The following is a 115,343-nucleotide window of genomic DNA, read 5'->3' on the forward strand; positions in this document are numbered from 1 at the left end:
GGATGTAGTGTTGGCTGAGGTGCTGCCCAGGGCGATTGGTGCAATGGTGATGCTTTCTGTAGTGTTAGGGGCCGCACAAGTTGCCCGTGCTGGTGATGGAGTCACAACCGTGGGCCGTGACGTGTTGCAAGTTACTGTGAAGGAGGGTGACAGCGTTATTGGTGTGTTGCGTGACGCAGGTGTTCAGGTGGTTGAGGCCATTGCTGCCGCGAAATCTCTGAGCGAAGTGTACAACATTGATAGGATAAATGTCGGAGACAAAATCAACGTTGGAGTGAGCAACTCAGGCTCGGTGCACTTCGTGTCGGTCAACCCCGCGCGCTCCCTATACAGCTTTGAGGCACGCAGAGACGAGGCTGGTAGGTATAGTGCTAGAGTCGCAAATAACGTTCAAGAAGTTAGGGTTATGAGAGTTTCTGGCCCGGTGGAAAAGTCCTTTTTTGCATCTGCAATTGAGGGTGGACTATCTGATGCCATGATTATGCAGTTGGTATCCATATACGGTAACCGAGTAGATTTAGACAAAATTCCCCAAGGCAGCTGGCTTGATGTACTATTTGAAAGGTTTTTCAACGATAAGGGTGATTTAATAGCCGATGGAAATGTGCTCTACACGGCCTTGGTTATTGATGGGCGCAATGGAAAACAGACGCACCTCAAGCTTTACAGGCATCTTATGAAAGATGGTACGGCCAGATACTGTGATAGCGAAGGACGTAGCCTAGGGAGGAGTATTTTTGAGCATCCCATAGGTGATGGCGGCACGTTTCGTGTATCGTCAAAGTTTGGTACTAGAAAACACCCGATACGTGGTTATAGCGGATTCCATAAGGGGGTCGATTATGCGGCGCCTTTGGGAACTCCGGTTAGGGCTGCGGATAGTGGTATAGTAGAATTTGTAGGAACGAAAGGCACCTATGGTGGCTATGTCCGCATACACCACAGGAATAACTATTCCACTGCCTATGCCCATCTAAGCGAGATTAGAGCAGAATTGGTCAAGGGGTCTAAAGTAAAACGTGGGCAGGTGATTGCGTATGTAGGAAGCACGGGTTTATCAACAGGGCCGCACCTACACTACGAGGTGCTGTATAAGGGCAAGCATGTTGATCCCCAGAAGGTTGGCATAGAGAAAGTTGTGGTGGAGCTCCCGCAGGAGGAGGGCCTCCCATTTAAAGAGACCGTTGCCAACATGGATAGCATGTTGCGCGGGGATTACCGGGAAAATTAGCCGCGGGGGGGTGGCTGCATTGCTGATCCACATTTGTGCTTTAATGTGTCGGAGCTAGCATAGGCCTGTGGGTGCGCCGAGCAGTGCACATGGCCAGGGCCCGTGCTACGTGCTGGTGTGTCTCTGCGATTGGTGACAATGGTGCATTAGTCTTACCCATTGGTGTGGCCTAGATTGGCTTGCGGCCTCATTTTCGTTGACTGTAGAACGCATAAGCGCTAGACTCCAGGGTGTTTCGTGAGTTTTCGTACTGCGCATAGCGAGGCCCTGGCCGGGCTTATAGCGTTGAGGGGGAGGATTGCTCTTTTGCTGAAAGGAATTAGGAAAGTCTGTATTTCCGGTCGCGAGGTGTGGCCCATTATCGAAGGAGGTAAGGGGATTGGAGTCAGCGACGGGAGAAGTGCGGGGGCCTTTGCCGCTGCTGATGCTGTGGGTACGTTTTCCTGTGCTAGTCCCGCGCTTGTGGATAGCAACGGGGAGCACGTGCCGTTGGTATATAGAGGAAAAACCAGAGGGGAACGCAACCGGGAGTTGATACGCTACAGCATAGAGGCCGGTATAAGCCAGGCGCGCATCGCACACGATGTATCACAAGGGCGTGGCAGGGTGCACATGAACGTTCTGTGGGAAATGGGCAACGTTAGCGAGGTGCTGTACGGGGTGCTAGAAGGCGCCAAAGGCCTGATTCACGGCGTAACGTGTGGTGCTGGTATGCCATACAAATTGGCTGAGGTGTCGATGCAGTGCGGGGTCTACTACTATCCCATAGTCTCTTCTGCTCGCGCTTTTAGGATTCTATGGACGCGCGCGTATCGCAAATTCCCCAAGGAGCTACTGGGTGGTGTGGTGTATGAAGATCCGTGGCTTGCCGGAGGGCACAATGGGCTCAGCAACAGTGAGGATCCGAACGTGCCTCAAGATCCGTTTGACAGAGTGGCGGAGATTAGGTCTTTCATGAACGAAGCGGGTCTTTCTGAAGTTGTTCTGATAATGGCCGGAGGGGTGTGGCACCTGAAAGAGTGGGAAACGTGGCTAGATAATGCCAAAATAGGCCCAGTAGCGTTCCAGTTCGGTACAAGACCTCTGGTTACGGAGGAGAGTCCAATTTCGATGTTTTGGAAAAAGAGACTGCTTTCCCTCGAGGTTGGGGACGTACTACTTAACAAATTCAGTCCCACAGGGTTTTACTCTTCTGCTGTTAGGAACGAATTTTTGCGTGAGCTGCAAGAGCGTAACGAGCGCCAGATTCCCTTCAGTAACGAGCACAGGGATGACTTTGTGGTTGCCGTAAAATTTGGCCCCAGGGGGCGAGATATATACGTCACGGCCTCTGATAAAGAGCGTGCTGATGCTTGGACTGCCTCTGGCTATGACACCATGCTAAAAACACCAAATGACACGGTAATTTTTGTTACCGAAAAAAAGGCCCGTGAAATACGGGAGGACCAAATAGGTTGTATGGGGTGCTTAAGCCACTGTAAGTTCAGCAATTGGAAAGACCATGGCAACTACAATACTGGGGAAAAGCCAGATCCGAGGAGCTTTTGTATTCAAAAAACACTGCAGAACATCATTCGCAAGGGCGATTGTGACAGGGAACTGATGTTTTCTGGGCATAATGCGTACAGGTTCGGTAAGGATGAGTTCTACAAAGGTGGGTACATTCCAACTGTGCAGGAACTGGTTGATAGAATACTCAGCGGCTACTGAAAATCGAGTTCCTGCCACCCGTGCGTGAGGAGGCGTACTACGCACCACTTTTTTCTCCGGCCTTGTGTGCCTGCTTTGCGGTACCTATTCCATAGTTTCATTGTTGATCCTGTTGTCCTTTAGCAGGGATTCCAGGTATCTGGCTATAAGATCTGTTTCTATGTTTATCTCGGTATCAGCCTTGATATATTGAAATGTTGTATGGTTCCATGTATGCGGAATTACATTAACCACGAACAACCCACTGCCGGAGGAGTTTACAGTCATAGAAACGCCGTCCAGTGCTATTGAGCCCTTGCGGGCTATGTACTTAGTTAATATTTCGTCGCAGCTTACCATAAGGGTATAGGAACCGGCAATTTGAACAACAGACTCCACCCTTCCCACTCCGTCAACGTGCCCCTGCACCATATGGCCATCCATGGGGTCACCCATCCTTAACGGCAGCTCAAGGTTCACCTTGGTACCCGCATTCCAGTGCTTCAGGTTGGTGGCTCCTAAGGTTTCCTTAGATACATTCACGGTAAAACCGCTACCCTTGTCCACCACCGTTAGACAAACACCGGCGCAGGCGACCGAACCACCCACGTCCACTCTTGCTAGGAGGTCTTTATCTTCCACGCTTAGCCGCACTGCTACGTCACTATCTTCGGATGGTGACACCTCCTCAACGACACCCACAGCTGCCACGATCCCGCTGAACATAAAACCCCCAGCCTACCAGGAACCTACACCAAACCCCCGGCGTGACCAGCACCTAGGGTTGAGCAACGCCGAGCAGTCTACCACGTTCTTGTATCCGCACAGGGAGCACTTGTCAACCTTACGATTAATCTTGTGCGATTGGGCAAGTATGTGCAGGTAACACAGGTGATTGTGCCTTTTGGGCCCCGTTATCGGTGGTGAGCGCAGGCTGTAGGTACGTCGCGTTCAAGCTGTTGTGTGGGGTTGCGCACAATGTGGGCAGGCATTCGGAACATGTAATTAACGTCACTGTGCTGTGGAAGGCCCTACAATCTGGCTATCGGGGCCGCAGATTTGTGCAGCAGTCATACGCGTGAGGTGGGACAATATGTATTCCAGTATTTGATTCTGCGATGCCTTGGGCACTGACATCCTGACGCTGTGGTCGTATATCGTAAAAATATCGTGGTTGTCTACTACATGTTTCAACATTCCCGCATGCGCTGCTGCACCGTGCGACAGCGAAAATGTGACGTGCCGCTTCACCTGTGTGACCTCTTGTATGCTGAGTGTAGAGCAAAGCTGTTTGATGCGCATTACATTCAGCAAATTCATAACCTCTGGTGGTGGTGCGCCGAATCTGTTTACTAGTTCGACAAAGCAGGTATCTGCTTCCTCCGCGGTTTTCAAGCTACTGATTTTTTTATACACCCTTATGCGCAGGTCTAGCTCCCTGATATAAGACTCAGGAATCCTGATATTCGCATCTACGACTACTTTTGCGCTGTGACAACCCGCAGGTGTGTATGGTTTCTCCTGGCACGCGGCTATGGCTTCTTCCAGCATTTTATGATACAGCTCAATCCCAACTTCCTTTATGTTGCCAGACTGCTCCTCCCCTACAAGATTTCCAAAGCCGCGCATATCCATATCTTGTAGGGCTAAGGCAAAGCCCGACCCAACGCTATTTAGGGACCTTACCGCTTCTAGCCTTTTTATGCCGGGTGAGTTGGGCAACGCATTCTTTGACGTTATGAAGTAGGCGTAACCCTTTAAGGTGCTCCGACCCACTCTTCCCTTGAGCTGATACAGCTGTGCCAAGCCGAACATGTCCGCATTGTGTACTATTATGGTGTTGGCGAAGGGTATGTCTATGCCACTTTCGATGATGGATGTTGTCAGAAGGACGGAAAACTTTCCATCGAAAAAGTCATTCATAATCTTGTCCAACGCCTTGGTAGATGTTCTGCCATGCGCTACCTCAACCTTCACATCTGGGACCAATTTTTGTAGATCTTCTAGCACGCCGTCGATGTCGGAAATAAACGGGCAGGTGAAAAACACTCTGCCGCCTCGGTTGACCTCGTCTAGAATTGCGGTTTTGATTATATTGCCATCGTACTGTATGATGGCAATATCCACGGCCATCCTCCCTATGGGTGGGGTCCTCAAAACGCTCAAGTTCTTTATCCCGGAGAGTGACATGTGCAGTGTTCTGGGAATTGGTGTTGCAGATAAGGATAGCACGTGCACGTCGTGTCTGAGCTTTTTTAGTTGTTCTTTCTGTTGTACGCCGAAATGTTGTTCCTCATCGATAATTAGCAAGCTTAAGTCTAAAAATCTTATATCTTTTGCAAGAAGCGCACTTGTACCTATGATTATATTGATGTTCCCGTCCTCCAGCGCCTTTTTTACCTTAGACTTTTGCGTGGCGGATGATCGTGAAAGTTGTTGAACATTGATGTCGTAGTTTTGAAATCTCTCTCTAAATGCTGCAAGATGTTGCCTGCATAGCAGGGTCGTAGGGACTATCACGGCAACCTGCCTGGTTGGATCTTCGTTTATGACTAAAAATGCCGCGCGCAGCGCGACTTCTGTTTTTCCAAATCCCACGTCGCCACATATGAGTCTATCCATCACCTTGCCGCTGGCGAGATCCTCTTCAACTTCTGATATCGCTTTGATCTGGTCTTCGGTTTCTATGTACGGAAACTCTTTACAAAAATCCAAGTACCTTTGATTCGCGAGAAACTTGCTGCCCTCCGCGAGTACGCGCATAGCTTCTGAGCGTAACAACGTTTGAGCAATGTCTTTAATACGTTTCTTGAGTTTGGCGCTGCGTTCCTGCCATGAGGTGCTGCCGAGTTTATCCAAGACGACGTCGGTATTAGTACCGTACTTTGTGATCAAGTCTATATCTTCTACCGGCACGAAGAGTTTGTCATTATTGCGGTAGAGGATCTCAACAAAATCGTGTGAGTTTCCGCACACACTGAGCGTGCGTAGCGCATTAAATATGCCAATGCCGTAGTCCTTGTGTACTACCACATCTCCTACCGCAAAGCAGGTGTCTTCGCTGACTACCGTGCCAGAGGAGCGACCGGCAGCACACTGGCGTTTCAGCAGGCTGTACTCTGTGATCACGATAAAATCGTGGGTTACAACACTGCAACTTGTTAGTAGCACGGCCGCGTTGAACAAGTCTAGAGAACCTGCATACTCATGCACTCTGGATATGTGTATGCCATGCGCTCTAAACTTATCTATGAAATATAGCAGTGATCCTTCAGAATAACAGGCGAGGATTAGAGTCTTATGTGCGGAGTTAATGTAATCAGTGGCCACCGCGAATACATCAGCCTTTTGTTCTTGTGCTAGCAACCTGAAATTTGGCACAGCGCTGATATTGCTAGAAGAGCATCTGACCTGTTGGTGCTCCCATAGGTTGTTTTTTGGTGCCGCATCAAAACGGCAGAATATGGCCTTGCTAAAGCCTTTTGTAATTTGCGTGTAACCCTGTAAATCCAAAAACAAAGCGCTTTTCTCGGCTGTAGGTTGTGTTGCATGACCTGCTTCTCGTGCGCCTTCCAAGCGCTGCAATACTTCTTCTGAAGCTGGCTCTGCAAACACTAGTTTTGCGTCTGGGACGTAGTCAAAAATGGTTGACAACTCACCTGCCTGTAACAAAGGTAGCCACTGCTCTTCCCCCATACATTTTTGCTTGGAAAGCATGGCCTCGGCAAATTCTGGGTCGGGGTTTGGACACTGCATGTATCTCGTGTAAAACAGACTCAGGTTTTCTTCGGTTTTTATTACTTCAGATGCTGGGTAGATGACCAAACTTTGTAGCGCGTCCCCATCTGTAATTTGTGTATCAAGGTTGAAATATCTGATAGACTCAACAGCATCGTAACAGAAGTCTATTCTGGTAGGTTTGTTATCTATCGGCTGGAAAATATCGACGATTTCTCCCCGTACTGCAAAGCTTCCCACCTCGCGTACCGCGGAAGATTGCGTGTATCCACATGCCACCAAATGCTTTACCAGCACATTCATGGACAGACTGTCACCAGGAGCAATGGTGATGGTGGCACTGGCCACAGAATGTGCTGGCAGCACTTTCTGCGCAACTGCACCCGCGGTTGTCAGAACTATGTATGGGTTTTGGGTCTTAGAAATGTTAAGCAGACACTTCATTCTGGTTGCCATAACCAGATTGCTGGGCGAGACCCCCTTGTGTGGGATTGAATCCCACTGAGGCAGGGTGAACACGTCTCGCTCCCGGTCAAAAAACTTTAAGGTTTTTGCCAAATGCGCCAGGGATACGCTTTCCTGCACAACAAACACAAATGAAGTATGCCGATCTTCCATGCACATCTGGGCCATGAGCATGTCTCCAAATTCTGGAGCAACACCGGTTATTACTTCAAGAGAGCCCACGCGCACGCCTACGAACGCGCGCCAAGTGCGAACCACCCCCCAACAGCGGACCACGCACACAACGGCAGCACTCCGTAAGAATAGGAAACAATTACTCGCGCTGCTCAAACATCCTCCTGGCCACAGTACCTTAGGGCTAATGACGAATGTCATTGTATTATGTGAGGTATTGGAATACAATCGAAAACGACGATGTATGGTGCTTATGGGGAAAAGTAGGGTTGCCATATACACCGATGGTGCCTGTTCTGGCAATCCTGGGCCCGGAGGTTGGGGTGCTGTGCTGCGCTTTGGTGATGGAGAAGAGCGCAGAATATCGGGTGGCAGTGACGATACCACAAACAACAGGATGGAGCTCACCGCTGTGATTATGGCTTTGGCGGCTTTGGCTGGGCCATGTAGTGTGTGCGTCAATACGGACAGTACCTACGTGAAGAACGGGATTACGGATTGGATTAACAAATGGAAGTTGAACGGGTGGAGGACATCTAACAAGTCTGCTGTGAAGAATGTTGACTTGTGGGTGGAGCTTGAAAGACTGACTTTGCTGCATAGTATTGAGTGGAGGTGGGTGAAGGCTCACGCTGGGGATGAATATAACGAAGAGGCTGATATGCTTGCTCGAGGCGAAGCAGAGCGCCGCATGGTCACTCCAAAATGATTTTACGCTGTGAGACTTTTGTCAGATTCTATGAACTCTATGGTGTGGACTTGTGTAAAATTGCTGCTAGTGGGTGCGGTGCTCACGTTTGGGGGGGTGCTGTACTACAACGTCAGTACTAAAGACACAATAGAGTTCCGCGCTGGCATCATAAACCTGTATCTGAAGTTCAAGCTCTCAAAATTTTTTTCCGGTGCTGACGTTAACATACAGGATGTAAAACTCTCTTGGCGCAGAGCTGATGAGAACTTCTTTCTGTCAGCAAAGGGGCTTGTAATTACGGACAAGAAATCAGGTCTTAAGACGGAAATTCCCGAAGTTGCGGTTTACTCCAAAGTGGGTGTCCTATTTTTGTGGGGAGACTGGGGTGCTAGCCGGGTTGAGATTCCCACCGTGTACCTGAGCGCATTCAGCCCTGATAAGGAAGTCAGTGGCACCAGACCGACGCTTTCGGTCTCTGCACTTCGGGAGAAGCTATTTGTGCTCATCAAATCCAGCGTGCCCGTTAAAGTGGGGAGTATGCTGCTTAGTAATCAGAGCGGTGAAAACCTGAAGGTGGACTCACTATCGTTCGGGACCGAAGCAAAATATGACGGTAGGCTTTTCTCGCTGGAGCTGACCAGCGGGGCGTCATCAATTAAAGTTAAGGTGTCCGAGCACTATAAGGGTGTGATATCACTTAACGTTAAGTGTGACAACTTCAACACTGCACTGTTCGAGTATATTAGGTTTCTGGACGGTGTGCTGCCCTTGTATAACAAGGTGCTGATCTCTGGAGCTGCGGATATAGTATTGGATGCCCATGACAGGATAGAATACTGCGACATTGACTTGCAAAGCTTAAAGGGCACTGTTCCGTACGGACTGCACGACAGTATCATTGTGCACGGTTTTCGGGTTAGAGCCAAATACAGCGACCACGAGCTTTTGTTGTCTGATTTTAACCTCCTCATGGATGATGTAGCTCTCAAGGCGCGAGCCTACTTCAACGCCATAAACAACCGCCTTAATGCCAGTGTAAGTAGCTATGAACTTAAAACACAGCAGGTGTGTAGATACTGGCCCGAGCAGCTATACCCGGATTTGAAGCGTTGGTACTGCAGTAACGTAGTGGAAGGCACTTTCAGGGAGCCTCAGGTGGCTTTTCATGGCCACATCAATGACATAAAAAACGTGGCCAATTACCGGTTTAGTGCGCATGTACGGGATGCAGCCGTTATGGTTAGCAACAAGTTGGGCGCGGTGAATATAGCAGATGGTGGCCTACTACTAGATAGAGGAGAGCTAGTAATTCGGTCTGGCAATTATAGCTTCAGGGGCGTAAATGCCGTTGAAGGTGTTGCTGTTATTAAGGATGTTAGCAGTAGAGATGCAAGGCTTGAGATGCGTGGCAGAGCCTTTGGTGATGTCAGCAAGATATATACTGCGGCGAACGGACAGGAGCGCTTTGGGGTCGTAGCAGAAAATATATCGGGTGTTGCCAACACGAAGTTCATAATTGAGGTATCAAATCTGTCCGGGGTGTCTGACGTACATAGCGATGTTTATATCACCTCTGAAGTTGGGGACCTTTCAGTGAGTGGGGTTTTGGATAGCTTTGACGTGTACAGCGCGGGTTTAGATCTTATAGTTCACAATGGAAGCGTAGAAGCAACCATTAAAGGCAAGATGAACGAGCACGACATGACTCTTGTTGCGAGCGGGGATCCTAGTAGTGGCGGCAGCATGATGTGTAAGTTTGAGGGGTATATTTCTGGAGATAACATAAAGCAGTTCAGCGCAGCGGCCCGGCATGTTGGCCTCAGTGGTTACGCCAAAGCTACTATAGATTGGGCTAGTAATCATTCCGGTACTGGTGGAACTAAGGTTAATGGCGTACTAGATGTTGCAGGTTTGTACTCAGGGCTGGGGTACTTTCCAGTGGGTGACCAGGCGAGGATACTAAAGTTTGCAGCATTGGTGGAGAAGAGTGGGAACATACAGGTTCATAACGCAACTATAGAAGGGCAGGGTATAGACATTCGGTTAAGCGGACACATCGGCCAAGATGTGGATTTGGTGGCAGACCGCGTGCGATTCCTGAAAACTGACGCGCAGGCCCATATTAAGTCTGCAAAAGATGGCAACCTCGTGCTTCAGTTGAATGGGAAGTTTTTGGACCTCAGTAAAACCAATTTGTGGGCCTTTCTAAATAGTGAATCGCGGCAGCAAGGAGGGTTTGAGGTAAAATTGCGCGTGCACAACGCGCTCATGAAAAACAATGTGCCCATAAAGCGCGTCCTCTTTAACATGAAGTTTGGTGGTGATGGAAAACTGCATGCAAAGATGGGTGCGAATTTTGCCAACGATAATTCACCGGTTAGGATAGAGTACGGACCAAGAGGCCTGGAGGTGAGCACAGAAAACGCGGGTAGCTTCCTGCGGGCTATTGACGTTGTAAGCACTGTAGATGGCGGGCATCTGTCCATATATATGTACCCGGACAGTCACATGGGTAGAACACAAGGCGTGTTCTCGCTCACGAATTTTAATATTGTAAACGCACCCATACTTGCGCAAATATTGACTCTCTCATCTCTACAGGGCATTGGCAATACACTCAATGGTAGCGGTATACACTTTGGTAAGCTTAATGTTCCGTTCAACTACAACAACAACCGCGTCAGTTTTGATGAGTCGTGGATCGAAGGAATAGAACTTGGCATAAGTGTGGGGGGCGAGATAAATCTGAGCACGAAAAGTTTTGATGTGCGAGGCCAAATAGTGCCCGCTTACGCGGTTAGCAAGTTAGTGTGGAGTACACCACTGATTGGCAAGTTGCTAACTGGTGGATACAGCAGAGGTGTGGTTGCTATCGACTATAAAGTTAAGGGTACTGACAAAGCTCATGATATATCAGTGAATTTCTTGTCGATTCTCGCACCCAACCTACTCAAGAGGGTACTCAAAGCCATAGATGATAAGTCAAGGGGTGGGGCCGGTAATGTGAAGCAGCAACGCTCCACTGCTGGGTGACCCCGACAGTATAGTGCCCTTTCGGTGTTGTAAATGTGTTGGTTGGTAGTACGACATGCTGTAGTCGCGGGTTGTGCTGCACGTTTTATGCGTGCTGCGCCATGACGAAGTTGCGCATGGAAGATTGCGTCTTTGTTCGGTTGTTGTATAATCTTGCCAGGCTTGTGGGACGGGTTTCGTTTTAAGATGTCGGTAAGTGATGGTGCTGCCACGGGGGGTGTGCAGTACTCCAGGGTTTTGCTTAAAGTATCGGGTGAGGCGTTCGTTGGTGGGGAAAGGTTTGGCTTTGATCCCGAAGTTGTGCTCAGGTTGTCTCGTGACCTCAAAAATGTGAAAGAATCCGGCGTAGAGCTTTGTATAGTTGTGGGTGGCGGGAACATATTTCGCGGTTCATCTACCTCAGACGGGTTTGAAAGAACTAGTAATGACTATGTCGGTATGCTGGCAACCGTGATCAACGCATTGACTCTGCAGAATGCTCTTGAGGAAATGGGCGTGGAATGTAGGGTGCTATCGGCTATGCCGATGACTGCTGTCTGTGAGACATACATAAGAAGACGTGCTGTGAGACACCTTGAGAAAGGAAGGGTGGTTATATGCGCTGCAGGTATAGGTAGCCCGTTTTTCACTACGGACACTGCAGCCGTGCTCCGTGGCATAGAAATGCGCTGTGACGCAATATTCAAGGGTACTCAAGTTGATGGTGTATACTCCTCCGATCCCAAGAAAGACGGTTCTGCGGTGCGGTACGACAGAATATCGTATCATGACCTTTTGTCGTCCAATTTGAAGATTATGGATGCAGCTGCAATATCGCTAGCAAGAGAAAATTCCGTGCCGATAATAGTGTTTGATCTAGGTGGGGATGGGGCATTTTTTGAGGCTGTGCAGGGTAAAGGGCTGTTCACTACTATATCTGACTAGGAGGCGGTATGACGGATGCTATCAAGGAATGCGCTAGGGAAAGGATGGAGAAAACCTTTTCGATGTTTCTGAGCGACATATCAGGTATCAGAACAGGGCGGGTAAGTGCTTCGTTGTTGGACGGAGTATTCCTCACTTATTACGGTAACAAGGTGCGGCTTAACACGGTGGCAAGTATATCCGTTTCCGGTAGAACTTTGCTGATTTCATTGTGGGATGCCAGCATACTTGGCGATGTAAAGGCGGCCATTGATGCGTCTAATCTCGGTTTTAGTATGACGTGTGAGGCAACTACCATAAGGCTTGTGGTGCCTGAGCTTACGAATGATGTGAGAAAAAGTTTGGTGAAAATGCTCAGTAAGCTTACCGAAGAGGGGAGGGTTTCTGTGCGCAATATCAGGAGAGATACAATAGATAAGCTAAAGTCTATGCAGGACAATAAAGAGATCTCAGAGGATGACTTCCACTCCGTAAGTGCGGAGATACAGAAAGTCACAGATACGTTCATCAAGAAGATAGGTGATGCCTTTTCCGTTAAGGAAAGCGAAATTTTGAGCTAAATGCACTGTTTGGATGTCTGCTATGGTGCACAAATTGCCTAAACACGTTGCCGTAATAATGGATGGGAACGGTAGATGGGCGGAAAGTCGGGGCCTACCAAAGATGGAAGCGTACACTCAGGGTCTACTGGCCGCTGAAAAGGTTGTAGAAGCCTGTATTGGTCATTCCATTAAACATCTTACTCTGTACGCCTTCTCCCTGGAAAATTGGTTTAGGAGTACTGATGAAGTCAGCGATATTATGAGCCTGTTTTCCAACTATCTATCCTCACCAGAGCTTCGCAAACTTGCTCATGATTATGGAGCAAGCATAAGGTTTGTGGGTGATTTGAAACTCCTGCGTGTGGATCTGGTTGAGCACATGTTTGATATTCAATCGGTGACGCGCAACAACGATGCCTTGTGCCTGAATGTTGCGGTTAGCTATGGCGCGAGACAAGACATAATACAGGCCGTGAACGCGGCGTTGGATTCAGGTGTTGAGTTTGTTGATGGAGAGACACTGAGCAGCTTTATGTGGACCAAGGATCTTCCAGATGTTGATTTACTGATAAGATCTGGAGGCGAAAAACGCATTAGCAACTTTTTGCTCTGGCAGCTCGCATATGCTGAGCTCTACTTCTGTGATATTATGTGGCCAGATTTTACTGCTGCGCATTTTTCTGATGCGCTGGATAGCTATCTGGCTAGGCACAGGAAATATGGCAGATAGGCTGCTATATGTGTATAATCAACGGGGCAAATGTGCTGTCCAGCCGTGTTTGAGCTGTGGCATCCATAGTGCGCGATGTTGTGCAGCTGTATTTTGGGGGATGCATGAAGATTATAGAGTTTTTCAAAGAAGCCGGTAACTGTGTGTTGCAACTGCAAAGAAAAGTGGCGCGCTACAAGCTGCCAGTCATCGATGATAGTTTGCTACTGCGGATATTGACATCAGTTTTAGGGGCGAGTGCGTTTTTGGGTAGTATGTACATTGGTGGGTGTTTATTTTACCTTGTGTGTTTCTCCCTTTCGATGGTATCCGCGTTTGAGTGGCATCAAATGACGGGTGGGCACAGACATCTTTATATCCCCGCAATTTTTGTGGTCGCATTGCCGTATGCCTCCGCTGTATACCTGTACACATTGCCCCATGGGACTATTATATTGTTGTGGATGATACTCAGTGTGTGGAGTACCGATACAGGCGCATATTTTGTTGGCAAAAGCCTAGGAAAGCGCAAGATACTGCCCGCTGTCAGCCCAAACAAAACGTGGATGGGCCTACTTGGGGGTATTGCGTTTAGTGCCGTAGTTACGCTGCTAATGTCGGTTATGTTCGGTATATTTTTTGTTCCACATGCTCTATTTATTGGTGCGGTAGTTGCGGCAGTTGCGCAATGTGGGGACTTTGTGGAATCCGGCATTAAGCGTCTTTGCAAGGTTAAGGATAGCGGGTTTATTGTGCCCGGGCATGGCGGCATACTAGATCGTGTTGACGGGTTCATGTTTACTGCCCCAATGGTTGCCTACTACATACAGCGTGTATCAAAATTTTTTGCTGATGTTTAGTAGCTGGGGCGTATGGTGCCAAGGAGGTTCTAGCCGGTGGCTGTCCATAACGAGCTACTAAGTGCCCCTATATGAGCGTAGTGTACTTATGGCGCTACTATTCGTGGGCGTTTGCGCCATAGCGCGGGATAATGAGCCGTGGAACTTTCGCCTTGGTGGCCGGGAATGGGGTCCTGTCGCTGATCCAGCCCTGCATTATTTGTAACCCAACATACTAATTCTTCAGTGATAGCGCAGCTACGTGCAGGTTACTGGCGGGATGATGAGCGGCTGTCAGCGCGATTGTGGGGTAGGGTTGACTCACAAAAACAGAAACACTTCGTAACCCATGAGGGAACCCTGTCTTACCTGGAAAATGCTTGCCTACCTGAGGCGGCACCTACATGTTTACTGGTTTTGGCTCATCTATCCTGCTCGTCATTGCTTTTTGATGTTGCGCGCAACAACCGCTGGCCGGGCTTTTGGTTATCATAAAAAGCTTCGGTGTAGGCATGTCCATGCATTTGAGGTTATTGCACAAGGATAGGGGGCACACGTTTTGTTTATATTCCTATGCAATTTTGGTGTGTCCCTGAGTGGTTGCTAGGGCTACCTCGTCAATTACGAGAATTGTGCCGTGTGGTGAATCCGCATCTGATTGTGTGGAATCATACGGTGTGTCGTGATCTGTATGCTCTGCCATAGGCTGATCCTGACAAGCTGCGGTGATAGATGCACCCTGAGTGAGTTCATTTATTCCAAATGCTGTACTGTTTTCACGGCCGCCCGAATGCATAAACGCGTATCTGTATACCTCCTGGGTGGTTATGCCCTGCGGTGGAGCCGTGGGGGCTAGAGCCGCGCTTGGACCTGGGGTTGAGTGCGAGGCTTCTGAGCCGCGCCTGCAAGCTATTCGATATGGGGCCCAGCTGTGCCGCTCACCTAGACGACCGTTCCGTGCATACATTCGCTGTGTTGTGGCGCCAGGCGAGCTGGTTTCGACACCAAAACTGGTATCATTGTGCGTTGCCTGGTTTACATAGTGTACTTCAAGCAATGAACTATCTGGTACATCACCAAACTGCAGACGTGGGGTTGCAGATTGTGTAGTAACACCCACTGGTACTGAGCTGTATGTAGCAACCTCAACCGCACTTAGACCTTGTGTGACCTCAGCTCTGGTGTGTGCCGCTAATTCTGGTGCAATTATTGGCCCGCTCGTAGTTTGGGTGTGCACTGCGTGGCTGGTGTTGCTGCCGGCCCAACAAGGGTTTACTGCCGGCTGTGTGACTGGATGTAGTACCAGGTCGATATTATGCTGCTGCTGGCCAGGGTGTGTTGAGCCCGTATACGCGGCGCTGTAGTTCGTGTGTGCTGCTCGTAACTGGGTAGGGTTGCCTACAAAAGTTCCGCTGCCAAAAAGGTTCGTGTTTCCACAGTGTGATGTTGCCTCGCTCTGCCCGCTCGTACCACTTGCAGTTTGGACTGCATGTTGTGGGGGCGCGTAACCAGTTACACTCATTCTAGCTTGCTCCTGTATGTTTTGGAATCCACGCACGTTTCCAGTAACGCCTTCACCTGCATGAGACTCAGGGTCTGTGCCACATTGTGCCACATTTGCATGTTGTGTAGCTACGTTTTGCTGTACTTGTGGTACGGCTATTCCCTGCACCGATTGTAGCATGCTGGAGGTGTGTTTGCGTTCAGTAGCGGAAGGTAAGTGCGATGCCTGAGTAATATATGTGCTCGAAGATGTGCCTGGTAAATGTGATTGCATGTTAATACACGAGGCCACTACGTATGCAGGTTGCTGTCTTGGTGGGGCCATGAGAGCGCAGGACGCCATGTGCTGCTTTAACTCTGCCAAATATCTGAGCTTGTATGCGCTCTCAGCGGTTGGGCTGTAGACCGTACTTTGCATATAGTCATGCTGCTCCTGTGCCGGGCTACCGGGCGTTCTAGATATGTGGTGACCGTCAAGCATTACTAATGCGTGAGACAAAAGCGCGGAAGCAGTTTCTATCAGTGTGTGGGAATTTGCCACTGTTCCAGTTTCCGTATGTGCTACACCTTGTAAAGTGCCGAGGTAGTGGTGTACAGATGTGGTGAGACTATCACCGCTGGTTAGAACTCTATTCCTAATTCCCGCGCTCTGGCACATGTGCGATATTTTTTCGTCTAGTTGGATCATTACACCGTCAAGGAAATGCACATTACACATTAGGTGTGAGAGCCCGTTGTAAAACCTGTCTATGCAGCGTCTATGGTATTTGTACCGAGAAAGGTCTCGCGGGTTTTGAGGTGGGGTGTTGGTCTGGCAAATCGGTTTCAAGCGAACTTTGCGGAAGATTTCATTGCCACTTTGTGTATCATTTTCTTCGGGAACTTGTGCCGCGTGTGCAAGGTCAGAAACCCTGTGCAATAGCGGGACAATCTCCTTATGCCATTTTTGTACGGCCTCCCTGTGCCACCCTCGTGCGGCGTAATCGGTGTACTTATCCATATGCTTGCAAAGTTCGCGCAACTGCTCGACCAGTGGGAAATGTATCTCGCTGAAGGTTGCTAACTGCTCTGCATTAAGAAACCCGGAAGCGGCAATGTCTCTTCCCAAGCATACAAGTTGCTCTGATGTTGCCCGCAGTCCCGGATATTCTGTGCGGTGTCGCACTAGATTGCTGATTGTAGTGCTAAAAATAATCTCAAAAAGCTTGGCCACATATGGCAAACTCATTTCCGGTTCTTGCACGCTACCCAACGCGGCAATCTTGCTCCTGCAGCGCAATGATAGAGCAGTTTTAGTTATAAAGTCCAAGTACTGCAGCTGCAGGCTTTCTGCATGTGCAGACCTTTGTCGAGATGGTTCGTCCACGTTTGGTATGTCTGAGATGTGTGCTAATAGCCCTCTTACCAGTGTTATGCGTTCGCAAGTTGCTAGCAGGAAGGGCATTTTGTCCAAAATTTTTAACAAGCACTCGTGCAATTGGCTAATGTACTTGTCATGTTCCGCGCCGCGAACGTACAATTGGGTCACATTCTGCATGATCGCTGTGCGAACTCTTCCCACAGACGTGCCTGTGTACGATTCAGGGAAGCGCTTCACTTTCGTGGGCCGTATAGCCTCCATGAACTCCATCAAGAGGAGCATGTATTTTTCCGCATCTGGGGCACCGCTGGCAAGTATGTGACTAATGCTCTGATATGGAGTTGAGTACTGCTTATTCCTGCGTAGAGAGATGATAGCGTACAGCGCCGACAATGCCCTTGCCAACACGTCTCTAACATACTTGTTATATTTGTTTAACGCGCGTGTATTATTGGCTGTTACCAGGTTAATTCGGATTTCCGCGAACGTATCCGCGCATTGCTTCCTCAGGGCCGTTAGCTCGCTGTTTGAGAGTGTCTCTGCGACGTAATTTGACATTCTAGCAGAGTATTCCAGTGTTTTCAGGTCTAAGGAATCCCGAGCATTGCGGAGCTGTGTCAGAAAGGCTTGTCTGTTCATTCTAGTCCTAAACGAAGGTCACGCTAGGCTATACAGGTAGTGGTGTTCTATTAAAAAGTCAATAAATATTAACTTATTTATTAACACACCAAGCGGCGCATGAATAGCGTATTTGGGCACCAATAACTTGGTAAATGGCCATCTACGCGGGTATGTGACTCTCTATTCTTTGTAGAACTTCTGTATAACCACTAAGTGCGTCGCCTAGATTGAGTCGGTATAGGTCCTTATCCAACACTGAGTCGTCTAATGCGTTATGAAGCCTGCATGTATCCGGGCTAATCTCATCGGCGAGCACAATTTCCCTATCTGCCTGTTGCAGTTTACCGAACTCCAACTTGAAATCCACAAGTACGATGCCAACCTCACTCATAACTTTGCAAAGGATTGTATTCACGCGCAGTGACTCCGCCTTTATGTGACCAACTTCGCCGCGGGTTGCATACCCAAAACTTACAACATGGTCTTCGGCCATCATAGGGTCAGACAAGGCGTCATTTTTGTAGTAAAACTCCACCACAGGTGGGGAAATCGGCTTTCCTGGCGCTATGCCAAATCTCTTGCAAAAACTACCGTACGCCAGGTTGCGCACTACTACCTCTATCGGGATTATATCAACCTTCCTGACTAGCTGCTCCCTGTCATTTAGGAAACCAAGTATGTGGGTTTTTATTCCATGGCTTTCCAGATGTCGCATTATAAGATAGCTTATGCGATTGTTAACCGCTCCCTTGCCGGGTATTACATCCTTTTTTTGTGAATTGAAAGCTGTAATGTCATCCTTAAAATGCTGTACCGCAGAGCCCGGATCCGGGCCTGGGAATATAATCTTAGCCTTGCCCTCGTATAACGCCTCGCGCTTGGTGTGCATCGTACCTCTCCAACCGTGCTATTCTACATTCAGTTGATAATTTTGCAAAAGAATGTACAAGTAGCTATATATCTGGGGCCGTAATGGCAGCCTAGTTGTGTCGATCTGGGGCTTTGTATGAGTGTGGGTAAATTGCAGCCTGTAAGGGGCACTAGGGATCTTTTGCCGGAGGAATGCTATAAGTTTTGGTATATACGTGATATTGCCCACGATGTTGGGGAGAGATACGGATTCGTGCCGGTAGAAACGCCCATTTTTGAGTTTCAGGATGTGTTTCTCAAAACTTTGGGGGATTCTTCAGACATAATTGGGAAAGAGATGTATTCCTTTCCCGATCGGGGTGGTGACATGCTTGTTCTAAGGCCCGAACTCACCGCTGCAGTAGCCAGAATGTTAATATGTGAGCGGTTTGCCCTTCCGGCACGGCTTTTCTCTTTTGGTCCAGTATTCCGCTACGAAAGGCCGCAAAAATGTCGACAAAGGCAGTTTCACCAGATCAATTATGAGCACTTTGGTGCCGGATACACCGCAGATGCGGAACTAATGGCGCTAGCATATGATATCCTAGGTGCACTAGGCCTTCGTAGTAGCGTATGTCTGGAAATAAACTCCTTGGGCGGCCAGGACAGCATTTTAAAATACAGGAACGGCCTGCTAAAGTATTTTGAGAAGCACGAACATGCGCTATCTGAGGATAGCCGCAGAAGATTGCAAACAAATCCCTTGCGTATTCTCGATTCTAAAGATCGAGGCGATGCGGCCATACTTTGTGGTGCTCCAGTCATCGAAGACTTTTACGATGATGAATCCAAAATGATGTTTGATGGCGTTATGCGGCAATTAGAAAACCTTGGCATTCCATATACTGTAAATCCCAAGCTTGTTAGAGGGCTTGACTATTATTGCGGAGTGGTATTCGAATTTAAAACTACTCACCTAGGCTCGCAAGATGCAGTAATTGCCGGTGGTAGGTACGACAAACTCGTTGCCTCAATGGGTGGTGGTGATGTACCAGCAGTTGGCTTTGCCGGAGGCGTAGAAAGGTTGGCGTCTTTGGTGGCCTACAACCATAATACGAGGTTTTCAGTTGCTTTTTTGCCCCTCGGGGAGGAAGCAGTGAAGTATGCGATACGCTTTGCGCATGAACTTCGGGGTAGGGGTATAAGAGTTCTATGTGACGGCGCGGTTAAGAAGCTCAAAACCAGCCTCAAGAATGCTGACAGATCTGGTGCTGATCTGGCGTTGATACTGGGAGACGAAGAGATTGCTAAAGGTGAAGTGCTATGCAGGCATATGGCTACGGGGCTGCAGGAGACGGTAAGCATGGGCAAACTTGGGAACTACGTATCGGGCATGGAGAGCAGCGCCCAAGGTAGCAACCGGGCGGCCCTCAGCAGTGCAGGAGAGTAGATAACAGCTTTGTTATCCCCTGCTGCCCTTACTACCCTGCGTGGCGCCTTGTATTAAATCACGCAATGTCTGTAAGTCACTTACCCCGACCAACACCGTATCCCCAATCACCACAGAGGGGGTGCCCCCAATGTTCAACCGTTCGGCTAAGTCCTTAGTGGCGTCAATCATGGCATTGATTTTACTGTCATTCTGTTCTAGAGACTTTTTGAGGTCTTCCCTTTTCACGCCTATAGACTCAGCGATCTCCACAACTCCATCATCTGTGAACCTTTTGTCGTGGCCAAGAGCAGCATAGTAAAAATCTATATATTTTTCCGGGTTTATGAAATGCACAGCAAGCGCCGCGCGCGCCGCCAACGTGGAGGCTTCTCCAAGTGCTGGAAGGTCCCTGAACACTATGCGAGCTTTTCCGTCTTCAAGTAGCTGTTTTATGTGTGAGAGCATAGACTTGCAATACCCGCAAGAGAAATCAAAAAACTCCACCAGCAACACCTTGCTTTCCCTATTTCCGAACGAGGGGTAAGATACATCATCCAGCGCTGCCCTATTTTCCGCAACCTTCTTCCGCATCTCGGCCGCATTCATAGCCGCCTGTCCCTTACTAAGCGCAGCTATAACTTTGTTCGGATTTTTGTATATATACTCTTCGATTATGGCCTCGATCTCTTCCCTGTCTTGCCTCTTCACTCCGGAGACAAACTTGCTAATCAACGGAAAGCTTGCCACCAATACTACAAGACTCAACAAACAAAAAATCCTAGCCACAGCAGCACCCCGGCCTAAACTCCTACAACAGGGGTGCTACTAGCACAGACCTACGGCATAGTCAAGGCTTCCTCTCAAAAGCAGAGGCACATGGCTAACTTTGAAGACCTGCTCTCCTAGGGGTGTATGCAGCTTTGTACCGCTGTAATTGGCGCTTTAGAGCTGGTTTGTGTGTAACCCTGTGCGCACCCGACCCAACTTCATGTGCCTGCTATGGCTCATTACGCAGCTGTGTGTTTTGGGGTACTTGCCAAAATGTGCAGGATTGCGGGCTAATTTCGGTCAAAATTAATTGTACTTTAGCGTGCAGGCGTGTAATTATCCGACTGTTGCGAAGTCATAAAAACATGAAGGCACATTTTGGTGTTACTGTGTGGTTAGGGATATGCTGCTTCATGACCCTCCTTATGGTGGTGATTGGTGGCATAACCCGCCTGACTCACTCTGGGCTTTCTATAACTGAGTGGCAGCCTGTAATTGGGGTTATTCCTCCGATGAGTGATGAGGCCTGGCTGCGCGAAAAGGCGAAATACGCTCAAACGCCGGAGTACAAGCACAGGGCGGAAGATATTTCGCTGGATGACTTCAAGCGGATTTACATCATTGAGTACATACACAGGTTGTTTGGCAGAGCCTTGGGGGCGGTGTTTTGTCTTCCCATACCGTATTTTGCCATAACCAAGCGAATAAGCCGAGCCATGGTCGCAAAACTGCTTATGGTTGCACTGCTGGGGGGCATGCAGGGGGCCATGGGGTGGTTTATGGTGAAAAGCGGGCTTGTTGGTGTTCCGCGCGTCAGTCACTACAGACTGGCGGGGCATTTGTTTCTGACTATTTTGCTGTTTTCAATATTGTGGCATAGCTTCCTGCGCTGTGCAGGGGTGCGCAGCGCCACGGGCACAACCAATGCCAAGTTCTTTGCAGCGGCAGCTGTTGTTGGGCTAACGGTGCTACAAATGGTTTTAGGCGCGCTAGTGGCCGGGTTGGATGCAGGATTGACCTATAATACTTTCCCTCTGATGGATGGTGCGATAATTCCACAGTCACTTTTCTCAGCCAAATTATGGCACGGCGGGTTTCTGTGCAATGTTGCAGCAGTGCAGTTTTTGCACAGGCTGGTTGCTGTGCTTATCGTCATATGTGCAGCGCTGCTACCATTTTGGCTGAGGGCCCGCGGTGCTTTACTGTTTCTCGCATGTGTTGTGCTGCAATTTTTGCTTGGCGTAGCAACCTTGGTTAGCGTTGTGCATATAGTTCTAGCCGCGATGCATCAAGTGTTTAGCTTTGTTGTGCTCGCATCAGGTGTATATATGTTGTGTGGGCTAAGGCTGGAAGGAAGTGCTTGCATTTCTGGGCGCGCTGGTATACCGTGACCTGGCACACTCTATTTGTGTGCGCTACCAGGAGTGCTTTTGAATATACTAGACATACAGGCGAAGAAGGGGCTAGAGAAAATCGCCTGCCTAACCGCTTATACTTTCCCGATGGCGCGTATTTTGGATGAATACTGCGATCTTATTCTCGTGGGGGACTCCGTCGGACAGACCGTGTATGGCATGGATTCCACACTGTCTGTCACGCTGGATATAATGATCGCGCACGGCAAGGCGGTTGTGAAGGCGCGTAGTAAAGCCCTGGTTGTGGTAGACATGCCATTTGCCAGCTATCACACTCCAGAATTTGCGTACAGGAATGCGTCTCGCATTTTGAGCGCAACCGGATGCGATGCTGTGAAGTTAGAGGGCGGGGTGTGTGTTGCAGAAGAAATTGCCTTTTTGGTATCACGCGGAATTCCTGTTATGGGCCATGTAGGCCTAATGCCCCAGCACTTCAATCAGCTGGGTGGTTACAAATGCCAAGGCAAGACTGACAGCTCACGTCAGCACATTAAGGATGGCGCCAAGGCGGTATGCGAGGCAGGTGCATTTTGCGTTGTGCTCGAGTGCGTAAGCGCGTCCCTTGCCGCAGAGCTCACCCAGGAGTTGCCTGTACCTACTATTGGTATCGGGGCTTCTAACGCATGTGACGGGCAGATTTTAGTTATTGATGATATGCTGGGCCAATCATCACGTTATCCAAAGTTTGTAAAGCGGTTTGCTGATCTAGAACAGACGATAAAAGACGCTGTGGTCGACTATGTACGGGAAGTGAAGTGTGGTGAGTTTCCCGGTAATGAACATTGCTACAAGTAACGGGCTACACTTAACGTATGCTCCTCATACACTGCGCATCGTGTCCCACTAGCCGTTTGTGTAAAAACGGCAGTTCCAAGCTTCATGTATGCATAATTAACACGTGTATAGCGGCCTACACTAGGGGGTTTTGCGTGTACTGCCTGCTTGCAGTGCTGTGCCATGTGATACACAAACCAACGGTGCTGCGAGGTTGGGGCAATTCCTGAGCCACAGTTACTGTAATTCCAACAATGCCATGTTACTCAGGTGCTGTATGCGCAGCAATCTGCGGGGGTAGTTGCACTATCTGTGCGTCAATAAATAGGTCGCTCTTTTTGTGGTCCGCCAATATAACAATACCTCCCCGTTCCGCACGTGTTAATATCAGATTCTGCACTAAAGCTACTGCATCTGGATCCAAATTTGAAAATGGCTCGTCTACCACCCAAACGCGTGTGTTTGATACCAATAGTCTCGACAGAGCAACTCTTTTTTGCCATCCCGAAGACAAATTTTTGAACCTTACGTCGAGTATTGGATACAATCCGAAAAAACACGCTGCCGCATCAGTTAGTTCACTACTGTTCTTACACTGTGCCCAAAATTCTAGAATTTCCTGTACAGTCATATTACCCGTGCAAGCGGGTTTGTGGCCTACATAGGTGATCTGCGAAATGCATCCACTGGAAGTTGTAATGCCCTCACCATCGAGTTTGATGCTACCGGATGCTGCGGGTATGAGCCCCATTATGGTTCTAAGTAGAGTTGTTTTTCCGCTGCCGTTGTTCCCAATTACCAAGGTAATGGAACCGCTTTTTGCCACAAAACTGAGGTTATCGAACAGTAACCTGTCACCTCGTGCGCACGCAACACCTGAGCATTCTAACATCTGGTGTCCCCATACGTATCTAGTATCTGTAAACTAGCGTACAAGTTCAACCTCTGCCCCGCAAGCGCGTAGCTTCTCTTCCATTGCTTCATATCCGCGGTATAGGGTTTGTGCGTTGCTTATGGTTGTAACGCCCTGGGCCGATAGTCCAGCAATAAGCAGCGCTGCTGATGCCCGCAAGTCAGGTGCCTGAACAGATGCTCCATGCAACTTGTCAACACCCCTGATACTGGCCGTATCGCCCTGCACGTGTATGTCAGCGCCCATTTTAGCGAGCTCCCGTGCGTAAGAAAACCTACGATCAAAAACGTGCTCGTGAATCTGCGATGTCCCCCTAGCGAGGCATGCCGTTGCTGCAAACTGGGCCTGCATATCACTGGGAAAGCCAGGGTAGGGCGCTGTGTGCAAAACTACTGGATTAATATGTGGGTCATGCCGAGATACTACGAGACCGTCTGGCACGTCGGTAATTTTCCCTCCCATACTTTCAAGCTCACGCGCTAAGCACCCGAGCGTTTCGGAAGTTACCCCAACAATATGCACGTTGCCTCCAGTTGATATTGCAGCTAGTGCATAGGTTCCTGCCTCCATCCTATCTCGTATTATCGTATGATTGGTGCCGGACAACTGTTGTACCCCGCGAATTTGCAAGGTCCTAGTACCTATTCCGGAAATTTGCGCCCCTGCTTTTACTAGAAAATGCGCCAGATCGACAACTTCGGGCTCAGTGGCTGCGTTACTTATAGTTGTCACCCCGCGTGCCATAACTGCTGCCATAAGCGCGTTCTCAGTGGCACCCACACTTACGGATTGGAAGCCAATGTGGCACCCTACAAGCTTGCCGTTTGAGGAGCATTTTACGTAGTTCCCACATACTTCTACCTTGGCGCCCAGCTTTTGTAATGCCCATATATGCATGTCGAGCGGACGGCTACCTATGCTGCAACCTCCAGGCAGAGCAACTTCTGCTCTCCCCATTCTTGCAAGTATAGGGCCCAGAGTGAGGCAGGAAGCGCGCATTTGTGATGTAATTTCATGCGGTATCGCCCAATTGTGCAGATTGTCGCAGTTGATTTCTACTTTATGGTTTGCCTTCTCTTGTGTGTTACGCAGGAAGCTTATTCTCCCTCCCAAGGAGGTTATAAGCTCACTCATAACGGCAACGTCACGCAGGTCAGGCATGTCAGCCAAGACAACGTTCCCATTGAGTAGAATGCAAGCGGCCATGATGGGCAGAGCAGAATTCTTTGCTCCGTTTGCTACAACCCTGCCCCTGACGGGGTTTGTACTACCCCTAACGTGCAACGAAGCCTCTACCACGTCAGCTCACTATAGGCAGCGTTACCCCACCTTGCCTCATGTATTTTCCATTGACCTGGTCATAAGATACGCTGCACCGCTCATTCCCAGCCAGAAAAATGAACTGGCACGCACCCTCAAACGCATACACCTTAACGGGCAGAGGGGCGGTGTTGGAAAACTCTAAAGTTACATAACCTTCCCATCCAGGTTCTAGCGGAGTTACGCTAACGACAATCCCACACCTGGCGTAGGTAGACTTGCCTACGCATATCACAATAACATCCTTGGGAATCCGGAAGTATTCCACGGTTTTTGCCAGCATAAAGCTATTCGGCGGCATTATGCAAACATCTGTTTTTTTGTCTATGAAACTATCTTGAGGGAAATTTTTGGGGTCCACAATGGCGGAGTGCGTATTGGCAAAGATCTTAAACTCGCTGTCAACTCTGGCATCATACCCATACGAGGAGAGCCCGTACGAGAGCACCCCCGCTTCCTCCTTATGGTCCACAAACGGAGAGATCATCCCCTCCTTCAGCGCCTTTTCCTTTATCCAATGGTCAGGCATCGCCGACATAGCACACCCCCAGTGCCCAGAATGGTCCGGTACCGCACTCTACAATCAATCTCTGGTGAGCGCAAGTTAAAACTCACTAGGCGAATATAATTTTACGGCTTTAGTAGCCCAACGCAGAACCGTTATTACGTGCGCGCAAAATGGCTTGCAAGCCGGTTTTGTAGGTGGGATGTTGCAGTGAGATGCCTAACTCACACTTAATTTTATCGTTGCTAACTCTGCGTTCCGGTGCAGGAAAGTGCACGTGTGCGGCGTTACCACATATACTGCTCAATTCCGGCCCCATTTTGGCCTCTGGTCCGAGAAGTGAGGCCCCATACGCGACAACTTCAGCGTACCTGCAAGGCAGATCATCTGCACAATTGTAGATACTTGCCGGTTTTGGGTTCAACATTGAAGCAAGTATCGTACAGGCTATATCTTCCACGTGCATACGCGAGGAAAAGCGTTGGGCATGGCTGGGTGATATTGTTCCCTGCAATAGCCCTTCTATCACACTTCTACCGGGGCCGTATATCGCAGATAGGCGGAATATGTGTACAGGCAAACCTGAGCGTAGCCATAGGTTTTCATGGTACAATCTAGCAATTCCTGAGTGCTCAGTGGGGTGAGTGGAGGATGTTTCACTCACCAATCTGCCCTCATGGTTCCCATACACGCTAGTTGCGGATAGGTAACCAACCCACTTTGCGGAACGCAGCGCCATTGCGTGTTTGGAAAGCACGTCATCGCCGGAAGGGGGAATTGAAACTAACACGTGCGACGCACCACGCAGTGCATGCTCCAGTTCCGGATCCCCGTACCTAAAAAGGGAGATCAACTTTTCCTTGCGGTCTGTTGTGTGGTAAGTGCCGCTAATTTTCCACTGCATTTTTAGGAGCTGTTGCGCCAAGAAGCTGGCCGTGTAACCATATCCAAAACAAAATAAATGGCTCATGTCAATCAAGGACCAAACCCTGCAGTATAGCCGCATTTGTTGTGTGCCACAAGTACAGCTGCACTGCGCAATTGTTGAATACAGGGCGCCCGTATTTTAGTGTGATGTGCTAATGTGTTGTGCTATTTCAAAACACTATGCGGTGGCTAATAGACTTCCATCGGGCCGGGCACGATTATGTGAATGGCGCATTGGGGGGCGCAAGCGGCGAGTATTGCGTACGTCTTCTGCGCGTACACGTGCGATAATTAGCGCTCAAAATAGCCCACATTTTCATACATATGGGGCACTGATAGCCAGAATGGTGCTGGTAAATAATATTTCGCTTGCAATACCATACATTAGGGGCTAACCTCATGGCGCCTAGGGTTTTCAGCGGGGATGCGGTCTCCGGGTTAGCTGTGGCTGTTTGTCTGATTGTTTAGGGTTTTTTGATGTCTCAGTTAGTGGATGAGAAGGCGTTCTACACCGGTCATGTTAAGTGGTTTAGCATGGAGAAGGGATATGGGTTCATTTGCAAGGATGGGTCTGATGATGGCAAGTCCGGTGGTGCCAGCTTTGGGCGAGGCGACAAGGATGTGTTTGTCCACATTACGTCGTTGCAGAGGAGTAGAATAGACAACCTCAGAGAAGGTCAGAGGGTGCGGTACCAGCTAGACGAGAGTAATGGCAAGGTCTCTGCTGTGAATTTGGAGGTGTTGTCTGAGTAGAATGGCTTTCTAGTTGTGCGTGAGGTTTAAGTGGGGGGGAGTTGCGACGTTTCTGGATGGTCCTTTGCAGCTTGGGGTCGTCCGGCGTTCTTCTTTCCCTGTTGGCGCTTGGTGCCGTGCTTCTGGTCCTGTTTGCGGATGCATTCCTTACTTGGTACATAGTTCCGGGTAGGGTTCCCGGATCTCTGTTAGCCGGGTTCTTGCTGTTCTTGCTCTTGCTTGCTGTGCTTTCCTACGGCATGATTCGCGCCTGGATACGGTACAGAAGGGGAGAGCTGGGCTTCAGGCTTCAGGCCCGTGTGGTGCTCGTGTTTGTAGTTGTGGGTGTGGTGCCGACTGCTCTTGTGTCTGGCTTTTCGTCCTTGTTTTTCGATTACGGTGTTCGTGCATGGTTCCGTGGCATTGTAGAGCCTGCAGTTTCCTCCTGCTGCGCCGCCGCGCTCGGTAGGGAACGTGAGTACCTTGCTGCAATGCTGGCTGCCGATGTGTCGCGTTTCGTTGGGTATCTAGGCGGCTTGCCTGATAATCTCGATAGTAGGGTGCGTGAGGGTGCCGCTCTGTTCGGTTTTGCAGAGGTGCTTGTTATGGGCCGCGAAGGGGTTATCGCTTCCAGCGCGGCCCATCCCTTGCCCGTTGTTACTTCTCCTGAGGGTAAGTCTTACGGTGAGAGAGCCCTGGGAGCCCCTGTTGAGAATGCATTGGTGTACACAATAGTGCCAGTATACGCTCCACCGGTAACGCATGTTGTTGCGGCACGTGTCCTGCCTGGAAGCGGCGGTTGTGCCTACGATATGTCTAGCTATCGGAAAAATGCGAGACTGCAGCTGTCCATACTACAAGTTCAGTTTTCATTAGCGTTCCTCTTTATATTTCTCATGCTGCTATTTGTGTCAGTATGGATGGGCGTCGGCCTCTCCAAAAGCGTTGTTGGCCCCTTATCTCACCTATTGTCGGCCACTAGACGGGTTCAAGACGGCAACTTTGATTGCAGGATTCACAGCAAGGAAGGAGTTGTAGGTGAAGAGATGTCCACTGTGATCGCGGCATTTAACGGCATGGTTGAGCAGCTTGGCACGCAACGGTTACAGCTCGAAAAGGCGTACAAGGAGATAAGCAGCAGGAAAGAATTTATCGAGACCGTCCTGTCTGGAGTATCATCCGGCATCATGGCGCTCTCCCCCTCGGGTGAGTACGTAACCTTGATGAATGACAGGGCTCGGGAGCTTCTATCGTTTGATGGATTACACGGGAAAATGTGTCACATATTTCCTGAGGCATGCGCCCTTTTGAACAGATTTGCGGATAAGGCCAACGTAATTATTGTTAGAGAGAATAAATCTCTTACACTCTCTGTACACATGAGGAGACTGGGCATGCAAGGGCTTATCATGACCTTTGACGATATTTCTGGGCTCGTAGAGGCGCAAAGACAAGCTGCATGGTCGGATGTGGCAAGAAGAATAGCCCATGAAATCAAAAACCCGGTCACTCCCATTTATTTGGCGGCTGAAAGGTTACGTAGTAAATATGCAGAGCAAATAGTATCGGGACGAGAGACATTTCTGAAGTACACTGACACAATAACTAGACACGTTTCAAACATCAGCGAGATAGTCGACGAATTTGCGAAATTTGCCAGGATGCCCAGTGCCGTGTTTGGGGTATGTGATATCTGTTCACTATTGCGTGAAATAAGCTTTGCGGGGCAGTTTGGTCGGAAGGTAGTAGACTTCGATCTACGCTTCCCAGATGCGGCGGTTCCCCTCCTTTTAGACCGAGAGCAAATTTCGCAGGTGTTCATCAACGTATTCAAAAATGCTTGCGAATCAATAGATGCTAGGGAAGATATTGATAGTGGCCACATCACAGTGACCGTCACCACAAATCCTGACAGCGTGGCAGTTGAGGTTAAGGACAACGGTGTGGGGTTCCCGCAAGATTTGATCGGCCGACTAACTGAGCCTTATGTGACTACTCGCGACCAGGGTACGGGGCTGGGGCTTGCTATTGTGAAGAAGATTTTGGATGAACACGGCGCATCCATAGGCTTCCAAAATTTGGAAGATGGAGGTGCAGTTCTTATAACTTTTGTGTTGAATGAGCGCGGCAGTGTTGGTTTGCTCAACTAATGAGTTGGCGCAGTTCTGCGCACAAATATTACGTGATAGGCCGGAGAGTTTGGCCATAGATACGGAATTCGTTAGAAGTTTTAATGACTACTATCCCAGACTTTGTTTGTTGCAGATGGCATACCAGGGTGGGCAATGTGTGGTTGATGTATTGGATGAACGGCTGGACCTATCCCCGTTGCAGAAAATTTTTGACGATGAAGGTATCTGTAAGGTTTTTCACGATTGCCGCCAAGATTTAGACGCCCTATCACAGAGATTCACGCGCCTTCCTAGGCCAATTTTTGACACTCAAACAGCTTCAATGTTATGTGAGTATCATGATAATTCTGTGGGATACTCCAAACTTGTAGAGCAATTCCTGGGCGTGAAACTCAATAAACTGCTGTTCAAAAGGGTTGATTGGTCACATAGGCCACTGTCTGAAGGCAAAGTGCGTTACGCTCTGGATGACGTGACTTACCTGCACGAGCTTTATGAAGTACTGCTGGGCATTTTGACCACCAAAGGACGGCTGACCTGGTTTCTTGAAGAGATGGCAAACATCGCTGAAGCGTCCGTGGATAACTATGACTCCCTGCTGGAGGGCATGGATTTCTTCCCCGAACTTGGGGAATCTGAAGCCATAATTGCAAGGTCGATAATTGAATGGAGGGAAAAAGTAGCCAGGCTGTTTAATGTTAATCGCAATATTGTGATGAATTCCAAGAGTGTGCTCTTCGCCACAAAAGACTTCCTTCGAAGCAGAGACGAGGAGGTGTTGTATAAGTACGTTAGCGGGTCTTATTTGGACAACTTGCCATTTAGCCTGTGCGACATATTAGAAAGCAGTGCCGGACGGAGGCTTGGAGTATACAAACTAGTAGACCACGACAAGCCCATGTTGAGTGCGTTACTTATTCTGCTCAACAGCATGTGCAGGGAGCACGGGATCTCGCAAAAGTTGGTTGCTTCAAAAGTTGAACTTGTGAAACTCATCAACAAAATACATAGCAACATAATGCACGGCTGGCGGTACGAGTTTTTTGGATGCAAAGTTGAAAAATTTATTGCGGGGAAGACCAGACTAATTTTCTCTGTTGATAACTCTGACGGGCAGATGCGATTGACTGTCGATACAAAAGCATAATTGCCTGAGTTGACATTGACACAGCGTACAATGGCTATGAATTCCGTGGAGCGGTGAATCCTACTGCGCGATTTTGCTGTTCTCCTTGGATACGCGGCTGCCCAGGAGAGGCGAAAATCCTGCTGTAGTGCCCCACTCAACTAGTTATTAGGAGCGCGCATCTTCTACCATCTTCACCCAAGTCTGCTCGTCTACTATCCTGACGTTCAGACACATTGCCTTTTCGTGCTTGCTTCCCGGATTGCTACCTGCAACCAATAACCAGGTGTTTGCGGATACGGAATTTGCCACTTTAGCTCCCAGACTTTCCGCCTGCAGCTTTGCTTCTGTCCTTGACATGCTCTCCAATGTGCCGGTAAACACCACGGTCTTGCCGGAGATGGCAGAGCCACTGTGTTGTGCCTGTGATGCTTCGTTCAAAATGTTGAGCTTTGTGCTCAAAGACTCTAATACTTCCAGATTTCCCTGCACAGAGAAAAATGCTTTTAAGGAACTTATGCTCTTTTCTCCCAGGCCGCGAATTTGCACAGTATCATGCTCCTTGGTAAGCGCTAACATCGCTTGATGCCAGTTTTTGTAAGATCCGTAATGTTCCGCAATGAGTTTTGCCGCGCCCACACCTATAAACCGTATTCCCAGGGCGAATATGAAGCTGCTGAGCCCGACTGTTGCGCTGTTGCGTATTGCAGCGACGAGATTTGCAACTGACTTCTCTCCCCACCCATGTTCTGTATCCAGGTTGATGCTATGCAACTTTTCTTCCAGGGAAAAGATATCAGCTATACTGTTGATCAGCCCATGGTTGCAGAAGAACTCTATCTGCTTTGCTCCCAGGCCCATAATGTTTAAGCCATTTCTGGATACGAAGTGCTTAACGCGCTCTAGAGCCTGCGCTTTGCATGACAACTCTGCAGCACACCGCAGGGCGACTTCACCGGGCTCGCGGTACAACTTGCTACCACATGACGGGCAGTGCGAGGGGAAGACAAACTTCTGTGACCCGCTACTGCGGAGGGTTTTATCTACGTCAACCACCTGTGGTATAACTTCTCCTGCTCGCTTTACTATCACCAGGTCTCCTATGCGCACATCCTTGCGTTCGATTTCATTGAGGTTGTGCAAGCTTGCTCTGGCAACCACCACACCTCCTATGTTGATTGGCTCCAACTCTGCTATGGGAGTTACAACGCCGGTTCTGCCGACTTGTACGGTGATATCAAGAAGTCTTGTGCGGGCCTCAGTGGAAGGGAATTTGTGTGCAATTGCCCACCGGGGTGATTTGCCTGTTGCACCAAGAAGCTTCTGGAAATTAATGTTATTTACCTTGTACACGACTCCGTCTATGTCATAACCAAGTTCGCTTCTGGTTGTATAGACCGCATTATAAAATGTGATCGCCTCCTCTATTTTGTCTGTGAAAAGCACTTGCTTGTTTGTATGAAACCCCCATTCATCCAGCTGTTTTAGTATTTCTTGTTGGGTTTCAAATGTGCTGTTTACTATGGAATAAGCTACATACCTGAGGTTGCGTTCCTCAACAATCTTCTGGTTGAGTTGGCGTATTGACCCTGCAGCTGCGTTACGTGGATTTGCAAAATTGCAGGATCCTCGCAGCTTTTCAAAGTCTTCATGGTGCATGTATATCTCACCACGCACTTCAAGAACTGCTGGAGCCGAGTCTAGCTGATGTGGCAGCCCGCGCAGGACCATTGCGTTGTTGGTGATGTCCTCGCCGAAGTGCCCATTACCGCGCGTTGCCACTCTGGTAAGCTTTCCATTATGGTATAGAGCAGAAAATGACATGCCATCCATTTTTAATTCGCATGAAAACTCTAGGATGTCATCTGGTTGTAACTCAAGAAAACGCCTCACTCTGGTGATAAATTTCTCCACATCCTGCACGGTGAAAGCGTTTTCTAGGGAGAGCATAGGCTCCAGATGTTGTACTTTGGGGAACCTAGAATCAGTCTTAGGTGTGCCCACAACATCTGCGTAGTCATCATACTGACGAATGTCTGGGAACTCATCCAAGAGCTTTTTTTTCTCTTGTACCAGAAGGTCATATTGGTGGTCCGTCACCTCTGGTGCGTCAAGCCCATGGTATAGCACATCATGGTGGCGGAGCTTTGCATTCAGACCAGCCAACCTACGCCTAGCCTGCTCCAACATAACAACAGCTACTCCGCTATAATGCCCTTACTTTTTAGCAGCGTACGTAACTCCCCGCTGTGGTACATTTCCCGCACTATGTCGCACCCACCTATGAACTCTCCCTTCACGTATAGTTGCGGTATAGTTGGCCAATCCGCGAATTTTTTGATACCTTCGCGCAGCTCCGGGTCCTTGAGGACGTCTACATCCCTGAATGCAACTCCCACATTCCGAAGTGCCTCGACAACAACTCCAGAAAAGCCGCACTGCGGAGCATCGGCAGTGCCCTTCATGTACAGCACAACGTCGCTGGTCTCTATTTCATTCCTGATTCTATCTGCGACAGGGTTACTGCTCATCTTGCTTACCTACTTCTGTTTGTATCTGCAACGCGTGCACGTCTATACCAGAAAGTGCACTATAAACCATCCTATGCTGCTCAAGTTTTGACTTTCCCACAAAGGCGCTGGAGACGACCCTGATTGCATAATGCTCGTCATCGGGGGCCAAAGGCCGTACGTACACCTCACTGCCAGGGAATGCACTGCTCAGCAGCTGCTCTATCCTAAAAAGTTCTACGCCCATCGCTCAAAATTTGCAGCAGGCCCAGGTTATAGCATCTTTTGCGTATTTGGTAAACACTGACTTTACCCCACTCACGCGGATACACGCGCTCTGAATTCATTGCACCTCCATTGCATATGATTGGATGAGGCTAGCTCACCAGCGCAGATATACGCTTCCAGAGGTCTTCGGTCATGGCTCCGGAAACATGCATTACCATCTCTCCCGTGTGACTAAAAACTAACGTTTCTGGTACTCCAGTTACTCCGAGTTTTTTCATCGTCCTGCCAGAATAGTCCGCGGCCACTGTTGCGTAAGGGTTCCCGTATTTTGCGAGCCACTCTAGAGTTTTATGTTGTACGTCAAGGTATGCCACGCCATACACACGTATGGTTTTTTTACCTGCTATGGACATCCATATTTTGTGCTCCTCGAGGCAGGTTGTACACCATGATGCAAACACGTGGATAACGTATGCACCCTCTATATTTTCAGTGCGAAGTTCCCTGTCTGCGCCAGCTATAGCCGGTAATACTATGTGGTATGATGGTTTTTTTAAATTGCGATTGTAATAAACCCCGAACAGCATAAGTGACAACAAGCAGAATAGCGCAAGAGTCGTAATCGCAATTACGCGCATAACATACCTATGCAAAAAGCCCCTTAAGTTCTTTAATGTGTGCAACCTCTTTAACCTCAATTGGTAACGAGTTGCCTTCCTTGCTTCCCGAAGGCACTATTGCCTGCTTAAAACCAAGTTTGCACGCTTCCCTAAGCCTTGGCCCAACATTTGTGACGCTTCTGATCTCACCAGATAGTGCAACCTCCCCAAATATGACTGTTGAAGAAGGTGTTGGAGATTTTGTAATGCTGGACATAAGAGACGCCGCTATGGCCAAATCAGACGCGGGCTCACATATCTTCAAACCTCCAGCTATACTGAGATATACTTCCTTATCTGCAAGCGGCATGTCACACCGTGTGTTAAGCACTGCGACTACCATGGCTAGACGATTAATATCCCACCCCACCACCGCCCGCCTTGGGCTGGGGGAATAAGTGTTGGCGATCAATGATTGTACCTCGACCAATATGGGCCTAGAACCTTCCATGCCCGCGAACACTACATTGCCTGTGGTGCCTTTTCTGGGAGACTGACCCAAAAAGAGCATGGATGGATCTTGCACAGGGAGCAGGCCTGATCCAGACATTTCAAAAACTCCCATTTCATTCGCTGGCCCGAATCTGTTTTTAATCGTACGCAATATGCGCAACTGGTTCCCATTGCTTCCTTCAAAGTACAGAACTGTGTCTACCAAATGCTCTAAGGTTTTTGGCCCTGCTATGGCGCCATCTTTGGTTATTTGACCCAGCAAAAATAACCCAATGTTGCGCTGTTTCGCTAGCATTATTAGCTTGTGTGCGCACATCCTAACTTGCAACACGGTACCCGGAGACGAAGGGATCTCTTCGTCGTGCATAGTTTGTATTGAATCTACCACGAGGAACTCAAAGTTGTCAGCGCACGCGGCGTTCAGCACCGAGCTGAGAGATGATGTAGCGACAAGTTTTATTTGGGGTTCACTAACGTTGAGACGGGTTGCCCTTGCCCTTATTTGAGCTACAGATTCTTCCCCAGAGACGTATAGGCAGTTATGAGATTGCCCGGCTAAAGATGCAAAAACCTGTAGCATAAGTGTGGATTTTCCGATTCCGGGTTCGCCGCCAATTAATGTGCTGCTGCCGGCTACTATGCCACCTCCTAGAACCCTATCCAGCTCATCATTCCCCACGCAAAATCTGTATACAGGTTCAGCGCTGCTGCCGCATATTGGCATAACCAAGGGAGACTCTTTCTGCTGTGCGCGCGCTGCGTGCTTGTTTTTAGGTGCAATCTCCTCCACAATGCTGTCCCACGCGCCGCAGGCTACACACCTGCCTGTCCACCTATGTGAACTGTTACCGCACGTTTGGCAGGCGTAAATTACTTTTGTTGACACCCACATACTCGATAGCACCTTACGCTGGGATGTTACACCAAAAAACGGACGCTTTCCAAGGGCGAGAAAGTGTTTTTATGGTATAAGTCACTACGCTGGCTATACGACATGTGCGTTGTAGTCACATACTTCTGGTTTACAACACACGCGCTGGCGCCACGGTGGAGTGTCGTTTGGGCGCATTTTGGTTGACTGTGTCGCTCTATGGTGATATTTGAAGCACACGTTGGTTGGCATTTTACAGTTATTGGCGAGTTACTGGGAATATGAAGCTTTGTAGTGTTGAAGAGGGGGCCGGATTAGGGTTTGCCTGGACCTGCAGGGAGTGTGTGGTCAGTTACGTGGCGTTGCTCTGGGCCTTCTTCCAAATGTTTATTGCATCCCCAATTCCGTTTTGGCTTGCCTCGCAGTACGGGATTAGCGCGTTTGTACTCACAGGGCTCAAAACCAGGGCTGTACACCTGTCTTTTGCGTTACTGTTGCTGTATTTGGTGATGCCTGCAACGCGTGGGAAGGGCAAAGACGGCGCCCTGCCTATTGACTGGGTCTTCTCTCTGTTGGGCGCGGGTGCAGCCGCGTACATTCTTGTGTTCTACGATGACCTATCGGTTAGGATGGCGATGCCCACTTTCACAGATATGGTCGCATCTGTACTTGGCATATTGCTCTTACTGGAGGCCGCAAGGCGAGCCATAGGCTTCCCCATAATTGTGGTTGCCATGTCATTTTTGATATACTCAATCTTTGGGCCTTTCATGCCCGATGTGATAGCGCACAAGGGCCACGGGATTGCCTCAATATCGTCACATGAATGGCTCTCGTCTGAGGGAGTGTTCGGCGTGGCGCTGGGCGTGTCGTGCAACTTTGTATTCTTGTATGTGCTTTTCGGGGCGCTCATGGACAGGGCAGGTGCCGGCGCATTTTTTATGAGGCTCTCGTTTGCGCTATTGCGCGGTTCGGTTGGGGGCCCCGCCAAAGCCGCCGTTGTTGCTTCTGGGTTTATGGGCATGATGTCTGGCTCGTCTGTGGCGAATACAATAACCATTGGCTCTTTTACCATTCCCTTAATGAAAAAGATGGGAATGTCGCCGGAGAAAGCCGCCGCTGTTGAGGTTTCTGCAGGCATAAACGGGCAGGTAACGCCACCGGTGATGGGGGCTGCAGCGTTTCTGATGGCAGAGTTTTTGGCGCTGCCGTACTCGGATGTGGTGAAGCATGCTCTGATACCGGCGGCCATGGTTTATATAGGGCTACTTGTAATTGTGCACTTGGAGGCCTGCAGGTTGAACCATCGCGGGCAGACCACTGAGGAAACTGGTGCATCAGGGGGCAAGCTGCTGTCCGGCGCGATTGCACTGCTGAAGTTCGCTATATGTGCAACCTCTATCGCGCTATTATTCGGAGTGTCGTTCGTCGTGATTAACGGAGTTGACGTGTGGGGGTTCCACATTCCGGGGGTGAAAACGATTTTCCGCGAGAACGGCATGTATTTTGTCGCTTTAGTTCTGGCACTCATGTACATTGCGCTGCTGCTTTGTCGGGGGGAGGCAAGCGAGGGTGGCGCGACCGAAGGGGATTTTGATTTTTCTGAAAAGGGCAACTCGAGTGCTTGGAATATAGCCAGACAGGGAATGCACTACTTCATGCCCGTATTCATACTTGTGTGGTCTTTGGTGGTGGAGAGGGTATCGACGTCTCTTGCATGCTTCTGGACCAACATGTTCCTGATCTTCATGCTGCTTGCCGAGGGCGTAGTATCCTCACTGAAAGCGCGTGATTTTTCCGGTGTGCTCCCGGCAGTGTATGCTGGTGTCAAGAAAATAGGTGCAGCGATGATTGCGAGCTCGAAGAACATGCTGCCTGTCGCTGTTGCGACCGCCACTGCAGGGCTGGTTGTGGGCACTGTTGGGTTGACTGGGTTTGGTCTTACCATAGGCGCATTTGTTGACGCGCTTGCCGGGGGTGACATGTTTGTCGCGCTTTTGGTAACTGCGCTTATATGCGTGGTGCTGGGCATGGGCATGCCCACCACTGGGTGCTACATAATAGTCTCGACGCTGGTTGCCCCTGTGCTGAGTATGGTGGCGCACAAAAACGGTATAACGGCGCCCCCCATTGCGCTGCACTTGTTTGTGTTTTATTTCGGCCTGATGGCTGATGTAACACCTCCGGTGGGCATAGCCTCCTACGCTGCTGCTGCCATAGCATCTGCAAACTCCTTCAAGACGGGAGTGCAGTCATTTCTGTACAACATAAAAACCATGGTCATTCCGTTTATGTTCATGTTTGATAGCAACATAATTCTATACGGGGTTGACAATGCCTGGATGGCTGCCGCGCGAATTGTGCTGGCTTTGGTAAGCGTGGTTATCCTTTGCACTGGAATGCAGGGATATTTTGTAAGGCGTAACCGGGTGTATGAGTCTATAATACTGGTTTGTGCGGGATTGATGCTAATGGCACCCAATTACATTGCAGGGCTGCTTGTTGACAGCCGTGAGGTGTTGCCTCTTGCCGAAATTAACAGCAGGATCGTTACTATTGGAACGGGAGACAGGGTTTTGGTAAACTACGAGCGAGTAGTTGCAGGCAGTGGGGGGGCTGGAAGTGAAGGATACGTTGTTGTGCCAATGAATGAGGGATTCGTGGGTGATGTGTCTGAGATGATGTACAAGAAAATAGGTGTTTCTGTAAAAGCAGAGCCCGTGGATGGCAGGCTTTTGGTGTCTAACATCAGTAGCGACGGATATGTCTTCGCAGACATATGGCAGGGGGACTTCATAACTGGGTTGTCCATTTCGCGCGGGAATCGCGGCGGCAATTACGTTATAGCTCTATCCATTCTGGTAGTGGCGATAGTTGCACTTATACAAACGCGTAGCAGGAAGTTGCAATATAGGTGAGGGGCTATGGTTCTGGACGCTGCTATGGCGCTTGTTGTACTGTCCCTAACTGCTCTGGGGTTTTTAAGAGGGTTTATTAAGGAGGTGTTTGGCATTGCCGGAATGGTGGTGGCTGTAGCGGTGACCGCCAGCTACAGTGACTATTTCGCTGAGGCTTACGGTATGCGTGTACATTCAGAAATTTTGGCCGGGATTCTGTCAGGCGTTACTGTGTTCATTGGAGTTATGACTTGTGTAGTCCTGGTTAACGGTGTGGTAGTGCGGCTTCTTTCACCTCTTAGGCATAATGCCTTAGATAAAGCAGCAGGGTCAATTGTAGGTATTGCGAAAGGCTTGGTGATTGCTTATTGTGCGTTTTTTGTCATGGAAACCTTTCTGTACGCATTTGCCCCAAGGTCTGCAGAGGATGACGCTGAGGTTATGTTGCCTACCTGGTTTTCTAACACGTATTCGTACAATTTCTTTTCTGCTGCGAGTGAGTATATGGGGAGCATAATTCCAGAGCTTGCATACGACAGAATAGGCGTGGTTGCGCGTGAGTTGCTTGACAAAGGGCAGGAGGATGATTTCAAGTATGATGGAGAAAAGCCGTGATATTTCTTGATTGTATCCAGTTGTCGTATATAATACGCCGATGGGGTTTTTAGCGGGTTTTTTTGTGCCTATTTACGAGTTTGCTTTCATTGCGCAGCAGGGTCTCACTCAGTATGAGTTGGAGGGTCTTTCAAAGGGTCTGTCTGCGCTGCTGGTTAAGATAGGTGCTGAGCTTGTTAAATACGAGTATTGGGGGCTTCTGGATTTTGCTTACAGCATAGCGAAAAACAATAAGGGGCACTATTGCATGATGTACATACGCGCTGACCCTGCTGCGATGGACGAGTTCCGGCGCAGGGTGAGGCTAAATGAGGACGTGCTAAGATTTTTGTGTTTGAAGGTAGACAAGGTCTGTGAAGGCAAGTCTGCCATGATGGGTTCTGATCAAGACTAGAAGGAGGTATCTGTGCTTCAGGGAGGTAGAAAAGACGGCGGTAAGGGAGAGTCAAGTGGTGGTGCGCATTCTCCGTTGGTGTATCTCAAAAGGCCGTACTTCAGGAAATCAAGGTCCTGTCCCCTAGCACAGTGTCCAGACGAAGATGTAGATTATAAAAACAGGGCGCTGCTCTCTAAGTTCGTTTCTGAGTACGGCCGGATACTGCCGAGTAGGATTACTTCGGTTTCCTCTAGGAAGCAAAAGCTCCTGGCGCGTGCCGTTAAGCGAGCTAGGTTCCTTGCTCTGTTACCGTATTGCTGATTTGTGGTTTTTATTGAATGTTATCGGTAATTCTGAAATCCAGCGTCAGGGGCCTTGGCAAAGCTGGTGAGATCGCCAAGGTCAGGCCGGGCTATGCGCGGTATCTTTTGGCAGATGGCAAGGCGGTGCGCGCCACAAAAGATAATATAGCGCTTCTCGAGCAAAGGCTCTCTCTCATAGAGGAGGAGAATAACAAGAAACTTGCGGAGGCTGAGGGAGTGGCTAAGTCCCTGGGGTCTGAGCGCCTGATCATCGTTAGGCAATCCTCCGATGATGGCAAGCTCTTCGGGTCTGTGACTGTCAGGGATGTATCTAAGTTACTTTGTGATCTTGGGTACGATGTTCAGCCGAGGTGCGTGTCTTTTGGTGAGGCGATAAAGCGCACTGGGGAGTATGAGATAAACGTAGAGTTGCATGCAGATTTGGTTGCTACGTTGCGGTTACATGTGGTAAGGAACGAGTCTGAGGCTGAGAGGGTCAGACTGGGGATTGCTAAGAGCGAAGACCAAGCGGCTGCAGTTGCTGAGGAGCCTGGCACTGCTGAGGCTGAGCGGGCAGAGGAGGTTGCGGCTGCTGAGCAACAGGATTCAAGCTTGGTAGACGGCCATGATGCAGATGGGGCTGCCGGTGATGTGGACCGTGGTGTAGGCGCTAGTGGCGTTTCTGATGAGGAGGAAATGCCTTCTGCTTAAGACTACTATAAAATGTGCGGGGGTTTATGGTTGGGTACGTTGGTAATGTCGATATAGGGGTATTCGATGCCGAGGTTGCGGACAGCATATCGGCGGAACTAGAGAGACAGAACACTCTGCTGCAGATGATTGCGTCGGAAAATTTTGTGAGTCGCGCGGTCCTGCAGGCTCAGGGTTCTGTGCTAACTAATAAATACGCTGAGGGGTATGCGGGTAGTAGGTACTACTGCGGCTGCGCACTTGTTGACGTTGTGGAGAATCTAGCCGTTGAGCGTCTCTGCAGGCTTTTTGGGTGTAGATTTGCTAACGTACAACCGCACTCAGGCTCCCAGGCCAACCAGCAGGTCTTTATGGCGCTCTTGAAGCCTGGTGATACTATTCTTGGCATGTCCCTGGACTGTGGTGGGCATTTGACCCATGGTGCGGCCCCTAATGTTTCTGGGCGATGGTTTAATGCCGTGTCTTATGGCGTCAACCGTGACACCGGCTTTCTAGATATGGATGAGGTGGAGACTCTTGCCTTGTCTGCCAAGCCCTCATTGATTATTGCCGGAGCGTCTTCGTACTCGAGAAAAATAGACTTTGCTGCATTCAGGGCCATAGCAGACAAGGTGGGGGCATACCTACTTGCGGACATAGCCCACTATTCGGGGCTAATTGCTGGGGGCTGCTATCCATCGCCGTTTGGGCACGCGCATGTTGTCACTTCCACTACCCACAAGACTCTCCGGGGGCCTAGGGGCGCCGTTATAATGACCGACGACGAAGAAATACACAAAAAAGTTAAGCTATCCGTGTTCCCTGGAATGCAGGGTGGTCCCCTAATGCACGTGATAGCGGCAAAAGCGGTGGCATTCAAAGAGGCTCTGCATCCGGATTTCAAGCTATATGCCCAGCAAGTGCTGGAGAATTCCCGCGCCCTTGCCGGTGTTTTGTCTTCCGAGGGGCTGGATGTTGTCACGGGTGGGACTGATAGCCACATTGTGCTGCTTGACTTGCGGTCAAAACGTGTGACTGGCAGGGATGTGTCTTCTTCCCTGGAGAGGGCTGGTATTGTGTGCAACAAGAATGCGGTGCCTTTTGATACAGAGAAACCTTGGGTAACTTCTGGAATTAGACTAGGTGCTGCTGCCGAGACTTCGCGCGGGCTTGGGGTGCCTGAGTTTGAAAGCATAGGACGCCTGGTTGTGAAAGTCATCAATGCTTGTTCTTTGGGTCAAGAAGAAATGTCTGCGGCGGAAGCGGAAGTTAGACATGAGGTAAACGGTCTGGTGCGCAGCCTTCCCATGTCTGCGTTTCCTGTGTGCGAGGTGTGCTAAAGCCCTTATGCGTTGACTGCGGTCTCGGTGACCTGTGTTTGTGAAGTTGCTAGACGATGCTGGCTTCGCACCCCCCTTGGTGGCTGCCCGTGGCCGGTAGCGTTGCTGCAATGGTCCCCCGGGCGTTTGTGGTGTTGAGGTGTGTTCCGTGATGAAAAGCGATCCGACTTCTGATTTAAAAGTTATGGCACAAGAGGCCCTGGATTCTTTGCTGTCCATGATCGAACAAGTTGACGTTGAGGGGCGTATCGAGTGCGATGTAGGCGATGGAATGATAGAGGCTACGTGTAATGGGCTCGTATACCTGATAAGTTGGCATCAGCCTTCCTCGCAAATATGGGTTGCATCCCCTATTAGCGGGTCGGTGCGTTTCTCTTACAACGCAGGTGACGCATTATGGTATGATACGCAAAGTGCGCGTGGGCTGCTTTCCTTCGTTGAACGGGATATATGCGCCGCCTTTAGCCTTCGAGAACAATAGGTGTGCCATGAGGGCGCTACTTTCCTACATATGGCCGCATTTTTTGTATTTCCTGCTGTCATACCTCGCTGTAATTGCCTCTTCCGGGGCCATACTCGCCTTGGGGTACAGCATGAACACACTGGTCGACACCGTTAGTTCGGCGCCAAACTCCAGGCCGCCAGCAGTTATTTTTTTCCTGATCGTAACGATGTCAACGAGCTCGTTTCTGCGGATCTGGCTTTCAGGGCGTGGAGCTGAGCTAGTAGTGCGTGACTTGCGAAAACGGCTGTATGACAAAATAGTTGTTCTGTCTCAGAGCGTTTTGGAAAATACCAGCACAGCGGTGTTAATGAGTAGACTAACAACCGACATGGCCATGCTGCAGGCCATACTGAGCGGCAGTATGCTGGTGATTTTTCGGAACATTACTGTTCTTGTAGGCAGTGCAGCCATGCTCGCGCATACCAACACAAAGCTTACTGGGTATATAGTCCTAATGTTGCCGATTCTGTGGGTAATTGTTGCATTGCTCGGCAGGCGTGTGCGACATTTCTCGCGTCTTTTGCGGGAAAGGATTGAAAAATTGGCCCATTTTGGCGAGGAGACGTGCAGGGGCATTGGGGTTATCCAGGCGTTTACGGCCGAGGATCACGCAAGAGCCAGGTTTGCCAGTTTGTTGGACGCAAACTTCCGTATCGCCGAAAGATATTTGCTATGGCGGGCGCTGTTAGTGACCCTGATTCTTTCCTCGGCTGCCGGGTCTGTTGGTATTGTCCTGTGGGCAGGCGTCAAAGAGGTAGGTGCCCAGAGCATGAGTGCCGGATCTCTCTTGTCGTTCGTTTTTTATGCCGTACTCGCTGCCGGTGCGGTAAACGGCATAGGAGACAATGTTCAAGATCTGCAAAAGGCTGCCAGGATCGCCGAAGATGTACTACGGTTATTGTGCATCGATGTGGGAATGTCAGATGCTGAGGATTGTGTAGACATCAGTACAGTAAGGAGGTCAGTCGAGCTGCACAACGTCACGTTCTTCTATCCCAGCAAAGCAGACGCACCAGCGCTGCGGGGCGTAAGCCTTACTATGCATAGCGGCGAGAGGGTGGCAATAGTTGGATATTCTGGTGCGGGAAAGAGCACAATTACTGACTTGCTCCTGAGGTTTTATGATGTCAGCTCCGGAAGCATAACCATTGATGGGGTGGATATCAGGAAGATTTCCCTACGTAGCTTACGTTCCATTTTTTGTGTGGTTCCACAAAGCCCAGTGATATTTTCCGGCACCATACTCGACAACATCGCCTACGGGGCTGACCGCACCTACACCAATAAGCAGCTGGAAGAAGCAGTGGAAAGGGCCAACATTGCGGACTTCATACACACTCTTCCAAACAAGTTTGACACTTTTGTTGGTGAAAAGGGAGTATGCTTATCGGAGGGACAGAGGCAGAGAATAGTGATAGCTAGGGCCATATTGAGGAGCCCCGAAGTTCTGGTATTGGACGAAGCAACCTCGGCTCTAGATTCTGATAACGAACGCAAAGTACAGGCAGCATTGTGTGAGTTGATGCGAGGCAAGCTCATGATTACCATAGCGCATAGACTCTCTACTGTGGCCGATTCGGATAAAATAGTTGTATTAGACAACGGGGCGATCAAAGAAATCGGCACGCATGACTCACTAATACAAGACGAAAATAGCTTATATGCCAGGCTGGTTAAACTGCAGCTTTTACAGTATAGGGGATAGGCTGGGCTCTGAATTGACACTTTCTGGCTACGTCAGCGCTACTAAATGCAGACCAGGTTCGCGTGTGATGCGGCAAGTTGTGGCCAGCTGCTAAGGCGTTGATGAAAATATCTGAAAAGAGGGGCCACGATAGGGTAGATTTTGTATCACTCTAACGTAATTGTAGCTGGTTAATGTGGTACGAATGGTTGGTAGAATGGGGACAAAGTTGTTGTTGACTGTAGGGGTTATTATGGTACGCTGGGGCGGTTTGTAGTTTTGTGTTTTACACTGTGGGAGCACCTGGGTCGGCGTACAAAGTTGTAGACCACGAGTATGATGTTGTGGTTGTTGGTGCGGGGGGAGCCGGGTTACGCGCGGTTGTCGGCATGGCCGCCGCGGGCCTGTCTGTGGCGTGTGTGTCTAAGGTTTTTCCCACTCGTAGCCACACTGTGGCTGCCCAGGGCGGCATCAGTGCGGCGCTTGGCAACATTTCTGAGGATGACTGGCGGTGGCATATGTTTGACACCGTTAAGGGGTCTGACTGGCTTGGTGATCAGGATGCCATTGAGTACATGTGCAAGCACGCTATGGAAGCGGTTGTTGAGCTTGAGCATTATGGGGTTCCCTTCTCAAGAACTGAAGATGGCAAAATATACCAGCGTCCATTTGGGGGTATGACGACAGAATATGGCAAAGGCAAGATGGCCGTGCGTACTTGCGCTGCCTCGGATAAAACTGGGCACGCCATATTGCACACTTTGTATCAGCAAGCCCTAAAATACAAGGTGAAGTTTTTCGTTGAGTATTTCGCGATAGATCTGATAATGAGCGCCAATAATAGCGCTTGTCATGGCGTTGTTGCGTGGTCATTGTGTGATGGCACTCTGCACAGATTCCGCGCGCACGCAGTGGTTTTGGCAACCGGTGGGTATGGTAGGGTGTACTTTTCAGCGACCAGTGCCCATACCTGCACTGGTGATGGCGGGGGCATGGCCGCCAGGGCTGGGCTGCCCATGGAAGACATGGAGTTCGTGCAGTTTCACCCCACTGGCATATACGGTTCTGGCTGCCTGATGACCGAAGGCTGCCGAGGCGAGGGTGGGTACCTACTAAACTCTGAGGGAGAGAGGTTTATGGAGCGCTATGCGCCCAAGGCGCGGGACCTTGCCTCTCGTGACGTTGTTAGCAGGGCAATAACAATGGAGATACGTGAGGGCAGGGGTGTTGGCCCTAAGAAAGACCACGTGTTTCTGTCTATAGCCCATCTTGACCCTGGGGTGATAAAGGAAAGGCTGCCCGGCATCAGTGAAACCGCCAAGACGTTTGCTGGTGTTGACGTTACTAAAGATCCGATACCGGTGCTGCCTACGGTACACTACAACATGGGTGGAGTGCCGACAAACTATCATGGGGAAGTCTTGCTTTCGGAGAAGGGAAAGATAGTGGCCGGCCTTTTTGCAATCGGCGAGGCTGCGTGTGTTTCTGTACATGGTGCTAACCGCCTGGGCTCGAATTCCCTGCTGGACCTGGTGGTTTTTGGCAGAGCAGCTGCACTTAGGGCCAAGGAGATAATCAAGCCTGGTGCTTCCCACGCGCCGATAGAAGAATCGCTTGTAGATGCAATTGTTGATAGGTTTGATAAACTGCGCTTTTCACGCGGTGGCCCCCGGGTTGCCGAGGTGCGTGACAGCATGCAGCGTGTGATGCAAGACCATGCGGCGGTTTTCCGTACTGCAGACATTCTCAATGAGGGGAAGCAGAAAATCCGCGAGGTTGCCTCTATGGCGAAAGATATGTCTGTTTCGGATAGGAGCATGGTTTGGAATAGTGACCTTGTAGAGGCTCTTGAGCTAGCCAATATGCTGCCTCAGGCCGTGATTACTATGGACTGTGCCGCAAATCGCACTGAGAGTAGAGGTGCTCACGCTCGCGAGGATTTTCCAGAGCGCGATGATGAGAACTGGATGAAGCACACCATGGCTTGGTACGATAGCAAGACCCACGGTGTGAAGATAGCATACAAGAGTGTTGCTACTAGCACGCTTACAAATGAGGTGGAGTGGTTTCCGCCTCAGAAGAGGGTATACTAGTATAATAGTTGATGGGGTGTAGCTAATGGTGCAGATATCTCTGCCGCGGAACTCTAAGATCAATCCTAAGGGTAAAGTGCACAACATGGCGGAGGGTGCGCAGCGCGTTGGGTGCTTCAAGATATATCGGTGGTCTCCAGATGATGATGAATGTCCTAGGATTGACACGTTCTACATCGATCTGGATAAATGCGGGCAGATGGTCCTTGATGCGCTGATAAAGATTAAGAATGAGGTGGATTCTACACTTACGTTCAGAAGGTCCTGCAGAGAAGGCATATGCGGATCCTGCGCGATGAATATTGACGGCTCTAACACCCTTGCATGCACAAAATACATATCTGACATCAAAGGGGATGTGAAAATCTACCCGTTACCCCACATGAATGTAATTAAAGACCTAGTGCCAGATCTTAGCAACTTCTACGCGCAGTATGAATCCATCAGTCCGTGGCTTAAGGCCAAGGATCCAGTTTCCGGAACTAGTGAGCGTCTTCAAAGTGTTGAGGATAGGAGCAAGTTGGATGGAATTTATGACTGCATTCTGTGTGCAAGCTGCAGCACAAGCTGTCCGAGCTATTGGTGGAATTCTGACAAGTACCTGGGACCTGCAGCTCTGCTGCAAGTGTACAGATGGTTGGCGGATAGCAGGGATGAAGCGACTGATGAGCGGCTGGAGCTTCTTGACGATGCATTCAAACTATATAGGTGCCACACTATTATGAACTGCACAAAAACCTGCCCCAAAGACTTAAATCCTGCGGGGGCAATTTCCAAAATTAAGCAGCTTATGCTCAAGAGGTTGGAGTTGTAGGTGGAAGAAGGAGGTGAGTACACAAAGCGTGTGGTTGTGCACGCACTTGAGGATATCCTGCATCGGGAACGCAGGGTTTTAGATAAAGGGTTTGTGAGGGTTGTTGATTACATGGGCTCTGATGAGTCTGTGGTCCAAGCTGCGCGCGTGTCCTATGGAAGGGGCACGAAGCACACTAGCCAAGATGCCGCGTTAATTGGATACCTCATGCGTCATGCGCACACTTCCCCCTTCGAAATGTGCGAGATCAAGTTTCACGTAAAGTTGCCAATTTTTGTTGCTAGACAGTGGGTAAGGCACCGGACTGCGAGCATAAATGAGTATTCTGCCAGATACTCCGTACTAGACCGCGAGTTTTACATCCCAGGTGAGGGGCAGATTGCGGAGCAGTCAATGAACAATGCGCAGGGTAGGGGAGCGCCGTTGCCCGCCGATGCTGCGAAGAAGATTATGGAACTTTTTAGGCGCAACTCTGAGCTGATGTATGAAGATTACGCAATGCTGCTGGAGCAAGGCCTAGCGCGGGAGCTTGCCAGAATGAACCTAACGATCAATTGTTATACGCAGTGGTACTGGAAGGTTAATCTGCACAATTTGCTGAGATTCTTGGCACTCAGGTCTGGCATGGGTGCCCAATATGAGATTAGGGCATATGCGGACCAAATTTTGGAGATAGTAAAGTTGTGGGTTCCCATGGTATACGCCGCGTTTGTGGAGTACCACTTAGAATCTAGCACAATGTCCAAAAGCGCCCTCATGGTTGTGAGAAGAATGCTACAGGGAGAGAGGGTAAGCAGGGAGGAAAGTGGCCTAGGGCGCAGAGAGTGGGGTGAACTCATGTCGGTGCTATACCCCGATGGTGTGCCTGAGTGACACATATGCGGTTAAGCGATTTTATTATTTGGAAGTTTGTTGGTGAAGTTATAGCCCGCTTTGGCTGCTGCAGGAGCCATTTTGTGCTATTGTTCGAAGTGTAGTGTGCCATTCTTCATAAGGCACGTGGGGTAACATGCTGAGTTCGTTGGTATTCATATTTGTTGTGCTGTCCGTAGCGCTCAGTGATGTTACCAACGCCATGTATGCCAACTATCTCACACTGGTGGGGAATTTTTTCGGTGTTGAGCAAACAATTACTCAGCTTACAGTTAGCCTTGAAATGCTCGGCCATTCGGTTTCTGGGCTGGTTTACGGGCCCATGTCTGACCGGTATGGACGTAGGCCGGTCATGCTTTTCGGTATGGCCGTGTTCCTAGTTGCTGGTCTGTGGTGCTGCTTTGCGAGTAATATCACTGCCCTTATTGTTGCCAGATTTTTCCACGGAGTAGGTGCGGGAGTTGCGGCAGTGGTGGGTTATGCCATGATATGTGATATCTATTCTGATGAAGAGTGCTCCAAGGGTGTGTCTTTGATGTACATGTGTGCTGTTACCTCCTCCACGTTCATCGCGCCCGCTATGGCCGCGTATATGATCACTAACGAGTATGGTTGGAGGGCCGTTTTTGTGGTATCCAACGTCCTTACCACGGCATTATTTCTCTGGTTAGTGCGCAAACTTCCAGAAACGGTACAGGAGAAGAGCACAGAGTGTAGTCCGATTGCGATAATTTTCGGGTACGTTGCCCTACTGAAAAACCGCGGGTTCCTGGCTTACTGTTTCATTAAGAGCCTTGTTATGACATATCTACTAGCCTCAGTCGGGAATTTGCCGTTTGTATTCATTGAGGGTATGGGGCTCCCAGCAAAGTACTATGGCTATGTGTCGGCGATTGGTGGGGCGTCATTTATCGCGGGTACCATAGCCAACATAAGGTTGGTAGGCAAGTTTGGTATGCGCAAGATGATCATCATAGGCTTGGTGCTGACTGCAGCGTCTGATGTGGTGGCAATTGCAGCTGACTACTACTTCGTTCTTACGCCCGTGCTTGCGGAGGCTATCTGGATTCCCTCCTCATTTTGTATTTCGTTTATTACCAGTAACAGCGTTGTTTTGGCTTTTCGGGAGGTCAGCAACAAGGGTGCGGCTTCATCCTTTATTATTTGTTGCCAGACGGTGTTTGGGGTTCTAGGCATGTACGTTGTTGGTAAACTCTACGACGGAACCATAGTTCCAATTTGCCTGCTTACCTTATTATGCTGTGCGATATCTGCCGTGATCATGTACCGTACATCGAGAGGCGAGGTGGGAACCTCGTAGCCAAGCTTGCCAGGAGGCCAACATTAGTGCTCAGTAAACAGGGCGCCTATGGGTGACAAGCCAGGCCGAAACTTATACCGCTATTTTCTTCCCAGGCTATATGTATTTGCTGCTCATCAGATAGTCGAAGCCTTTTTGTGTTAGCACCCGGCCACGCGGTGTGCGCTGAATGAAACAAGTTTTTATCAAATAGGGCTCTATGGTCTCTTCTATGTTGCCCACATCCTCTGAAAGGGCGGAGGCTATTGTGTCAATGCCTACTGGGCCCTTGGCTTCAAAAACGAACTTTAGATATTTCAAGTCCATTTTGTCAAACCCTGCCCCGTCTATTCCCAGACGGGACAGCGCGTTATTCGCGAACTTGCCGTCTATAGTGCCATGCCGCTCAAACTCTGAAAAGTCCCTAACCCGCCTGAATAACCTAAGCGCAATTCTTGGTGTACCTCTAGATCTGGAAGCAATTTCCCGCGCTCCGCTATCGTCTATGTTAGCACAGATCACCCCGGCGGCCCGCTTTATCACGAGTACAAGCTCGTCTACAGAATAAAACTCCAAATGCAACGGGATACCGAACCTGTCCCTCAACGGATTTGAGAGCAACCCAAACCTTGTGGTAGCACCGATCAGGGTAAAAACGGGGATGTCAATCTTCAAAGTTCTTGCGCCACATCCCTCTCCCACCACAATATCGAGGCAATAATCCTCCATGGCGGAGTATAGTATTTCCTCAATGTTTCTATTGAGCCTGTGGATCTCATCTATGAACAGCACGTCCATGGGTTGAAGATTGGTCAAAATTGCTGCCAAGTCACCAGCTTTGCTTAGCAGGGGCCCCGCGGTTGACCGGAAATTTACTTTTAACTCTTTTGCTATTATGTGTGCGAGCGTAGTTTTGCCCAGCCCCGGAGGGCCGTACAACAAAACGTGATCCATAGGCTCTCTCCTCTCATACGCGGATTGTATAAAGATCTTGAGATTTTTTATTACCTCGGTTTGCCCCACAAACTCTTCTATCAGACACGGGCGGAGGGCGGCATTGCGATGATCCTCCGGCAGGGCCTCGTATTTGTGTAGTGTATCGCTGCTCACTTAGATAACTCCAAAAGCGCACGACGTACTGCATCCTCAGTGGAGTCACACGTGCCCACCTTCTGTAATGCGCCCAAGGCTGCTGTTCTCTCATACCCCAGGCTAAGCAGGGCAGCGACGGCTTCGCTATCCGTTCTACTTGCTGTAGCGAACTTGTTGAACTCCAATTTCTGCACTTGCGGAGCCAGCTCGGAGATTATTCTACTGGTGAGCTTTTCTCCCACTCCGCCGACCTTCAAGGCAGCCTTATCTTCATTTACTATTGCGGAAAACACTTGATCTGGAGTCAGAACATCAAGTATGGCCATGGCGGTCTTGTAATTCACGCCGCTAACCTTAATAAGCATCCGCATGCAGTTTTGCTCTTCCCTGGTTGCAAAGCCGTACAGTTGGGAGACGCCGTCTCTACCCACGTAAGTCTCAATATACAGCCGCACCCGATCTCCGCTCTTGCAGCCGCTTAACACCCTTCCCGGTATATGTACCAGGTACCCAACTCCGCCGACACACAGTATGACGTGGCTGCTGCATATAATTTCCTCAATTGTGCCGGATAGTGTACCAATCATGGCGCCTCCTGGCTGCAAATGCGAACAAGTCTAGCTTTGTACTTTCGTGCCTCAACCAAAGTGCCGATACGCAGCAGAGTAAACACACCAAACAGAGATGCAAGCGCGGCGAACATTGTAAATAGTGGCACCAACATTGAAGAATCGATGGCCATACCGCCCTTCCTCAACACACTTGCTGGCTGATGTAGGGTTGACCATATATCCACCGAGAACTTCACAATTGGCACGTTAATAGCGCTAAACACCGCGAACAGGGCAGCAGCCCTTGAAGCCCTTGCCTGATCTTCAAACGCGTTCCACAGGCACGAATACCCCAAATATAGGAAGAGCAGCAGCAACATTGAAGTGAGCCGGGCATCCCACACCCACCAGGTGCCCCATGTGTACTTTCCCCACACGCTGCCCGTAACTAGGCACACCACAGTGAAGCATCCGCCTACAGGCGCCATTGCCCGAGACAGCAGAGAACCTACGCTTTTTTTGACTAGTGCCATGAAACTCAACCCGGCGACTGCCGCGTACGCTCCTAGCGAAATCCACGCAGAGGGTACGTGCAAATACATTATGCGCACAACCTCACCCTGCCTGTAATCTGGCGGGGAAGCATAAAGCGCGTAATACAGGCCTACTACCATTGAAACGGCGCAAAAGCACACCAAGCAGGGCAACGCCAACCATGAGTAACGAACCAGACCCCTCACGCTGTGCCACACCAGAAGCTACCTATCCCCAACCCCGGAGGATAGCATAGTTACCTACGAGCGACAACAGTAAGTTTGCCCGTGTTGGCGAGCCCTTTCACCGCGGTTGTGGCGCTACACACTTAACTTATTGTCAGGGCCGCAACGCCGCGATATGCAATTCAATTGGTTGACCGGAGGAGGCCTACTCTTGCGGGATGGTTAACATATTTTCAGCAAATGGCGACGCCCGCTGCGTTGTCACATAAGGTGCGCTTGCGTTTATTTTGGTTGAAAGTTAGAGCACGTTAATGATATAAGTGAACCCTAGCAGGCATGGGAGTTTCAGGGGTATCGTGGGTCTCAAGTTGACAAGTGAGGGTATAATGTTGGTGATCTCTTCACCCTCTGGGTGCGGCAAAACCACCGTGTCCGATCTGGTCATCAAAAACAGTGACAATAACGTAATACGCTCAGTATCTGCAACCACGAGGGCCCCGAGAAAGGGTGAAGTTGACGGTAGAGATTACTTTTTCCTCAGTGAAACGGAGTTTCTACTGCTGTGCAAATCTGGTGAGATGCTAGAACACGCAAAAGTTTTCGGAAATTACTACGGCATACCGCGGAAGTTTGTGGAAGAAAACGTCAGTAGTGGGAAAAATATATTATTCGTGATCGACTGGCAGGGGGCCTTCAGGCTAATGGAGGTGATGAAAGAGTTAGTGGTAAGTGTTTTCATAGTCCCTCCTTCCATGGACGAACTTAGGCGCCGCCTGCACAACCGGAGCGGCGGTGATGATGTTGCCAGGGAGAGGCTTGCAAGCGCTCCATTCGAGATTAGCCACTGCTACCGTTACGATTATGTCATAGTCAATGAAAGTGCTGAGGAAACCGCGCGTAAGATAAGTTGCATCATCGGCGCGGAAAGCATGAGGGCGTCTAGGCAGTCAGGGCTGAAAAAGCTCATAGATGGCAGCTTCTCGTTGTAAGTGTAGGTTGCAAAGTTGGCTGCGGTTCTGTGCCGCGTCAGCGAACGCTGCGCTGAGATATGCGTTGCGACCCTTGGGAGGTTGTGCTACAAGGTGATAACAATCAGAAGTTGATAGGGGTATGGCGGTTGTAGTTGCCCGTGTGGTTCGTGCGTGCTGTGGCGTGTTTCCGGTCAGTAGTAAGTCAATAGTACTGCCGGTCATTTTTGTGATATTTACTGCCGTCCTCCCGATGTGTGGTGCCGCGCACGCACGAGATGTCAGCTATAATAGCAAGTTTGGCTCCCGGGTTGTGATGGATGCTATCTGGACGGACGTGCAGCTTCATGGTACGGAAGGGGAAGGCAAGGTGTCTGGTTACCATCAGCCAGATCTAACGCTACCGGACGGTGGATGTACGCCGCTTTGGGCCCAATGGGGGGCCAATGGCAAGCGGGGGAATATTAGGTCTGTCTCGCTGCGCCCTGATGTAGGGAAAGTTGTGGCTCTGACGTTCGATTTTTGTGAACTTTCCACCAAAACTGCTGGCTATGATGGCAGAGTGATCGATTTTCTCAGGCAACGTGGTATCCCCGCTACGCTATTTCTCGGTGGGAAGTGGATGAAGACTCATCAGGAGAGGGCGATGCAGCTCATCGCGGACCCTTTGTTTGAAATAGGCAACCACGCGTGGACCCACGGAAATTTTGCACTATTGCCTGTGAAAGATGCGACCGAACAAGTTATGTGCACTGAAAGGCAGTATGAGATACTTAGAGACGCCATTGGTGCGCGATTGCATGACGGCATATCGCGTGAGGAGTTCGAAAAAATTCCCAAGAGCCTTAGCTTGTTTAGGCTTCCTTACGGCAGGGTGGCTGACGCGAATCTTGACCTTCTGCACAAAATTGGGGTCAGAGTTATACAGTGGAATATAGTTGTGCCCGAGTGGGAGCGGATCTCAGATAAATTTGTGTCTGGCATGGGCATACGCAGGGGGTCGATTTTGCTAATGCATGCAACTTCGGTTCCCCCGTACACGCTGGAAAATCTTGAGGTAATCGTGGGTTTTTTGCAAAAGGAGGGATATAGTTTTGCCACGGTTACAGAGCTGCTTGACATGGGGAGCCCAAATGTTCATACTGAAGGCTACTTCAGACATTCTGGGGATAATGTCTTCCTCGACAATCGGTATGTACGTTATGGCACCGCGCATCCGCCCCCCAGTGGGTCTGTGCCTAGGGGCGGTGGGTAGCCCGCCATTGGAGGCTACTATTGGTGGGACAATCTGCTTGTGGTGCTTGTCTCGGGTACGTTGGTGTTGGGTAATGAGGTGCGTCTAGTGCAGTTTTCTGATTTCCTGGCCCCCATGCCTGTTTTTACGGTTTCTAGGGGGTTTAGTGCGTGAAATAATAGACGGTAAACTAGTCGCGCGGGGTCTGCTAGATAGATTGCGTGTATCTGTTGATCGGCTTAGGGTGGAGCATGGAATAGTGCCACACCTGGTGGTTGTTATTGTTGGGGATGATCCGGCGAGTAAACTGTACGTAGGCAACAAACAGCGCAAAGCCGAAGAACTTGGGTTGCAGTCCCGTACAATTGCCCTTGAGTATAACACCTCCCAGGAGGAGCTACTGCGCATTATTGATGAGCTCAACGGAGACGCAGCTGTGCACGGCATTCTGGTGCAGCTGCCTTTACCAAAGCATATAAATAAAGAACTCGTGATTAATGCTATAAGTCCCGAGAAAGATGTTGATGGGTTTCATAACTCCAACGCGGGAAAGCTGGCTACTGGTCAGCTAGACTGTATGATCCCATGTACCCCGCAGGGGTGTATACATCTGATCAAAACCGTAAAACAAGATTTGGCCGGTAGCAACGCGGTGGTTGTGGGGCGCTCAAATATAGTAGGAAAGCCGGTTGCATTGCTGCTCCTCTACGAGAATTGTACGGTGACCGTACTACATTCTGCCAGCCTTAATATTGAAGAGCATTGCCTGAGGGCAGACATAATTGTGGCAGCTGTAGGCAAGGCATGCTTCATTAAAGCCTCTTGGATCAAGCCCGGGGCAATAGTTATAGATGTTGGAATAAACCTTGTAGAGGAGGGGCAGAAAAATAGATTTGTCGGAGATGTTGAGTTCGAAGGTTTGCAGGATGTTCCATGTTTGGTAACCCCAGTCCCCGGAGGGGTAGGGCCGATGACAATAGCGTTTCTTCTAGTAAACACGGTGCTAGGTGCCTGCAAGCAATGTGGTATCGATCACGAAAACATACGAAGTTCTCTGTTGCAGTAGTTGTTGTTATGGTTTAGCATCTTGTGGGGCGGTTAGCTCAGTTGGTAGAGCGCCTCGTTTACACCGAGGAAGTCAGCAGTTCGAGTCTGTTACTGCCCACCATGTTCCAACTCATTGTTACTCAGGGGGTTAAATTTTCCATCTTTGTGGTCCGGTCCCCGATCGCACGCCTTCAACACACGAAGGCGGGCTGGCAGAGCTCTTTGTGCGCTTTAGTATGTAGCCAAAGTTGCACGTAAACCATTTCTGGCAGCTTTGAAGTTCATATTAAGTTAATAGAATTACCGTTACACTCTTCACGAGCTTGAGCCCCGTTCTACGCACGGGTCTTCGGACCCTGTGCGCGCGGAGGCGCTCCGCCTACTGTGGACGGCTAGTGCGGGCATACTGCCGCGTTACGGCAACCAGCGAGGTGAGAATCACCAATCAAGCAGAATTGATAGAACAAAGCCCCCGCAACACTAGGTAGATGGTGTGTTGGAGGCGCCGAATTATTAACATTAAACCTAGAGGTAGGGGATATGCCACTTGAAGATGACAAGCAGCAACAAGCAGTAAATGCCATTAAGGTTGCATTCGCGAACAAGTTCGGGGAACTAACCAAGCTATCCAACTTTGTGAGAGGTGCTGATAACAGACTTAGCGCTACCAAGACCCATATTGATAGCTTGCAAGAACTAGCTCGACAGCTATCAGACAAGGCCAGTGCAGTTGGTGGTGTGGATAACAAATACAACCAGAAGACTGATGCAGCTGGACTGGGTGCAAGGGCAATAGAACAGTTAAGGGCCTTTGGACAGCTAGTTACCGGCAAGGGGCCATACATCAAGGGGGGGGCATACACACCCGCAAACATTAGTGACATACCATTTGCCGATGCTTTCCCTGCAATAGATACTAACGATATACAGGTCAATGATAGTAACAAGCAAGAATTCAGCAGGGCAGCAGTCTATGGCCTAGCAGGATTCAAGCGCACCGTTGACGAAAGCGTAGACATGCTCAGCCGTGGTATGCACATGGTTGGGGAAGGCCAGGCTAAGGTTGCAGAAGGGGTAGAACAGAAGGATGTTGACCTAGTTAAAGAAGGTTTGGAACTATCTGGACTGGGTTCATCAATGTGTCAAAAAGGTCTAAGTTATGCCTCTTGGGGTATTGGTGAAATTCGGCAAGGAGCTATGGGTGCATTTGCCAGCACTGGCCTTGAAAAGTGCAGCAAAAAGCTCAATGAGGCATCTCTCAAGTGGGGTAATGCGGTTGATGAGATCAAAGGACTTCAAACTGCCATCAACCTTGGTGGTACTCCAACTCCCAGCACTGAGCCATGGGCTCCTGATGGTGTAGGTAGCAATACCTTCTACGCTAAACTAGACAGTATAGCGCATAAGATTGCAGAAGCAGCTAAGAGCACCTGGGAAGGCCTGGGCATGACTGGTGTATTCATAGGTCATGTAGCTAAGCTAGCTGGTACAGTATCTATATGCACAGCATTCATGCTAGGAGCTGTGGCAGGATTCCCTGTTACAACTCTGATGCTTACGATGGATGTGGATGGTAAAGCATCAGAGTTATGCGAGAAGTTTGAGAAGTTTATCAAAGACAACATAGAGCAGTCGGCCAGAGACATCATGGCCTCAGAGTTTGTATCATCAGTATCTGGCAAACTCACAACATGTGCTGCAGCTATCAAGCACGCCTTCGCACCAGTTGATGCATTGCTTGATGGCCTAAGTACCCAAGGTCTGGAGACTGACCAAGCCATCGTAACCGCCTTCAAAGCAGTTGGTGATGCCATAACCCATTGTGGGGTATTAGCAGTCTCCATCATGAAGCAAGGCCTCACCAAGGATACCCTTGACATGGTGCTCAAGAGCACGGAAGCCGTGTATAGTGGCATAAAGGATGCTGTCCAAAAACTTGTTGAGCAGGCTAAGACGGATCATGGAGCCGCAAGTGATGAATACCTAAAGCACGAAAGGGTAGGTGAAGGTGTACTCAAAGCATGTGAAGATGCTTACAACGCATTGAAGGAAGCTGTAACCAAAGCAGGGAATGCACTAAAGGCAGCAGCTGCATTACCTGGCCAAGCATATGATGCCATCAAACAAGCAGCTGAGACACGTGCGCAAGGAAAGGCAGAATACCAGGCACAAGTTCAACAAATCGGTGAAGCATATGCCATGGCCATGGGTGGTGATGTCAAGGCTGAACGTACCCAACAGGTAAACAAGGCGATTGATGAAGCTACTCAAATATTTACCAAGCTTAGAGATGCAGGTGCCATATCCCAAGAAGAGATGAATCAGTATGTGAAGTCCTTTGCACCACAAGAACCTGCTAAGTCAGCTAAGGACCTCGTAGACTCAGTAGTTAGTGGCATATCTTCCGTAGCAAGTCGCCTAGCACATGGTGTAGTAACCATAGGTCAAGCTATTGGTGAACAACAAGTCAGCCAAAGTGTGAAAGACCTGTTGTCCGCACCAGCTGCAGACTGCAAAGCTGTAGATGAGGCCATGAGCAAGGCAGCAAATGATAACAACGTTACTGCAGAGACACTAATAGGTGCTACAGTAAAAGCCTGCTCAACTGAACAGGCACAGCAAACCAAAGGTGCAGCAGGTATCGATCAAAATACCCTCCAGGAGGCACAGCAAACCAAAGGTGCAGCAGGTATCGATCAAAATACCCTCCAGGAGGCAGCTGCAGGCCTTGCTAGTGCTGTGAATGAGGCTGGACAGATATCCTCCCTCAATCAAGCAGAAACCCAGATTGCTCAAGGACAACAACAGCAGTCCGGTGGATGGAGTAGGTAGTCTTATTGTCCTTATGTTTGGGGTGGGGGATTTTTGTATCCCCCACCCCCGATCTAACAGACTCGGTATGGATATGTCATGTAGAAAAACAGAGGGTCTGGTAGCAATAAGCAGCTCTGCCAATTCTGCTGTGTCTTCGGCAGTAAAGAGTCATGTCCCGCGTCGTTATCACTGTGAGTCGGAAAGCCACACAGCCCGCGCTTCTTCTAAGACCGATGCAGCAGGAAGAGAGGCTTTGTGTGCCGCCGCTGCCCGCCTTGACGAGTGGGTAAATACGTTCTTTGCAAGTGTTGATGATATCAATTGTAGCATCGCGCCGTCTACGTATATTCGTCCGATGTCTGGATGTTTAGGGGTTTATGTGCAGGGGGCTACACGTGGGGGTCCTGCTGTATAAGTGCCAGGGGATTGGGGTAGGATTCTCCCTTCTCCCTAAGTTGACAACCGTACTGGGGGCGGGCTGCTAACCTGGATTGTTGTCTCCCCCACAAAGGTGAGGGTTTTTGCCCTCCTAATTTTTGAAGATTCTCTGGGTTAGAACATGTCGTCTGAAAAAAAGGTCCGGTCCGGTGCAGCGATGAATCAGGACATGCGGAGTGCTGCAAATTCTGCAGGGAAAGGAGTACTCGCTTCCTCAGCGCCAACAAGCCGGGGAAAGCAGCCGGATTCTACTGCTTCAGGCAAAACAAGCACAAACCATTCCGCGAGCTATGACGAAGTTGCAGCCAAGTTAGAGGAGGCTGGTGTCGATCTCTCCTTCAGCGGCGAGCAGGCTGCACGTCGTCTAACTGGGCATGCGAAGCCGCAGAAAGCGGAGGGGGCGCAAGCCCCCGATGATAGCATAATGCGATTCGCGGAAAAACGTACTCGCGATTACATGGACAGGTACCATAGTGGGATGGATGCCCTGGGCATCGATGAAAACCAAGTACTGTCACATCAAAAAATGTTGCAGCGGGAAGCTTTCAGTAAGGGCAGGGAGTTTACCGATCAAGATAAGCAAGGACTCATGCAGCGCCTGATGCAAGCTGCACTCAACCCGAGCTCCGATGCGGCCCAGGAGTTTGCGAAACAGGTGAAAGAGAGCCACAAGAAAGTTTCTTCGTGGAGCACCAAAGCACAGCGTCCCGCGTTACGGGATGATCCCGCGACAACGGATCCGAGTAAAGCCGAGTTCTTCTTCCCCACTCCGGGTAGCATAAAGGGGCTGCCAGGTGCTGACCAGTACCCGAAAGTCATGGCGCAGATGTTTCCTGAGCCTGAAAAGGCAACTCCTTGGATGCTGTTGCGTGCTGAGGAGAAGCTTGTTGCGCATATAAAAGCGGGTCTTGATCCGCAGGAATTTGATTTTCATGCGCCAATTGCGAAGCCTGATGTACCTCCGAAACCCTCCCAGACGCGATACGATCAACAAAAGGAGATGATACGTAACGTCTTCATCAAGGATATGGAGAGGGTGATGGACACCGTGCGCGAGCAGGTGGATCGTAAGCATGCGGAAAGGGCGAAGCAACGCGCACAACGGGATGCGGAGTTCAGAGCTAAAATAACTCAGCACAACTATGAAGCATCTGTAAATGCTCTGGAGAGCCGCGGCGTTACGGTCAATGATGACATCAAGCAGGCCATCATGGAGCGGGAGAAAACTATCGAGAAAGAAGCAGAGGTGCGCGCAAATAGCGGGAAGGAGTCACCCAACCTCTTTCAACGTGTACTGCAAACGATTAGGGAGGTTGTAAAAGCAGTAGTAAAGCTTTTTGATAGACCCGTGGGGCCCCTGCCCGATCAAGTCACAAGTGCTGTAGACAACATCATGGCCCAGCTCCGTACCGGTGATACTGGCAAGGGTGCGAAGAAAGGTGTAGAGCAGGGGAAAACTGATCCACTTGCGGAGCGTACATCCGAGGTTAAAGCGAAGCTGGAAGCTGCAGGTATCAAATTCGACGAACAACAACAAAGCGTTACCGTAGACGTGAGCGGCCTGTCCACCACTGCCAGTCCTAAACAGCGGCAGGATGTTAGCGAGCAGGTAGCGCAGAAGCCTGAATTGAAAAGTGCTGTGAAGGCATTTGCAGATGTGGTGGCTACAGCTTCAAATCAGCAGCCCAATGTGGCTGAGCAGCAGCCCGCGGTGCAGCAGCAACAAAGCGCGCGTTCCAGATAACAGCGCAGCTACTCTCTAAAAATACCAGCAAAACTTCAAACTTTGTGCGACATCCCATTACGGGGTTTTTCTGCACAACCAAACTCCGTGTAGCTCCTACACCAATAAGTCTATTTAAGTAGAGTTTCTCCAATCTTCAGGCACAAAAAAGCCTGTAGTCGGCTTTGTTGCCGGGCAGACTGCTCCTCCAGGCAAACGTATGGGGCACGCCGGTGCCATATCCTCTGGAAGCTCGGGTACAGCCAAGGGTAAAGTTCATGAAGCGCGCTGGGGTTGCTGTGGCAGAAACTCCGGCAGTAATAGGTAAAACTGTTCTGGATGTCATGGGAAAGCGTAGTTCGTAGCCACACAACCCCATTGATCACATCAACCGCATCACCTCACTGCTGGGATGCTTAATTGAGCTTCTTGCTGCATCTTTCAAGGCCAGGCCGGCATGTTTACTGCATAAGATCATGCACCGCTTTGAGCATCAAACTGAGCGAATACTCATCCGTGAGATGGTGAGTGCCGCTCTTCGTTAGATGTACACGCACATCCCTAGACTTTACTTTATTTGCTATTGATAGAGAAACCTGATAAGGCACCACTGTGTCGTCCATGCCGTGTATTAGCACCATGGGGCACTCTATCGCAATCTCGTGCTTGTTCATAAGTAGATGGGTTTTGCCATCATCTATAAGCTTTTTGGTGATTACATAACTGCAGTTTTCCGTATTTTTTACGGTCTTACCCGTGCGCATTACCTCCGAGTGCTGCGACTCGCTCAAATCCAATGATTCCGTAAAATCTGGTGCGGGAGCCATGCCGATGAGCCCACGTACTCTTTTGCCATGAGATAAAGCGGTTAGCAGCATGAGCCACCCTCCCATGCTGGAGCCCACTATAACCAAAGGCGCGTTGGTTAAGGATTCAACCACGCTCACGCAGCTAGCGTACCAGTCGCTCATTGTGCATTCTTGGAACTCGCCGCTCGAGCTACCATGGCCAAGATAATCGAAAATTGTGCAATGCACTCCACGAGATTCGCAGTGTCCGAACAAATGCTGTGCCTTCGTGCCGTGCATATCGGACATAAAGCCCCCAAAAAATATGACGGACACAGGACTCCGAGCTGTAGTCTGCATGTATGATACGTAACTGGAATTGCCTAACTTGAGCCGCTTTATCTCACCCACCATAGCCCCAACACACGATTGCACTGAGCATTGTATGAGAACTGGCGGTGTTTCGCAATCCGAAACAGCCCCTGTCTGAAGAATGCGCCGCCCCTAGTGCAGAAGTTTTGACGTCTGCGAACGTGCGGGTTTACTACCCACCCTGTTCAAGTTGTTTCATGTATGCAAGCAAGTCTGCTATATCTTGAGGTTTTGAAATACCCACGAAGGACATGCGGGTGCCGCTAGCATAGCTTTGCGGGTTTTTAAGGAACTTAAATAACTCCTCCTCGCTCCAGTTTCCCTGTTTGCTAGACAATGCCTTAGAGTATGTAAACCCCGGGGTATTGCACTTTTTTGCACCTATAATTCCCCACAAGTTGGGGCCCACTCTGTTGGGTCCGCCTTTGTCAAAAGTGTGGCACGCAACGCACTTTTTGGATACGCTCCTCCCCCTATCTGGGCTGGCGCTCGACATTAGAGATGCTAAATCTACATCTTGCTGAGCATCACCCGCTCCTGCCTCCGTGGCGGTGGGCTGCCTACTGGCAACATCTACGCTATACCCTCTAGGCTGGTCTTCGTCGGGGTTATAGAGCAGATCAACTACATTGCTTACTAGTAATATGATGAAGGACGCCAACAAGATGGCAGTGGCAACTCTATTGAACCCGAAGCTACCCACGCCCAACTTACCAATAAACCCAACTCAAGAAAGCTAGTTCAATCATGCAATCCAGTCAATACATAAAATTCCGGACGCAATCAATGTCAATTTGCGTTTGGGCGCACTAACAGCTGAATTTATACTTAGCTTATGCGGTGCTGGGAGTTGGAGTACCACCACGGTTGATGGCAGTTTGAAGTCCATGCGCTGTGCATATAGATACTGTACCAGCTAGCTTAGCTACATGACCTATGAATACACCAGTAATGCCCAGGCCTTCCCAGGTGCTCTTAGCTGCTTCTGCAATCTTATGCGCTATACTGTCTAGTTTATCGTAGAAGTTCTTGCTACCTACACCATCAGGAGCCCATGGCTCAGTGCTGGGAGTTGGAGTACCACCACGGTTGATGGCAGTTTGAAGTTCTTTGATCTCATCAACCGCATCACCCCACTTGAGTGACTAGCGCAGGACGCTGTTATTTGGGGAACGTAACCGCAAGCCCGATACGATCCAATACTCCGAAAACAATGTTGGGGTGTAAAAATAGTGTGATCGTGCATGCGGACGTAGCCATCATAGCTGCTAGCATTGGCACGGGAGCCTCCTTTTGGCTGCTTCCGCTTTTCGCCGAAGGTTTGATAAAGAACGCCCTGTATATTATTGGGACAAAATACAAGGTGTTGAGCAAGGTGCTTGCAACCATTGTGAGGACTACCATAATGTGCCCATTGCCCATTGCTTCTGATAGAATTGAGAACTTTCCCCAGAAAGTTGAGGCTGGTGGCACCCCTATCATCGCCAGAGCTCCGATGCAAAATGCCGCGATGGTGAGGGGCATTGCGCGCCCTATGCCATTAATTTCTTTGACGCTAGTCTTACCCGTGACTGCGTATATTGCACCTGCGGAAAAGAACAATGTAATCTTAGCAAAGGCGTGGCACACCATCTGCAAAACAGCTGCCCTGATTGCCCCGTCGGTATACATGGAGACTGCCAACGTTATGTAGGAGAGCTGCGAAACTGTCGAGTACGCCAGTAACTTTTTTAAGTTACTTTGTCGCATTGCCATGATAGAACCTACAATTATAGTTGCGGCAGATAAGTACATCAGGACGTTGCAGTTGTATATGGTTTCACTCACTGTGGCGTAGTATTCGCCCATCCCACGTACGCCAAGTACGTATACTGTAATCTTAATAATCGTAAACACTCCAGACTTAACCACAGCCACTGCGTGCAGTAGTGCACTCACCGGAGTGGGGGCCACCATAGCTTCGGGCAGCCACACGTGTGCTGGTACAATTGCAGCCTTGGTGACCCCATAGCACAGCAGGATGAGCAAAATTGGTAGGAAGGCCGGGTGTGTTTCAGATATGAAACTTGCAGTGCCGAATAGCCCCGCGGCCCCGTTCAACCCATAAATCATTATTACTGCAGGTAGGAAAAACAGCATGGAGGTGCATAGCAATGTTTTTAGGTAGAACCTGCCTCCAGCTATGGAACTTGCGCTCAGCCCGTGTATGATTAGGGGATAAGTGCATGCGGTAAGCATTTCATATGCAATAAACAGGGTAGCTATGTTACCAGAAAAAGCCACGCATAAAGTGCAGCCGATGCTTGCTGCAAAACAGGCATAAAAAACCGGATGATGGCATGCGTTTTTTGAGTCTGTTTTGTTCATGTAGCATATTGTATAGACGTTGGTTATGAGCCACAGTAGCGAAACCATGAGGGCGAACATTATGCCAAGCGCTTCTGGTTGCAGAGCAATACACAGTGATGACGTCATCTCATAACGCAGAACCGCGCCACCCTTGCTGCCGGCACAAAGCACGTATATGCGGTATAAGATCGGCACCAACGTGCATGAAGATGCTAGAGTTAAAACTTCATGAGCGCGGCGCACATTGCGAAGTGCCAAGATCAGCGCCGCTGATGCAAACGGCAGCAATACCGCACTAAGCAGCAAAGCGTCCACACTGCACAGAAGCTTAGTCATCACTAATCCACAGCACGTAGGCCACAATTAATAGCAACAAAACACCCGAAAGTAAAACACTTTACCTTTACGTCCGTGGAAGATAAATTGCCATGGGGGAGGCCTTGCACCGTTTCATGTCACCTTCTGGTGTGTAAGCTTGTAATTCAGGGTGTACCACGCACAACTGGCACGTGCCACCTTTGCACCGGAGTTTTGCATACATGCACGCATTATGTCAGTGAATTACGGGTGTAGCCGCAGTAATGCACAGGCTGCGGTTCAGTTGTGTTTGGCAGGTCTGTATGGCGTAAAAGGTGGGTGGCTTGATGCCTATTGGTGTTGCCGATCTGTAATCTGCTCTATAAAACCACATTCATGAAGCTTCACTTTGGGTGACTGCCCCGCCAGACGATGTCAGCTGCTTGCAAGCAATCGCGCACTTAGCGGCTAGAAGCTTTGCCACGGGTACCTTATAGGGAGAGCAGGATACGTAATTGATGCCCAGTTTGGTGCACAGCTGCATTGCTTCTAGGGTTCCACCATGCTCCCCACACATTCCAGTTTTAATTTTTGCGCCGGATTCCCGCGTAAGCTTCATGGTGATCTCTATCAATTTGCCCACTCCCTGTTCATCCAGCAACTCAAAAGGGTCAGAACGCAGTATGCCCGCGCTTGTGTAATGTTCGACGAACTTTGATGAGTCATCCCGAGACATACCCAGAGTTGTTTGTGTTAGGTCATTCGTGCCGAAGCTGAAAAACTGCACATGTTTTGCCAATCTGTCGGCAAGCAATGCAGCCCTGGGGAGCTCAATCATAACCCCGATACTATATTGTGCATTGTTGAATTGCTCAGCGACACGCCTCACCAGATCACCCACCGCGGTTATTTCTCCCTCGTCCATCACAAATGGTACCATAATTTCTGGCACAACTTCTGTGCCCCCTTCCTCACGCAGTTCTCGCGCAGCCTGAAAAATTGCCCGTGCCTGCATTTCGTAGATTTCTGGATAGGAGATCGCCAACCTGCAGCCTCTATGGCCTAGCATGGGGTTTTTCTCAGACAATGCGGATACCCTGTTACGTACGTGTTCCAGAGGTTTACCGATTCTCTTTGCGATGTCCTCCAAAACTTCGCGGCTAGTGGGCAAAAATTCATGTAACGGAGGGTCCAGCAGCCTTATGGTGATTTGTTTGCCTTGCATGCATGCGAACATCTCCTTAAAGTCGTGTTTTTGCATGGTCTCTATCTTTGCAAGTGCAGCATCCCGTTCTTGCTTGTCGCTTGCTACTATCATTTCCTGTACGGTTGCGATTCTCCCATCAGAGAAGAACATGTGCTCCGTCCTGCACAACCCAACGCCATCGGCCCCGAATTGTTTCGCAGTTTTCATATCTTCCGGAGTATCCGCATTTGCCATCACCCCTATGGTTCTGACCTCATCCACCCAACTCATCAGCTCACTAAAACTTTCAGGAAGTTGCGGTGTTACGGTTTTGACTGTACCTAACATCACCTCTCCGGTGCTGCCGTTTATTGTGATGCTTTCCCCCTGGGCGACCTTTAATCCTTCCCCATTGTAGAAAAACTCTCCGCTCTTATCGATAAAGAGGCCACTTGTTCCACAAATGCAGGGCTTTCCCATGCCCCGGGCTACAACCGCAGCGTGAGATGTCATTCCACCTCTCAATGTAAGTATGCCTACGGAGCTGCTCATGCCGCCTATGTCTTCTGGGCTGGTCTCTTGCCGTACCAGTATCACGTTCTTCCCCTGCTTTTTCAGTGACTCGGCATCACTTGATGTAAAAGCAACGCATCCGGACGCAGCCCCCGGAGACGCAGGCAACCCCCTGCAGACCACGGCATTGTCAGACCCACCGTCTAATACTGGGTGTAATAACCCGCTCAGTGTGGTGTGGTCCACCCTGTTTATAGCTTCTTCTCTTGAAATTAACCCCTCCTTGACCATAGCAACAGCAAGATGCACAGCAGCCTGCGCGCTGCGCTTGCCTGCTCTTGTCTGCAAAATCCAAAGCTTGCCGTCCTGTACGGTGAATTCGACATCTTGCATATCTTTGTAGGATTGTTCTAACCTGTGGCACACTTCAACTAGCTCTCCATAGACGCGCGGCATAACCCGCTCCATGAGGCTTATTGGGGCCGGATCTTTGTTACCAGATACTACATCCTCCCCTTGTGCGTTTATGAGAAACTCTCCAAAAATCTCCTTAGCGCCTGTGGAGGGGTTTCTTGTGAATACCACGCCGGTTGCGGAATTTTGGCTAATGTTGCCAAATACCATAGACTGCACATTAACTGCAGTGCCACTTTCGGATGGAATGCCACACACTTTTCTGTAGGCAACTGCTCTATTGTTCATCCAAGACCTGAAAACCGCTCCGACGGCGCTGTATAGCTGTTCATGTACATTTTGGGGAAATTCCGCGCCTCCGTGTTTAAGCACCAAGCTCTTAAATTCTGTGACCAATTCTAGCAATGCTGAGACGTCAGTAATTAGTTCACCCGGCAGCAGAGACAGTTCCCTGCATTTCCTGTCGTACTCTTCCTCAAACCAGTGGTTGCTCATCTGCATTACTGTTGTGGCGTACATTTGTATCAGCCTTCTATAGCTGTCATACGCGAACCTTTCCGAATGAGTCCGCTTCAACCCTTCCAAAATTTCGTCATTTATCCCCACGTTTAGTACGGTGTCCATCATGCCGGGCATGGACCGGACGCTGCCTGAACGGACAGACACTAGAAGCGGGCGGTCAGGATTACCAAATTCCAGTGATATTTCGTTGCCCAAATGTTGCAGGGCTTTCTGCAATTGCTGGGACAGACCTTCAGGAAGTTTCCCGTGTTTGTGATAGTACCCACATACCGATGTTGGGATCGTAAAACCAGGAGGAACGTTGATGCCAATTCTGCACATTTCAGCCAAACCCGCCCCCTTGTTGCCAAGCAAGTTCGCCAAATGCGAGCCGCCATCGCACTTGCTTTTGCTGAAGTGGTAAATCAACATTTCACTCATACGCTCTTACCAGATTCCGAGAAGATGGGATAAGGACGCGACACTGTGTGCCCCTACCGTAGGATAATAAGGCTTAACATTCAGCAGTGCAACTACGCAAGCTCAAGCCATACAGGGTGCGTTCTGTGTATCCGGTGGTTTGTGCAGGTGAACAATTCACCCTCTTCTTTACGGTCGCACGGAATTTGTGTACTACCATGTACTGCAGCGTAGCTCGACCGGGCTTGTATTGTTCTTCCCTGTGCGCATGCCAGGGCGCAGCCTTAGTGTGGTGTTGTTCCAGGGGCTTTGGGCCTTTTTGCCAGTACTACAGTGTTGTAGATTTTATCGTGCAGTGTCTGCTGCTTTTTTGAGAATAAAGCAATTGCATACCAGTAAGACCAAAACAGCAACACTGCGGCCTGGAAGAGAAACAGCATGCTCAAAATAGCCGCTCCAGAGTCAACCACATCCAGTGATTGTAACAATAAAATAGCTACAGTTGGGCACAGAAACTGCGATATCGTCCTGTTGAATATTACGCCTGTTTTTGCCACAGTGCCGTCACGCGCTGCAATAAAAATTCCCAAAATTTTTTGTCCTACAGATGCCTTCAGTGGGGACATGTACATGTATGTGTGGTAACAACATGTTATCACCAGGAAAATCAGAAATAGTGCGTAGCTATGACCATGCGTGATAGAGGATATCAAGTATGCGGGGCAAGATACCAGCGCCATATCTATGATATTAGCCAAGATTCTTTTCGGTATGCTGGCAAGCTCAAGCTTTTTCATATCTAATTCAGTAAACCCCTAACAAACTTGCAGAGGTCGGCGAAGCTTTGGAATGACAACACACCATCAACTTTGGTACTGCCATACACTATGGGAAGACACTTTGCACTCCTTGCACTTGCCACATCTGAAATGCTGTCTCCCACAAAAAACACCTGCTCGCTGGGAGTCACGTCCAAGGTTTCAAGTGCCGCAATTATAGGTTTGGGAGAAGGCTTGTTTTCCGGGGTGTCACCGGAGCCTATAATCACGGAAAAATACTTTGACAACCCCGTGGTCTGCACCTCCTCACGAAGTGACGGCCCGTTTTTGTTGCTCACTATGCCCATACTGATTCCGTTGTCGTACAAAAGCTCCAGTAATTCCAGCACGTTACTGCTGGGGACGAGCTTCCTGACCCTCGTGGATTTTTCGGCAAACTCCGTATACAGGGCTGAGGCTTCTTCCCATCTGGAGGCCAAGGAACGCGCTAGGTACTTGTCTACCGTACTTGGATCCACGGAAGAAAGGTCTATATCGCTGCGACCCATGTGCTTTAGAACCTTGTCTACCGTTTCGTAGTCTAGTGCACTACTTGTCACCAAAGTGTTACACCAGTCAAAAATTACCGCTACTGGAGGACGCATAGACAATCCCTTTGTTCACACACATTCAACAATGCCGTAGTTAAAACTCGGTTAAACCAACGGAGCCAGTACTTTACGTTTTTGTGAGCTACATGACAACCTCATAATGTTGTATGGACCACTTTGCTGAAGGAGCTGCCACGCATCTAGGCATGATTACCGAGGCAGTGGCGGCCACGCAGCCCACATGGGGCTATTTGCGTTTTATATTTAGGGCTATTGAGAGCTCCTGTAAGTGAGCAGGGCTCACCTCAGACGGGGCGCCCATTAGTAGATCTTCGCCCGTTTGGTTGAGCGGGAAACATATCACCTCCCTGATGTTGGGAGCATCGGCCAGCAACATTACTATTCTATCGATTCCGGGGGCTAGCCCTCCGTGCGGCGGTGCTCCGAACTTGAATGCGCGCACCAGAGCCCCAAATTTAGAGTTTACTGCCTGCTCGTCATAACCAACCATGGAGAATGCTTTATACATTACGTCGAGCCTATGATTACGAATTGCCCCACTTGATATTTCAATGCCATTACACACAATGTCGTATTGGTAGGCGATTATGTCTAGAGGATTTTGCTGCTCGAGTGCTTCCATTTCCCCTTGTGGCATGGAGAATGGATTGTGGCAGAAGTCTAATTTCCCGTCTTCACACTTAAAGTATGGGAAGTCTACCACCCAACAGAACTTGAAAGTGTCATGCTCAATCAGGCCTAGTTCAAGCCCCAATAATTCCCTAATCTTTCCCGCGAAATCCGCGGCCTTGTCAGCTGTGTCTGACATGAAAAACACGCTGTCCCCATTGTCAACTCCCGCTGTGGATCTTATGCGTGCAAGTTCGCCTTCGCTCAGAAACTTAGCTATAGGACCCTTGGCGGCTCCATCTGCTTCGTATGTTATGTAGCCTAGGCCGCGTGCGCCTAACTCCTTTGCTCGTTCTATTTTGTCATCAAAAAAGCTTCTTGGCTTTCCGGAGGTGTTGGGGGCAGGAATTGCCCTGACAACTTCGCCGGCCGCAACTCCGGCCTGAAATGTCCTGAATCCAGAATTGCGAAAGATTTCAGTCACATCAGAAATTACTATTGGGTTTCTAAGGTCTGGTTTGTCTGACCCGTAACGTATCACAGAATCGCGGTAAGTAATTCTCGGGAACTGCCTGTCAACTTTTTTGTTGCCGGCAAATTTGACGAACAGACCATACAGCACAGGCTCAATCGCTGCGAAGACATCTTCCTGGGTAACGAAAGACATTTCCATATCTAGCTGATAAAACTCCCCGGGTGATCTGTCTGCTCTAGAATCCTCATCGCGGAAGCAAGGTGCAATTTGGAAGTACTTATCAAACCCACCTACCATGAGAAGTTGCTTGAAGATCTGTGGGGCCTGCGGCAGAGCATAAAACTTACCGGCGTGGGTCCTGCTTGGAACAATATAGTCTCTTGCACCTTCCGGGGAAGATGAGGTCAATATGGGGGTGTGCACCTCAATGAACCCCAGTCCCTCCATAGCCCTTCTAAGCTCTGACACAACCATCGATCTTAGCAGTATGTTGTTTTTTACTTTGTCACACCTCAGATCTAAAAATCTGTGCTGCAGCCTTATGTCTTCCGGATAACTAAAACTAGTAGGTACGTGTAGTGGTAGGGGGGCTGCTTCTGAAACCACGGTTAGGGTGCTAACCTTGACCTCCACACGCCCAGTTTCTATTGATGTGTTGACATTATCCTCACTCCTCTCTGCCACAATGCCCTTTACTGTAATGACGCTCTCAAGCCCTACAGCGACCATGCGGTTAAACAATTCTGGGTTTTCATACTCATTGAAAATTAGCTGGGTGATCCCATAAAAATCTCTGAGGTCAACAAATAAAAGCCCTCCGTGGTCGCGCTTTCTGTACACCCATCCTGAGAGGGCTACCTCGTTTCCTACATGAGTCACACCCAGTTCATTGCATACGTGAGTTCTGTATATGTTCATATGTGCCGTATTACCGGAAGATAAGCATATTCTTTACTACAATCTCATGGAAGGCTATGAAAAAGTTAGTGCCCTAGCAATTTACGGTACCAACTTGCCTACAAGCCAAGTATCTGAGGGTATTGGAGTTTTAGCAATGCCTAGGGTATTGGTAAGCGCTCATGGTGGGCCAGTCTTGTTCCAATTCAGACAGCATTGGGTTCTGTTGTTTAGTATGGCGCCCCACAAATTTATTACGGTTTTTAGGCGTTAAATTAGTTGTAGCCCGGTTGCATAAATTCGCGCCTATGGATGGGGTTGTGTCGTGCTGATGTTTCGCTTAATAAGCGATACCTACTCGCTTATGGGTATGATTTATATTTACATGCGGCTCTGATTTATTTATAAGTCGTCCATCATGCGTTTAGTTGCTCAAAGTAGATTGTGGAATGAGGTGCAGGGCCTTGCTACTGGCGGTACTTTTGATAAGTACCCAGACTGGTTGTAGTCTTATGGTTGCCGGCCTTGCCGTGGTAACTGGGGCTGTGGTAGCGCTTCAGGAGCGCTCCGTCGGTGATGTTATCGATGATGCCGCAATATTGATCAAGATCAATAAAGAGTTGTTCCAACAGGGCATGTTCTCCTCTATTGCCGTCCGTGTTAGTGAGGGTAGAGTATTGCTGACGGGCACTGTTGATTCTCCTGACAAGAGGTTGAAGGCTGAGAGGGTAGCGTGGCAACAGAGCGAGGTTAAGGAGGTCGTCAACGAGATTGCGGTAGACAAGGATGAAGTGACGCTCAGAGAGGTTGCAATAGATAGCGCTATCAGTGCGCAGATAAAAGCTCGTATGGTGGCCCACGCGGGGATTAAGTCAGTCAATTACAGCATCAACACCGTTGGTGGGGTTGTGTACCTAATGGGTATAGCCCAAAGTCAGAAAGAACTAAACTCCGTCATCGGAATCAGTAAAAGAGTAAAGGGCGTGAAACAGGTGATAAGTTACGTCAGGCTGAAGCACAGCAAATTGCGTCGCTAAAAGGTTAGGCGTTCGTGCTCAGAGTTGCCTTCCAGATGGACGAGGACGTTGTAGTTGGACGTGATGCTTCCGTAAAGCTCATAGAAGAGGCTCAACGTCGTGGGCATGAGGTGTTTTTTTACCGGCCAGCTGGCCTCGCGTTTTCGTGTGGGGAGTTAGTTGCCGAGGCATTCTCCATCCGCGTAGGAGCAGATTCGTTGGGTCTTTATGACAAAGCTAGGCTTTCACTGGGGGAGCTGGACATACTGTTTGTGCGGCAAAACCCCCCTTTCGATATGCAATATGTGACCACAACTTACTTGCTTGAGCGATTGAATGTCCTCATGGTTAACAATCCCAAAGCGATAAGAGATCATCCGGAGAAACTACTGCCGCTATCATTTCCTAAGTTTATTCCCCCAACCTTAATTACCGAAAGTGTGAGTGAGATAAGTGCTTTCTATGCAGAGTATGGAGATATAGTGCTCAAGCCATTGTATGACTACGGGGGCAATGGTGTATGCAGAGTCTGTGGTAAGGCTGATGTTGGCGGAATATCGGCATCGATGGTGGAGCATTATGGAGCGCCCCTGGTCGCGCAGCAGTTTATTGACGACGTAAGCAGCGACAAGCGGGTAGTGTTGTTGGGCGGCAAGTCTATTGGGGCTATACGACGAAGAGTGACCGCCATTGGTGAGATCAGAACTAACCTCAGAGTAGGAGCGGTGCCTGAGGCAACCGAGCTTTCGGATAAAGAGCGTGAAATATGCCATGATGTGGGAATGCTGCTATCCAGTGTTGGTATATTGTTTGCTGGCATTGATATTTTGGGAGGCTGTCTTATAGAAGTGAACACTACATCGCCTTGTGGCATTCTGGAAATTAACCAAGTGTACGGAAAGACGCTGGAGAGAGACTGCTGGGACCACTTTGAATACGCGTTGTCACATAAGTCTCCGTAACATGCACGAGTAAATATATAGGTACTCGCCTTGCATAGTGCCGCGTTTTGCTTTACCATGGCCGGTGTGTCTGTGCTATTTGCGCTGTTGTGGCGCGCCTTGGATGGGGGGTTTTTAGCTGGATGGGGGGCTTTCTATGCCGGTGAGTCTCGCGTGTAATGCGGGCATGCTGTCGGTTGCAGTGCTGTGTGGTGGCTCATCTCCCGAGCGTGAAGTATCTCTGGCAGGCGGAAAAAGGGTTGCAGATGCTCTGGGTAGACTAGGTCACAATGCCACTGTTTTAGATTTGAACAGGGAATCTGTGAGTCAGCTGTTAGCCATGGCTCCAGATCTTGTCTATAACGCGTTGCACGGAGGGCAGGGCGAGGACGGCTGCGTTTCTGGGTTGCTGGATATCCTTGGGCTGACATGCACGCACTCTCATGTTGCTGCGTCCTCGGTTGGTATGGACAAGCTGCTTACCAAGCATGTGCTTAAGTCTCTGGGTATAGACTTTCCGAAGTTTGACGTGCTTACCAAGGAGGAGTTGCTATCCGCTGAGGAAGTGCTACCTTACCCATTTGTGATTAAGCCCGTACGTGGCGGTTCAACAATAGGAGTGCACGCAATTTTTTCTAAGTCTGAATATCTGGGTCTTTCCGCTTATGCTGACATGCTGGAAGATAGGATGATTGTAGAGGAGTACGTGCCCGGGCAAGAAGTGCAAACTGCTGTATTTTTGGACCGGGCGATTGGCACCATGGAATTCTTGTTTGAGGGTAGGATATACAGCTATGATGCAAAATATGCGGAGGGGCTATGTAAGCACATATTTCCAGCCAATATTCCTGATGACATATATAGTTTGGCGATGGAATGGGCGATAAAGCTACACCGGTGCCTGGGGTGCAGAACTCTATCTAGGGTGGATTTCAGATATGATGGGGTAAACAAAGCACTGAAGCTGTTGGAGATAAATACTCATCCTGGGATGACTGTTTCCTCGGCGCTGCCAGAAATTTTGTGGCTAAGATGTGGATTGAATTTCGACCAAGTTGTGGATCTGATAGTAAAAGATGCGCTGGGTATTGGTGGCAGCTGTAAGACATACATCGGTGAGCTTATGGGAGAGACCGTGAGCCGTGAGCCAAGTCATGTGTAAGGGTGCCATTGGCCGTCGCACGATTGCGGCTCGCAGCACGTCGCTATGCATGCGTGCAGTTAGGCACATATTTGTGGTGAGTGCGGTGGTTTTTGTTGCCGGTTGGGGAATGCCAGATCTTAGTGTAAGGTCGTGGTTGGGGGGCATCTCTGCGGCGGTTTCCAATGCGCTAATCGAAGCGGGGTTTTCCACGAGGGAGGTTGTGATTAGGGGGAACAGCGTAGTCTCTACGGCAGAGATTTTAAATATGATCAACAAAGACAGCCCAATAGTTTTGCTGTCGTTACGCACGTTGAGAAATCGCATAAAATCTCACAGCCCCTGGGTAAAGGAAGTTGCTGTACGTAGAGAATTGGCCAACGGTGTGCTGTGCATAACAATTGAAGAATACACAGCTTTTGCTAATTGGCGCCACCATGGGATGAACTCGATAATTGACAACACCGGGCATGTAATTGTGGACTCTGACGAGCGACTTGACAACTTAGTGTCGATTTATGGTGATGAGGCTCTGGAGGGTTTACATTTTGTGCGCGAAGTGCTCAATAATGGGGGAATGCTCAGCACTATGGTTTCGTCTTTCTCCTGGCTTGGCAATAGGCGTTGGGACGTTGGCTTTTCCAGTGGGTTGCAGGTTAAGCTGCCAGAAAATAATCCCCAAGCTGCGTGGAATTATTTGGCGCAGCTGTACAAATCTTCTGGAGAATTACTGATGTGGAAAGTTGTTGACATGCGAATTCCAGACAAGATTTTCATAAAGAAGTAAGCGTGGTCGAATTTTTGAAAATATTTACCTGGCGCTATGTCCCCTTCAGGTGGGTGTGTTACGTACGGATGTTGTGGACGCTGTGAATAAGTTACAGACATCCTGCATTATTTGATTGAATATACGCATGTGTGGAAATATCTTAGGGTGTGACTAATAATATTTGCCTGGTAGTCAGCGTGTGTCCGGTTAAGCGTATTTTTACCGTACCAGGTAGAATGTTTGCTGATCTGAAAGAGTGTGGGGTTTATGTCTAGGGCTAAGAGGTTTTATACGCCAGAAGTACTGATTGTAGATGATGAAGCAGATCTTAGGGCTATGGTCCAGGATATTTTGAGTGACGATAATTACGTCACCAAAGTATCGCATGATGGACTAACAGCTATTAAGCTTGCTTATGAGCGGGAGCCGGATGTTGTGCTCCTAGACATATGGCTGAAGGGGTCTGACATTGACGGACTGAGTGTTTTAGAAAAGCTCAGGTATAGGTATCCCCACCTGCCCGTCATAGTGATTAGCGGCCATGGAAACATAGCTACCGCTGTGAAGTCTTTGCATATAGGTGCTTATGACTACATAGAAAAGCCTTTTACTGAGAATAGGCTGAAATTGGTGGTGAAGCGCGCTGTCGAGTCTGGCAGATTGAAAAGAGAAAATTATGAGCTCAGATCCCTGTTTGAGGATTATGAAATTGTGGGAAGTTCACCCCAGATCAAAAACCTCAGGAGTACGATCAGCAAAGCTGCGTCCACGTTCAGCCGGATACTCATCACCGGTGCTCCTGGCACTGGAAAGGAGGTGGTTGCCAGGTTTGTACACCGGAAGTTTAAGGGATGCAATAGCTCGTTTGTACCCTTCTGCCCCTCTATTTTGCCTGAGAGTAGCTACTTGGAAAATATCTTCGGCCGTGAGAACGGTAACGGTGCGCTGCCCAATGTTGTGCCTCATAGCGTTGGGATCATTGAGCAGGCAAACCACGGTACTTTGTTCATAGATGAAGTCACAGATTTGCGGTATGACGCCCAGATGCGGTTGATGCGGCTGCTTCAGGAAGGCAGGATATACAGGGAGAATGGAAAAAGCCCTGTTACAATAGACACGCGCGTTATTGCGTCTTCCTCTCGCGTAATTGAGGAGGAAGTGAAGTTAGGGAGGTTTTGTGAGGACCTTTACTACAGGCTGGGCGTCTTCCCTATCAGAGTTCCGTCTCTTTCTGAGTACTGTGTGGATATTCCCGAGGTATGCGAATACATGATGCGCAGCATATGCAGAAAGATGGGGCTGTCCCCCCGACCCATCAGTGAAGATGCTATTGTGGCTATGCAGTCCTACAGTTGGCCCGGCAATCTGCGCCAGTTGCGCAATGTTCTGGAGTGGATTTTGATCATGCAGTCCTCTAAAGACATAATCACAATAGACGACCTTCCCGCGGAAATTGTGAGTGGCTCGCCGATCAACAACGTGTTTACTCACATAGTTTCTGCGCCTCTAAGAAAGGCGAGGGAGGAGTTTGAGAGACACTACCTGAGGACGCAGCTATCAAGGTTTGGTGGTAGTGTGTCCAAAACTGCTGAATTTATTGGCATGGAAAGGTCTGCATTACATAGGAAGCTAAAAGCCTTGGGTCTATGCGGAAGTTAGGTGGCAGCGCCAGACCTATTCATGTAACGTTGTGGGTTTCATTATCATGGCTCTGTGCGAGCCAACGTTACCTACGGACACAAGAAGCTAAAAGCCTTGGGTCTATGCGGAAGTTAAGCAGCAGCGCTCCCACCCAGGCTTCTCCTACTGCTGATGGTGGTACCTGCACCAGCATTCCCTGCGGGTCTATTCGCCAATCTTTGTGGATGAGATTTACTTTTCTCAGCAGCCCCCACAGGTACACTGTGGAATACACTCCATGTTGATACTCCAGCAATCAGTAAGAATCTAAGCAACATCACCACTCTCCCAAAACATCACTAAAGCACCTATCTCTAACTTGTACCACCAAGTCTGGCATTACCACCATAGACACAGTTGCTAGCCTCATCTTCCAACGCTACTTACCCTTGCCCAATGTGGCATTACCAATCTCACTGCTTGGCACCCAATGTGGCACCATCAACACAGTTGAGCTCTGCACTAACCTCCAGCACCCCATCTCCCAACTCTACTTGGTGCCACCAAGGCTGGCGCTAAGACTGGGCCTTACACTCAAAGTTCTTGGCACCACCTACTAACCTCAGGAACCTCATCTCCTAACTCCACTGGCACCCAATGTGGCACCGCCACCATCAACACACTTGAAGTTCTCTGCACTACCTACACCTGTATCATTCAGCCCAGCAGCGAACTTAGCCATGAGCTTACCAGCACCAAAGAATATGGCAGTAAATACAACCAACATAACAATGGCAGGCCATGCGAGTTTACCGAATATAGCCATGATACTAGAACCTAGTATTACTCCAGTCATGATGGGTAATCCAAGTTTCTGCACAAACCCTATAACATTACATATAACCTTAGTAGCTGTATCGTCAGCAGCAGGAGTATCAGCCGATGCAGGTACACCATGGAAGATACCCCATGCTAACACTCCAGCAATCAGTAAGAATCTAAGCAACATCACCACTCTCCCAAAACCTCTCAACCAGTTGTGGTCGCACCACCACCCTTACACTCAAACTTACTGGCATCACCAATCTCACTACCTAGCCCAGCAGCGAACTTAGCCATGAGCTTACCAGCACCAAAGAATATGGCAGTAAATACAACCAACATAACAATGGCAGGCCATGCGAGTCTGCCGAAGATGGCCATAATACTGGAACCCAATATCACTCCAGTCATGATAGGAAGCCCAAGCTTCTGCACGAAGACAATGACATTACATATGACCTTAGTAGCTGTATCATCAGCAGTAGCGGTACTGGCAGCATAAGTAGAACCTGCAGTGATGAATAACCATATCAAGGCTACCACTGCTGTAGCCAGATGTCTCGGTGCAACATCGCAACTACACAGTGTGGTATTGTCACCATAGACACAGTTGCACTTATTCTACACCCAGGCACCTACTAACTTCTACTTGGCACCCAGTTTCCTAGCTTTACTCAAAACTACTGACCATAGCAGCTGGCACCCCATTTCCAACTTGGTGGCACCAGGGCTGGCACTTCCCGACCACACCTGAAGTTTCCCGTATTGCCCAACTTCACTGGTACCCAATGTGGCACCATCCTGCAACATACTCGACCTTGGGCTCACTCAGGAACCTCATCTTCCAATCCTGTCCCCCACACCCTCACAGCCCTAGAGGGGAGCATTGGGTATAGCATTGGAGGAGCAAGGGTTGAAGTAGAAGTAGGGTATGAAAGGTTTGTCATCAAGGGAGGTAAGAAGTCTAATGAGGATACAGCTTCAGTATTCTTATTAGGAAAGGAGTTAGCATATGATACAGCAAGAGGTCAGGTAGACCGTCTTGCTAATGCTTTAGGTAAGATGACCAAGAGTGAAGCTAAGAAGTGGGGTACTGCAGTAGAGGGTGCTACTGGTGGTGATGCACTGAGTAGGAAAGTGTGTGGTACCGCTAACAGTGGCAGTGGCACCAACAAGTGTGGTACCGCCGATAGCCAGAGCACCAATGGCAAGCTCAGTACTGCATTCAATGCTGATGCAGATGCAACACTGCTCTCTGCTGCAGGTGACACCATCAGTACGTCAGGGATGGCGATTAGTGGAAACACAAGTAACTGCAAAGTCACAGTCGCAATAGTTACTGCGGTGTTCAGTAACTATTGGTGCACATAGTAACTTATGGGAAAGTGGAGTATATGGACTCGGGGAAATGAGGTGTGATGACTAATGTTGACCAACTTTGACGGTGGCTAGGGATTTAGGTGACTAATCTCTCTCCTCACGTAATGGCCTTGGTGGGTGTAAGCTAGGGAATTGGTGTGATGACTGATCCAAATATCCTCATCTCCCAACTCTACTTGCATCACCCAAACACCTATCTTCCTATCTCTAAATCTTCAGCCCACAGTTGCAGGTACCACCTGTAACCAGAACACCACAAGATTAGTGCAGTGTTTGGCTATGATGCAACACTGCTCTCTGTTGCAGGTGAAACCATTAGTACGTCAGGGATGGTGGTCATTGGTAGCGTACAGACTCTTTCATCTACATCCAAGTTATTTATATCCCTAGCCCATGCTCTAATTTTCTCAGCAGCGATTAGTTCTCTTACAGCATCAGTTACCTTACTTGAATCTAGACTGTTTAAATAATCAGTCCAACCCCTATTCTTAGTAGTCTCCATAGCATTAGCCAATGCAGCCTTGAGTGTAGTAGCAACTCCACGTTTCTCAGCTATCTCTGTAAGTTCCTCTAGTGCCTTGATCTTGGCTAGTTCTCTGTCCAGTTTTGCTATAGTGTCTTTCACTCCAGCTAGTTTCTCTTGCCCTTTCGACTTATCTGTCCCAAGCACTAGTGTTTCCCCCAGAGTTAGTAGTGCTCCAAAGAGTCCCTGAGCCTTTTTCTTCTCTACCAACTCTTTAACCAGCTCCCTTTTCTTACTCTCCAGCTTTTGTGCTTCCAGTTGTGCTATAGTGTCTTTCACCTCAGCTAATGTTCTCAACTGCTCTTCTGGTACTAGCTCATCTAACTGTCTTAGCTCCCTTAGCACACTTATCTCTTCTAGCATACTTGCTGCTTTCCTTATAGATTGCGGATTAGTCTCCTTACGTATTCTTTGCCGCTGTGTCAGTTCCTGTATCTCCTCCAGCTTTTGTGCTGCTAGCCGTACTAGTCTTCTATCTAGTCCCCTCATTCTCTCTGTGAGCTGAAGTCCCTCTTGAATCTCTAATCCTTCAATCTTCTGCTTCTCAGCTAATGCCTTGACTTCCTTAACCTCAGCTAATGTCCTCAACTGCTCTTCCAGTCCTAATGCCTTAAGTTCCCTTATCGCTGCTAGTTCTTTGCCTGCTTCCCCCTTAACTTTGTCCTCCACCTTCTCCAGCTCTGCCCCTGCACTGAACACTCCTTTCTCTTTTAATTTCTCTACTAGCTTCTCCAGCTCCTTCACCTCTTTTACCAGCTCCCCTAGCGATTTCTCCTCTGCACTGAACACTCCTTTCTCTTTTAATGTCTTTACTAACGCTAGCTTCTTCTCCTTCAGCTTTTCCCACTCGCTGCTCGTCTCCAACTCCTTGAGTTTCTGTATCTCCTCTAGCTTCCCTAGCTCTTTCAACTCCTCCAGCTTCTTCACCTCTAGCAGTCCCAAGTCACTCAGTTCCCTGAGTTTCTGTATCTCCTCTGCACTCTGCAACTTTCCTATCTCTTCAAGCTTCTTCCCCAACCATTCCAGCGCTTTTATCTTCTCTTCCTCTTGCTTCTCCAGCTTCTTCAGCTCTTCAGCATTTGCCTTCTCTACGTTCTTTATCCCCAGCTTCTCCAGCTCCTCCTTGAGCTTCTTCACCTCCTCCTCTAGCTTCTTCTCCCCCAGCTCCCTCAGCTTTTCCTTACTTCTCACTGCCTTAAGTCTCAACCTCTCCTTCATTTCCTGGAGTTCTTCAGTCTCTATGGCTTCTAGTCTCTCTAACCACTTGAGTTCTCCAAGTTCTGCTAACTTACTTACTTGCTTTGCTAGTTCATGTTGTAACTTCTCTAACTCTTCTGGTCTGCTCAACTCTTGTATAACTAGTCCATCATCAACTCCTGCCATCTCTCCAGCAAGTAATGTATCTCCATCAGGGATCTGTCTACTAAACATTGCCCTTACAGGACTTGCTATACCTTCACTATCTACTACTTCCCTCTTGAGTCTATGCACATCACTCATGGACATCCTACCCAGAGCACTGGATAGTAATTGACCCCTTGCTGTATCTAGTGCAAGTCCCTTACCGGACTTGCTGGAGAGATGGAAAGCAGCCTTTGCGTGACACTAACCATTTAGTGGTCTGCCAAGCGCGGCCAATACGGCCTCGTGCATCATCTCTGATAACGTAGGATGCGGGAATATCGTTGACAATAGGTCAAGGTCAGTAGCTTCTAGCTGTTTGCCTATCACATATCCGTTGATCATTTCGGTGACTTCTTCTCCCACCATGTGGGCACCAAGCAGCTCTCCAGATGCGGAGTCTATAATGACCTTAACAAAACCATCTATCGCTCCGGAGACTATAGCTTTTCCACTACAATTCGCATGTGAAACTCCCACCTTAACGTCAAGCCCCTGAGCCCTGGCCTGCTCTTCTGTGAGCCCGATACTGGCAACCTGCGGTATCGAATATATGCAACTGGGTATGTTATGTACCCCGAATGGATGGGGCTTGTCTTTCATGATGCCATCAGATGTAGCTATCCCCTCAACACACATAACTGCTTCATGACTCGCCTTGTGTGCCAAACATGGAGGGCCAGCTACGTCACCAATGGCGTACAAATTTGGTTCAGCCGTGCGGCAGCAATCGTCAGTCACGATAAACCCACGCTCGTCTAAAGTTGCCTTGGTGTTCTCCAAGCCCAGCCCGTGTGTGTTTGGGATGACGCCTATGGCCGCAATTGCATTGTCGTACTCTAAGGTGACAACTTTTTGTGTGCCGAGCTTGATCTGTGCCTGCATTACCGACCCTGCCTTCTTCAGCGAGTGTACAGACCCCCCAGTCAAAATTTCAACGCCCTGCAACTGCAGGATTTTCTGCATAAATTCTGAGACAGCTTTATCCTCTAGGGGCAGGATCCGATTTTGCATTTCCACTATGCTGACTTTGCTGCCCATATGACTGTAGAAACTTGCAAATTCAATTCCTATAGCCCCGCTTCCGATAATCAGCAAAGACTTCGGCAGAGCCTTGGGAAGCATTGCATCTCTGGCTGTCCACAGCATTTTTTCGTCCAAGCCGGGCACCGGCCTGGCGCTGGCCCCCGTAGCCAGTATTATGTGCTTTGCCGCAATAGTTGAAGACCCGCTCTTCTGTTTAATTGCTACTTTCCCGCCGCCCAATACTTGGGCAAAACCCTGACGTACCCTTATGCCGTGCTTTTTCATCAATCCAGCAACGCCATGTCCGAGCTTGCTCACTGCCTCTCTGGAGCGGGCTACCACCTTGGCAATATTCACGCTAACGTCGCCGCTGACTTCCATGCCGAAACTGTCTGCCTTGAGCAGCTTGCTGTATACCTCAGCAGATTTTAACAGTGACTTAGTGGGTATGCACCCCCAGTTTAAGCACACACCACCCAGGCTTTCTTCCTTCTCAATCACGGTTACGCTATAACCGAGTTGGGCGGCGCGTATAGCAGCAATATACCCGCCAGGGCCGCTGCCAACGACTATTAAGTCACAGCTTTCCATAAAAAATCTGCAAACACACATGAGATGGCGGAATGATATGCAAAACAACAGGTGCTAGCAACGGAATTTTATGTCTGTACGGGGTGCATTGCCCAGCGAATGGGGACCATGGATGGGGGTTGCCGTCAAAAGAGATTGATTTCTGATAGAAAAATTAATATTTTAATACTCCTGTTAAAATGTTAAGGATTATTTAAGATGTGGAAACCGGAGTTGGATAAGTTGGTTGCACTCCTCGGTGGAAATGGCAATACAGCACACGAAACTGATGTTGTGAAGAGTGCGCCACACCAGGAAGATACTAACGCGCCCACTGATGGCCAAGGCGGTCAGAAAGGGGGCAATAGACCGAAGATAAACGCTGAGCATGGGGAAAGAATACCTTCAAAATTACCAGAAGAGTGGCAAGCTGTTGGCAGCGATCTGCATAAGGCCAACCACGAGCTACAGCAAGATAGGCAACGGAACTTGGGCTTGTATGGCCATGTAGGACGGCATGAGCCAGTAATTTTGGAACGCGATATTGATGCTAAACCCGAACACGTACCAAGTGCGGAGGCAGACAGCTTGCACTTCCTGGGTAGCAAAAATGTGCGATTCTGGGGCGATGGCACCCGTGCTTTTGCTACGTATTACGTGAAATCTGCCAGTGGAGAGTGCGATCTACACTTTAGAGTTCTCGCCAATGATGGCATTGAGACTATCAAAGTGAATGACCGCCCAGTTTCCTCACAAGATTCCTCCAACTACCCACCAGCATTTGTGGCTTTCGATAAAGACGGAGCACACAAGGTAGTGTTCGCGACACTTGAACGTGGAACTTCTGATGGGCGCGCGGCCGCATACGCTGGGGAAGTGGCGGTCAAGGCGTACTCAGTCAATAGTTCAGGTGCGGTGAGTATTGAGGAAGAGAAGAGCATAAAGCTTAACACCGACGGAAAGCGCGCTGGCTTATATTCCCAGCCCCTGAGCGTTGCTAGAGATGACAAAGGTGATATCGTTATTGTCAGTAGAGCAAAGGATAGACGAGCAAACCCCTCGGACCAGGCGTACGTCATGTGGAGGCTCTCCAGCAAGGATTTCAGCCTGATTAAGCCTCGTAGCAGAACCGATGTTTCCAACAGACATTTGTTCAGCCGTGCTGGAGCTAATCCTAAAACAGGTACTCCTGAGCAACTCATTGTATGGGGTTCAAGAGCAGGCAAACTTGGCCTTACATACGTTGGTAGGTACGTACATAGGAAAGGCCAGCAGTACACAATGCTTTACAAAGCGCATTATGCGGACATTCCATACAGTTTAAGGAGTCAGACTGCAGAGTGCTCAACAGGCGCTCCCAGGTGTTACATAGGGGGACAGACAGTTGCTCTATCTGAGTCAGACGCTATTGGCCCAATTGACCACATAGAGTTGCAAGGCACACGGTACACCATATATGTGGATGAACAGGGAACGCCACAGCAAAGCCTCAGCATTGCAGCATATGATGGGAAGACGCGTAAAGTTTTTCGGCGAGTATTGAACTTTGATGCACAGCCTACCTCAATGAATGTAAAGCTTCTGGAAGATGGTAGCGTGGGGATAACTGTTGTTGATGAATCTAGTGTGGTGCGCATGTGCGAGCTTCGCTTGGACAAGCTAATGCTCGGTAGATGCGGATGCAGCGCATATGCAACTTCAGTAAATGCCAAAGATCTAGACATCCGTGAGTTTATCAATATTGCAAGCCAGGGGCTGCAGCTTGTACCCCGTATCAACGCGGTTAGCACAAGCACTAACACAGTTTCAGTTGTCGTCGGGAACCATGGTGAGCAGGAGGCGCTCTACTTGGATGTAACTGAATTTGCGTATCCAGTTAGATACTTGCAAGCATCGGGTCAGCAGCCAGAAGAAACCACTTCTGGGGAGGTATATGAGCTCACCACCCATGCGGAGGGTGCTTTAGGCACTACACCTGGAGAAGTTGCTGGATCCGCTTCTGATGTGGGGCTGGAATCCACAAAGCATGGTGATGCCAGCGTACAGCCGCATGTCACTACCGAAGCAGCAGAGCACACTACACCGGGCTCTACGCCCCGCACACACCAAACGGAACACCCTACCGATAGTACGCACACAACGCCCTACGAGGCTACTATAAGAACTTGGCCAGGTTCGAGTACTGAGTTTCCAGCTGTGATAACCCCCTACGTGGGTGGCGCACATGGTGCTATGGAGTATGTTCATAATGATGTAGGTCCGCGTACCCACCACAAGCGCAACCATGGCTCATCGTCATCGGTAAATTCTACCGAAGAGCAACGAGGAGTTACTACTTTGGGGCAAAACCGTAGCCATGTTGTGGTGGGCAACTTGCCTGCTGGTGGTGCTGCCCGGGTCATCGCTCCCCTTGGTGGCGACCATGCGCGGTTTGCCAGGTCTGCTGATAGCAGTACGGTGGGCTCAAGTGCGAGTTCTTCAACTAGTGATGCCATCAAATGGGGAGCTACAGCTGGCGGCATCGCTTTGCTGGTGGCGCTGGTTGTTGTAGTTGCAGTATTTGTGGCAAGATACAGAAGGGTGGTCAACTTTCGCAACAGGATTTATCGTCTAGACTGCGACGAAAGCCTAGACCTTTTTTATGAATCTGGGCCAAGATCCTCGTACGTTGTTGAAGGGGCGTCAGAACAGGTCTGCTTAACATCAACAGAACGCAGTGGCACCAATGCAAGTGCGCTTTAGCCTACGTTAACGTTTTTTAGCCTACACTACCGGCCGGGCAGGTCTAATCTGCCGCGGCTGCTTAGGGGTTTTTGTGTCCGGTCGGTAGGATGGGTTTTCTTGGATTGCGCCACGGAAGCAAAGTTGCCATTTTGGTTGGAGATAACGGTGCAGTCGTAGTACACACAGTTGACGGGGAGGTGCGCAGTAAACTCTTTGTCGAGAGCGTGGGAAGTAAAGAGTGGAGCGATGCAAAATTGTGCATTGTCTCTAACAAAAAGTCTCAAATCTATTTTGTTCTTGATCACTCGAACCAAACCTACACGAGGCACCCTATTCCAGCTACGAATGCATTCGTTGCCCGATCCATTGCAAGGAAAAAATCCAGCAACATAGTTAGCCAGAACAAGCTTAGTGCGGCGTTTTTGAATTCTAAATCTCCCAACAGTGACGGTAGTTGGGAATACGTGTTTGCTGAGAGCGTTATCCAAAGTGAGCTATTTAGTGGCCTGCTTGAACTCTCATCCGAACACGCCCCTGGCAACCTTAGGGGGATCATGCTTCTATCAACAGAACTGGCAAATATTGCAAGGGCAATGATGGTAAAAGGGGGGTTGCCCGGGAAGAAATGGATCGTGTTTCTTGTGTATACCAAGGCAGGGGATTTGCGCCAGGTTGTGCTCCGCAACGGGGAGCTATTTTCATCTGTTACCGTAGAGGTCTCGAAGGGTGAGCGTGAGTTACCAGATGTGATGTCCGGAAAAGTACACCAAGAGGCACAAAATGCCCTGCAGAGCATTACCGCCGCCGGGGAGACCTATGATATCTCCGATGTGGGAATATGCTTAGTAGTCTCGGGTGGTGTGAAATCCAGCCTACTAGCGCTCGATTTTAAGGGCGTGGATGTTAGCATACTCACGCCATATGAACTTGGGAAGTTGCTAGATATAAAAAATTGCGTAAGTGTGGGCAGCATATATTGTGATACGATTCTACTGTATTTTACTATCCACCACTCGGCTGGGTGCAGACCCCGGTTACATACGAAAGACACAATTGCCTGCAGTAGAGCGCGTCTACTACAAAAAGTTGGCATTATTCCCGCATGTGCAGCCATCTTAGTGGTTACTATCCTCAACGTACTATGGTCCGCAGAGGTTGTAAATTACGCAAAAAAGGAACCAGAGCTGCGGGCAACTGTCGAATCTTTGACTGGAGAGCTGTTGAAACTGCGTAGTGACAGGGAGTTTATCAAAGTGAATGAGATGTACGAGGCAGTGGATCTCTACCGTTCGCTATCTGGTGCCAGCCCCTGCCCCATAAGTAAAGCGATTGTACCAATCAGCAAATTGAGTGAGCGAAATTTTGATATCACCAGCTTCTCATGGTCAATTCTGGAAGATTCTAAAGTTGTGGTCAAACTGGGTGTGGCGATCAAATCTGGAAATAGTGAGGAAGTGGAACGTAAGCTTTCTGGGGAGCTTGCCGACTATAAAATCAGGGTGGTGCAGGCACCTAGTGGCGGGCAGGATTTTACCGTTTATTTGGAAAGGGCGTAATGGGAAATCTTATGCTGCGTAGATACTGTGTGTTGCAGGCAGTATTGCTTATAATTTTGGTTGTATTGTGTGCTACCTTGGGAAGTACGTACAACAGCATGGTAAAGTACAGGGCGGCGGAGAGTGCTCTTACGCGCAGTATTGCAAGCGTCAATGCTGAAATCCAAAATGTTCATGAACATGAAACCAAGCTGAACAATAGCTTTTCTATCTGGCGGGAAATGTCAGACACGCATGTTTATTCAAGGGATGATGAGCACGGCAGTGCGGGTTTGCAATCGATTATTCGAAGCCTGTGTAGAAAACATAAAGTGATCATCAAAGAACTCACTGTATCCAGTCCTCGGGATATGAGCGATGATTATAAAAAACAGTACACGAAGGTTGTCAGGCATGTGGTCCGCATGCAATTCGAAGCGTTGACTGACCGACACGCTGTTATGCTTGTACACGCGATAAAATACGATATCCCCGGTTTTATCGCTGTTAGATTGTTGAAGATGACTAAAGAAAGAGACATTACGCAAGAAGTTTTGGTATCAAGCAGCAGAAAAGTAATACTGCCGACAGTAAAAGGCGAGGTTATCCTCGACGTGTATGGCATATACGGTAAACACCTATGACTCGCACGACTAAGCGTATCTGGAAACCGATATCCATTCTCCTTGCCCTGTGCCTATGTGCTCCCACTGCCCTATTTGCAGAAGAGTGTGTAGGCTTGGTGCACGCCATGATGGGGTGTAACGCGTATAGGTGTGTTGCGCAATTCCATGGTGGGTCGATAATCTACGAAGTGCTTGGGATTAGTGACGGCAACTGCAGATATGCGGAAAGGGATAGTTCAGGGTTTGCACTATGCCGGGTTTCCAAGGATGACTTTCCAGCGATCTCTAACTATCTGATGCAACTCTTGACCAAGAGTAGCGACGTGGACATCCAGGCTGTTTCCCGCCTAAGAGCCACAACGTGTGACTTCTATAGGACCAAAGGCAATAGCTTTGTAAAAAGGGGCAAGGAATTAAGTGATGCTGACGTAAAAGACATCGAGCGCGCTATAGAACGCAAAATGCGCAAGGATGAAGTGGGAGAAATTCGCAGTATGTTTTTCACTGAGTCTGACCTAAGCAAGTTGGATGCGCACGAATCTGGGAAGTAATGTGGCGCTTACGCAAAGGTCCACTTCTTCCGAAGTGTAAATTATACGTCTGATTTGCTCCTAGGTGGCGCTGCATACAGACTGGGTGATGCATTATGGGTGCTGCCGCAATCTGATGCTAAAAGGGTTGCCGCGTGCGAATATGTTGGTGCAAGGAAGCGTTTAGTTATGTGCGTCTTGCCCATTGCGTAGACGTACTATGCCTGATACCCTGTAGACGCTGATGTGAGGGGGTTTTTGCTGGATATGAAAGTTACTATTCTCGGATGTGGGTATTCCATGGGTGTGCCGACTGTAGGGTGTGACTGCAGTGTCTGTAGTTCGGATTCAACGTTCAATAAAAGGACAAGGACTTCAGCGCTGATTGAAAAAGATAATGCGCGCATACTTGTGGATGCTTCTCCGGATTTGCGTACTCAGGCCTTGCGCCATAAACTGCACGTTTTAGACTCCGTGCTATTCACCCACTTCCATGCAGACCATTGCGCAGGTATTGCCGAGCTTCAGGCTTTTAACGTAAGGGGAGGCGCTAACTGCATGCCGGTATATGCCGACTATGGCACGCTATCCATGTTGCTTGCCAGTAGTTCGTACTTTTTCATTCCAGGTAAACCAGGCGCCCCCTGGAAGAAATGCCACTATTTAGTTGCGCACCCCGTCCGCTATCATACAGAATTTTTTGTAGGGGGGTGCAAGGTAGTTGCGTTTAGGCAGATACATGGAGAGGTCAATAGCAGCGGATTTCTGTTTGATGATAGCGTTGCCTATTGTACAGATGTGAAATCCTTTCCGCAGAGTTCGTGGGATATACTGCGCGATAAGCGCTTGCTAATTTTAGGGTGTCTTAGGTATCAGGAGGTTGCGGCCCACGCGCATGTGGACCTGTGTATAGAGTGGATAAAAGAGCTTAACCCCGAAACCGCTGTGCTCACCCATATGAGCCACGATATTGACTATCACCAACTGGTGGATTACGTGAAGGAAAAGCTACCGGGTAGGAATGTCCTCGTCGCCTATGATGGCTTGGAACTGAACGTATAGTGCTGCTGACCTAATAACAACACAATCTCCTGGCCTCCTGTAAACTATGTGGGAGTTTTTCCAGGTTGTACTGAGGGTCTGATGCAATGCCGAAGATCCTCTTCGGGGGGGATATTTTGTCCTCAATGCCGCGTATCAAGCCTGTCAGTATTGCATTTATAGCTGGTTCGTAGTCACAATCTGCACCTGGTACCCTATGCTCTATTCGTGTATTTTCGGGGGCCAGGGATGTATCAGGTAGCCTGATTGCGGTACTCCTATTATTCCCGCCCCAACTAACCGTGGTTGGGGTGTTATTGTCAGCGTGAGTATACCGCAGATAAGACTGACTATATGGTGCAAAAAAGATCATATGCTGTCTCATGTGCGCACATAACCCACCTATGGAGTAAAGTAATGTATCACTCATTTTCGCACTGCGCTTGGAAAACAAATTATTGGAGTGCTGGTCTACTAGGTTGATGTGTACATGAAATGCGCTGCCCGGTTTCTCGATGTATGGCTTTGCTGCAAAGTCTAAATTGCCACCAAAAGACTCAGCGGTGCGCTGCAGGGTTTTTTTCACGGAAAACAGATTGGCTAGCAGATCTTGAACATCGGGACCATAGCTCGTTTGTAATTCATATTGGGATTTGTGAGTTTCTTTGGCTACGTCCCAATTTAGTGGTCTAACATCTTCCAAAAACGCAGCGAAAAGTTCCTCCTCGAGCGCCTCATCTTCCATACCTTTGACATAGAACTCCAGCTCAACACCAATCAGCGGACACACGGCAAGTTCATTTCGTAAGTGTAGCAGTGTGTGGTCAAGCGTTCTTGGAAGGTTCATCAGTCCTTCTAGTGATGTAAGCAGCGACGAGGTTTAGTACCCAAGTTATGACAAATAACGTCAGAGCCAAGGCGTACGCGGAAGACGTATGCACGCTCTGAAAGTTCTGATCTCCTGTGAGTATTGTTGCAATTTGTACAGTGAGCGTTGTAACCGAATGCAAGGGATTGAATGTAAAATTGGCAGTGACGCCCGCAGCCATTAGCACAATCATAGTCTCACCAATCACTCTGGAAATTGCCAATATCACTGAGCTGCAAATATCTGGCAGGGCGTAAGGTATTACTATATTCCATGTGGTCTCCGCCCGCGTCGCTCCCAGCGCCATGGAGCCGTATCTCAGTATTTTGGGCACTGACCTCAGAGCGTTTTCAGTGAGTAGGGTTACGAAAGGGAGAATCATTATACCTATGGTCAGTCCGGCAGTAAGGGAATTTTCGGACTGTGCGTTAAGGCCACAAAACTCGGCAAAGCTACGTATATTCGGAGACAGAAACACTACTGCAAAATATCCGTATACTACCGTTGGTATTCCACATAATACTTCCAGCAAGGTATTAAAAGTGCGGCGCACTCTCTTGTCCGAATACTCGCTCACGTAAATTGCGGATAGCAGGCTGAGGGGGAGCGCCACTGTTATTGCTACTATAACTATCAGCAACGTACCGCTCAGCAGAGGAAGTATACCAAAAGAGCCTGCCAGCTTTCCGTTTATCACCTGTGAGTCCGGGTTCCACGTGGTTCCGAGCAAAAAGTCTGCCAGTGGGACTTCCGTAAAGAATAGCTTAGACTTAAACGCCAAACATACTGCTATGCAAATTACCGTGGCGAAGGAAAGGAAGGTGGATAAAAACATGGCGCACCGCAACATGGCAAACTTTTTATCCAAGTGTACCACTGCTGAGGAGGCAAGCAGCGCAATGTATAGGGCAATAATCACCGTAACTGCTGCTTGGCTTTGTGCGTACAACAGGCCACCAGAGAGCAGCGCTAGCACCGCGCCTACTGGAAGAAATGCGGCGTACCCTCCCCTGAAAGATAGCAACTTCCACAGGTAATACCCAACGGGCATGACGGAGAGAAGCGCAACCAAACGTAGCGTCATTACGATGCTAATTCCTGTTAGTAAACTCGTGCCTAGTATGCTAATACTTATGTCCGGATTTGTACATCACTTTAAGTCTCGTGCATGAATAGTGGTTCACTAAGTAGTATCAGAAAAAAGTTCCTGGAATTTTTTGTGAGGAATGGACACAAGCTTTATGCATCTGCCCCGCTGGTCGCCATGGGTGACGCCTCACTACTCTTTACCAGTGCTGGCATGGTGCCATTTAAACAGGCATTCACATCTGGCGGCAGTGTTGACGGCGCAAAAACTGCGGTTTCCAGCCAGAAGTGCCTGAGAGCTGGTGGTAAGCACAACGATCTTGAGAATGTCGGGTACACAAACCGGCATCACACGTTTTTTGAAATGTTGGGCAATTTTAGCTTCGGTGATTACTTCAAAGAGCGTGCCATAGAGTTGGCATGGTGTTTTGTCACCAAAGAAATGTGCCTAAGTAAGGACAGACTGTGGATCACAGTGTATAGCGAGGATCAAGAGGCGTTTGATATATGGAAAAAGATTACTGGATTTCCAGATGATAGGATAATAAAAATCTCCACCAGTGATAACTTCTGGAGTATGGGTGACACCGGCCCTTGCGGGCCATGCTCTGAGATTTTCTACGACTATGGTGAGCACGTACAGGGTGGCCCTCCCGGCTCTAAGGACGCTGATGGGCCCAGGTTTACTGAGGTATGGAATCTTGTATTTATGCAGTTTTGCCGTGATGAGCGCGGTGAGCTTAACCCGTTGCCTCGCAAATGTATAGACACTGGCATGGGGCTAGAAAGAGCCGCAGCGGTGGTGCAGGGCGTTTGTGACAACTACGATACTGATCTGTTCAAGGCAATTATTCGGAAATCGCAGGATGTTTTTGGTTCCCCAAATAACTCGATTGCGCACAGGGTGATAGCTGACCATATAAGAGCCGCGGCGTTTTTGATTGCTGAAGGGCTGTCACCAGGGAATGAGGGTAGGAACTACGTTCTGCGGCGCATAATAAGAAGAGCTGTAAGATATGCATATCAACTGGACCCTAGCAATGTTGCCGTACATGAGGTATTGCCTGCGCTTACCAAAGAGAACAGCGCTGGGTACATGGGTGATGCGTATCCGGAATTGGTCAGGTGTGAACAGTCAATAACGTCTGCGCTGAGGTCTGAAGGGGAGGGTTTTGTGGATACCTTGCGAAGGGGTATGGCCTTGCTAGAGAAAGAAATAGGCGGCCTGTTGCCGGGTCAGGTGTTGCTTGGAGATATTGCGTTCAAGCTGTATGACACATTTGGATTCCCTCTCGACATAACTCTGGATGTTGCCAAAGAAAGGGGCCTGAAATTTGATCAGGAAGGCTTTGATAAAGGTATGGGAGAGCAGAAGGAGAGGTCTCGCAAGCACTGGGTAGGGTCTGGCGAAGATGCTTCCCACGGGTTGTGGGAAAAGTTGCAGGCGCAACACAAGAATACGCGCTTTGTGGGATATGATTGTTGCTCTACCAAAGCCTCTGTTTTATCAATAATGCGTGATGGAATGGTTGTGCAGTCAGTCAATTCCGGCGAGAAGGCATGTCTATTGCTGGATGTGTCGCCATTTTATGCTGAATCAGGGGGGCAGGAGGGCGACAAAGGCTCGATTACAAGTGTTTCTGGTGTTACAAATTCTGGTAGTGCGAACGTTGCTGAGGTTACATACACGAGAAAGGCCTCCAATTTGCACATTCATGAGTGTACCATTACCAGTGGGGTGTTCAATGTTGGTGACACAGTTGATGCAGCCATAGATGTAGATAGAAGAGAGCGGCTTAAGGCCAACCACTCGGCCACTCACATATTACACAGCGTACTCAGGACTTACATAGATGGGAACATTCAGCAGAAAGGTTCTCTGGTTGCCGAGGACAAACTTAGGTTTGATTTTAGCTACGCGTCTGCGCTCACCAAAGAGCAGATTGTGTTGGTTGAAAGGGAAGTAAACCGCAGGATAATGTCTAATAAGCCGGTCCTCACCGATCACTGCAGTTTTGAGGCAGCGGTGCAGGGTGGGGCGATTGCCCTTTTTGGGGAAAAATATTCTGAGCACAGCGTAAGGGTGGTCAGTATGGGTGACTCTAAAGAGTTATGTGGTGGGACCCACGTTAGATATACTGGTGACATAGGCGCCTTTAAAATAGTATCGGAATCTGGTATTGCATTGGGGGTACGCAGGATTGAAGCAATCACCGGACAGTCTGTGGTTGATGGCCTCAGGAAAAATGGAGACACATTGCTGCATATTTCAGGGCGTCTTGGGGTGCCTGTGGGCGAAGTCTCCGAGGGGTTAGAGAGGTTATTAAAAGAAAAGCTCGAGCTCAAAAAAAAGCTAGTTGGCGCCTGGCACGAGATTATCAGAAGCGCTATCAACCCCGTGAGCTGCGGTGCAGGAGTTGTGCTGCACTGCGGCTATTTCCCCACGATTCCAGTAGACGCGATAATGGAATTCATGAAGAGCGCGAGGAAAGCCGAGAGTGGAATTTTTGCCATAGCTACAGCCGCGGATGGCAAGGCTGTCCTCATTATTGGGGTTGGTGACACTGCCAGCAAGGTACTTGGTGCGTCGGATCTGGTCAAAGCTTTGGCGGATTTGCAAGGTAAGGGTGGAGGTAATACCGGTCTTGCCAGGGTTAGCCTAGAGGTTAGTAGTGTGCAAGAAGCGCTGTCTACCATACTGAGTAAGGTAATGGCGGCATTCCCGACCTGATGTCACATCTCATGCCAGCACTGGCCTTGAAAAGTGCAGCAAAAAGCTCAATGAGGCATCTCTCAAGTGGGGTAATGCGGTTGATGAGATCAAAGGACTTCAAACTGCCATCAACCGTGGTGGTACTCCAACTCCCAGCACTGAGCCATGGGCTCCTGATGGTGTAGGTAGCAATACCTTCTACGGTAAACTAGACAGTATAGCGCATAAGATTGCAGAAGCAGCTAAGAGCACCTGGGAAGGCCTGGGCATGACTGGTGTATTCATAGGTCATGTGGCTAAGCTAACTGGTACAGTCTCCCTATGCGCAGCATTCATGCTAGGAGCTGTGGCAGGATTCCCTGTTACAACTCTGATGCTTACGATGGATGTGGATGGTAAAGCATCAGAGTTATGCGAGAAGTTTGAGAAGTTTATCAAAGACAACATAGAGCAGTCGGCCAGAGACATCATGGCCTCAGAGTTTGTATCATCAGTATCTGGCAAACTCACAACATGTGCTGCAGCTATCAAGCACGCCTTCGCACCAGTTGATGCATTGCTTGATGGCCTAAGTACCCAAGGTCTGGAGACTGACCAAGCCATCGTAACCGCCTTCAAAGCAGTTGGTGATGCCATAACCCATTGTGGGGTATTAGCAGTCTCCATCATGAAGCAAGGCCTCACCAAGGATACCCTTGACATGGTGCTCAAGAGCACGGAAGCCGTGTATAGTGGCATAAAGGATGCTGTCCAAAAACTTGTTGAGCAGGCTAAGACGGATCATGGAGCCGCAAGTGATGAATACCTAAAGCACGAAAGGGTAGGTGAAGGTGTACTCAAAGCATGTGAAGATGCTTACAACGCATTGAAGGAAGCTGTAACCAAAGCAGAGAATACACTAAAGGCAGCAGCTGCATTACCTGGCCAAGCATATGATGCCATCAAACAAGCAGCTGAGACACGTGCGCAAGAAAGGGCAGACCAGGCACAAGTTCAACAACAAATCAGTGAAGCATATGCCATGGCCATGGGTGGTGATGTCAAGGCTGAACGTACCCAACAAGTAAACAAGGCGATTGATGAAGCTACTCAAATATTTGCCAAGCTTAGAGATGCAGGTGCTATATCCCAAGAAGAGATGAATCAGTATGTGCAGTCCTTTGCACAACAAGAACCTGCTAAGTCAGCTAGGGACCTCGTAGACTCAGTAGTTAGTGGCATATCTTCCGTAGCAAGTCGCCTAGCACATGGTGTAGTAACCATAGGTCAAGCTATTGGTGAACAAGTCAGCCAAAATGTGAAAGACCTGTTGTCCTCAACAGCTGCAGACTACAAAGCTGTAGATGAGGCCATGAGCAAGGCAGCAAATGATAACAACATTACTGCAGAGACACTAATAGGTGCTACAGTAAAAGCCTGCTCAACTGAACAGGCACAGCAAACCAAAGGTGCAGCAGGTATCGATCAAAATACCCTCCAGGAGGCACAGCAAACCAAAGGTGCAGCAGGTATCGATCAAAATACCCTACAGGAGGCAGCTGAAGGCCTTGCTAGTGCTGTGAATGAGGTTGGACAGATATCCTCCCTCAATCAAGCAGAAACCCAGATTGCTCAAGGACAACAACAGCAGTCTAAATCCCCTGTCACAATACCACTGATGATAGGGTAAGAACTAGCCCGAAAGCTATCAGATAGGTCCATACTGAGTAAGGTAATGGCGGCATTCCCGACCTGATGTCACATCTTATGCAGTAAACATGCCGGCACTGGCCTTGAAAGATGCAGCAAGAAGCTCAATTAAGCATCCCAGAAGTGAGGTGATGCGGTTGATGTGATCAATGGGGTTGTGTGGCTACGAACTACGCTTTCCCATGACATCCAGAACAGTTTTACCTATTACTGCCGGAGTTTCTGCCACAGCAACCCCAGCGCGCTTCATGAACTCGATTTTACCCTTGGCTGTACCCGAGCTTCCAGAGGATATGGCACCGGCGTGCCCCATACGTTTGCCTGGAGGAGCAGTCTGCCCGGCAACAAAGCCGACCACAGGTTTTTTTGTGCCTGAAGATTGGAGAAACTCTACCGCTTCCTCTTCCTCAGAGCCTCCTATCTCGCCTATTATAACAATACCGTGCGTTTCCTCGTCTTCTAAGAACAGCTGCACGCAATCTAGAAACGACATCCCATGAACTGGGTCCCCCCCGATTCCTATACAAGTTGACTGGCCCAGCCCTACCGCTGTGGTCTGAGCTACTGCTTCATAGGTTAGGGTTCCAGAACGGGAGACCACTCCTATGTTACCCTTTTTGTGGATGTACCCCGGCATAATGCCTATCTTGCACTCTTCTGGTGTTATTATTCCAGGACAATTCGGACCAATCATCCGACTTTTAGAGCCAGCAAGCGCCCGCTTAACCTGCACCATATCAAGAACGGGTATGCCTTCTGTAATGCAAACTATTAGCTCAATTTCAGCTTCTATAGCCTCGAGTATTGCATCAGCAGCGTACGGGGCAGGGACGTATATTACACTCGCGTTTGCTTGAGTTTCGGCTTTTGCCTGTAACACGGTGTCAAACACTGGTAACCCAAGATGTGTAGTGCCGCCCTTTCCAGGGGTTACTCCGCCGACCATCTTGGTGCCATAGGCGATTGCCTGCTCGGAGTGAAAAGTCCCATTAGAGCCGGTAAGGCCTTGACATATAACCCTTGTGTACTTGTCCACCAAAACAGACATGCGTTCTCCTACCTTCTCTCATTTACCATCTTAACAATAAAGCTGGCGGCCTCGTCCAAGTCTGTTGCTGCGGTTATTCCAAGACCAGAATCGTCTAGAAGTTTGCGCCCAATCTCGAAGTTAGTACCGGACAATCTGACCACGAGCGGTACGTCCACACCAATCTCCTTGGTGGATTCTATTATGCCTTTGGCTATTACATCACAGCGCATAATACCGCCGAATATGTTTACCAGTATGCCCTTCACACCGCTTTGTAGTATTATATTGAAAGCCTCACGCACTGCCTCTTGGCTTGCGCCCCCGCCCACGTCTAAAAAGTTTGCCGGCTCTCCACCATAGTACTTTATTATGTCCATAGTTGCCATAGCAAGGCCCGCGCCGTTTACCATGCAGCCTATATTGCCGTCCATCTTTATGTAGCTCAGCCCGTGCTCTGCAGCTTCCAGCTCCTCGACTGCGTACTCATCTGGATCTTGTAGTTTTGCAACTTCTGGGTTGCGGTACAACCCATTGTCGTCAAACGCGATCTTCGCGTCCAGCGCGAGAAACTCACCACTAGATGTCTCAGCCAAGGGGTTGATTTCTACCTGGCTCGCGTCTGTTTCTACCAAAACTTTGTAAATCTTGCGTGCCATGGACGCGACACCAGAGACTTGCTTTGGACCAAGGCCAAACCGGCGGCACAACTCCTGCCCATGGAAGGAACGGAAACCATACAGGGGATCAATATGTACAACGGAAACCATATCGGGACGCTCTTTTGCTACCGTTTCGATATCAACACCGCCCTCGCTGGAGAAGATAACGCTAACCCTACCAACGCCGCGATCTACAACCGCACCTATGTAGTACTCCTTGCCTATGTCAGCTCCCTCTTCCAGGTAAACCTTATTGACTTTCTGCCCCTCAGGGGAGGTTTGGTGGGTTACCAGAACGGAGTGCAGCATCTGCTCCACGAGCGACTTCACTTCGTCTCTGGTATTTCCTATCTTGACACCTCCGGCTTTACCCCTGCCTCCAGCGTGGATCTGGGCCTTGACCACTACCGGGCCTGGAGCCAGATCTCCTAGCAGGCGATCAACCTCCTCGACTGACTCAACCACGACACCCCGGGGCACGGTGACACCGAAGCTACTCAAAACACCCTTCGCTTGAAACTCATGAACGTTCACAACTACCGCTCCTGCAAAACACAAAGACCGCACACAAACACGACGGCAGCAGCGGGTGCATATGGACTACGCTGCCAACGTGGGAAACCCAGGCCGCAAAAACTACCCATCATCAGAGATTAGAGGCCTGCAAATATTGAAATGTCTGGCGCTTATCTGAAATCTTCCAAGTTTGGGCTCAGAAGATGCGCCGTGAAGCTTTTTCCGCCTTCGCTCGCAATCGTCCCTCTTTCTGGCGCGCTTCTCAGAGGGTTTCTCATGGTGAGTTATTTTCATCTGCCGCGGCTTACCCTCCCTCTGAAGCTTCTTCTTTAGGGTACGTATGCCCTGTTCTATATCTCCATGATATACGACAACCTCAACCAAACCAAAACCTCTCAAAGACTAAACGATACGGAGCCACATGATAACACAACAGCCCATGTGGTCAAACTTTTTCTTACCTGGGACTACCGTCGGACAGCCAACAACATCACCCTTCCAGAAGCTCATTCACCTTCCGGCTTGTCTGCTCTAGCTGTTCTTTCTGTAGGGGCACGAAGCCCAGGTTTACCAAATATCCAGAGCCCCCGATCGACTCTGGGCGCAGCACCTCCTTGACGAACTCTTTCAACCCAGGGGTGCTTTGCAGGTGCTCCCTCTTCACATAGATGTAAATTGGCCTGGACAGCACGTACTTTCCGGAAGATATTGTGTCATAGTTGGGCTCAACGCCGGCAACCTTATTTCCTTGTATTTCTCCCTGGTTCTTCACCAAGAAGCTGAAACTCAATATACCAAAAGCATTGCTGTTCTTCGATATTTTGTGTATCACCACGTTCTCACTAGTGGCAACTTCTATGTACTTTCCGTCATTCCTTATGCTGCTGCAAACCCTTTTTCTCTCCTCCAAATTTGGGTACGAGTCTACAAAGTTCTTAGCGCTCATGCATACCCCGCTGATTGCGGTGTCGACAAGAATATCATAGGTTCCGGTATTTTTGTGGGGGCCATAAACCTCGATCTCATGTTCAGGCAAGCCGGGACGCACCTCCGACCACATGCTATGCTTGTTTATGGGAACCTTACCGTACTCATCAGACAGGCTGTACTTGCTTAGAGCGCCGAACAAGTCCACCAAGGAAAAATCAACTTCCTCCTTTTGCTTAGCGCTTGCTACTACTATGCCATCGTAGCCCAAACCTATCTCGATCATGTCCTTCACGCCGTTAACGCCGCAAAGCTCGACCTCCGCATCCTTGATGCGCCTAGAGGACATCGCTATGTCTGGTGTATCACTGCCGCTGCCAGCGCAAAACATGTTAAAGCCCATGCCGCTGCCCACAGACTCTATGACCGGGGTCCTATAGGCGGAGAACCTACCGAACTCCTCGGCGACAGAGGAAATAAAGGGGAACACGGTAGAAGAGCCGACTACCCTAATCTGATCAGCTCCAGCTCCTAACGCAAGTGCGACAAGCGCCACAAAGGAAAACCCCCAAAGCCCCATACTTTCCTACTGCCTCACCAAGGACAACACACGAAATGTACCACTGCCATGCTTAACTAAGAATTAAGCATGTGACCGCTGACAAACTTAAACAGCTCATCGCCTTGGCCCTCAGACGCATTAAAATCTGGCGCGAAATGCCCAACGTACTTGCCTTTCCCATTGATTAGGTACATGAAGGTTGAGTGATCGATGTCACCATCACTTGCCTTTTTGTCACCCACGTACACCTTGTAGTTCTCGACCGCGCTCTTTATGTCCGCTTCCTCACCTGTGAGCATCTGAATTCTTGCGTCGAAGGCCTTGTGATACTCCCGTAACTTTGCGACAGTGTCGTTCTTCGGATCAACAGTTATGAACACAACTTGCAACTTATCGGCATGGTCGCCGAGCTTATTGAGGAGTTGAGAAGCCATTCCTAACTCAGCAGGACACGTGCGCTTGCAGGCCGAAAAGCCGAATATCACCAACATATGCCTGCCGCCAAAATCGCCGCTACTGACGGTGACCCCCTCGTGGTTAATCAAATTGCTGAAAGATGCGGAGGCTATGCCCTCGCTCGCAACTTCGGAGGTGGTGAACCTCTCGCCGATTTTACTGAAAATGCCCTTCTTGTTCACATAAGAGTATCCTAGGAACACGGCAGCAACGAGCAGCAGCAGGTTAGACACAATCTTGAAAATTCTCATCTATCACACTCCAACGAACACTCAAAAATGCGCCACATTGCCGGACGGCAAAAATGAGCAGGCGCAATCGTAGCACCTATGCCCAGATTGGTCAAGCAGCCATAGCACACTGAGTATGCCAACACAAAGCCAACCTTGCAATTAACCCGAAAGGGTGTGTGTGGTTATACAACATAAAGTTGAGGTCTAACGTTCGGAAAGCGCCAGACAGCTTTCTGCTTCCTTGACCAAATCTTCCATAATGTGCTTGACGCTTTTTATGTTCGTCACAAAACCAACGCTTTGCCCGGCCATCAAGGAGCCATCATGCACGTCACCTTCAATAACAGCCCTTCTCAATGACCCGGCCCAAAACCTCTCAATCTTGCGCTGCCCCTCTTCTTTCGAGATTTCCCCGCGGTTATATAGCGATATTACTTCGCGCTGTAATTCGAGAAAGCGCGTACTTGCTTCATTTGCTATGGCTCTTACCGGTACTACGGGGAAGTCTTTGCTAAGTTGTACAGATGGCACTGCGTCTCTGGAAGAGGATTTTATGAACACCTCTTTAAATTTAGGATGTGCCTTAGATTCATGCGAGCACACAAACAAAGTTCCTATCTGGCAACCACTCGCCCCCATGCTCAGATAGCTGCTTATCATGTCTCCCGTGCCTATACCCCCGGCTACGAAAACCGGGAAGTCGCTCAATTGCTCACTCTTCCGGAAAAAGGGTAAGATTTCCTGAGCTAGTACCGAAGTGCTAACTGGGCCGATATGACCACCCGCTTCCATGCCCTCTATCACTAGCCCATCTGCTCCCATTCTGACCAGCCTTCTCGCAACGGCAAGCGAAGGTGCGAAGCACATGCTTTTCACTCCGGACCGCTTGATCAAGTTTAGGGTTTTGCTGGTTGGGATCCCGCCTGCCAACACTATGTGAGAAACCTTTGCGCGCACGCAGACCTCGATCTGGTTATCCAGATCTGGGTGTATAACGATTAAGTTGACTCCAAAATTTTTGTCAGTTAGCCGCTGGGTTTCCTCTATTGCGGCTTGCAGCTCCTGAGCGTACATTGCGCCGCAGGCCAATACTCCGAAGCCCCCCGCATTTGAAATGGCAGATACAAGGTTGGGCTCTGACACCCAACTCATTGCTCCTCCCATGATAGCGAACTCACTGCCTAGGAAGTCCGCCCCCTTCTTCCACAAACGTGAAAGCACTTTCAGATGATCCTCTTAAAAACGTTTTCTTTATCAAAGATTACGTGCTTTACTGCCCCGAGAATGTGCAACACAACGACGAAAACGAGCGTGAAAACTGCAACCTCATGCACACCGGAAAAGAATGCTGAGACTGACTCGTTCTTCGGCACTATGGCCGGTACTGAGAAGTATACCATGTACACCGGATGCCCAGCCGCTGACGACATAATATACCCTGACACAGGTACGCACAGCATGAGCAAATATAACACGAAATGAGTTGCTTTTGCGAGGACAATGGAGGTTCTTGATATCCCCTCCGGATAGGGCGGAGTAGTGGAAAGAAGACGCAACACAACTCTAACTCCCAACAAGGCCAGCGCCACCATTCCACATGCCTTATGCACCATGAACATCAGCCTCTTGGTCGGCTCGTCAGCGGGGGGAGCGTACACCATGAGAAACCCCAAGGTCAAAATTCCGATGATTCCCAAAGCCATAACCCAGTGAAGAACTCTGACTGGCAAAGAAAACCTGTCGCCCACCATGACAACCCCTGCACTCGACAAAGACAGCGCGTGTGTACCACGAGATTGCCCACGCGGCAACAAAAATCTGTGTAGATTGCTCGCGCCATATCCAAGATAGTGCGAGCATAATATTGCCGCAGTTTGTGCATCTGGTTGAACTGTTATAGCGCAGCGCAATCCTGTTACGAGCATCGCTTATATTTCGGACTGATGGCGCAGGCGCTGATGTATCGATTTTTTAGTTGTATTTTCCCGCAAACTTTTCCGGAAATTTTTCAGTGGTGCCAGTAAAAATATAAACTATAATCCACGACAGTTGGTTGAGGGAGTGTCAGTGCCGTAGTGTTGTTGAGGTTTTCTAGGCATCTCTTTTTTGTGATACTGGCGCTGGTTTTCGCTTCGCCTGTCTTCTCCCTGGTGGTTGTATTTTTTGCGGAGAGCGGAAAGGGTTTCGGTCTGCTTGCCACTCTACTACCCGAGTATGTTTTTAATACTGGGGCACTCATGGTAGGTGTTGGGGCCGTAGTAGCGCTTATAGGAGTTATGAGTGCTTGGTTCATAACTTACTACTCGTTTCCCGGACGTAGGATATTTGAGGTGGCGCTATTTTTGCCGCTTTCAATACCTGGATACATAGTCGCCTATGTATATGTGAACATGTTCGGGTTTGCTGGTCCAGTACAAAGCGCGCTGAGGGAATTTTTTAATTGGGAGAAGGGCGACTATTACTTTCCTGATGTAAAATCGTTGGCGTTTTGCACCCTAATTATAGGGTTTAACTTGTACCCATACGTGTATATGCTTGCCAGAACAGCATTTATCGCGATTAGGAACAGCGTAGCCGTCGCCACCACGCTGTGCTGCTCTAGGTACAAAATTTTGACATCCGTCGTGATTCCTGCAGTTTGGCCCTCTATGGTTGCAGGTGTGTCACTGGTACTGATGGAAGTGATAGCAGACTTCGGCACCCCACAATTTTTGACTATAAATACGCTTACCACGGGAATATACAGACACTGGTTTCTTTTACACGATAAGTACTCCGCGTGTATACTGGCGCTTTTGGCGCTTTTTTTCGTATTTTTGCTCATGGTGGCGGAAAAGTTTTTGCGTCGTGATGAGGACTCCTACTCTGCCATAAAAATGAACACGAACTATTGCTACAGGTGGCACTTCAACAGCAAGTTGGTCATAGCATTCATATACTTCGTGTGCCTGCTGGCAGTGTTTTTGGGGTTCGTGCTACCGGTAGCGCCGCTAATATACTGGACGCTGGAGAGGCTACCTACCATAAACTACGCTGAGTTCTTTCCTGTGGTGCTTAATAGTGTGGGAATCGCGCTTATAACCGCCACCATAGTGGTTACAATAGCCATAGTTATGCTATGCCTTACCCGGGGTAGGCAGGGGTTGTCTTACGTTGTGAGGTTCGTCTCCATGGGATATGCGATTCCCAGCACCATAACCGCGGTTGGGATTGTTATTTTGCTAGGGAAGCTGTCTCAGCTTATTAGCGAGAGGTTTCTCAATGTTGCGCTCATTGGCACTATAGTTGGTTTGTTATATTCCTACACGTTTAGGTTTCTTGCCCTATCCGTAGGCCCGATCGAATCTGGACTAAACAAGATTCCCAGAGAGGTAGACTGGTCTTCGATGTTGATGGGGCACGGTGCCACCTCAACCTGCGTTAGGGTACACATTCCCATGATCAAAAAAAGCGTGATGGTAGGCTTTTTATTGGCATTTGTTGATACTATCAAGGAATTATCTGCAACCCTGATAATACGACCGTTCAATTTTGAAACTATGGCCACGCGCATATACGAACTGGTTGCGGATGAAAGGCCTATGGATGCCGCGCCGTATGCGCTGGCAATCGTGCTTATGGGGCTATTATCGGTGATTGTGCTTTGCCAAGTATTTCAAAACGACAAGGTACGTGAGAACAGAATAAATGAGTATGTGCCCTGAACGGGTACAGAGCGCGTTGCTGTTCGTACTGTAAAATGCGGCTCCAGTGTACCACAGCAACGCAAAGTGCCATCGCTCATAGCCATGTATAGGTTTAAACATAGCATATTCTGGCCTCGACTAGAAGGGGCAGGGGAGTTGTGATGCCTGGGTGGTGGTGCACCTGAGGTTTGCTATATCAGTACAAACTTAACACGGCCCGGCCGGCAGCTGTTGTTTTAGCAGTCGGTCAACCACTGCTTTATCTCTCCTTGAATGCCTTCTCAAAGGTGCTAGTTATGGGCGTCAAAAGATAATTTAATAAAGTGCGTGAGCGCGTTACCACAAACACCTCCGCAGGCATTCCGTGGTACAGCTTGAGGTTTTTGAATTTTCCTGAGTGAGCTGACTTAGGAATCACCACCCTCAGTGAGTAATACTTTGCACCGCTCGGGTCAGTCAATGCGTCTGCCGAGACTTGAGTCACTATGCCATCAATTAGCCCAAACTTACGAATATTATAAGCACTGAGCCTGACCTTGGCTCGCAATCCACTGTGCTCCCCGCTGGTGATCAAGTTCTCTTCAACGGCCCTTGCCGATAGAACTTCCTCTATGTTCCTGGTGGGCATTTTAGCGTCTATTATGAGGTCATCATCCGCTGGCACCACCTCAAGTATTGCGCCCCCTGGGGGTATAACTCCCCCCTCCGTGTGGTATCTTAGCCCGGTAACGATGCCATTTTGCGGAGATCTGATCACCGTGCGCTTTAGCACGTCCTCAGCGGCCATTAACCTCTCTCTTAGGTCGGTCACTGAGGCGTCGGTTTCCTTAAGCTCGGAGTTTGTTCTGTCAAGCAATGTATTTGTAATGTGGATCATCTCCAACTGATTTTCTCCAATTTTCTGTTCCGCACTTGCAATTTTAGCCCGGATATGGCCAAGCTTTCCCTCTGCGTCGGCGTGCGCACGTTCTAGGTTTAGTATGTAAGGCTTGCTTATGTACCCCTCCTTGAGCAAACTCTTTTTCGCCTCAAGCTCCTCGCTGATCAACTTATACTGCTTTTCTTCTGACTCAAGCTGAGCGGCCAGCCCCGACAGCTCCTGGTTTAACTGCTTTATGCGCTGCTCTAATATACTCAGCTGACCGGATACACTTTTTCTCTGAGAGTAAAACAACTCCCTCTGGTTTCCCAGTACCTTATCTACCACATCTGCGTTTGACAAATCGCGGATTCCTGGGGGAAAGTCAATACTCCCGGAGCGGTTTTTAGTTGCTAGCAGCCTTGCCTCTGTCGCAAGTAGGACCAGCATCTTCTCTTTAATTATCCCCAGGTTAGCTTTTGCTGCTGTATCGTTAAGAAGCACAAGGGGCTGGCCCTTACTAACCACGTTCCCGTCCTGCACTAGTATCTGGTGGATTATGCCCCCCTCAAGATGTTGTACCACCTGCCTATTTAGCGACGAGACTACCTCTCCAGGTGCTATGACGGCGCCATCTAGTGGTGCAGTTGCTGCCCATACGCCGAAGAAGCCGAAGAACGCTACCACAACAACTAATCCAACAAGTAATGGGCCCCATGAGGCCTTGAGAGCCTCATTCTCGCCCTTTTTTTCTATTCTAAATATGAAACTTATGATCCCATCTACTAGGGATAGTGACTTTTCTACAAACTTGAACCTCCCGGCGCCATTTTCTTTTTCTTTGTGTAGGGAGTTGTGTCCTAGCAGTCTAGGCAAGGAGAAGTCCAACCTCGCCATGGACACTGCCTTAGCAATTTTACCGTACATAATTCCGGGCATGGAAAGAACAGAACAGACTTAATACCACGAAAAGGCCACCGCAGAAATTTATTTTTGTATTTACCACAGATGCCAAACACGCTTTGGCTAATCGAAGTGTACGTCAAAAACCTTAAATACCCTCGGCAGCATGCCTTTGACAGAATTTTTCAGTTTGTGCAGTGCCAACACCGCCTCGATGCGTCGGCTCATGAAGGACAGGGTCTCAGAGGCATTTTCAGAGGAATCTTGCACCAAATAGACAAGTGACGAAATGTAGACAGAGCCAGCCGTCCACCTTTTTGTGTAGTAGCTAAAATTAGTTGCGGAATCCCCGGCTAAATGCCAAACTGCATCCATAACTTTGAAGACAAGAGAAGCAAAAAAACAGGTATTGTGGGGTAGCAGAGCAAAGCTAAGCATAGACTTCACCAACTGTTTGGAATTTGGCAGAGAAGCGTTGTATAGTATGCACAGCTCCAACAAGTAGCCGACTTTATCGCGCACCCTAGGTAACTCATCCGGGCTTTTGTTCTGGAAAGAGCGGGTCACGGATTCTATCAGCTCCTCATGGAAATACTCCAACACGTCGTGGATGCCCCTGTGGAACTTGCAAAAACTGTTTTCCAAACCCAGCCTCTTGCAGGCCTCACGCAGGGTTTCGTCACTTACCCCCATATGTGACATGAGCGATATAGCCTCGTCACTTATCCTGCGTACTTCGCGGCTTTCAAAGCTGTGCGACGCGTCTGTAGTATGCTCCATAGCCAAGCAAGATTAGTAACTGCGGAATTGTATCACGTGTGTGTACGAAATACATTCAATTAGTTTACTATGTGCTGCGCCAACAATAGAAGGGTATAATGCCCTACCGAAGGGGTTATGGTCTGACTGAGCCAATATGTACTAGGTGGCAATTTGCCATGAATGCGCCAGCATAGAACAACCTGCAAGTGTGTGGGCCGGTATCAAGCATTTATGAAGCCTACGGATGGCACATTTCGTCAATGGGGTAAGCCCACATCTTTGGTGCGGGGAAGGCGCGCATCCATCAGCCAATTCCAGAACCTATGTCTTTGTTGTGCTATTTATGTAACTTTCCTAAACTACTTGCTTGATGCGGCGGTTCGGCGTATTGACAGCTGCAGTACTTACCTGTACCATGCCGCCCCGTGGTTGTAGGTTGGTGTCATTGGGGTAGGTAGATTAAAGATATGGCTTTGCTGCCCTACTATCGCGGGAAAAAAGTTGCTGTTTTTGGTTTGGGGGAAACAGGGACCTCTACCATGCGTTCCTTGGTTCAAAGCGGTGCGCGTGTTCTGGCTTGGGATGACGATGAGCGTGTCTTGCGTAAGAGCAGGGAACTTTTTGCTGGATGCGAGTTTGTGCACCCTTATGAGTATAAGTGGGATGAAATTTCTGAGTTAATTCTGAGCCCAGGTGTTCCACACTCTTGCCACAACGAGCATTGGGTTGTTAGGCTAGCCAACCGTGTGGGTTGTCGCATAACCTCCGATGTTGAAATATTCTGCCGCTCTCGGCCAGCGCGCCTAATAGGTGTAACTGGTACCAACGGAAAATCTACCACTGTAGAGCTAATTGGGTGGATCTTAAACCGTGCGGGGATTGACTCAGAGACGGGAGGAAATATAGGCGGGAAGGGGGTGCTCTCGCTTCCTCAGGGAAAGGCGACGTATATTCTGGAGCTTTCTTCATATCAGCTTGAGCTTATGCACGGGGTAAGCTTGGATATTGGGGTAATACTCAACATAACACCAGACCACCTCGACGTTTATTCAAGCATGGCTGACTATATTGCCGCGAAGGGGAGAATACTGGAACTTAGTAACCTGTTAGTGGCCAACTGTGGGGACGATAACACTGCGCGTCTATGTGAGAATGTAGAGAATATGGTGGAATTTTCCTGCGAGGAAAAACTTGGTAAAGGCGTATCCGTACTGGACGGCCACATACACTTTCAGGGCAGGGTTGCGGAGATTGGTGACCTTAAAATTGACAGTGCCAGCAATGCCGAGAATATTGCTGCATCTTATGCCGTGGCGAAGAGCCTGGGAGTATCTGATGAAGTGATTATTGCATCCATCAGGGAGTTTCCTGGATTGCGGCATCGCAACCAAGTTGTTGCGGAAATTGCTAACGTGACATTCGTCAACGATAGCAAAGCGACAAACGCCGCTTCAGTTGCGAAGGCTCTGATGGGTAGGGAAAATGTGTACTGGATTGTTGGGGGGAAGAGCAAGGATGGCGGAATAGAGCCTCTTCTTGACTTGTACGCAAACCGCATAAGCAAGGCCTTCTTGGTGGGGGAAGCAGCAGATAAGTTCGCTGTAAGCCTGCATAAAGCCCAAATTAAGCATGTCATGTGTTATGATGTTTATAGCGCTGTGCAAGTTGCCTTTGCTGAGGCAGTTGCAAGTGGGACCAGGGCCACTGTCCTGCTGTCTCCCGCCTGCAGCTCGCTAGATCAGTGGAAAAATTTTGAGGAAAGGGGAGAGGCGTTCTGCGCAGCCGTAGCCGAACTTGCAGAACCCCACGAGTTACGCGAGACCACCGCACAATAAAGACGGCGTGCTTTCTGCTCTACGCTACTCGTGCAGTACAGGTGACCAATGGGCGTTTGAGGCGTTCGTCGGGACATCTAAAATTTGCGTGTTGGTGCCAGTTATGTCGACAGTTACAAGCCTGGACCTGAACGGGTGAGTTGCAGATGGAGGATCCTGCTGCGTGAAAAGAATCACTCGGCCATTTGGGGACCAAGAAGGGCTGTCAACTATATACCCTTTGGCCAAAAGCTTCTCATCACTTCCGTCAGGCTTCATAATCCCCACGTGGAAACTCTTTCCCTCGGTTTTGGTAAAGGCTATCCAGTCTCCTCTGGGCGACCACGCCGGGGCAGAATACCCGCCCTTGCCAGAACTAATTCTGCGCTGGTTCGTGCCATCCGCATTCATGACGTAAAGCTGTGGCCTTCCACTTCTGTCAGAGTTGAAAACTATATACTTCCTGTCCGGCGAATAGGAAGCCGAGGTATTTATGGACTTGTCATTGGTAAGCCGGGTAGACCTACCGCTTTTCAGGTCTATCGAATATATATTTGTTGCACCCTGCGCAGATTCTGACAGCAAAACATGCCTACCATCCGGGGAAAACCTTGGCGAGGAGTTTACCCCTCTAACCCCTCCAAGCGCGGTTGAGTAGCCAGTTTCCAGGTCATGCAGCACCACACTGCCACCGGATTTTGCATATGACATATACACCAGGTTCCGCGCATCGGGAGAAAATCTGGGGGTGGAGACGAACTCTCCCCTGCCGGTAATGTATATGTTGTTAGCGCCATCCTGATCCATTATTGCGATTCTCCTGGACCCGGGCAACCCCGTCTCTGCCACGTACGCTATGCGAGTGTTGAAATACCCGCCTTCCCCGGTAATTCTGCTGTATATGCTATCAGACATGGAATGTGCGGCACGCCGCCAATTCCCCGTCGCAAAGTTGAAGGATTTGCCGGACAGCTGCCTACCTGAGGCCACGTCCCATATGAACAGCTTTACTTTCACCCTGCCTTGAGCAAACTCTTTAATGCTTCCAGTTACCAGAACATCCCTAGCCACAGACGTCCAAGCGTCAGAATCAGGCATCCCTTCCGATGTGGTACCAAAACCCCCAGCGGGCAACTTCCAGCTTGCATCAAAGATTCCGGTGCTGTTCAAATCACGCAGCATCACCCTGATGCAGCTCTTTCCTATCTCCTTCTCCAGGTTTGTGGAAGAATGCATCGGGGCTACTGAGATCTTGACCTTTTCGGTATTACCCTTTGTGATGTCAACACCAAGCGCGGCCACAGCTCCCTGGCAACCCAACAGAAACACGGCAACGGCAGGAAGTACGTAAGCAAAGAAGAAAATCCGCACCTCAACCTACCACACGTACTCCATCTGCACTTCAACCAGCGGTCTGCCCTTCAAAATACCTTTCAGGGACCCGAATACTACGTCCTTGACATAACTCTTCACGTTTCTCGGCCTTGAGTTAGAAAGCCCAGAGCCGATCTTTCTAGCCATTTCGCTCAATAGTACCCTGTCCTCAGAACTGTCTAATGCTCCTGGGGCAATGACCATTGGCTCTTTGACCAACTCATGCTCTCTATTCATAAGCAGGGTAACAACCACCATTCCGGCATTCTTCATTTTCCTGCGTGCAGACATCACGCTGCCCTCAGGGTGACGCAGAAAGTTGCCGTCAATTCCAAAAACCCCACAGCCTACGGAGCCTACCTTCTTGCCCTCAACCAGGTCAATAACGTCTCCGGGAGCCGAAACTACACAACCCTTTATACCACACTCCTTGGCTAGCTTAACATGCTCATACATGTGCATATATTCCCCGTGTACGGGAACACACAACTTCGGCCTCGTCAGGGAATACAGAGTGCGAACTTCCTCCCGGGATGGGTGCCCAGATACGTGCACGCCCTCGGTGAACTCCGTCACCACCTCAACGCCCATCCTCACAAGCTTGTTGAAAACTCCGAAGATGCGCCTCTCGTTGCCCGGAATTATCTTTGAAGAGAAAACTACAGTATCCCCCTCACCAAGCTCGGCTAAGGGGTGAGACTTGCTAGCAAGCCTAGCAGTTGCGGCAAGCGGTTCACCCTGACAACCAGTACAGAGGTATAGTATGTTCTTGGCCGGTATGCTCCCAGCCTGTTTTGCATCGACAAACTCTGTGGCATCATCAATATACCCGCAATCTCGTGCGGCCTGTATCGCCCTTGCTAGCGACCTACCCAGAACAACAACCTTCCGGTTAGACGCCTTGGCAATCTTGCTAAGCGTACAGATCCTAGCGATGTTCGAGGCGAAAAGCGCGATAGCCACTTTGCGTTTGCTCGCCTTCACTATGCTAAGAATGTTTTCATACAAACTTCCTTCAGAGCCCGACCTACCCTCGGTAAATATATTGGTTGAGTCAGAAATTACAGCCAACAGCCCATCGTCTCCAAGCCGCTTGAGCTTGTCTAAATCAGACATGGGGCCTACAACAGGGTCACTATCCAGCTTCCAGTCTCCAGTATGGAGCGCACTCCCAAAATCAGTATGAACGGCCACTGCGTGCATCTCGGGAGTAGAGTGCGTCATGTGGACGAACTCAAGCACAAAAGGCCCCAGCTCCAGCTTAGATGCCGGATCCACCTCTTCAATGGGGACGTCCATAGAAAACTGAGCCAGCTTCGCCCTAAGCAGGGCTGCGGTGAACTTTGTGGTGTACACGGGGCACCTTAGATCTGCCCACAAGTAAGGTACAGCTCCTATGTGGTCTTCATGTGCGTGGGTCAAAACTATTCCGAGCAAATCCTTGCGCTTTTTCTTTATGAAGCTGATATCGGCAACAACCATGTCCACTCCCGGCATCGCATCGCCGTCAGCAAACCCGGAACCCAGGTCAACAATTATCCACTTTCCATGAGCATGATACAGCGTGACGTTCATACCTATTTTGCCTACGCCACCCAAGGGCAGAAAGAAAAACCCGCTACCAAAATCCATTACTAAAGTTACAAAACATCACAACCTAAATACGGGCCATAGATAGCACATATGTGCGTGTGTTTAAAGAAAAACATTTGCTTATGCATTTTGGAGAAGGTATAAATGACCCGTACCAAGCCGTCTCGCATTTGTTGTTGCAGAGGTTCTTTGGTATTAATTGCTTGCCTGCGGATGCCACCTGGGTTGTCGTGGCGTGTTCTCCATACCGGGTGGTGGCTTTGCCCGCTCGGTTTTTGATGGTTGCTTATGGGGCGTGGTTTTACAGCTTATGGTATGGTGTAGATGTGGGCACTCCTCCGTCTTCTGCAGGCCACTGCAGTTTTGCTGCTACTTGTGAGCAACTACTGGCTGTTGGGTTCTGAGTGCGTGAAGGTCGCTATGCTTGCGTTGTCTGGGCTCACCATGGCGATTGCGCTGCTGTTTGCCACCCGGTATGACTGTTTGGGGAAATGCGTTAGTAGCGGAGAGCTACAGCCAGTGTATCCGGTACGTTGTGCGCCCATGCTGTACGACTTGATGCATATCGTTCTTTCAGCAGCGTTTTTGTATTCCGTACTATTTTTGGGGGCAGGTTTTACCAGTGAGTTTACACCCGGATGGATGCCAGATACATGCGTGGTCATTTGCTCTGCGCTTCTATTGCTCTGGTGTGCGCACGTTGTCTGCAGAACGTTGCTTGCGCTTTCGGGGTTGTGCGCAGGTTGCCTGCCTACTATTAACGGTAGGTCTGGCGATCTGGTGTGTGATGTAGCGTTGCGGATAAACGGGAACGCGGTTTCCAAAGTCGGTGTGCCTGGCTTTGAAGTCAGCGCAGTTTTGTAGTAGTTTGTAGTGAGATAATCGCCATGTCTATAGCTTTGCGTGCCTGGCTTTCAGGGGCTTGCGCGTTGCTGCTTGCCCTATGCGTTTTGCCCGCATGGTCGGCTGCGGAGGTGTTATTTTCCTGGTCTCAAATTGCAGTGGGCAGTAAGCTGAGCATCAGGGCGGTTGTACCTTCGGGTGAGAGCTGCCCAGATTTGCATGTTGACTCCCGCGTTGTTAAGATGGGCACAAGGGCGCATCCCGAACCCGGGGTGTTCGAAGACCGGGTGTGTGAGAGCTTACTTTCCCCGTCCTCCACTCCCAGGGTGATAAAAATTGGCGACAGAATATTGCCAGACATCAGTGTGCATGCTAACCATAACCAGCGCGATGGGCTCGCCAGGGTTGTTTTTGTTGGGGATACGGGATGTAGAGTATCAAGGTTGCTAGAGCAAGACTGCAAATCGCCAAACAAGTGGCCGCTACGGGATGTGCTAAGCGGAATTGCAAACCAGAACCCTGACCTAGTTGTGCACGTTGGAGACTACCTATACCGGGAGGTGGAGTGCACTGATAAGTCAAAGTGCGACAAACACATTTACGGGGATAGATCCTCAACCTGGATAGAAGACTGGTTGTCGCCACTGCAATCGGTGTCTGACAAGCTTGTTTTCCTTTTTGTCCGTGGAAATCACGAAAGTTGCAGCCGGGCTCATAAAGGCTGGTTTCGGTATCTGGACGCTTATCCGCTTTCGGAGCAGCGCTACAAAAACTGCGAGAAAATCACCGATCCATGGGTTTTTGACCTAAAACATTGGGATATGGGTGATGTAGGGTTTTATGTATATGATTCCTCATCAAGTGACGAGATTTTTTATCGCGGTAGCGACGTTAAAATTATGCGGCAGAAATTCCTCAAAGGTATAAACTCTGAAACCCGAAGCTCACAGATGTGGCTACTAACGCATCGGCCTCTGTGGGCTTATTGGAGGTATGGGATGGAGTATTACGGCAATGTTCCGCAGGCCAGGGCCATAGCGGAGGTTATGCCAGAAGAGTTTGTTGCTGTAGTTTCTGGCCACGTGCACTTTGCGCAGATCCTGTCAGTGCGCAGGGACGAGCGTCATGGCAAAGGGGGTGAGGCAGACTCTCAGCCGGAGTCCGGCCGTGGGGGTGTTAGGTCAATAACACAGATAATATCCGGTAACGGGGGTGCATACCTTAACGCACCAAAAAAGGGTAGAAAACCTGGGGAAGAGGCCCAGTTTTTGCCTCTCTGGGGAAACAGCATGGGTGTCAACCTAAACAAGATGGTAAAGTCCGCGTATAGAAGCCTGGCTCTTTCCGGCTTTGTTATCGACGATGTAAGCACGCTAGGCGGGTTCGGGTTCTGCAGTGTTGATATTCCCATTAATAACGGCAGAGATCACTCCGTCACAAGCGGTGGGAAGCCCGCGGTCACGTTTCACAGCGTCGGCGGTGAGAGGTCCAAGAAGTTTTTGGTCGCTGTTGTTACGCCTTCCAGCGAACCCCCACGTAACAAGTAGGTGAAGCAACCGTGCTTAGGTGGCATAGTGCGCGGTGTTGCGCGCTTATTTTGGGTGTAAAGAATAGGTGAAAAAAAATCAGAATTGTATTGACTGGGGTTTACGATTCCCTTATAAGTGAAGCTGCCTTTGCTATCCCCGGGGACGTGGGTAGCGCTTTTCAAGTGGTTTTAGGTTCTTTTGCATGCCCACTATTAATCAGCTGGTGCGTCGCCCTAGGAGGCCTCGTGAGTCGGCTAATAAAGCTCCTGCGCTCCAACACAATCCCCAGAAGAGGGCTGTGTGCGTCAAAGTTTACACTACCACGCCCAAGAAGCCCAACTCTGCCCTTCGTAAGGTTGCTAGGGTGCGGATCGCCGGGTACGGTAGTGAGGTTATAGCGTACATACCTGGTGAGGGGCATAACCTTCAGGAGCACTCGGTTGTTCTTATCAGAGGTGGGCGTGTTAAAGATCTGCCGGGTGTGCGTTACCACATAGTACGTGGTGCCCTCGATGCTAAGGGTGTGCAAGGTAGGAAGAAGGCTCGCTCCAAGTATGGGGTTAAGCGCGGTGTCTAGTTTTTGTTTGGTGGTTTATGTCTCGTCGTCGAAGAGTTTCTAGGAGGCCGGTGGCCTCTGATGGGGGTCCGGGCGGTATCCTGCTTGCGCGCTTTACAAACGTGGTGATGAGCAGAGGGAAAAAAGCGTTGGCTGAGAGGATAGTGTCTGGGGCACTGAAAATGGCTGAGTCTAAGTTGGCCGGTGAGAGTGGGGTATCGATATTCAACGCTGCTGTTTCCAACGTTATGCCCCGGATGGAGGTTCGTTCCAGGAGAGTTGGTGGTGTCACTTATCAGATCCCTGTAGAAGTTAGGGAAGACAGGTCCACTTCGCTCGCCCTCAGGTGGATAGTAAAGGCTGCGCGCGCCAACAGGAAGCGTACTAACAAGACCTACATGAGTTGTTTGTGTAATGAGCTTCTCGAGGCCTACAACAAGCGCGGTAGTGCGTGCAAGATGAAAGAAGAGAAATTCAGAATGGCGGAAGCCAACAAGGCATTTTCTCATTTCAGGTTTTAGTGAATTTTGTGTTTTTAGGAAGGGGCATGGAGGGTGAGTAGTAAGGGTGATCTGTCTCGGTGTAGGAATATAGGGATAATGGCGCACATAGACGCCGGAAAAACTACCACCACGGAACGCATACTTTTCTATACTGGAAAGCAGAACAGAATAGGTGAGGTGCACGAGGGCGCCGCGTCTATGGACTGGATGGAGCAGGAGCGGGAGCGGGGTATAACCATAACCTCCGCTGCAACTACCTGTTTTTGGAATGATTGCAGGATCAACATTATTGATACTCCTGGCCACGTGGATTTCACCATTGAAGTGGAGAGATCTCTCCGGGTTCTTGATGGAGCCGTGGCCGTTTTTGACGGTGTTGCTGGGGTTGAGCCGCAGTCGGAGACTGTATGGCGCCAAGCTGATAAGTACGACGTTCCCAGGATATGCTTCGTGAACAAGATGGACAGGATTGGGGCGGACTTTTATTCCTGTGTTGACATGATCAAAGACAGGCTGGGGGCTGTGCCGCTTGTACTTCAGCTGCCTATTGGTGTAGATAAGAGTTTTGTGGGGGTGGTGGACCTGGTTGAGATGAGATCCATAACATGGGAGGAGGACTCATTAGGTGCCAAGTTCAGCTATGGAGAGATTCCTGGTGACCTGATGGAGAAGGCGCGGGATTACAGGGCGAAGCTGGTTGAGACAGCAGTTGAGATGAATGACGAGGCTATGAGTCTGTATCTTGATGGTGGCGAGGTTTCTGTTCCGTTATTGAAGAGTTGTATAAGGAGCGGCGTTATCGGCGCAAAATTTGTTCCCGTGTTGTGTGGTTCTGCGTTCAAGAACAAAGGCGTTCAGCCCCTTCTGGACGCAGTGGTTGACTTTTTGCCTGCCCCCAGTGACGTTCCTACCATAGAGGGTGCTAGTGCCAATGATCCGGAGAAAGTGGTCACTATAAAGTCCTCCGTAGATGGCAAGTTTGTTGCGCTTGCCTTTAAGGTCATGGTGGACAAGTTTGTTGGGAGTCTGACGTTCATTCGTGTTTACTCAGGCAAGCTTACCGGCAAGTCTGTGGTGCTGAATTCCGCTAAGGGGGTTACGGAATCTGTGGGCAGAATTTTGCTTATGCACGCGAATAATAGGGAAGATATTTCTGAGATTCAGGCTGGGGATATAGCCGCTTTGGCAGGGTTGAAAAAGACCACTACCGGTGACACCCTATGTGATCAGAATTTTCCTGTGGTGCTCGAAAGGATGGACTTCCCCGAGTCCGTTATGGAAATTGCTGTAGAGCCAGTGTCGACTGCAGACCAGGAAAAGATGGGTACAGCGCTCAGCAGGCTTGTTGCTGAGGACCCATCACTGAGAGTTTTTGTCAATTCTGAGAGTGGGCAGACCATACTTAAGGGTATGGGTGAGCTGCACCTGGAAATCATAGTAGATAGAATGAAGAGGGAGTTTGGCGTTGAGGCGTCGGTAGGTGCTCCCCAGGTGGCGTATCGCGAGACAATAACCAAATCTGCTGAGGTTGAGTACGTACATAAGAAACAAACAGGTGGTGCCGGCCAGTTTGCCAAGGTGAACATACTGTTTGAACCACTGCCGCCTGGTTCTGGATTTGAGTTCGAGAATAAGATCACGTGTGGAGCTATTCCTAAGGAGTATATACCTGGGGTCCAAAGCGGTTTGGAGCTTGTAAAAGAAACGGGTATGATAGCTGGTTTTCCCGTGATTGATTTCAAGGCTACCCTGTTTGATGGGGCGTTCCACGAGGTTGACTCCAGCCCACTGGCTTTTGAATTGGCCGCTAAGGGTGCGTTTAGGGAGATGGCTAGCAAAGCGGGTCCGGTCCTACTGGAGCCCATAATGCGTGTGGAAATCATCACTCCCGACGAGTACATGGGGGATGTCATAGGTGATGTGAATAGCAGGCGTGGTAGGGTTGCAGAGATGCAGGATCGTAACAACGCCAAGCTTATCACTGCCTTCATTCCGCTTGGCAAAATGTTCGGGTATGTGAAGGATTTGCGCTCCATGTCTCAAGGTAGAGCTCAGTATAGTATGTACTTTGCTCGCTATGAGAGGGTGCCGGAAAGTGCTGTAGATAATGTAATGAAGAAGTAGTGGGTAATTTTATGACAGAAGGGAGAAAGCCGCACATAAACGTAGGTACGATAGGGCATGTTGACCACGGGAAGACCACGTTAACGGCTGCGCTTACTACGGTATTGACAAGGAGGCTTAGCGGAGCGAACAAGGTAGTAAAGTACGATGAGATAGACAAGGCTCCTGAGGAGAGGGCGCGTGGCATTACGATTTCTACAGCGCACGTAGAGTATGAGACGGAGGGCAGGCACTACGCTCATGTGGACTGTCCTGGGCATGCGGACTACATAAAGAACATGATAACGGGTGCTGCACAGATGGACGTAGCGATACTAGTTGTTTCTGCGACTGACGGTGCCATGCCACAGACTCGGGAGCACATACTACTAGCCAAGCAGGTAGGAGTGAAAGACATAGTCACATGGATAAACAAGTGTGACGTAGTAGAAGATGAGGAGATGCTATCGATAGTTGAGATGGAGGTTAGGGAGCTTCTGAGCAACTATGGGTATGACGGTGATGGGGTTGACGTAGTTAGGGGTTCTGCGGTAAAGGCGTTAGAGGAGAGTTCTGACGGTCCGTGGAGTGAGAAGATCATGGAGCTGGTAGGGGCGTTAGAGAAGATAGAGCTTCCGGTTAGAGAGAAAGACAAGCCATTTTTGATGTCGGTTGAAGATGTATTCTCGATACCTGGCCGTGGCACGGTAGTTACGGGAAGGATTGAGAGAGGAGTGATCAAGGTAGGGGACAAGGTAGACATTGTAGGTCTCAGGGATCTACAGAGCACGGTATGTACTGGGGTTGAGATGTTCCACAAGGCTCTAGAGACAGGTGAAGCTGGGGACAACGCTGGCATACTACTCAGGGGCATCAAGAAGGAAGATGTGGAGCGAGGCCAGGTATTGAGTGCGCCAGGTCAGATACGTTCATACAAGGCGTTCAAGGCAGAGGTATACATTCTAAAGAAGGAGGAAGGTGGGAGGCACACTCCG

Annotated in this window: 94 protein-coding genes, 1 tRNA gene and 3 pseudogenes (2 of these 98 cut by a window edge); 55 read left to right on the forward strand and 43 right to left on the reverse strand. The window is 49.3% G+C overall.

Features of this window, described 5'->3' with window-relative positions; translation table 11 throughout:
* Together AOV_RS00260 and AOV_RS00265 are read left to right on the forward strand one after the other, a co-directional pair.
* On the forward strand, nucleotides 1–1,231 hold the 3' portion of the coding sequence (locus AOV_RS00260) for a M23 family metallopeptidase (protein WP_233497171.1). The gene continues 29 nt to the left of window position 1, outside the view; the window shows 1,231 of its 1,260 coding nt (coding positions 30–1,260); its start codon lies off the left edge, out of view; it ends in the stop codon at nucleotides 1,229–1,231.
* 306 nt (nucleotides 1,232–1,537) lie between these two features.
* Entirely contained in the window at nucleotides 1,538–2,941 is a 1,404-nt protein-coding gene (locus AOV_RS00265) for an NAD(P)H-dependent flavin oxidoreductase (protein WP_075139422.1), read from the forward strand.
* 84 nt (nucleotides 2,942–3,025) lie between these two features.
* On the opposite strand, the gene AOV_RS00270 is transcribed toward AOV_RS00265, so the two are convergent.
* Nucleotides 3,026–3,646 carry a riboflavin synthase gene (locus AOV_RS00270; RefSeq protein ID WP_075138664.1) on the reverse strand — a complete coding sequence of 207 codons (621 nt, stop codon included), beginning with the start codon at nucleotides 3,644–3,646 and terminating at the stop codon, nucleotides 3,026–3,028.
* A gap of 285 nt (nucleotides 3,647–3,931) precedes the next feature.
* Nucleotides 3,932–7,345 carry a transcription-repair coupling factor gene (gene mfd / locus AOV_RS00275; RefSeq protein WP_233497172.1) on the reverse strand — a complete coding sequence of 1,138 codons (3,414 nt, stop codon included), beginning with the start codon at nucleotides 7,343–7,345 and terminating at the stop codon, nucleotides 3,932–3,934.
* Between the two features lie 205 nt (nucleotides 7,346–7,550).
* Here mfd and rnhA point away from each other — a divergent pair, with 205 nt between their 5' ends.
* The 6 genes from rnhA (at nucleotide 7,551) to AOV_RS00305 (ending at nucleotide 14,056) form a co-directional block, all read left to right on the forward strand.
* Nucleotides 7,551–8,006, forward strand: a complete 456-nt coding sequence (rnhA, locus tag AOV_RS00280) for a ribonuclease HI (protein ID WP_075138666.1) — start codon at nucleotides 7,551–7,553, stop codon at nucleotides 8,004–8,006.
* A 9-nt stretch (nucleotides 8,007–8,015) separates the two neighbouring features.
* Nucleotides 8,016–11,021 carry a YhdP family protein gene (locus tag AOV_RS00285; RefSeq protein ID WP_075138667.1) on the forward strand — a complete coding sequence of 1,002 codons (3,006 nt, stop codon included), beginning with the start codon at nucleotides 8,016–8,018 and terminating at the stop codon, nucleotides 11,019–11,021.
* A 186-nt stretch (nucleotides 11,022–11,207) separates the two neighbouring features.
* Complete coding sequence (gene pyrH / locus AOV_RS00290) at nucleotides 11,208–11,945, forward strand: UMP kinase (RefSeq protein ID WP_075138668.1); 738 nt, start codon at nucleotides 11,208–11,210, stop codon at nucleotides 11,943–11,945.
* 8 nt (nucleotides 11,946–11,953) lie between these two features.
* Nucleotides 11,954–12,505 (forward strand): ribosome recycling factor, encoded by a 552-nt coding sequence (gene frr / locus AOV_RS00295; protein WP_075138669.1) that lies wholly within the window; start codon nucleotides 11,954–11,956, stop codon nucleotides 12,503–12,505.
* A gap of 22 nt (nucleotides 12,506–12,527) precedes the next feature.
* Nucleotides 12,528–13,217, forward strand: coding sequence for a polyprenyl diphosphate synthase (gene uppS / locus AOV_RS00300; protein ID WP_075139423.1), 690 nt, complete (start codon nucleotides 12,528–12,530; stop codon nucleotides 13,215–13,217).
* Between the two features lie 104 nt (nucleotides 13,218–13,321).
* Nucleotides 13,322–14,056, forward strand: coding sequence for a phosphatidate cytidylyltransferase (locus tag AOV_RS00305; RefSeq protein WP_233497173.1), 735 nt, complete (start codon nucleotides 13,322–13,324; stop codon nucleotides 14,054–14,056).
* Between the two features lie 550 nt (nucleotides 14,057–14,606).
* Here AOV_RS00305 and AOV_RS00310 read toward each other — a convergent pair.
* A complete protein-coding gene (locus AOV_RS00310; protein ID WP_075138670.1) occupies nucleotides 14,607–17,537 on the reverse strand; it encodes a hypothetical protein in 2,931 nt (976 codons plus the stop codon).
* A 142-nt stretch (nucleotides 17,538–17,679) separates the two neighbouring features.
* Nucleotides 17,680–18,408 (reverse strand): phosphoribosylaminoimidazolesuccinocarboxamide synthase, encoded by a 729-nt coding sequence (gene purC, locus AOV_RS00315; RefSeq protein WP_075138671.1) that lies wholly within the window; start codon nucleotides 18,406–18,408, stop codon nucleotides 17,680–17,682.
* 117 nt (nucleotides 18,409–18,525) lie between these two features.
* Between purC and hisS the strand changes: the two genes are divergently transcribed.
* On the forward strand, nucleotides 18,526–19,818 hold the full coding sequence (gene hisS / locus AOV_RS00320; RefSeq protein ID WP_075138672.1) for a histidine--tRNA ligase: 1,293 nt from the start codon (nucleotides 18,526–18,528) through the stop codon (nucleotides 19,816–19,818).
* A gap of 12 nt (nucleotides 19,819–19,830) precedes the next feature.
* Here the strand turns inward: hisS and AOV_RS00325 are convergent, their stop codons facing one another.
* Nucleotides 19,831–20,586, reverse strand: coding sequence for a DsbA family protein (locus AOV_RS00325; RefSeq protein ID WP_075138673.1), 756 nt, complete (start codon nucleotides 20,584–20,586; stop codon nucleotides 19,831–19,833).
* 371 nt (nucleotides 20,587–20,957) lie between these two features.
* Here AOV_RS00325 and AOV_RS00330 point away from each other — a divergent pair, with 371 nt between their 5' ends.
* Both AOV_RS00330 and panB read left to right on the forward strand, forming a co-directional pair.
* On the forward strand, nucleotides 20,958–21,959 hold the full coding sequence (locus AOV_RS00330) for a COX15/CtaA family protein (protein ID WP_233497174.1): 1,002 nt from the start codon (nucleotides 20,958–20,960) through the stop codon (nucleotides 21,957–21,959).
* Between the two features lie 33 nt (nucleotides 21,960–21,992).
* On the forward strand, nucleotides 21,993–22,778 hold the full coding sequence (gene panB / locus AOV_RS00335; RefSeq protein WP_075139425.1) for a 3-methyl-2-oxobutanoate hydroxymethyltransferase: 786 nt from the start codon (nucleotides 21,993–21,995) through the stop codon (nucleotides 22,776–22,778).
* Between the two features lie 241 nt (nucleotides 22,779–23,019).
* Here the strand turns inward: panB and ccmA are convergent, their stop codons facing one another.
* The 4 genes from ccmA to AOV_RS00355 all read right to left on the reverse strand — a co-directional run bounded on the left by ccmA (nucleotide 23,020) and on the right by AOV_RS00355 (nucleotide 26,399).
* Nucleotides 23,020–23,649 (reverse strand): heme ABC exporter ATP-binding protein CcmA, encoded by a 630-nt coding sequence (gene ccmA / locus AOV_RS00340; RefSeq protein WP_075138675.1) that lies wholly within the window; start codon nucleotides 23,647–23,649, stop codon nucleotides 23,020–23,022.
* Nucleotides 23,650–23,682: 33 nt separating this feature from the next.
* Complete coding sequence (gene murA, locus AOV_RS00345) at nucleotides 23,683–24,969, reverse strand: UDP-N-acetylglucosamine 1-carboxyvinyltransferase (RefSeq protein ID WP_117374370.1); 1,287 nt, start codon at nucleotides 24,967–24,969, stop codon at nucleotides 23,683–23,685.
* A gap of 1 nt (nucleotide 24,970) precedes the next feature.
* Nucleotides 24,971–25,528 (reverse strand): dCTP deaminase, encoded by a 558-nt coding sequence (dcd, locus tag AOV_RS00350; RefSeq protein ID WP_075138676.1) that lies wholly within the window; start codon nucleotides 25,526–25,528, stop codon nucleotides 24,971–24,973.
* A 100-nt stretch (nucleotides 25,529–25,628) separates the two neighbouring features.
* Nucleotides 25,629–26,399 carry a Rossmann-fold NAD(P)-binding domain-containing protein gene (locus AOV_RS00355; protein WP_233497175.1) on the reverse strand — a complete coding sequence of 257 codons (771 nt, stop codon included), beginning with the start codon at nucleotides 26,397–26,399 and terminating at the stop codon, nucleotides 25,629–25,631.
* A 500-nt stretch (nucleotides 26,400–26,899) separates the two neighbouring features.
* Here AOV_RS00355 and AOV_RS00360 point away from each other — a divergent pair, with 500 nt between their 5' ends.
* From AOV_RS00360 to AOV_RS00370, 3 genes are read left to right on the forward strand one after another with little or no spacing between them, the layout of a single operon-like run.
* Nucleotides 26,900–27,175 carry a cold-shock protein gene (locus AOV_RS00360; RefSeq protein WP_075138678.1) on the forward strand — a complete coding sequence of 92 codons (276 nt, stop codon included), beginning with the start codon at nucleotides 26,900–26,902 and terminating at the stop codon, nucleotides 27,173–27,175.
* 56 nt (nucleotides 27,176–27,231) lie between these two features.
* A complete protein-coding gene (locus AOV_RS00365; protein ID WP_075138679.1) occupies nucleotides 27,232–29,304 on the forward strand; it encodes a sensor histidine kinase in 2,073 nt (690 codons plus the stop codon).
* Nucleotides 29,273–30,433, forward strand: coding sequence for a ribonuclease D (locus AOV_RS00370; RefSeq protein ID WP_075138680.1), 1,161 nt, complete (start codon nucleotides 29,273–29,275; stop codon nucleotides 30,431–30,433). The genes AOV_RS00365 and AOV_RS00370 overlap by 32 nt, the downstream gene beginning before the upstream one ends.
* 147 nt (nucleotides 30,434–30,580) lie before the next feature.
* Here AOV_RS00370 and ligA read toward each other — a convergent pair whose 3' ends face one another.
* From ligA to radA, 5 genes are all read right to left on the reverse strand, one after another.
* On the reverse strand, nucleotides 30,581–32,602 hold the full coding sequence (gene ligA, locus AOV_RS00375) for an NAD-dependent DNA ligase LigA (RefSeq protein WP_075138681.1): 2,022 nt from the start codon (nucleotides 32,600–32,602) through the stop codon (nucleotides 30,581–30,583).
* 8 nt (nucleotides 32,603–32,610) lie between these two features.
* Nucleotides 32,611–32,943 carry a Grx4 family monothiol glutaredoxin gene (grxD, locus tag AOV_RS00380; protein ID WP_075138682.1) on the reverse strand — a complete coding sequence of 111 codons (333 nt, stop codon included), beginning with the start codon at nucleotides 32,941–32,943 and terminating at the stop codon, nucleotides 32,611–32,613.
* On the reverse strand, nucleotides 32,933–33,169 hold the full coding sequence (locus tag AOV_RS00385) for a BolA/IbaG family iron-sulfur metabolism protein (RefSeq protein ID WP_075138683.1): 237 nt from the start codon (nucleotides 33,167–33,169) through the stop codon (nucleotides 32,933–32,935). Before AOV_RS00385 ends, grxD begins: the two co-directional genes overlap by 11 nt.
* Nucleotides 33,170–33,299: 130 nt before the next feature.
* A complete protein-coding gene (locus AOV_RS00390; RefSeq protein WP_075138684.1) occupies nucleotides 33,300–33,788 on the reverse strand; it encodes a DsbE family thiol:disulfide interchange protein in 489 nt (162 codons plus the stop codon).
* A gap of 7 nt (nucleotides 33,789–33,795) precedes the next feature.
* Nucleotides 33,796–35,154, reverse strand: a complete 1,359-nt coding sequence (radA, locus tag AOV_RS00395) for a DNA repair protein RadA (RefSeq protein ID WP_075138685.1) — start codon at nucleotides 35,152–35,154, stop codon at nucleotides 33,796–33,798.
* A gap of 260 nt (nucleotides 35,155–35,414) precedes the next feature.
* On the opposite strand from radA, the gene AOV_RS00400 reads away from it, so the two are divergent.
* The 12 genes from AOV_RS00400 (at nucleotide 35,415) to AOV_RS00455 (ending at nucleotide 48,643) form a co-directional block, all read left to right on the forward strand.
* Complete coding sequence (locus tag AOV_RS00400) at nucleotides 35,415–38,051, forward strand: TRAP transporter fused permease subunit (RefSeq protein WP_075138686.1); 2,637 nt, start codon at nucleotides 35,415–35,417, stop codon at nucleotides 38,049–38,051.
* Nucleotides 38,052–38,057: 6 nt separating this feature from the next.
* Nucleotides 38,058–38,645: a CvpA family protein gene (locus AOV_RS00405; RefSeq protein ID WP_075138687.1), complete on the forward strand. Its 588-nt coding sequence runs from the start codon at nucleotides 38,058–38,060 to the stop codon at nucleotides 38,643–38,645.
* A 64-nt stretch (nucleotides 38,646–38,709) separates the two neighbouring features.
* A complete protein-coding gene (gene rpsF, locus AOV_RS00410; RefSeq protein ID WP_075139427.1) occupies nucleotides 38,710–39,039 on the forward strand; it encodes a 30S ribosomal protein S6 in 330 nt (109 codons plus the stop codon).
* A 12-nt stretch (nucleotides 39,040–39,051) separates the two neighbouring features.
* On the forward strand, nucleotides 39,052–39,342 hold the full coding sequence (rpsR, locus tag AOV_RS00415; RefSeq protein ID WP_117374372.1) for a 30S ribosomal protein S18: 291 nt from the start codon (nucleotides 39,052–39,054) through the stop codon (nucleotides 39,340–39,342).
* Between the two features lie 17 nt (nucleotides 39,343–39,359).
* Nucleotides 39,360–40,034, forward strand: a complete 675-nt coding sequence (rplI, locus tag AOV_RS00420; protein ID WP_075138688.1) for a 50S ribosomal protein L9 — start codon at nucleotides 39,360–39,362, stop codon at nucleotides 40,032–40,034.
* A gap of 26 nt (nucleotides 40,035–40,060) precedes the next feature.
* Nucleotides 40,061–41,353 carry a serine hydroxymethyltransferase gene (gene glyA / locus AOV_RS00425; protein WP_075138689.1) on the forward strand — a complete coding sequence of 431 codons (1,293 nt, stop codon included), beginning with the start codon at nucleotides 40,061–40,063 and terminating at the stop codon, nucleotides 41,351–41,353.
* Nucleotides 41,354–41,504: 151 nt separating this feature from the next.
* Nucleotides 41,505–41,834 (forward strand): frataxin domain-containing protein, encoded by a 330-nt coding sequence (locus tag AOV_RS00430; protein WP_075138690.1) that lies wholly within the window; start codon nucleotides 41,505–41,507, stop codon nucleotides 41,832–41,834.
* Nucleotides 41,835–41,841: 7 nt separating this feature from the next.
* The gene (locus AOV_RS00435) at nucleotides 41,842–43,563 is read left to right on the forward strand and encodes an ABC transporter ATP-binding protein (protein ID WP_075138691.1); all 1,722 of its coding nucleotides are present in this window, start codon (nucleotides 41,842–41,844) and stop codon (nucleotides 43,561–43,563) included.
* Between the two features lie 272 nt (nucleotides 43,564–43,835).
* On the forward strand, nucleotides 43,836–45,635 hold the full coding sequence (gene sdhA / locus AOV_RS00440; protein WP_075139429.1) for a succinate dehydrogenase flavoprotein subunit: 1,800 nt from the start codon (nucleotides 43,836–43,838) through the stop codon (nucleotides 45,633–45,635).
* Nucleotides 45,636–45,660: 25 nt separating this feature from the next.
* A complete protein-coding gene (locus tag AOV_RS00445) occupies nucleotides 45,661–46,449 on the forward strand; it encodes a succinate dehydrogenase iron-sulfur subunit (protein ID WP_075138692.1) in 789 nt (262 codons plus the stop codon).
* Nucleotides 46,450–47,322, forward strand: a complete 873-nt coding sequence (gene thyX / locus AOV_RS00450) for an FAD-dependent thymidylate synthase (protein ID WP_075138693.1) — start codon at nucleotides 46,450–46,452, stop codon at nucleotides 47,320–47,322.
* 136 nt (nucleotides 47,323–47,458) lie between these two features.
* Nucleotides 47,459–48,643, forward strand: coding sequence for an MFS transporter (locus tag AOV_RS00455; protein WP_075138694.1), 1,185 nt, complete (start codon nucleotides 47,459–47,461; stop codon nucleotides 48,641–48,643).
* Nucleotides 48,644–48,739: 96 nt separating this feature from the next.
* Here AOV_RS00455 and ruvB read toward each other — a convergent pair whose 3' ends face one another.
* The 3 genes from ruvB to ccmC are packed head-to-tail and all read right to left on the reverse strand — an operon-like array spanning nucleotide 48,740 to nucleotide 50,939.
* Nucleotides 48,740–49,732, reverse strand: coding sequence for a Holliday junction branch migration DNA helicase RuvB (ruvB, locus tag AOV_RS00460; protein ID WP_075138695.1), 993 nt, complete (start codon nucleotides 49,730–49,732; stop codon nucleotides 48,740–48,742).
* Nucleotides 49,729–50,301 carry a Holliday junction branch migration protein RuvA gene (ruvA, locus tag AOV_RS00465; protein ID WP_075138696.1) on the reverse strand — a complete coding sequence of 191 codons (573 nt, stop codon included), beginning with the start codon at nucleotides 50,299–50,301 and terminating at the stop codon, nucleotides 49,729–49,731. Before ruvA ends, ruvB begins: the two co-directional genes overlap by 4 nt.
* The gene (gene ccmC / locus AOV_RS00470; RefSeq protein ID WP_199463068.1) at nucleotides 50,298–50,939 is read right to left on the reverse strand and encodes a heme ABC transporter permease CcmC; all 642 of its coding nucleotides are present in this window, start codon (nucleotides 50,937–50,939) and stop codon (nucleotides 50,298–50,300) included. Before ccmC ends, ruvA begins: the two co-directional genes overlap by 4 nt.
* Nucleotides 50,940–51,370: 431 nt before the next feature.
* Here ccmC and gmk point away from each other — a divergent pair, with 431 nt between their 5' ends.
* The 8 genes and pseudogenes from gmk to AOV_RS00510 all read left to right on the forward strand — a co-directional run.
* Nucleotides 51,371–51,973 carry a guanylate kinase gene (gmk, locus tag AOV_RS00475; protein ID WP_075139430.1) on the forward strand — a complete coding sequence of 201 codons (603 nt, stop codon included), beginning with the start codon at nucleotides 51,371–51,373 and terminating at the stop codon, nucleotides 51,971–51,973.
* 142 nt (nucleotides 51,974–52,115) lie between these two features.
* Complete coding sequence (locus tag AOV_RS00480) at nucleotides 52,116–53,207, forward strand: polysaccharide deacetylase family protein (protein WP_233497176.1); 1,092 nt, start codon at nucleotides 52,116–52,118, stop codon at nucleotides 53,205–53,207.
* A gap of 145 nt (nucleotides 53,208–53,352) precedes the next feature.
* Nucleotides 53,353–54,252: a bifunctional 5,10-methylenetetrahydrofolate dehydrogenase/5,10-methenyltetrahydrofolate cyclohydrolase gene (locus AOV_RS00485; RefSeq protein ID WP_075138699.1), complete on the forward strand. Its 900-nt coding sequence runs from the start codon at nucleotides 53,353–53,355 to the stop codon at nucleotides 54,250–54,252.
* 26 nt (nucleotides 54,253–54,278) lie between these two features.
* Nucleotides 54,279–54,354, forward strand: a tRNA-Val gene (locus AOV_RS00490).
* Nucleotides 54,355–54,773: 419 nt separating this feature from the next.
* Nucleotides 54,774–57,065: a hypothetical protein gene (locus AOV_RS00495; RefSeq protein ID WP_117374374.1), complete on the forward strand. Its 2,292-nt coding sequence runs from the start codon at nucleotides 54,774–54,776 to the stop codon at nucleotides 57,063–57,065.
* A 73-nt stretch (nucleotides 57,066–57,138) separates the two neighbouring features.
* A complete protein-coding gene (locus AOV_RS00500) occupies nucleotides 57,139–57,462 on the forward strand; it encodes a hypothetical protein (RefSeq protein ID WP_147314689.1) in 324 nt (107 codons plus the stop codon).
* 144 nt (nucleotides 57,463–57,606) lie between these two features.
* Complete coding sequence (locus AOV_RS00505) at nucleotides 57,607–59,229, forward strand: hypothetical protein (RefSeq protein ID WP_075138702.1); 1,623 nt, start codon at nucleotides 57,607–57,609, stop codon at nucleotides 59,227–59,229.
* A 124-nt stretch (nucleotides 59,230–59,353) separates the two neighbouring features.
* Nucleotides 59,354–59,573, forward strand: a pseudogene (locus AOV_RS00510) (succinate--CoA ligase subunit alpha); the annotation flags it as partial.
* Nucleotides 59,574–59,669: 96 nt separating this feature from the next.
* Here the strand turns inward: AOV_RS00510 and AOV_RS00515 are convergent.
* The 8 genes and pseudogenes from AOV_RS00515 to aspS all read right to left on the reverse strand — a co-directional run bounded on the left by AOV_RS00515 (nucleotide 59,670) and on the right by aspS (nucleotide 69,440).
* Nucleotides 59,670–60,410: an alpha/beta hydrolase gene (locus AOV_RS00515; protein WP_075138703.1), complete on the reverse strand. Its 741-nt coding sequence runs from the start codon at nucleotides 60,408–60,410 to the stop codon at nucleotides 59,670–59,672.
* A 130-nt stretch (nucleotides 60,411–60,540) separates the two neighbouring features.
* On the reverse strand, nucleotides 60,541–61,071 hold the full coding sequence (locus tag AOV_RS00520) for a c-type cytochrome (RefSeq protein ID WP_458693045.1): 531 nt from the start codon (nucleotides 61,069–61,071) through the stop codon (nucleotides 60,541–60,543).
* 130 nt (nucleotides 61,072–61,201) lie between these two features.
* A pseudogene (locus AOV_RS00525) lies at nucleotides 61,202–61,495 on the reverse strand (hypothetical protein); the annotation flags it as partial.
* Nucleotides 61,496–61,529: 34 nt separating this feature from the next.
* Nucleotides 61,530–63,053, reverse strand: a complete 1,524-nt coding sequence (locus AOV_RS00530; RefSeq protein ID WP_075138705.1) for a proton-conducting transporter transmembrane domain-containing protein — start codon at nucleotides 63,051–63,053, stop codon at nucleotides 61,530–61,532.
* A gap of 355 nt (nucleotides 63,054–63,408) precedes the next feature.
* Nucleotides 63,409–66,069 (reverse strand): pyruvate, phosphate dikinase, encoded by a 2,661-nt coding sequence (gene ppdK / locus AOV_RS00540; RefSeq protein ID WP_075138707.1) that lies wholly within the window; start codon nucleotides 66,067–66,069, stop codon nucleotides 63,409–63,411.
* A gap of 263 nt (nucleotides 66,070–66,332) precedes the next feature.
* Complete coding sequence (locus AOV_RS00545; protein ID WP_075138708.1) at nucleotides 66,333–66,845, reverse strand: RDD family protein; 513 nt, start codon at nucleotides 66,843–66,845, stop codon at nucleotides 66,333–66,335.
* A gap of 2 nt (nucleotides 66,846–66,847) precedes the next feature.
* Entirely contained in the window at nucleotides 66,848–67,471 is a 624-nt protein-coding gene (locus tag AOV_RS00550) for an HAD family hydrolase (RefSeq protein WP_075138709.1), read from the reverse strand.
* A gap of 193 nt (nucleotides 67,472–67,664) precedes the next feature.
* Nucleotides 67,665–69,440: an aspartate--tRNA ligase gene (gene aspS, locus AOV_RS00555; protein ID WP_075138710.1), complete on the reverse strand. Its 1,776-nt coding sequence runs from the start codon at nucleotides 69,438–69,440 to the stop codon at nucleotides 67,665–67,667.
* A gap of 428 nt (nucleotides 69,441–69,868) precedes the next feature.
* Between aspS and AOV_RS00565 the strand changes: the two genes are divergently transcribed.
* The 5 genes from AOV_RS00565 to AOV_RS00585 all read left to right on the forward strand — a co-directional run bounded on the left by AOV_RS00565 (nucleotide 69,869) and on the right by AOV_RS00585 (nucleotide 74,945).
* Entirely contained in the window at nucleotides 69,869–70,456 is a 588-nt protein-coding gene (locus AOV_RS00565) for a BON domain-containing protein (RefSeq protein ID WP_075138712.1), read from the forward strand.
* Nucleotides 70,457–70,470: 14 nt separating this feature from the next.
* Nucleotides 70,471–71,397 (forward strand): glutathione synthase, encoded by a 927-nt coding sequence (gene gshB, locus AOV_RS00570; protein ID WP_075138713.1) that lies wholly within the window; start codon nucleotides 70,471–70,473, stop codon nucleotides 71,395–71,397.
* Nucleotides 71,398–71,533: 136 nt separating this feature from the next.
* Nucleotides 71,534–72,538 carry a D-alanine--D-alanine ligase gene (locus tag AOV_RS00575; RefSeq protein WP_075138714.1) on the forward strand — a complete coding sequence of 335 codons (1,005 nt, stop codon included), beginning with the start codon at nucleotides 71,534–71,536 and terminating at the stop codon, nucleotides 72,536–72,538.
* Nucleotides 72,531–73,304: a cell division protein FtsQ/DivIB gene (locus AOV_RS00580; protein ID WP_075138715.1), complete on the forward strand. Its 774-nt coding sequence runs from the start codon at nucleotides 72,531–72,533 to the stop codon at nucleotides 73,302–73,304. Before AOV_RS00575 ends, AOV_RS00580 begins: the two co-directional genes overlap by 8 nt.
* A gap of 249 nt (nucleotides 73,305–73,553) precedes the next feature.
* On the forward strand, nucleotides 73,554–74,945 hold the full coding sequence (locus tag AOV_RS00585; protein ID WP_199463069.1) for a sigma-54-dependent transcriptional regulator: 1,392 nt from the start codon (nucleotides 73,554–73,556) through the stop codon (nucleotides 74,943–74,945).
* 113 nt (nucleotides 74,946–75,058) lie between these two features.
* Here the strand turns inward: AOV_RS00585 and AOV_RS00590 are convergent, their stop codons facing one another.
* The 3 genes from AOV_RS00590 to AOV_RS00600 all read right to left on the reverse strand — a co-directional run bounded on the left by AOV_RS00590 (nucleotide 75,059) and on the right by AOV_RS00600 (nucleotide 76,313).
* On the reverse strand, nucleotides 75,059–75,244 hold the full coding sequence (locus AOV_RS00590; protein WP_075138717.1) for a hypothetical protein: 186 nt from the start codon (nucleotides 75,242–75,244) through the stop codon (nucleotides 75,059–75,061).
* A gap of 293 nt (nucleotides 75,245–75,537) precedes the next feature.
* Nucleotides 75,538–75,921 (reverse strand): TrbC/VirB2 family protein, encoded by a 384-nt coding sequence (locus AOV_RS00595; RefSeq protein ID WP_075139431.1) that lies wholly within the window; start codon nucleotides 75,919–75,921, stop codon nucleotides 75,538–75,540.
* 14 nt (nucleotides 75,922–75,935) lie between these two features.
* Entirely contained in the window at nucleotides 75,936–76,313 is a 378-nt protein-coding gene (locus AOV_RS00600) for a TrbC/VirB2 family protein (RefSeq protein ID WP_410518149.1), read from the reverse strand.
* A gap of 180 nt (nucleotides 76,314–76,493) precedes the next feature.
* Here AOV_RS00600 and AOV_RS00605 point away from each other — a divergent pair, with 180 nt between their 5' ends.
* Nucleotides 76,494–77,099: a P44/Msp2 family outer membrane protein gene (locus AOV_RS00605; RefSeq protein WP_275542900.1), complete on the forward strand. Its 606-nt coding sequence runs from the start codon at nucleotides 76,494–76,496 to the stop codon at nucleotides 77,097–77,099.
* A 286-nt stretch (nucleotides 77,100–77,385) separates the two neighbouring features.
* Here AOV_RS00605 and AOV_RS00610 read toward each other — a convergent pair whose 3' ends face one another.
* On the reverse strand, nucleotides 77,386–79,137 hold the full coding sequence (locus tag AOV_RS00610; RefSeq protein ID WP_117374377.1) for a hypothetical protein: 1,752 nt from the start codon (nucleotides 79,135–79,137) through the stop codon (nucleotides 77,386–77,388).
* Nucleotides 79,138–79,236: 99 nt separating this feature from the next.
* Nucleotides 79,237–80,649 (reverse strand): dihydrolipoyl dehydrogenase, encoded by a 1,413-nt coding sequence (gene lpdA, locus AOV_RS00615; protein WP_075139433.1) that lies wholly within the window; start codon nucleotides 80,647–80,649, stop codon nucleotides 79,237–79,239.
* Nucleotides 80,650–80,847: 198 nt separating this feature from the next.
* On the opposite strand from lpdA, the gene AOV_RS00620 reads away from it, so the two are divergent.
* From AOV_RS00620 to AOV_RS00640, 5 genes are all read left to right on the forward strand, one after another.
* The gene (locus AOV_RS00620; RefSeq protein WP_075138721.1) at nucleotides 80,848–83,370 is read left to right on the forward strand and encodes a hypothetical protein; all 2,523 of its coding nucleotides are present in this window, start codon (nucleotides 80,848–80,850) and stop codon (nucleotides 83,368–83,370) included.
* Between the two features lie 71 nt (nucleotides 83,371–83,441).
* The gene (locus tag AOV_RS00625) at nucleotides 83,442–84,908 is read left to right on the forward strand and encodes a hypothetical protein (protein WP_233497177.1); all 1,467 of its coding nucleotides are present in this window, start codon (nucleotides 83,442–83,444) and stop codon (nucleotides 84,906–84,908) included.
* 11 nt (nucleotides 84,909–84,919) lie between these two features.
* Nucleotides 84,920–85,531, forward strand: coding sequence for a hypothetical protein (locus AOV_RS00630; RefSeq protein ID WP_233497178.1), 612 nt, complete (start codon nucleotides 84,920–84,922; stop codon nucleotides 85,529–85,531).
* 107 nt (nucleotides 85,532–85,638) lie between these two features.
* Nucleotides 85,639–86,064 carry a hypothetical protein gene (locus AOV_RS00635; protein ID WP_233497179.1) on the forward strand — a complete coding sequence of 142 codons (426 nt, stop codon included), beginning with the start codon at nucleotides 85,639–85,641 and terminating at the stop codon, nucleotides 86,062–86,064.
* 246 nt (nucleotides 86,065–86,310) lie between these two features.
* Nucleotides 86,311–87,105: an MBL fold metallo-hydrolase gene (locus tag AOV_RS00640; protein WP_075138725.1), complete on the forward strand. Its 795-nt coding sequence runs from the start codon at nucleotides 86,311–86,313 to the stop codon at nucleotides 87,103–87,105.
* Nucleotides 87,106–87,115: 10 nt separating this feature from the next.
* On the opposite strand, the gene AOV_RS00645 is transcribed toward AOV_RS00640, so the two are convergent.
* Nucleotides 87,116–87,931, reverse strand: coding sequence for a type I glutamate--ammonia ligase (locus AOV_RS00645; RefSeq protein ID WP_075138726.1), 816 nt, complete (start codon nucleotides 87,929–87,931; stop codon nucleotides 87,116–87,118).
* Entirely contained in the window at nucleotides 87,909–89,036 is a 1,128-nt protein-coding gene (gene pstC / locus AOV_RS00650) for a phosphate ABC transporter permease subunit PstC (protein ID WP_075138727.1), read from the reverse strand. The genes AOV_RS00645 and pstC overlap by 23 nt, the downstream gene beginning before the upstream one ends.
* An 84-nt stretch (nucleotides 89,037–89,120) precedes the next feature.
* On the opposite strand from pstC, the gene alaS reads away from it, so the two are divergent.
* Nucleotides 89,121–91,769, forward strand: coding sequence for an alanine--tRNA ligase (gene alaS, locus AOV_RS00655; protein ID WP_075138728.1), 2,649 nt, complete (start codon nucleotides 89,121–89,123; stop codon nucleotides 91,767–91,769).
* A gap of 19 nt (nucleotides 91,770–91,788) precedes the next feature.
* Nucleotides 91,789–93,420 (forward strand): annotated as a pseudogene (locus tag AOV_RS05550) (hypothetical protein); the annotation flags it as partial.
* A gap of 183 nt (nucleotides 93,421–93,603) precedes the next feature.
* On the opposite strand, the gene sucD reads toward AOV_RS05550, so the two are convergent.
* The 7 genes from sucD to AOV_RS00695 all read right to left on the reverse strand — a co-directional run bounded on the left by sucD (nucleotide 93,604) and on the right by AOV_RS00695 (nucleotide 99,748).
* Nucleotides 93,604–94,488 (reverse strand): succinate--CoA ligase subunit alpha, encoded by an 885-nt coding sequence (gene sucD, locus AOV_RS00665; RefSeq protein ID WP_075138730.1) that lies wholly within the window; start codon nucleotides 94,486–94,488, stop codon nucleotides 93,604–93,606.
* A gap of 8 nt (nucleotides 94,489–94,496) precedes the next feature.
* Nucleotides 94,497–95,663: an ADP-forming succinate--CoA ligase subunit beta gene (sucC, locus tag AOV_RS00670; protein ID WP_075139434.1), complete on the reverse strand. Its 1,167-nt coding sequence runs from the start codon at nucleotides 95,661–95,663 to the stop codon at nucleotides 94,497–94,499.
* A 102-nt stretch (nucleotides 95,664–95,765) separates the two neighbouring features.
* On the reverse strand, nucleotides 95,766–96,029 hold the full coding sequence (gene rpsU / locus AOV_RS00675) for a 30S ribosomal protein S21 (protein WP_075139435.1): 264 nt from the start codon (nucleotides 96,027–96,029) through the stop codon (nucleotides 95,766–95,768).
* A 106-nt stretch (nucleotides 96,030–96,135) separates the two neighbouring features.
* The gene (locus AOV_RS00680; RefSeq protein ID WP_075138731.1) at nucleotides 96,136–97,152 is read right to left on the reverse strand and encodes a substrate-binding domain-containing protein; all 1,017 of its coding nucleotides are present in this window, start codon (nucleotides 97,150–97,152) and stop codon (nucleotides 96,136–96,138) included.
* A 56-nt stretch (nucleotides 97,153–97,208) separates the two neighbouring features.
* Complete coding sequence (locus AOV_RS00685; RefSeq protein WP_075138732.1) at nucleotides 97,209–97,841, reverse strand: SCO family protein; 633 nt, start codon at nucleotides 97,839–97,841, stop codon at nucleotides 97,209–97,211.
* 186 nt (nucleotides 97,842–98,027) lie between these two features.
* The gene (locus AOV_RS00690) at nucleotides 98,028–99,044 is read right to left on the reverse strand and encodes an NAD(P)H-dependent flavin oxidoreductase (protein WP_075138733.1); all 1,017 of its coding nucleotides are present in this window, start codon (nucleotides 99,042–99,044) and stop codon (nucleotides 98,028–98,030) included.
* 2 nt (nucleotides 99,045–99,046) lie between these two features.
* Nucleotides 99,047–99,748: a cytochrome b gene (locus AOV_RS00695; protein ID WP_233497180.1), complete on the reverse strand. Its 702-nt coding sequence runs from the start codon at nucleotides 99,746–99,748 to the stop codon at nucleotides 99,047–99,049.
* A gap of 150 nt (nucleotides 99,749–99,898) precedes the next feature.
* Between AOV_RS00695 and AOV_RS00700 the strand changes: the two genes are divergently transcribed.
* Nucleotides 99,899–101,527: an ABC transporter permease gene (locus tag AOV_RS00700; RefSeq protein ID WP_075138735.1), complete on the forward strand. Its 1,629-nt coding sequence runs from the start codon at nucleotides 99,899–99,901 to the stop codon at nucleotides 101,525–101,527.
* 241 nt (nucleotides 101,528–101,768) lie between these two features.
* On the opposite strand, the gene AOV_RS00705 is transcribed toward AOV_RS00700, so the two are convergent.
* Complete coding sequence (locus AOV_RS00705; RefSeq protein WP_075138736.1) at nucleotides 101,769–103,307, reverse strand: HlyD family type I secretion periplasmic adaptor subunit; 1,539 nt, start codon at nucleotides 103,305–103,307, stop codon at nucleotides 101,769–101,771.
* Nucleotides 103,308–103,394: 87 nt separating this feature from the next.
* The gene (locus tag AOV_RS00710) at nucleotides 103,395–104,051 is read right to left on the reverse strand and encodes a COQ9 family protein (RefSeq protein WP_075138737.1); all 657 of its coding nucleotides are present in this window, start codon (nucleotides 104,049–104,051) and stop codon (nucleotides 103,395–103,397) included.
* 449 nt (nucleotides 104,052–104,500) lie between these two features.
* On the opposite strand from AOV_RS00710, the gene murD reads away from it, so the two are divergent.
* Nucleotides 104,501–105,868: a UDP-N-acetylmuramoyl-L-alanine--D-glutamate ligase gene (gene murD, locus AOV_RS00715; protein ID WP_075138738.1), complete on the forward strand. Its 1,368-nt coding sequence runs from the start codon at nucleotides 104,501–104,503 to the stop codon at nucleotides 105,866–105,868.
* A gap of 24 nt (nucleotides 105,869–105,892) precedes the next feature.
* Here the strand turns inward: murD and tolB are convergent, their stop codons facing one another.
* Both tolB and AOV_RS00725 read right to left on the reverse strand, forming a co-directional pair.
* Nucleotides 105,893–107,218: a Tol-Pal system beta propeller repeat protein TolB gene (tolB, locus tag AOV_RS00720; protein ID WP_075138739.1), complete on the reverse strand. Its 1,326-nt coding sequence runs from the start codon at nucleotides 107,216–107,218 to the stop codon at nucleotides 105,893–105,895.
* Between the two features lie 6 nt (nucleotides 107,219–107,224).
* Nucleotides 107,225–108,853, reverse strand: a complete 1,629-nt coding sequence (locus tag AOV_RS00725) for a ribonuclease J (protein ID WP_075138740.1) — start codon at nucleotides 108,851–108,853, stop codon at nucleotides 107,225–107,227.
* 285 nt (nucleotides 108,854–109,138) lie between these two features.
* Between AOV_RS00725 and AOV_RS00730 the strand changes: the two genes are divergently transcribed.
* From AOV_RS00730 to tuf, 6 genes are all read left to right on the forward strand, one after another.
* Complete coding sequence (locus AOV_RS00730) at nucleotides 109,139–109,678, forward strand: hypothetical protein (protein ID WP_233497181.1); 540 nt, start codon at nucleotides 109,139–109,141, stop codon at nucleotides 109,676–109,678.
* Between the two features lie 23 nt (nucleotides 109,679–109,701).
* Nucleotides 109,702–111,204, forward strand: a complete 1,503-nt coding sequence (locus tag AOV_RS00735) for a metallophosphoesterase (protein WP_075138741.1) — start codon at nucleotides 109,702–109,704, stop codon at nucleotides 111,202–111,204.
* A 184-nt stretch (nucleotides 111,205–111,388) separates the two neighbouring features.
* Nucleotides 111,389–111,763 carry a 30S ribosomal protein S12 gene (gene rpsL / locus AOV_RS00740; RefSeq protein WP_010263054.1) on the forward strand — a complete coding sequence of 125 codons (375 nt, stop codon included), beginning with the start codon at nucleotides 111,389–111,391 and terminating at the stop codon, nucleotides 111,761–111,763.
* Between the two features lie 17 nt (nucleotides 111,764–111,780).
* Nucleotides 111,781–112,263, forward strand: coding sequence for a 30S ribosomal protein S7 (gene rpsG, locus AOV_RS00745; protein WP_075138742.1), 483 nt, complete (start codon nucleotides 111,781–111,783; stop codon nucleotides 112,261–112,263).
* A gap of 33 nt (nucleotides 112,264–112,296) precedes the next feature.
* Nucleotides 112,297–114,369 carry an elongation factor G gene (gene fusA / locus AOV_RS00750; protein ID WP_075138743.1) on the forward strand — a complete coding sequence of 691 codons (2,073 nt, stop codon included), beginning with the start codon at nucleotides 112,297–112,299 and terminating at the stop codon, nucleotides 114,367–114,369.
* An 11-nt stretch (nucleotides 114,370–114,380) separates the two neighbouring features.
* Nucleotides 114,381–115,343 carry the 5' portion of an elongation factor Tu gene (tuf, locus tag AOV_RS00755; protein ID WP_011114180.1) on the forward strand. It continues 219 nt past the right edge of the window, so the window shows 963 of its 1,182 coding nt (coding positions 1–963); the start codon lies at nucleotides 114,381–114,383; its stop codon lies beyond the right edge, outside the window.

It is taken from the genome of Anaplasma ovis str. Haibei, from assembly GCF_002214625.1.
In the GTDB taxonomy this organism is placed as follows: domain Bacteria; phylum Pseudomonadota; class Alphaproteobacteria; order Rickettsiales; family Anaplasmataceae; genus Anaplasma; species Anaplasma ovis.

Coding starts and splice junctions, on each gene's coding strand:
- AOV_RS00270 (WP_075138664.1), bottom strand. CDS start 3,646: ATGTTCAGCGGGATCGTGGCAGCTGTGGGTGTCGTTGAGGAGGTGTCA.
- rnhA (WP_075138666.1), top strand. CDS start 7,551: ATGGGGAAAAGTAGGGTTGCCATATACACCGATGGTGCCTGTTCTGGC.
- pyrH (WP_075138668.1), top strand. CDS start 11,208: ATGTCGGTAAGTGATGGTGCTGCCACGGGGGGTGTGCAGTACTCCAGG.
- frr (WP_075138669.1), top strand. CDS start 11,954: ATGACGGATGCTATCAAGGAATGCGCTAGGGAAAGGATGGAGAAAACC.
- uppS (WP_075139423.1), top strand. CDS start 12,528: ATGGTGCACAAATTGCCTAAACACGTTGCCGTAATAATGGATGGGAAC.
- AOV_RS00305 (WP_233497173.1), top strand. CDS start 13,322: ATGAAGATTATAGAGTTTTTCAAAGAAGCCGGTAACTGTGTGTTGCAA.
- AOV_RS00310 (WP_075138670.1), bottom strand. CDS start 17,537: ATGAACAGACAAGCCTTTCTGACACAGCTCCGCAATGCTCGGGATTCC.
- purC (WP_075138671.1), bottom strand. CDS start 18,408: ATGCACACCAAGCGCGAGGCGTTATACGAGGGCAAGGCTAAGATTATA.
- hisS (WP_075138672.1), top strand. CDS start 18,526: ATGAGTGTGGGTAAATTGCAGCCTGTAAGGGGCACTAGGGATCTTTTG.
- ccmA (WP_075138675.1), bottom strand. CDS start 23,649: ATGTTAGAATGCTCAGGTGTTGCGTGCGCACGAGGTGACAGGTTACTG.
- dcd (WP_075138676.1), bottom strand. CDS start 25,528: ATGTCGGCGATGCCTGACCATTGGATAAAGGAAAAGGCGCTGAAGGAG.
- AOV_RS00355 (WP_233497175.1), bottom strand. CDS start 26,399: ATGCAGTGGAAAATTAGCGGCACTTACCACACAACAGACCGCAAGGAA.
- AOV_RS00360 (WP_075138678.1), top strand. CDS start 26,900: ATGTCTCAGTTAGTGGATGAGAAGGCGTTCTACACCGGTCATGTTAAG.
- AOV_RS00365 (WP_075138679.1), top strand. CDS start 27,232: ATGGTCCTTTGCAGCTTGGGGTCGTCCGGCGTTCTTCTTTCCCTGTTG.
- AOV_RS00370 (WP_075138680.1), top strand. CDS start 29,273: ATGAGCGCGGCAGTGTTGGTTTGCTCAACTAATGAGTTGGCGCAGTTC.
- ligA (WP_075138681.1), bottom strand. CDS start 32,602: ATGTTGGAGCAGGCTAGGCGTAGGTTGGCTGGTCTGAATGCAAAGCTC.
- grxD (WP_075138682.1), bottom strand. CDS start 32,943: ATGAGCAGTAACCCTGTCGCAGATAGAATCAGGAATGAAATAGAGACC.
- AOV_RS00385 (WP_075138683.1), bottom strand. CDS start 33,169: ATGGGCGTAGAACTTTTTAGGATAGAGCAGCTGCTGAGCAGTGCATTC.
- AOV_RS00390 (WP_075138684.1), bottom strand. CDS start 33,788: ATGCGCGTAATTGCGATTACGACTCTTGCGCTATTCTGCTTGTTGTCA.
- radA (WP_075138685.1), bottom strand. CDS start 35,154: ATGTGGGTGTCAACAAAAGTAATTTACGCCTGCCAAACGTGCGGTAAC.
- AOV_RS00400 (WP_075138686.1), top strand. CDS start 35,415: ATGAAGCTTTGTAGTGTTGAAGAGGGGGCCGGATTAGGGTTTGCCTGG.
- AOV_RS00405 (WP_075138687.1), top strand. CDS start 38,058: ATGGTTCTGGACGCTGCTATGGCGCTTGTTGTACTGTCCCTAACTGCT.
- rplI (WP_075138688.1), top strand. CDS start 39,360: ATGTTATCGGTAATTCTGAAATCCAGCGTCAGGGGCCTTGGCAAAGCT.
- glyA (WP_075138689.1), top strand. CDS start 40,061: ATGGTTGGGTACGTTGGTAATGTCGATATAGGGGTATTCGATGCCGAG.
- AOV_RS00430 (WP_075138690.1), top strand. CDS start 41,505: ATGAAAAGCGATCCGACTTCTGATTTAAAAGTTATGGCACAAGAGGCC.
- AOV_RS00435 (WP_075138691.1), top strand. CDS start 41,842: ATGAGGGCGCTACTTTCCTACATATGGCCGCATTTTTTGTATTTCCTG.
- AOV_RS00445 (WP_075138692.1), top strand. CDS start 45,661: ATGGTGCAGATATCTCTGCCGCGGAACTCTAAGATCAATCCTAAGGGT.
- AOV_RS00455 (WP_075138694.1), top strand. CDS start 47,459: ATGCTGAGTTCGTTGGTATTCATATTTGTTGTGCTGTCCGTAGCGCTC.
- ruvA (WP_075138696.1), bottom strand. CDS start 50,301: ATGATTGGTACACTATCCGGCACAATTGAGGAAATTATATGCAGCAGC.
- ccmC (WP_199463068.1), bottom strand. CDS start 50,939: ATGGTAGTAGGCCTGTATTACGCGCTTTATGCTTCCCCGCCAGATTAC.
- gmk (WP_075139430.1), top strand. CDS start 51,371: ATGTTGGTGATCTCTTCACCCTCTGGGTGCGGCAAAACCACCGTGTCC.
- AOV_RS00495 (WP_117374374.1), top strand. CDS start 54,774: ATGCCACTTGAAGATGACAAGCAGCAACAAGCAGTAAATGCCATTAAG.
- AOV_RS00500 (WP_147314689.1), top strand. CDS start 57,139: ATGTCATGTAGAAAAACAGAGGGTCTGGTAGCAATAAGCAGCTCTGCC.
- AOV_RS00505 (WP_075138702.1), top strand. CDS start 57,607: ATGTCGTCTGAAAAAAAGGTCCGGTCCGGTGCAGCGATGAATCAGGAC.
- AOV_RS00515 (WP_075138703.1), bottom strand. CDS start 60,410: ATGGTGGGTGAGATAAAGCGGCTCAAGTTAGGCAATTCCAGTTACGTA.
- AOV_RS00530 (WP_075138705.1), bottom strand. CDS start 63,053: ATGACTAAGCTTCTGTGCAGTGTGGACGCTTTGCTGCTTAGTGCGGTA.
- ppdK (WP_075138707.1), bottom strand. CDS start 66,069: ATGAGTGAAATGTTGATTTACCACTTCAGCAAAAGCAAGTGCGATGGC.
- AOV_RS00545 (WP_075138708.1), bottom strand. CDS start 66,845: ATGAAAAAGCTTGAGCTTGCCAGCATACCGAAAAGAATCTTGGCTAAT.
- AOV_RS00550 (WP_075138709.1), bottom strand. CDS start 67,471: ATGCGTCCTCCAGTAGCGGTAATTTTTGACTGGTGTAACACTTTGGTG.
- aspS (WP_075138710.1), bottom strand. CDS start 69,440: ATGAACATATACAGAACTCACGTATGCAATGAACTGGGTGTGACTCAT.
- AOV_RS00565 (WP_075138712.1), top strand. CDS start 69,869: ATGAGGTGCAGGGCCTTGCTACTGGCGGTACTTTTGATAAGTACCCAG.
- AOV_RS00575 (WP_075138714.1), top strand. CDS start 71,534: ATGCCGGTGAGTCTCGCGTGTAATGCGGGCATGCTGTCGGTTGCAGTG.
- AOV_RS00580 (WP_075138715.1), top strand. CDS start 72,531: ATGTGTAAGGGTGCCATTGGCCGTCGCACGATTGCGGCTCGCAGCACG.
- AOV_RS00585 (WP_199463069.1), top strand. CDS start 73,554: ATGTCTAGGGCTAAGAGGTTTTATACGCCAGAAGTACTGATTGTAGAT.
- AOV_RS00590 (WP_075138717.1), bottom strand. CDS start 75,244: ATGTTGCTTAGATTCTTACTGATTGCTGGAGTATCAACATGGAGTGTA.
- AOV_RS00610 (WP_117374377.1), bottom strand. CDS start 79,137: ATGTCCATGAGTGATGTGCATAGACTCAAGAGGGAAGTAGTAGATAGT.
- lpdA (WP_075139433.1), bottom strand. CDS start 80,649: ATGGAAAGCTGTGACTTAATAGTCGTTGGCAGCGGCCCTGGCGGGTAT.
- AOV_RS00620 (WP_075138721.1), top strand. CDS start 80,848: ATGTGGAAACCGGAGTTGGATAAGTTGGTTGCACTCCTCGGTGGAAAT.
- AOV_RS00630 (WP_233497178.1), top strand. CDS start 84,920: ATGCTGCGTAGATACTGTGTGTTGCAGGCAGTATTGCTTATAATTTTG.
- AOV_RS00635 (WP_233497179.1), top strand. CDS start 85,639: ATGATGGGGTGTAACGCGTATAGGTGTGTTGCGCAATTCCATGGTGGG.
- AOV_RS00640 (WP_075138725.1), top strand. CDS start 86,311: ATGAAAGTTACTATTCTCGGATGTGGGTATTCCATGGGTGTGCCGACT.
- AOV_RS00645 (WP_075138726.1), bottom strand. CDS start 87,931: ATGAACCTTCCAAGAACGCTTGACCACACACTGCTACACTTACGAAAT.
- pstC (WP_075138727.1), bottom strand. CDS start 89,036: ATGACGCTACGTTTGGTTGCGCTTCTCTCCGTCATGCCCGTTGGGTAT.
- alaS (WP_075138728.1), top strand. CDS start 89,121: ATGAATAGTGGTTCACTAAGTAGTATCAGAAAAAAGTTCCTGGAATTT.
- sucD (WP_075138730.1), bottom strand. CDS start 94,488: ATGTCTGTTTTGGTGGACAAGTACACAAGGGTTATATGTCAAGGCCTT.
- AOV_RS00680 (WP_075138731.1), bottom strand. CDS start 97,152: ATGGGGCTTTGGGGGTTTTCCTTTGTGGCGCTTGTCGCACTTGCGTTA.
- AOV_RS00685 (WP_075138732.1), bottom strand. CDS start 97,841: ATGAGAATTTTCAAGATTGTGTCTAACCTGCTGCTGCTCGTTGCTGCC.
- AOV_RS00695 (WP_233497180.1), bottom strand. CDS start 99,748: ATGCTCGTAACAGGATTGCGCTGCGCTATAACAGTTCAACCAGATGCA.
- AOV_RS00705 (WP_075138736.1), bottom strand. CDS start 103,307: ATGCCCGGAATTATGTACGGTAAAATTGCTAAGGCAGTGTCCATGGCG.
- AOV_RS00710 (WP_075138737.1), bottom strand. CDS start 104,051: ATGGAGCATACTACAGACGCGTCGCACAGCTTTGAAAGCCGCGAAGTA.
- murD (WP_075138738.1), top strand. CDS start 104,501: ATGGCTTTGCTGCCCTACTATCGCGGGAAAAAAGTTGCTGTTTTTGGT.
- AOV_RS00725 (WP_075138740.1), bottom strand. CDS start 108,853: ATGGATTTTGGTAGCGGGTTTTTCTTTCTGCCCTTGGGTGGCGTAGGC.
- AOV_RS00730 (WP_233497181.1), top strand. CDS start 109,139: ATGTGGGCACTCCTCCGTCTTCTGCAGGCCACTGCAGTTTTGCTGCTA.
- AOV_RS00735 (WP_075138741.1), top strand. CDS start 109,702: ATGTCTATAGCTTTGCGTGCCTGGCTTTCAGGGGCTTGCGCGTTGCTG.
- rpsL (WP_010263054.1), top strand. CDS start 111,389: ATGCCCACTATTAATCAGCTGGTGCGTCGCCCTAGGAGGCCTCGTGAG.
- rpsG (WP_075138742.1), top strand. CDS start 111,781: ATGTCTCGTCGTCGAAGAGTTTCTAGGAGGCCGGTGGCCTCTGATGGG.